Below are 115,343 nucleotides of genomic sequence, written 5' to 3'. Positions count from 1 at the left end.
TGTCCCTTACGGATCGGTTTATTACCAGAACTGGTACCGGGACGAAGCCGAGACCGGCGGACTTTTTCTTCAGAAAGCCACTCATGATTTTGACTATATCAATTATATCCTGGGAACTCGGCCGACTGCCCTGTGTGCCATGACTTCCAAGCAAATCTTCAAAGGCACGAAGCCTGCCGGGCTGAAATGCAAGGCGTGCAGCGACAACCGAACCTGTCCGGAAAGCACCGCTTTCCGGGAAGACCTCCCGCCGGAATGGGAATACTGCTGCTATGCGGAAGACACGGGCAATGAAGACTCCGGCAGTGCCCTGATCCGTTATGAGAGCGGCATGCACGTCTCGTATTCCCAGAATTTCTTTGCCCGCAGAGAGGCTGCCGCACGCGGTGCGCGTTTTCTCGGACATAAGGGGACGGTCGAGTTCGATTTCTATACCCGCATAGTAAAGGTGATCATGCACCATACACCACGGGTAGAGACGATCGAAATCGGAGCGGGTGAAGATCATTTTGGCGGGGACGCCTACTTAGCCCGGAATTTCACCGAGGTTATGCGGGGAGAAGCCGCCTCTGCCGCTACTTTAGATGAAGGAATCACCAGCGCGCTCCTTTGCCTGAAAGCCAAACATTCCGCGGAGACGGGCACTTTTCAGAACATTGCATTCGATTAGGCCGGATCACACTTATTCAATTTAATGGTCCAAGTTGTCTAGTAATTTCCAGCCGTTGCGAATATAATTGGAATAAATCTTCACTACTTACGGAGGAGTACGAAAATGAATGCCATCCAGAAAAAGATCCACGATCTTCACCACAACAAGCGTCCGCTGACGATGGAGCCCGAGTCCATTGACCGCTTCTGGGATGAGACACTGCTTAAATTCAAGGACAAGCCCCTAGAAGCCGAAGCCGTTCAGCGGGAAACCTTTATGGCAGGCGTGGATGCCTATCACGTTACCTTTCAGGGGTATGATGATACTCCGCTCAAAGGATGGTTTCTGGTCCCGTCTTTTCTGCAAAAGGAAACCTACCCCTGCCTCGTCTGTTTCCCCGGCTATACGGCCGATAAGGGGATTCCGGAGAGACACGCCTCCTGGCTGCTCCAGGGATTCGCGGTTTTTGCGCTGGATGTAAGAGGCCAGGGAGGAGAAACCGGCAACAACCTGGATTACGATGCGGGGACAAGTGTAGGCTGGATCACCCAGAATATTCTGGACAAAGAACGCTGCTACTACATGGCGATCACGATTGACGCATTCAAAGCCGTGGACTGGGTGATGAGCCGCCCCGAAGTCAACAAGGACAAGATCGCAGTCATGGGAGGCAGCCAGGGAGGCGGCCTGTCCCTGATTACAGGCGCGCTGCATGACAGCGTCTCCCTGATCATCGCCGACATCCCGAACATGTGCTATCTGGATTACGGCGTGCTCCACTCGGTCGGCTCGCTCAAAGAAGCGGCTGATTACGTTAAGCGAAATCCGGACCGGATGAGCACGGTCCTCGATACGCTCGCGCATTTTGATATCATGAATCTGGCTCACCGAATCCGGGTTCCCGTTCGCATGAGCGCGGGTCTCAAGGATATGGTCTGCTGGCCGGAAACGATCTTCGCCGCCTACAACCGGATCGTCTCGGAGAAGCATATCGACGTGCATCCGTTCTCGGGGCACGAAGTCAGCGAATGGCAGAAACGGAGCCATATGCGTTATCTGGAGGCGTGGAAAGAGAGCTGATCACAGCGTCCGCCGTTTCAAGAAGCACATAAAAGGACCTTCAAAACCACTCCAAAAGTGGAATTGAAGGTCCTTTTGATTCTCGCGCCGCTGCTGAATTTCCGGCTCTTCATCCCGGGAATCGCAGCTGTTTTCATACGACCTCGCCTCTGCTCTGAAGCGACTCTGTGTACAAGGCAATCTGGTCGACCGTACGAACGAGCTCCCTGGTTACATCGCCCAGTTTTTGCAATGCGACTGGCTCGATGGTCCCGCTTCCCGCATCAATCTGAACTTTATCAATCACAAGCTGATCCGGGAGCACATTCGCATAAACACCGCGCAAGACGGTACGGAGATTATTCAGCGCATTGATGCCCCCTTTGCCTCCTCCGGCAACCGCCACGATCACGGAAGGTTTTCCTTTGAAATGCGGGAACCCCAGGTAATCGAGCGCGTTCTTCAAAGAACCGCTGATTCCGCTGTGGTACTCCGGTGTGCAAATGATAAATCCGTCCGCTTGATCCGCGTAAGATCTAAGCCGCTGCACTTCCAGATGGCTCTCTTCGGATGGATCTCCCGCATATAAAGGAAGCGTATGAACCGCCACGTCAAAATTCAATACTTCCGTAGACGGCCCTTTAAGCAAGGTACGGATATTCGAGGCAATAATCCCCGTATTGGATTGTTTTCTTGCACTACCGCTAATAACCAAAATACGCATGCCAATTCCTCCTTGAAATAAGTCTGTATTTGTAATGGTAAACAGGAAATATTTGCCTGATAGCAATAACTATAATAAAATTGAGCACAGATTAATAATATCTATTTCGCTATGTATACATATACTCCAGTATATGAATAGGAAGGTGATTTCTATGGAAATGCTTCAACTCCGCTATTTTCTGACCGTTGCCAGGCTTGAACACATCACAAGGGCAGCGGAGGAGCTCCGTATTGCACAGCCTGCGCTGAGCAAAACCATCGCAAGACTGGAGGAAGATCTGGGCACCCCTTTGTTCGACCGGCAAGGCCGGAACATACGCCTCAATCCTTACGGCCGGGCTTTTCAGGCCAAAGCCCAGGCTGCGCTGCAGTTACTCGAAGAAGGCCGCAGAGAAGTGGCGGACATGGCAGGCCTTGAGCAAGGACGCATTCACCTGGCACTGTCTAACATGGAACAGATCAGAGACCCTTTAAAAGAGTTTCTATCCAGACACCCGCAGGTTCATTTTCACATTCTTCAAGCCTCAATGGAGGAGATGGAACAGCTTATCGAAACGAATGAAACGGACTTCTATATGACGGCGATGGCTCTTCACCATCCCGGCATCCGTCAGATGCCTCTATTAAAGGAGGAAGTGTACCTGGCTGTGCCCCCTGGACACCGTCTGGCCGGTAGAGGGAGTATTAACTTGATCGAAGCCGCTGAGGAATCGTTCGTAGGCTACAAAGAAGGGCATCCGCTGCGAAAAATGAATGACGAGTTTTGCCGTCATGCAGGCTTTATCCCCAAAGTGGTATGTGAAGTGGAAGACCCCGCCAGCATTGCGGATCTAGTCCGTTCCGGATTCGGCATCGCGTTCATCGGATCGTGTAAAAGCAGCGAGGATCTAAAGCTCATCAAACTATCCGTCAACAAACCGCTCTGTCAAAGGACCTTCCATATCGCCTGGCTGGATAACCGGTATTTGTCCAAGGCGGCCATTGCCTTCCGCGAGTTTCTCCTGCAGCATTTTGAGGGTCCACCCCGGCAAAGTCCCCGGACAAGAACAAGCTCATACTTTCTTGAAGAGGGAGCCCTGATCTGATCTGATCTGACCTGATCTGATCAGAAATCTCCGGCAGCACGACCTCTCATGAGAAGACCTCCGGGCGGATGACGTCCGGTCCTTTTTAACTGGTTCAGACACCTTGCCCTAAGGGTAATTTCATGAAAGATCAACTGAACTTGCACAAGCTAAAGGAGGATATCAACATGTCAGATAAACGCTTAGAAGGTAAAGTTGCCGTGGTATCGGGAGGCGGCTCAGGAATCGGCCAAGCATCGGCGATCCGTCTTGCGGAGCAGGGCGCTAAGGTCGTTATGCTGGACCGGACGCCCGAGAATGCGGAGAAAACCAAACAAACGATCGAACAAGCGGGCGGCGAGGCCATCGTGATCGCATGCGATATTTCGAAACCGGAGACGGTTGAGCAAGGATTCAAACAGGCGGCGGAGAAGTTCGGACAGATCGATATTGTCTTTGCGAATGCCGGGATCAACGGTGCCAAAGCCCCGATCGAAACACTCGCCGTGGAGGAATGGGACCAGACGGTTAACATCAACCTGCGCGGTACTTTTGCCACTGTAAAATATGCCATCCCTTATTTGAAAGAAAAAGGCGGCAGCATTATCATCACCAGCTCCATCAACGGAAACCGCGTCTTCTCCAACATCGGATTCTCTACGTATGCATCTACGAAAGCGGGTCAAGTCGCTTTTATGAAAATGGCCGCTTTGGAGCTCGCACGGTATAAAATCCGCGTCAATGCGATTTGTCCGGGAGCCATCGAGACGAATATTGATGACAACACGTATCCTTCGGATGATTTGAAGGAAGTGGAGATTCCGATAGAATTCCCGGAAGGCGGTCATCCGCTGAGAGACGCTCCAGGCAAGCCGGAGCAGGTCGCCGATCTGGTGCTGTTCCTTGCGTCGAATGAATCGACTCATATTACCGGTACCGAAATTTATATTGATGGCGCGGAGTCTTTGCTGCGCGGATAAAGATATGTAGAAAGGCCTTGTCCGTCTGCGGACAAGGCTTTCAGGCTGCACTCCTTATGCGGGAGCGCGGCTTTTTTATTTCCGCGCCTTGGTGCTCACCGGACGAATCTGCTTGCGGACTGCTTCCGGCAGAGGCCGGACATAAGCATGGTTGCCTTGGGGAGCAGCCCCTTTACTCCCGCCTGCTTTAAATGTGCCGCCTGGGGCCGGAGCGGCTACACGTAATCCGAATGTAGATAAGACACTGGCAATCGGTGTGCTGATCGAGCGGTTTCCGCTGCCTGCGAAGTTCAGCGCAGCTGCAAATCCGTCCCTCGTAATCCATACCGAGCCTGAATCGCCGCCTTGCGAGACAGGACTGCTGCCCACAACTACCGTCTGGTTGCGGAACAACAGAGTCGCATTGCCGACTTCCCTGTAAGGACCGACCAGCTGGTCCGTTCCGATACTTTCGACGACACCGCTGACAAACCCGGTGGTCCGTCCGGATTTAACGAAGCTCGCTCCCACGCGGTAGCTGAGCAGATGGCCCCGCAGCGTAATGAGCCGGCCTGAATTGATCAGATATCTCGGATTCAGAAGACTGTTGGTGATAGGCTGCGCGATAGCAGCGTCCATGAAGTTCACTCCGCCGATGCGGAAAGGAACAAACCTCACCGACACACCGATCCGGTCGCTTGCCTGCCCGCCATCCAAAGGCCCCGGCTGCAGAATATTAGCTGCAAACCGGTTGGCAGCTACAATTACATGATTGTTGCTCAGCACATATAATTGTCCATTTCGGATAGTGATAAGGCCTCCCGTTCCCGTAATTCCAAGCGAGCCGGTAATCCGGCCGATACTGACTCCTCCCGGAACCGGACGCAGACGACTGCGGAAGAACTCCGCCTTCACCCTTTTGCGGGGTGCCGCCCTGCGGCGGGACACGCTGCCTGATTGAACCTTCGAATGAGGTTTAAACGGATCCGTATTAATCAGACGGAAAGGAAAGCTCACACCAGCCTTTTGTAACATCGTACTTCTAATTTCAGCGGGTTTAACATTGGGATGCGAATAGACGATAATGGCCGCTCCACGGTCCGGTTTGTCCGGGTCCGCATAGCCTACCCCCACTCCATAAATACCAGGTTTGCGCAGCAGAGTGGGTGAAAGCTGGTTTTTGAGCCTCATCGTTTCATAGAAATTAGCCATGATCAGTCCCCCTATTCTAGGATGCTATCAATCTATGTCGATTGAACTGAGAGGGAACTAACTTCCGTCTATAGGACAGGCGAAATCGGCTGAAGCCGGGCCCTTTTTTTGATATAACGCAGTGTCCATACTGACATTGGAAAATATCTGACTGATTTCAGGGGTTGCAGGCAAAAGTACTGACAAAGCGAATTGACAAGTATGGAGAAAAGCGAGGCCTTAGTCGCATTGCGGTTTAAACTACTAAACTTAAAGTCAGAATTTTAAATTTGTATTGAAATGCAGGACACCAGTAAAAAGCATCCACATTCGGAATCGCCTCATCAAATTCATCTTCCCTTTGAAACCACGGTTTATTAGGATTAAATTCCCTTACCTCCCTAAAGCAAAACCAACTATGACGCAGATCTTCTCCACCGTCAGACTTAAAGTCGGACCGTAGGCAGTACGCGCATATGTGAAATTCTACATGTAACTGATTTCTCAAATCTTGTAAGGCTATCGAAAAATCGTTGACTACCGCTGTATTATATTGTATCCCCTTGTAACTACAACCTAAACTAAAAAATAGCGTTTCCTCTCCCAAATCATCTGTTGATAAAAATATCTTTTCCTCGATAATTATTTTCTCCATCGACGCTTGGTTTGTTCTAATAAATAGGGCATCTTCTAATAGCAACGTAGAGTTTGTTTTCTTCAATAACTTCGTCATGCAATCGCAGTAATCCATGCCTTCAAAACAAAGGATTTGAGTATCTGTCGTAAGATGAAATTTAAACCCATCCTTATATTCCACAAATAGTCTTGCGTCCTCTAATTGACCATCTGCATATATGATCTTTCCGAAGCGAGATTTTTCATGATTCATATTCCCTTCATCCCTATCAATAAAAATAATCAACTATTGTCTCTTTAATTTCATTAAAGTGAGTAAGATCCCCCCAATACTCGCTCAGTTTATACCCTTGAGCCCATATTTCTATCCTTCTATGATCACCTTTTAGATAATTTTCAATTGCTTGATCCAAATCTAAAGTTACAAAAACAATTTTTTCTGCATCATCATTGGGATACTCTTTTACAAGATAAAAGTAAAAGACTTTTTGAAAAACTACTTCTGGTAACTCAATCGTAACTAGCAAATTATTTATTAAACTATTGCCCACAGCCTTCAAATTATTATCTGGCTGCTGAGAAATTAGTGTATTTAATGAGCTAAGTTTATTTTTCAAGTCATCTTTCAATCTATTATTGAGCATTTCTTACCTCCCTAGTATGCCACTCAGAGGATACGAACGTTAAGTCGGCTTCATTTTGTAAAAGACTATGTTATATCAAAAACTTGATATTTGATAAAACGCACATTCGAAGCCAAATGTAGCAGTACTACCCAATAGACGTGTGCCGGTTTCGAAAGTTTCGAAGGAATATAGCTAAATGACTGCCGGGCCCCTTTGAAAGATAACCAGACAAATTCAGTAGAGAAACGAAAACACCCGTCCTTTATTAGAATGAGTGTTTTCACTTACTAATCTATTTAATTCGCTGGAATATCTAACTCTTTACGTAATTCTTTCACTGTTTTTCCCGGTTGATCTTTGTTTAGATATGCCCGTTGTTCTTTTTCATACCTGGCAACTTTCTTCTCCAGTTCTTCAGCTTTCTTCAGATACTGACTATCTTTTGTCTCTTCCGCTATACGTTTTAGTTCACTTACCGAATCTTTCATACCAGCTATATGACTTCTAAGTTGATTCGCAAATTCTTCTTCACGATCGGGATCAACAATTCGCTCTACTTTTGCCACTTCCTTACCCAAATCTTTGAGCTCTTTACCAGCTTTAACCGTAGCCTCAATTTCTTCTGGTGTTTGATTCGGCATCTCGTTTAATTTCTTTTTCTTTGATTCAAATGCTGACTTTAAGTCATTCAGATTTTTGATGTGGTCTGCGTCCCCGAAAGCTGCACTGGCGGTTAAAAGACTGCCTCCGATAATACCTGCAGTGATCGCAATAACCGTTAATTTTTTTTTCATTTTTGTTCCCTTTCGTCTAATATGAAATTAATTGGCGGCCTGTTTAACAATTAATAGATATACGCAGGAAGCCGTGGCTTCATCCATTTTTCTCGCATGTACCATGCCTTACATATTTAGGACTTATACCCAATAGACGTGTGCCGGTTTCAAAAGTTTCGAAGGGGGCACAGTTAAATGCCAGCCGCAGCGGGTCCAGTCCTTTGTAGTTCTTGGCTGTTTTGAATAATGATAAAACACGGATCAGGATTGCTTATTACATCATTCAGGTCAATAATCTTGACATAGGCTTTAATAAATAGGATTCTATTGCAATCAATGTGGCAGACCTCACTTGGAAAAAATTTTTGTATGAAGGTTACGATTTTCTTTTTTTCCTTCTCACAACCAGCAGCGCCATTGCAGCAACAAGCACTCCGCCAACAAAAATGCCTGCTCCCGCATATGGATGTTTTAACAACCGGTGATACGCTCCGGTTATAGAAGCGAATGCGTTCGTATATCTCAGCCTGCTCATATCATCTTGATAGTCTGCTTCTACGAGCGGCTTCTCCCCTTGCCCGATTTGCTCTAAGACGGCACTCGCGCCAGACCATTCCGCCGTCAAGGAACAAGTGCTCGTCTGTAAGAATGGCAGTTCGTCATACCGGTTAGCAAAAACAAGATACTTCTTACCCACTTCGTATTCATTGCCGCAAGAGGCTGATCCGCCATAACTCGTGTTTACGATCACCTGATTCTCGGAAATCCCTTTCCATGCAGCGTCCACTTCAAATAAAACCGCGTTCTTATTCTCAAGAATACCGCCGCTTTCTATCACCTGTTTGCTTACTTCCCTTACTTTTCCCGAAAACACGGCATCCGTTTTTTGCAGCGCTTGAGCAGGATCCTGTTCATAGGCGCAGCTGCAACCGTAGGTTTTACCCGGATTAACAATCATCATAGAGACAAAGATAAATACAGATGAGAGTAGGAGTATGAATACTTTTTTTATAGATTTCCTCATACGAACCAGCCTTCCATATCTAGCAGTTATACCCAATAGACGCGCGTCAGTTTCAAAAGTTTCATGAGCTTCGAAGGGTTCAGTTCAGTTCAGTACCCGCCACAGCCGCATTCATTCCTGCATCACCACAAAACCGAACAGGCCGCCGGGCATATCCCCGGCAGCCTGTTTTCATTCTTTTGATCCTAACCTAACGCGTACTCGTCTTCTCTTGAATCCCTATCTGGTTATCCGGGATCAGCGTCCGTAAGTCCATACAGCAACAACCAGCCGCAGCAGCTCTTACGGCTGCCTAAGATGTACGTTCTCCCACTTATTCATCATCACCTCGTACACCTCTTCCAGAGGATAAGGCAGACTGGCTTGCGTAATATTGACCGTAGCCCGCACAAGTCCACGGTTCGCCTTCATGAGCATCCTTGTCATGCTTTTCTGCCGGGCCAGATAGGCTTCCGTGTCGTACAGGTTCAGGCCGATAAATCGCTGGCCCATGTAGTCATACAAGATAATTTCCTCGATATCCTGCCACGGGATCAAGCCTCCGCTAATGGCTGAAGAATTGTCGGTGACTCCTTCATCGTTAACGATCAGGGACGGCTTCTTGTTAAAAAGCTGGAAAACCAGATAAAGCAGACACAGACCGAAGAAAACAATACTTATGATTCCCACAACCATTAGAACCGCCGATTCTTCTTCATCGGTAAGCCCTACCCAGAACAGGAATCCTCCGGCTACTACAAAAGCCAGTGCAGCTATTACGAGAACGAATACTTTCTTGGAACTGGAATGAATGACCAATTCATTCTCATTATACGCCTCCAATATTCATGACCCCCTATAATTTACCTTTAAAAAGCGTATAAACCCAAACGGGTAAAGTTGAACCAGCCGCTGCTTTTTATTCACCCTAATGAATCAGGATAAATACATCCGGGTTTCGTACAACCGGGCGATCTGCCGGGAGGCTCCCTCCAGCACATCCTCATCCAGCCCCTCCAGTTCATGAAGGTGCTTTAATCTTTCCTCCAAGGTGATATCCTGATAGGCATACAGACTCCAATTGGTCAAATCCTCGATGGTTTCTTCGAGTTCAAGACGGCTGTACTTCAGGTAGGCTCTGTACAGATAGCAGCTGGCGAATCCCGGATCCAGCTCAAGGGCCCGGTTGAATGCCTTCAGAGCCGCGTCTTCTTCCCCCTCCAGACGGAAACAGGCAAGCCCGATATTATAATGGGCTGACGGACTGTCCGGATGAAGATGGCTGTACGCCTCCGCATAGTCCCGCGCCGTCTCATAATCTCCCATCAAATAACGCACATAGCCCCGCATGCTGAGCAGATCGGTATAGGAAGGGTCCTTCTCATATCCCCGGATGCAGTCTTGTTCCGCTTTCTCGAGTTCCTTCAAATCAATCAAACACTTAGCCCGGCTTTCATAATAAACCGCATAATCCGGCGTAAGCTCAATCGCCTTCCCGAAAGAGGCCGCAGCCATTTCCAGCTCCCTCATTTCCTGCAGAACGTGTCCCATGGCATGGTGGTAGCTGCTGCTGCCTTGGACTGATGCATCCAGCTCGGCCGCGTAATGCAGATCCATCAGCGCTTCATCATAGCGGGACTCCATATAATAGGCGAAGCTCCGCTTGGAGCGCAAGTCCGCCCGGTCTTCCCGCTCGATGGCTTTGCTGTATGTTGCCGCAGCCGGTCCATATTGTCCCATCTCGGAGAGAATAGCAGCGCGCTGCATCTCATTCAGCGGGTCATCTTCCTCCAATTCGAGAAGATGTCCGTTCACATCCAGCGCCCGCTGGTATTGGCCTGTCTTGGCATAGGACTCGGCCAGCCAATAACAGATGAGCGGATTATCCGGGTCCTCTTCATACAAATGCTCCAGCATGGGAAGTGCTTTGTCCTCTTGCTGCCGGGACCGGTAAATCAGAATTTTCTCGAAGGAGACGTCCGGCTCATCCGGATCTAACTCTGCAACCATGTCCAGATCCGCCTCTGCCAGTTCCCATTGTTCCGTATACCGGTACAGGATGGCACGTTGCATGTACAGATCGGATCTATCCGGAAATAATTCCATCGCAAGATGGATGATTTCCAGTGCCGCTTCATAATCTTCCATCTTGATGTAGATCCCCGCCAGATCTTTGCGGAACCCGCACGTACGCTCCACTTCCTCCCGGAAAGTACGAAAGGCTCCCGATCCGAATCCCGTCCTGAAGTAAACCTCACGTTCCCCCCTGTCGGAGATGTACTCCCATTCGGCCTGCATATCGACGGCTTTTCTCATATAAGAAGCAGCCTCTTCCGCCTTGCCTTGAGCCATCAGAGATTTAGCCATCCGGTAGCTGAAAATCGGAATTTCCTGATTCTCGAAGCTGAGCACTTTCCGGAACGTCTCTTCCGCATTCCCGTAATCCCCATGATCCAGATAACAGACACCCAGCTCATAATATGTCGATACGACTGAATTTGCAGGCTCCCTGAGCACACATTCCTTCAAATCCCGGATTGCTTCTTCATACCGGTTCAAATCCAGGTAACACAATCCTCTTGTATACCAATACATATAGGGATCGGGATTAATCCGGATCGCCTCGTTCAGATCCTCTATCGCCTCTTCTTCCCGGTTAATTTCTCTTAGAATATGGGCGCGGCGTTCATACGCATGATCAGACCGGGTAGATTGAATGATTCCGCTCAAATACGTCAACGCTTTCTCGATATGTCCCAGCTCATAATACAGGTCCGCCACTCTCACCTGCTCTGAAAGCTCCAGTGAATCGTACTTCACCTTCTCATAAGCTTCGAGAGCTTTGGGCAGATTTCGATCCTTTAAATACTTCCTGCCATTTCTCAGATGAACAAAATCAAAAATCCCCACCCTGCAGCCTCCTTCTATTTATCTGTCTATTTATCTACCTGCACATACGGCACCGCCCGGACCAAGTTTCATATAAATTCCTCAAAACAATGGATAAAGTAGGAAGCAAGGACTCCCCCAAAGCGGGCGTGTAAAAGAACGCCAGAAGACAGATGTCCCCTAACGTTCTAAACTATCCGGTTCTGAGTTAGACGAAGAATAGACAACCCTAATCTTAAGGTGAATAAAACTCTTCAATTAATATGTAATTTTTGTCATATCTCTCTTATACCATACCGGAGAATACTAGATGACGTCAATCCTAAGCTGATCCGTAAGAGATTAACACTTCAGCCCGCTTCCAATCGCAATCCCCCCTGCAGCTTTACACACTGCTTAGATAGCGATAACCTAAAAGAAGAAAGCTTTGATGCCACATTCAAAGATAACCAGCCTTTTAACTAAAGGAGACACCGCTCATATGAATGCATACTCAGAAAAGCGGGACCAAGAGCAGCCTGGTCCTGCGCAAAGCAGCCGCATCCTGATCATGACTCCGGTTGCGGCCGAGCAGGAAGCCGTACTTCGCGGCCTGCAGGGCGAGCCCCGGTTCGACGTGGCGATAGCCGGCGTCGGGCCTGTGGCCGCCGCCATTGCTACCACGTCCGCGCTGGCCGCAGGCAGCTACGGCTTAGTCATCAACATGGGCATCGCCGGAGGCTTCCAGGGCCGGGCGGAGATCGGGTCGCTCGTAGTATCGAGCGAGATCATCGCAGCAGACCTGGGAGCGCAGAGCCCGGACGGGTTCATCAGCCTGGACGAGCTCGGCTTCGGCACGGCCCGCGTCCCCGCCCATGCCGCTCTTGCCGGCCGGGTCGCGGAAGCTCTGCGCGCAGGCGGCCTTCCGGCCGGCATGGGCGCCGTGCTCACACTGTCCACCGTCACAGGGACAGCAGAGGCCGCGCGGGAGCTGGCCGCCCGTATCCCCGGCGCTGCCGCCGAAGGGATGGAAGGCTTTGGCGTAGCCAGCGCCGCCTATAGCAGCGGAGTCCCCGCGCTCGAAATCCGCGCGATTTCGAACGCGGTAGGTCCGCGCGACAAAGCCGCGTGGCGGATCCAGGATGCTCTCGCCGCGCTCGAACAAGCAAGCTCAATTTTACGGGAGGTCCTATAAATGAAAATCGCTTATTCTCCATGTCCGAATGACACCTTCGTATTTCACGCGCTGGTTCATGGCCTGGTGCCCGGTGCACCTTCATTTGACGTGACTTACGCGGATATTGATATAACGAATACTCTGGCGGCTGAGCCCGGCGGTCCTGAAATGATGAAAATCTCTTACGCCGCCCTGCCCTGGGTGCGGCCGGAATACGCGCTGCTCCCGTGCGGAGGAGCGCTTGGCCGGGGCTGCGGACCGCTGGTGCTGTCCAAAGGCTCGGCAGACCCCGCCTCGCTGTCCGGCAAGCGCGTTGCCGTTCCGAGCGAGCGGTCGACCGCCTACCTGCTGTTCCGGCTCTGGGCTGCGCAGCAGGTGCCCGGCGGCGTAGGCGAGATCGTCGTAATGCCGTTCCACGAGATCATGCCTGCCGTCCGCGACGGCAAGATCGATGCGGGCCTCGTCATCCATGAGGCCCGCTTCACCTACCCGTCGTACGGCCTCGACCTGCTGACCGACCTCGGCAGCTGGTGGGAGTCCGATACGGGGCTGCCGATCCCGCTGGGCGCGATTATCGCCCACCGCTCGCTGGATCTGGCGGCCATCGCCGGATGGATCCGTTCCTCCGTCGAGTACGCGTGGGCCCATCCCGCAGCGTCGCAGGAGTACGTGCTCCGGCACGCGCAGGAGATGTCCGCCGATGTGGCCGAAGCTCACATCGCGCTGTACGTCAACGAATTCACCCGGAACCTCGGTGAAGACGGCTACGCGGCAGTCGAAGCTCTGCTCGGCAGGGCGGCCAGGGAAGGGCTGGTGCCCGCCATGGATTTGCGGGCGCTGCGTCTGGATTCACCGGCCGAGCAAGGATGAGTCCAAGAATGAGTTCAAAAATGAGTTCCAGGATGAATTCGGGCATTGCCTGAACTCACCAATCCGACAAACGAATCTTCAACAAGGAAATTCACAATTCACAACAAGGAAAAGGATCGCCTTCGTCATATGCAATGACTTGGGACGATCCTTTTCCTTGTTTATATGATGTGCACTTGAACTTGCACATCCACTAGCATTCTTACCTCTTAAACAACCGGGAACCATCCTGGTGTATGGATAATGCCATTCCACAGCGGCCCTGGAATAACCAGGCGTTCCTGGTCTTCTCTGCTCACCGTTACCCGGATTTCGGACTCCCGGCCTTCCTCCACTTTCTGTACCCAATCCGGCTCCATAATCAGCTCGCGGCCCAGCGCAATTAGAGGAACGCCCGTTGCTAATGCTTGCTGCGCCTCATCCGCACTATGAATCGAACCCACACCGATAATGGGCACACGGTCTGCCGCCAATTCCTTAATTATCTCTATGCGGGGTCTGTCCGTGTCCGCACCGCTTCTCGGAGTCGACCAGAAGTCCATCAGGGATACGTGCAGGTAATCCAGGTTTTTATCTGCCAGTGCATCCACCAGCTTGAGCGTATCGTCCATGGTAATGCCCGGAGTCTCTGCTTCTTCTGGGGAGAAACGATAGCCTACGAGGAACGGGTGCTTCGCATGCTCGGCCACGACGCGGTTCACTTCATCGACAATCGCCAGCGGGAACGCCATCCGGCGCTCTACGCTGCCGCCCCACTTGTCTTCTCTACGGTTGGAGTGCGGGGAGAAGAACTGCTGGATCAGATATCCATTCGCTCCATGAATCTCGATCCCGTCATAACCCGCCTCGATAGCACGTCGGGTCGTCTCGCCGAAGTCCCGGATAATCGCTTCAATCTCCGATTCAGTCAAAGCTCGGGGAACCGGGCTTCCGGCCTTTTCCTCCGCAACAGCACTAGCGCTCACGATGTCACCGCCCGGTACCAGCTCCGGAGGGCAAGAACGGCCGCCATGGAATATTTGGAGGACTGCCTTCGCTCCCTTCTTCTGGATAGAAGAAGCCAGCCGCTTCAAGCTTGGAATCATTTCATCCCGGTCCCCCGCGAATTCACCCGGGAAGCCTTGGCCGTTTGGCGTAACGAAGGTACAAGCTGTAATAACCATACCCGCTCCGCCGGATCTGCGCTCATAATAAGCAATCTCCGCATCCGATACCGTTCCGTCTTCATTGGACGAATAGTTCGTCATTGGAGCCATGACCACGCGGTTTTTAAGTGAAATGCCTTTGTTAAATGTGAAGTTCTCGAATAAAGGTGCATATTTGGTATTCAAAGTTTGGCCTCCTCAATCTATGTGCAAATAAGTCTGATCTTGGAATGTAAAGCTCTAGACACCCTCCGGCCAGCCTCAATCAACCATGTTTCTGAATGCAGACGGCTTTGTGGATACGCTATGACTGTTATTTTATTAATAACAGTTCGCAATGTCAAGAGAAGTTCCTGCCCTGCGCCTCAAATGCCCGTAAATAAGCCGATATGCCTTATTAGCTGTTTGCTTTCATATACCCCGGACCGTATAATAATGGTTGGAAAGACCGTTCTGATTGTATACATGATTTCTGCCCGAAGCGGGTTCCACCGGAGCCTGCCCCATGGCTTTACCTTATATAACCAACCGGAGGTGCTCGTTTAAATGAAAGTTGAAATCTGGTCTGATTTTGTGTGCCCGTTCTGCTATATCGGCAAACGCCGTTTTGAGGAAGCGCTGGAGCAATTCGCCCACAAGGATGAAATCGAAGTCGTCTACCGCAGTTATGAGCTGGACCCGAATTCCCCGCGTGATATCAATCGTAGTATGGCCGAAATACTGGCTTCTAAATACGGAATGAGTATCGAGCAGGCAGAGGCCGCCAATGCCAATATGACAGAACAAGCTGCCGGGGTCGGACTGACTTACCGGATGGACACGCTTATTCCTACGAATACGTTCGATGCTCACCGCCTGGCGCATTACGCCGGCCAGCACGGCAAAGCGCATGAAATGACCGAACTTCTGCTCAAGGCTTACTTCACCGATAACCAACATCTCGGCGACCGGGATACGCTTGCCGCATTGGCGGCGGAGATCGGACTGGACAAGAACGAAGCAGCCCAAGTTCTCGCAGGGGACCAGTTTACGCAGGAAGTCCGCGCGGACGAACAGGAAGGCGCTGACCTTGGAATCAGCGGGGTCCCTTTCTTCGTGATCAACCGCAAATACGGCGTATCCGGCGCACAGCCTAGCGAAGTGTTCGTACAAGCCCTGCAAAAAGCATGGGATGAAGTAAAACCATCCCTCACCCTGGTGAACGATGCTTCCAGCGAAGCGGCGGATGAAGCTTGCTCAGACGGCGTCTGCGGCGTTCCTCCGAAGAAATGATGGCACGTTAAATTTTAGCAGCGATAAAGATCACGTAATCTTTTCCTTACACCTAACACCTAACATCTAACATCTAACATCTAATTCTGATCCAAATACCTTCAATAACGAGCTCTCTCGCTGCCGTAATGCGGGAGAGCTTGTTTACATGTATCCCGCTTGCGCTGTGCTGCGGGTAACATTTGCATCTTCTCGGGCGGTAATGTTACATTATTTAACAGATCGCACTGCTGCGAATTCATCTCTCCCTATTAACTTGCCGAAAGGATTGGAAGAATGCATGGAGCAAATAGAGACAAAAACACCCGCACCTACAAAGAAGAATGAAGTTTGGGAATGGACTCGGGCGATTCTTATTGCCGTCATTTGCGTGGTCGTCGTCCGCTGGTTCCTGTTTGCCCCATTTATCATCAACGGGGACTCGATGGAACCTAATTTCTCCGAGGACGAGAAATTAATCGTGAACAAAGTCCTCTATAACTTTGCAGAGCCCAAACGCGGCGAAGTGATCATTTTTCATGCGAATGAGCGAGAAGATTACATTAAACGGATCGTTGCCCTGCCTGGCGAGAAGGTCAAAGTCGAAGGTGATCAGGTTTACATCAATGGCGAACCGCTGGACGAGCCTTACCTGAAAGAAGCCGTTGCCAGCGCCGCAGCCAGCGGCAAGACTTATAACAATCTGAATTACCCGGAGCAGACGGTACCGGAAGGAACTGTCTTCGTACTTGGCGACAATCGTCCCGGCAGTAAGGATAGCCGCAGTAGCAGTATCGGTTTTATCCGGAACGATACGATCATCGGCCGAGCCGATCTCGCTTTCTGGCCGCTGGGCAAATTCGGACTGATCTCCCACGAGTAGGCAAATCTCACAGGAGCCCATGGCGAACTTCAGCCGGGCTTCATGAATTTAAGCTCAATTAAGCTCGATGCTCGATGCTCGTTTAGGCTCGCCCTTCATAGAACCAACCTTCCCGATTCAAAAAAGACACAGAAGCCGCTTGGCTTCCTGTGTCTTCTTTGGGTCTTGGGCTTCAACAGCAGTTGTTAAGCACACACGCCATTGTTCATGCCCCTTAACCGTTAGCAGGAACGATATTTTTCCCATAAAAAATCTCGTCCATTTCCAGCTTGAGACTTTCCGTAATTTCCTGCTGCTCCTGCGGAGTCAGTTTATCCTTGGTGTATCCGAACAAGTAGTTGTTGAGATCAAATTTACGCAGTTTACATTTCGTATGGAAAATATTTTCCTGATACACGTTGACGTCGATCATGTCATACGTATCTTTGACGTTATCGGGAATATAATTCTGGATCGAAGTGATTTCATGGTCGATAAACAGCTTGTGGCCGTGAATGTCTCTCGTAAAACCGCGTACCCGGTAATCCATCGTAAAGATGTCCGTATCGAAGGAATGAATCAGATAATTGAGCGCTTTAAGCGGAGAAATCTCTCCGCAGGTCGACACATCAATGTCCGCGCGAAACGTACTGATCCCTTCATCCGGATGATACTCGGGATACGTATGCACGGTGATATGGCTCTTATCGAGCTGCATGACCACGTTGTCAGGCAGCGGTCCCGGCGATTCGTCAAACGATTCCGTCGGCACTTCTATCACAGGGCCTTCCGAGACGAGCATCGTCACACTCGCTCCTTGAGGCACATAGTCCTGCTGAGCGGTGTTCAGAACATTCGCGCCGATAATATCGGTTACGGTGTTCAGAATTTTCGTCAGCCTCTCGGCACTGTACTGCTCGTCAATATATTCAATATACGCTTCCCGCTCTTCCTTCGTCCGCGTATAGCAGATATCGTACATATTAAAGCTTAATGACTTTGTAAGATTATTAAAGCCATGTAAAGTAATCCGCTGTTCATGAGTTAATTTCATTCTAATTCCCCCGATCCCTAGGTAATGGCTTTTGTCTCCCGTAATAAGCTCATGTATAAAAATCGACAAATTCGCCGTATAAGAGCTATTTTTATTTTTACCCATTCTCATTAATAAAAAACATCTGTGGCTGAAAGCACAGCCAAATCCCCTCACCCTCTTTCTTCGATCTACACAAAAAAACACCGCAATGTCCGACAACATTGCGGTGTTCGTAGTACAGCGGGCGAATACGGCAGCACCTTAAGAAATCCACAGCCCCTGCTCTTTCAAGATTCTCTCTTCATAGTAATCGAATACATTGCGTATAGCCTCTGCGCGGCCGTTCATTTCTTTGCGCTTGGCAAAATATTGCGCCGCCATCACGGTGGAATGCTCCATATACGTTCTAATCCGGAGTTTGGATACCTCCTGCAGTTCACTCTCATGCTCGATAAGCTCAAATAACTCTTGAGCCTCTTCCTTTTCTCCCGCCAGGCTGAGCAGCACGATTTCTTCACACAAGATAAGCATCCCCATAATTCTCTCGCGGCGCTTTAGAGTATTTTCCTCGAATCCCTCCCTGATCACGGCAATAAAATTAATCCGGTTAATCCCATTCTCCCCGCTGATCTGACTGAAATATTTGGCATAGTAAAGAACAGCCAGATCGTCGAAATTGTCGGCGATAGCCTTTTTGTTGGGAATATATTTATTGAATAAATACCTTTCGGACTCTTCCAGTAAATAGGCCAGACTTTTCTCGCGGGGCACGGGTACCGAGTACAGCACATTCCAGTAAAAAAGCAGCGCTTTGGACGGATCAGACATTTTACGCGCCATTCTGCCATCTGAGAACAGCAGGGTCCCTCCTCCGTAAACGAGAGATATTATCCCAAACATCGTGACGAATAAGGTATCGTAGCTTGCTTTGATAACAGTTAGAGCCAACACTCCCGTCAGAATGCTGACAACCGGCCCCAGAATGAAAATGATAGACTGCTTCGCATTATTCGCCCGGTAAGATTCATCGTCTTGAAATTCCGCTACATCGACCAGCACATGGCCTATCCAATAAAAATTTTTCATCGAAAAATACATTTTCTTGTCCAAGACCGATAGAGTAAACGGTCCTAACCGGAAATAAACCACCTTCCTGCGTGTAATAAAAGCCCCTATGACGTGTCCCGCCTCATGAATGAACAGGGCGGCAGCGGCAGCAGCGGCGAATGCCAGAACCGCTGACAGCGCCTCCAATAAATCTACCCGGAATAATAGAAGCAGTACGATAATGACCGCTAGGAAAATAAGAAGTTTTGTTGATTTTTTAGTCATAGCTCTCTCCTTTGCGTATAGACAAGACTTGCGCCTTGGGGATCGGCGGATTCCTTCTTGTACAATAGCGATATTTTACCATATGTTGAAAAAGCATTTCAAAGTTTGGAAGCAAAAAACTTTATCACGTTAATTAATTATAGTACAAAAATACCCCGAGTCACTTTGTTCAGTGACCGGGGGCAGCGGGATAGATCAACATCCGCTCGCAAAGAAGCAGACCTATTCGATAATCAGCATCGTTCCAATTAAATGTGTCCTTGATTCCAGCCCGATTAGTTGTTAACGTTAACTTCCTCTGCCGTCATAGATCGGAGATACGGACCGGTGATCTCCAGCATCAGACACCGCTGACCTCTGCGCCCGCCTCAGCCAGCTGCGCCCTCTTCGTAAAGTGTCCGGCTGCCGGCCTCTCCAGGCCAAGATGCTCGCGCAGAGTCCTCCCGCTGTAATCGCTTCGGAACAAACCGCGGTCCTGCAGAATCGGCACGACCTTGTCCACGAAATCATCCAGATGCCCGGGAAGCACGGGCGGCATGATGTTGAAGCCGTCGCAGCCGTACTCCTCGAACCAATGCTCCATCAGATCCGCCAGCTGCTGCGGCGTGCCCACGAACTGGAGGTGGCCTCTGGCTCCGATGAGCCGCTTGCCGATCTGCCGGATCGACAGCTGCTCCCGCCGGGCCGTGTCCATAATGAGCTGGACACGGCTTTTCATCCCGTTGGAGGCGCCTACGGGATCGGGGATCTCAGGCAGCTGCCCGTCAAGCGGATAGCCGCCGAGGTCGAAGTTCAGCAGACCGGACAGCATCAGGACAATCGTATCGTCCGGGATGAGGTCCTGAAGCTGCCTGAAGCGAAGCTGCGCTTCTTCTTCGGTGTCGCCTATGACCGGCGACAAGCCCGGCATAATCTTCAGGCTGCCGGGCAGCCTGCCATGCTCCGCCAGCTTGCCGTTTAAGCCGGCGTAGAATTCCTTCGCCGCAGCCAGCGACTGCTGGGCGGTGAAGATGACTTCGCCGAAACTGGCGGCGAAGTCCTGCCCCGGGCCGGAAGACCCGGCCTGGATGAGGACGGGATAGCCCTGCGGAGGCCGCGGCACGTTGAGCGGCCCGCGTGTAGAATACCACTGCCCGCTGTAATCGGCAGGGGTGATCCGCGCCTCGTCGGCGAACTGCCCCGACTGGCGGTCCAGGATGAGCGCATCATCCTGCCAGCTGTCCCACAGCCGGGTCGCCGCTTCCGCGAACTCGCGGGCCATCTCATAGCGGAGACCGTGCTCCGGATGCTTCCCGCGCCCGTAGTTCAGCGCCTCGACATCCAGCTGCGAGGTGACGATGTTCCAGCCTGCACGGCCGCCGCTGATGTGGTCCAGCGTTGCGAACTTCCGCGCCACATTGTAAGGCTCATTGTATGTCGTTGACACTGTAGCCGTGAGACCGATCCGTTCCGTCACGACCGAGAGGGCCGACAGCAGCGTCAGCGGCTCCAGCATTCCTGCCGCGGCAGGACCGACGTTCTGTGCGTAGAGCAGATCCGCAAAGAAGATCATATCGAATTTGCCGCGCTCGGCCGTCTGCGCCAGCCTCTTGTAAAAGTCAAAATCGAACAGCTTCTCAACGCCTGAGTCAGGCTGACGCCAAGCTGTATGATGATGGCCGGTGTAGTAAAGAAATGCACCCAGGTGAAGCTGTCCCTGTCTGCGGCCGGCCCGCTTGGGAGAGCTGTGCTCCCCTGAAACCCCTGTTTTACTAACCCTATCTTCGCTCCCGCCGCTTTTCTTCCATTCGCTCATCCCATTACCCTCTTCCTTGTATACATTAATTTTACTATTCCAACCGGTTTAATAGACTTTAGAGTATAAAAAAAGAGACCCAGCGGCTGCCTCAACAGGCACAGCGCGCTAAATCTCCAGTTGTCTGGTAGAAATACCGTCTATTTCATATACCAAGTTTCACATGACGTTATTGTAACGAGACTTGTGAAAAGCTGTCAATCGAATTTTACGCCTGCTGCCGGCCTGCCCCTCTCCCAGCATAAACAGTTATCCGGCGGATATGTCCCGTTAACTGATCTCGCGTAACTGCTCTCGCGCCCATTAACCTCTCTTTATGTCCACGCCCAGAAAAAACCGTCTCGTTCCCAGGCCACTTTGCCGCCATGCAGTTTGCGGAAAGCTTTGATCACATCTTTGGATAGGGATGCATTTCCGTTCTCGTTCACATAAACAAAATGCTCGCCAAAATGCGATTTGATATGAGCTATCGCCTCTTCTTGTCTGAGAATTCCCTTGAACTTCGTTTCGTTAACCATCCATTCCGCAACCTCTTGAGGTGTGATTTCCACAGGTACCCACTCCTTATCTGTATCTAAAGTAACAGGTCAACCGCTGAAATGCAAAAGTCCGGATTTGCCTGCATCACTTCCGCTTTTGCACTATGAAGATGCTCATAAGCATACTAATTGTCCGAACGATTCTGAAAATACCGCTTTTGAATATCCGCACGACTAAGATGCTCCATCAGAGGCAGGCCTAACGGTTAACCGCACACTCCTTACCGCCTCGTCACCAACTTCCTTACGCCCGCGACTTGATTTCGGCCTTCAAATGCTCCGCAGTCTCCTGCACGCTCCTGCCGCCAAGATCGCCCTCGCCTCTTTTGCGGATCGAGACCGTGCCCTGCGTCCGCTCATTCTCACCGACAATCAGCATGTAAGGGACTTTCTCCATCTGCGCTTCGCGGATCTTGTAGCCGAGCTTCTCGCTGCGGCCGTCTACTTCGGCGCGGATACCGGCATCCAGCAGCTCTTTCCTCACCTGCAGCGCATAGTCCAGGTAATTATCGGACACCGGCAGGATCTTGGCCTGTACCGGTGCGAGCCAGAGGGGGAATTGTCCGCTGTAATGCTCCGTCAGGATTCCGATAAACCGGTCAATGGAGCCGTACACGGCGCGGTGAATGACCACAGGCCGGTGTTTCAGGTTATCCTCGCCGATATAGGACAGCCCGAATTTCTCCGGCATCTGGAAGTCCAGCTGGATGGTAGCGCACTGCCAGCTCCTCTTCAGCGCATCCCGGATATGGAAATCAATCTTGGGACCGTAGAACGCTCCGTCTCCTTCGCTGAGCCGGTACTCTGCTCCGCGGCGCTCCAGCACGTTCTTAAGCGCATTCTCGGCTTGATCCCACAGCTCTTCCGAGCCCATGGAATCTTCGGGGCGGGTAGACAGCTCCATCGAATATTCGAAGCCGAACACCTGATAGAACTGGTCGATCAGCGAGATGACGCGGGAAATTTCTTCTTCAATCTGATCCGGCCGCACGAAAATATGTGCATCATCCTGACAGAATGTGCGGACACGCATCATGCCGTTCAGAGCGCCGGACAGCTCGTGCCGGTGCACCTGGCCGAATTCCGACAGGCGGATCGGCAGCTCCCGGTAGGAATGGAGGCTGTTTTTGAAAATAAGCATATGGCCCGGGCAGTTCATCGGCTTCAAAGCAAACTTCGTCTCATCGACATCCGTAAAATACATGTTGTCCCGGTAATGATCCCAATGGCCGGACTGCTCCCACAGCCGCTGGTTCATCATGAGCGGAGTGCGGACTTCCTCGTAATCCTGCTTCGCCTGAAGTTCCCGTGAGAAGCTCTCCAGTTCGTTGCGGACAGCCATTCCGCCCGGCAGATAGAACGGCATTCCCGGCGCTTCCTCCGAGAACATGAACAGGCCCAGTTCCTTGCCGAGCTTGCGGTGATCCCGCTTCTTCGCTTCTTCGAGCAGATTCAGATGCTCATCCAGTTGAGCCTTCTTCGGGAACGCCGTTCCATAGATGCGCTGCAGCATCTTGTTGTCCGAATCGCCGCGCCAGTAAGCACCCGCCACATTCAGCAGCTTGAAGGCTTTAATCCGGCCGGTTGAGGGCAAATGAGGTCCCCGGCACAGGTCCAGAAACTCACCCTGCTCATAAATCGTAAGGACCGCCTCCTCCGGCAGATCACGGATCAGCTCCAGCTTCAGCGGGTCGTTCTTCGCTTCAAAAATTGCGGCGGCTTCTTCACGGCTTACTACCCTGCGCAGAATCGGGAGATTCTCCTGGACAATCTTCCCCATCTCCTGCTCGATAGCAGCGAGATCTTCCGTAGAGAGCGGCTTTTCTATATCCATGTCATAATAAAATCCATCGTCAATGACGGGCCCGATTCCAAGCTTTACCGACTCTTCCCCGTAAATACGCTTGACCGCCTGTGCCATCAAATGCGCCGTGCTGTGCCGGTAAATCTCAAGCCCTTCCTTGCTGTCCAGCGTTATAATCTCAAGCACGCTGTCTTCCTCAATGGGACGGCTTAAATCCGCAAGGACACCGTTCACCATTCCCGCCACGGCTTGCTTCTTCAGACCGGAACTGATCGATCCTGCGACTTGCTCAATCGTCGTGCCGCGCGCGAACTCCCGAATATTTCCGCTTGGCAGCGTCACTTTGATCCACATATCCATTCCTCCAGATTAGGGTTATTTGAACGCAAAAAAACGCATCGTCATCCCAAGGGACGAGTGCGTTCAGCTCGTGGTTCCACCCTAATTTGACCCCTCTGGTCCAGCGCCGGTCAACCGGCTTCTCTATCCATAAGGGTCCTCATCAAGCATCCGTTAACGGGGATAAGGCGGCGCTGCTTAATTGCTCTGCTTACACGAGCAGCAGTTTCAGCAGCACGGCTGCAAAGGGGTAATTCCGTCATCAGTCGCTGAAGGGGTTCGCAGCCTGGGCCCCTCTCTCTGTGCAGCCGGGTAACGGAATGTTGTCTCTGGTCAATGCCGGGTTGATCTATCTTGGGGATCATTATATAGTTCGACAATGTGTCAGGTCAAGAGCAAATTATCGGAGCACTATTTTCTTAACTCATCCCAGACCCGGTGGAATCTTCCGTCATTCTTCTCTTTACAGAATTTCCAATATCCTTCAGAATCAGGATAAGGGGAAGCCACAACGGCTTTGTTTGCCCCGGAGACTATATCTGCTGGAGGAGTGATCCCATGTCCAAGAAGATCCTTTTCATTACAGGCGATGCCGTCGAAGCTCTGGAAATTTATTATCCCTATTATCGCTCGCTGGAAGAAGGTTATGAAGCGGTCATCGCTTCACCGGCCAAAAAGGTGCTGAACACGGTCATTCACGATTTCATCGGATGGGATACATACACCGAGAAACAAGGATATTTGCTCGAATCCCATGTTTCTTTTGCCGATGTGGACCCTGCCGAATTCGATGGTCTTATCATACCTGGGGGCCGGGCTCCCGAGTACATCCGGCTGGATGAGAACATTCCGCGCATCTTGAGTCATTTCTTCGAGAACAACAAACCCGTCGGCGCAATCTGCCATGCAGCGCTTGTTCTTGCCGCTTTGAAAGACAACCGGTACTTCCAGGGGCGTACGATGACGGCCTATACGGCCTGCCGTTATGACGTGGAAAGTCTGGGTGCAACCTACACGACAGATCCGCTGCACGTCGACGGCAACATTGTGTCGGGCCACGCCTGGCCGGATCTGCCGGGATTTATGAGGGAGTTCCTGAAATTGATCAGAAATTAAATGAGTACATTAATTAGTCTGAATACATTAATAAAAACCAGTGCCTGCAGGCGCTGGTTTTTATTCGAATTTTGCTGAAATATAGGCAAATCTTGCGGTTTTCACAATATACAATCTCTCAAAATTGTGCTAAATAATAAGCATATTCAATGGGTCTGCTATAAATAAGTTTCTTATGTTTAAATCGTTTCAAATCATGATAAATATTTTTTTGGGGTTTTCCGTTCATTTCAATAATCCATAACTTCCCCTGCTCATCCAGGACAAAATCCACACTCAGTTCTCCCAATGATCCCGTAATAGTTTCTGCTTCTTTAGCAGCTCTCACACTTACCTCCGACAGAGTTTTGAGGGTTTCGTCCATTTTTTCCGTTGAAAATAATTTAGAAAAAATTTCTGCAGCATCGCAGACAGATTTACACATACTCGTGTTAAAGTAATCGTCGTAAGCGACTCTTGATGTCAAGGCAGACACCGTCCATTCTCCAAGAATGCCTTTCTGGACAAGGACCCGGATATCAAAATACTGATGACCAAGCCGGCTCGTACGGATTCCTTGCTGGACCATATATTTCCCTGGGCTGAGCAGTTCATTTAATTTATCCTGAATGTCTTCATTCTTCCTGCAAATAAATCTTGGAGCCAGGCTGTGCATAGAGATGTGAATATCCCCATATTCCATTCGTTCAAGCCGGTAAACGGATTCCCCCTTAGATCCATACAAAGGCTTAATATACAGAAGTTTATATTGCTCCAATAGTTTTGATATATTCACTTCATGATATAAAAATGAATCGGGTACATAAGGATTAATATTGGACTGTTTTAACAGGTGATAGAAGTCCCATTTATTAAATGAATTAATACTGTTGAAACATTTATTCCTGCCGATTGTTCTCTCCAACCGTTGTATGGTTAGTAATCTATCTTTGTTAAAACAACGGTTATAGACAGCATGCGGAAAAGGGAAGGAGTTTTGCTTCCATTTGCCCTTTGTGAAGCTAAATCCAATAATCTGCTGTTCCTCCCACACAATATCTTCCGGAGTAAAGGCGTAAAGCTTAAGTTTTAAATGATGATACCGTTGATAAAACTCCAATATTCTCTTCCGGCTGCTCCTCTTCTCTACCAGAATACCTATTAAAGGGCGTTTCTCCACTCCCATCCCCCCCGGACTTTCTTACCTTATCAAATGCAGGCAATGGAATAATGGTATGGGGCTCCAGCATAGCTGAAAGATATTCAGCCAATGCACGCCTCTATTAGCCTATTTAAAATTTGATAGGTGTTTGTTGTGTCTATCTTTCCAGGCTTTTAATAGGATGAATTACGTTTGTAAAGGGAGATGAGCGAATGGGAAAATGTAATTGTCCACCAGGACCTCCAGGACCAGAAGGACCAAGAGGTCTCCAAGGGCCGCAAGGAATCCCAGGACCTACCGGACCAGCAGGAGGACCGGTCGGCCCCACAGGGGCGGCGGGACCGGCCGGGCCGGCAGGTGCTACAGGTCCTGCAGGACCCGCGGGAGGGCCGCCGGGACCCGCTGGTCCCGCAGGACCGACAGGACCAGCAGGACCGGCCGGGCCCGCGGGACCCGCAGGAGGGCCGCCAGGACCAGCAGGTGCTACAGGAGCTACAGGACCGGCTGGTGCCGCAGGGCCCGCAGGCGCTACAGGAGCTGCAGGACCAGCGGGTGCTACAGGAGCTGCAGGACCCGCTGGTGTTACGGGTCCTACAGGCGGAGTATTAGGCTTTGCTGATTTTTTTGCATTGATGCCTCCGGATAACGCAGCTACGGTTGCTCCCGGTACAGACGTAAGTTTCCCGCAGAACGGACCTACCAGCGGGGCTGCTATCGTTCGTACGGGCCCCAGCACATTTAACTTGGCTGCAATCGGCACTTATCAGGTTTTGTTTCAGGTGAGCGTGGCCGAAGCAGGTCAACTCATCTTAACCCTTGGCGGTGCTGATCTGGCCTATACGATAGTCGGGCGAGCAACAGGCACTTCTCAGATCGTAGGAATAGCTCTTGTACAAACAACCGTCATCAACTCAATTCTCACCGTACGAAATCCTGCCGGCAACTCCACGGCATTAACCATCACCCCTCTTGCCGGAGGAACAAGGCCGGTTTCTGCACACCTTGTTATCACGCAGATCGCGTAGAGAGCAATAATCGGCTCGTTCATACGCCATATGCATGGAACGGATGCCGCAATCCATTTTCAAAATGGATGAAGGACTGAGGATGGCAAACCATTCTAAGTGTTATCGAACAACAAAGAGGGCGGCCTGACGGCTGCCCTCTTCTTTTTGGCGGATGCGACGAACATAGACCTCTTGCCGCTCTTCCGGAGAAGAGCTGTAAGTGCGGACCATGAATCCACCGTGCTTCCTCCTATTTCAAAAGCCCCGCTTTCGTCAGATAATCCTTGGCGGTCTGTTCGGTCGAAGCTCCCTCTACATTCACCTTGTAATTCATTTCGCGCATCTCATCATCGGTAATTTTACCGGCTAATTGATTCAGCACATCCCGGAGTTCCGGATGCTTATCGAGTGTTTCGGTACGCAGCACCGGAGCGCCCTGATAAGGCGGGAACAGCTCCTTGTCGTCCTGGAGCATCGTAAGATTGTACTGTCTGAGCTCACTATCGGTAGAGTAGGCGTCCACCATCGTGATATCTCCGGACTGGATTGCCTGATACCGGATTTTGGGCTCCATTTTGCTCAGATTAGGGAAAGTAAGCCCGTAAAGCTTCTGAATGCCCTTGTATCCGTCCTCGCGGTCGGCGAATTCAAGGGTGAAGCCCGCTTTGATGTTCTGCACCTTCTTCAGGTCGGAGATGGTCTTCAGGTTCTGCTTCTGCGCGAGGTCCGCCGTAACGGCTAACGCATACGTATTGTTATAAGCCATAGGCTCCAGCATCTCCATGCCGAACTTATCCAGCATCCCTTGATGCGCCTGGTCGTAGACCTGCTTGCGGTCCGTGCTGACCGGCGTTTCTTTAATAAATTCCGAGATCGCGGTCCCTGTAAATTCCGGGTAAATGTCAATCTCGCCGGACTTCAGGGCATTGAAGACGAACGACGTCTTCCCGAGCCCCGGCTTCAGTTCGACCGTAAGGTCCGTGTCCTGTTCAATGAGCTGCTTGTACATCTGAATGAGAATTTCCGGCTCGGCGCCAAGTTTCCCTGCGATCACCAGGTTCTTATCCTTGCCTCCCGTGAAATAAGGAATTACGATCAGCAGCGCAGCGACCAGTACGGCCGCACCAGCGACCGGCAGGAAGCGGCGGAAGGACAATCGTTCGAAGCCGCGCAGCAGCAGATCGAACAAAATCGCCAGCAGCGCGGCCGGTATTGCGCCAAGGATGATCAGCGCCGAATCGTTGCGGTCGATTCCGAGCAGAATCAGCTCGCCGAGGCCGCCTGCTCCGATCAAGGCCGCCAAGGTCGCGGTGCTGATGATCAGGACCGTAGCGGTCCGGATGCCGGCGAGGATGACGGGCAGCGCAAGCGGCAGCTCCACCTTGAGCAGCCGCTTACGGCTGTTCATCCCCATAGCCCGCGAAGCTTCGATCAGCGATGGATCAACTTCCTTGATCCCTGTGTAGGTATTGCGCAGAATCGGCAGCAGAGCATAAATGACCAGCGCGATAACAGCCGGCACTCTCCCGATGCCGAATAGGGGAATCAGCATTCCGAGCAGCGCCAGAGACGGTATCGTCTGGAGTACGGCCGTAACGCCGATAATGCTTTCAGCCGCCTTGGGCTTGCGGGTTAGATAGATTCCCAAAGGAACGGCGATGAGCAGAGCGAAGAACAAGGCAATCACCGACAGAATTATATGGTCTGTAACGGCTCCCAGCAATTGCGATTGTCTTTCCTGAAGCACCTGGAAAAATGTATTCACTGGACAGCACCCGCCTTCACCCGTTCCGACATGAATTGCAAGAGAGATTGCCGCGTAATACTACCGAGTATTTCGCCATCCTTCTCTACGGTGATGATGTCATTCGCCGCAAGAAGCTCCAAAGCATCTTCCAGCGTGGTGTCCGCGCTCACAACTGCAGCGGACGCCGGAATCCCCGCTATGGCGCCAGCTCCCGTGAGATCCGCATGGACCTCAGCGCGGCCGGATGCCCGCAAGATCTCTTCAAGCGTCAGATTCCCGCTGAACATGGACTGCCTTGATGCTCCGCCGACGAATTGACGGACGAAGTCGTTGGCCGGATGCTCCAAGAAGCCCTGCGGCGTATCAAGCTGCTCGATTCTGCCTTCGTTCATGAGGCAAATCCGGTCTCCGAGCTTCAGCGCTTCTTGAATATCGTGGGTAACGAACACGATTGTTTTCTTAATGCGGTTCTGAAGCTCGAGCAAATCGTTCTGCAGCTTCTCCCGGCTGAGCGGGTCCAGCGCGCTGAACGGCTCGTCCATCAGGATAATCTCAGGATCGGAGGCCAGGGCCCGGATCACTCCGATCCGCTGCTGCTGGCCGCCGGACAGCTCGGCCGGCTTGCGGGAGCGGTACTCGGCCGGCTCCAGCCCGACCATCTCCAGCAGCTCATCCACACGCCTGCTTATGCGGCTGCGCTCCCATTTTCTCAGCTCCGGAACGATTGATATGTTCTCTTCGATAGTCATATGCGGGAACAGCGCAATCTGCTGGAGCACATAACCGATGTTCCAGCGCAGCTCGTGGATGTCGTACTCGCTGATTTTTTTCCCGTTAATCCACAGCGTGCCTTCCGACAGCGGGATTAGACGGTTGATCATTTTTAGCGTAGTCGTTTTACCGCAGCCGCTGGGTCCGATCAACACCAGAAATTCTCCCTCCCGGATCGTCAAATCCAGAGAGTCTACAGCTGTCACATTACCGGAGTAATGCTTAGACACATTCTCAAAACGGATCATAAAGTTCTCCTTTGCCGGCGGCTCATTTCCTTCCATACCTATGCTGCTTTTCCCGGTTATAAGCTTTTTTTGTATGAGCCCCATAACGGCCTGATTGTTTCCTCTATATAATAGCCGCTGAGCGCATAAATGAATCTCTTCCGGCCCTGTCTGGCCGGGGAAACTATTGGTAAAACAAAAATACGCGAGGACCGACAAAGCATCGATCGCCGCGTATTTTTCAGGCAGTCATTTCGTATTAATATAATCAACGCTGACTATTTTATCATACAATATATAGTCAATGTTGATTATATACTTAATGAAGTGAAAGTAAGGAACTACTTAGCCTTGACTCTTGGCAGCCAATTCCCGAAAATCAGGAGCTGTAGGGTTAGAGAGGTAGTGACCGCCCTCTACCTGCAGAGTTTGACCGGTAACGAATTTGGATTCATCCGAAGCAAAGAACAGAACCGCGCTCGCAATATCATCCGCTTCGCCATGGTAAGGAAGAGCATTGTATTTGGCGAAAATATCCAGCATTTGCGGAGGAATGTTGTTCTTCGCAGCCGGAGTCAGAATGAGACCCGGCGCTACGCCGTTGCAGCGGATATTCTGACGGCCGTACTGAGCCGCTACGTATTTGGTTACATTTACAACCGCAGCTTTGGAAGCTCCGTATGCAAGACGGATCACGTCTCCGGCAAATGCAGCCATGGAAGCCGTGTTAATGATGGACCCGCCGCCCGCTTCGATCATATGTGGAATGGCATATTTGCAGCCGATGACCACACTCTTAAGATTTACGTTCATCAAGCGGTCCCATTCGTCCAGATCAATGTTCACAACATCCAGATCTTTCTGAAGATTCGTTAAGCCTACGTTGTTGAACAGCACATGAATCGCGCCGAACTTCTCAACAGTTATGTCGATTGTCGCTTTAATGGATTCTTCTTTGGAAGCATCCAGGAAAATACCGATAGCTTCGCCGCCCTGGCTGACGATTTCCTGCGCCGCCTGCTCGGCTCCGGCTTGATTGAAGTCGGCAATTACGACTTTAGCGCCTTCTTTGGCAAACATTTGAGCGGTAGCAAGACCGATGCCCGATGCTCCGCCTGTTATAATAGCTACTTTACCTTGTACGCGTCCCATAGATGTCTTCTCCTTTAAGTTGGAAGCGGCTTCCGGCGGCATTCCCGCCGTAAGCCGCTTGTCCTATGTTGTATTGTATAACCTTTTATATTATCGCAGCATAATGGAGCCGCCGTCCACCATCAAAGTTTGACCGGTCATGTAATCGGAATCGGAGCTTGCCAGGAACACCGCTACACGGCCGATATCCTGTTCAGGATCGCCCATTTTGCGGAGCGGAATCTTGTTCACCGTAGCTTCATATTCCGCCGGGAAATGCTGCTTCCAGTTCTCTACGCCCGGTGTATAAGCGATAGGGGAAATCAGATTGACATTGATCCCGTCCGGACCCCACTCGTTCGCCACGACACGGGTAAGACCGCGGATCGCTTCTTTGGCGGCCGCATAGGAAGCCTGATTCAGCATACCATTGAGACCGGCGCCGGAAGCGAAGTTGATTACTTTGCCCTTCGTCGCTTTCAGATGAGGATAGCATTCCTGCATGAAATAATAGGTCGGATAGAAGCCGGTATTGAACGACAGGGCCAGCACATCATCCGTCGTGTCTACAAAAGGCATCTGCTTGGAAACATGGGCATTGTTGACCATAATATCCAGTCTGCCGAATGTTGATACGGTCTCTTCTACAATATGTTTAATGACCGCGCGGTCCGTAATGTCACCTTTGATGAATTTGCCCTGGCTCAGCTCATTGAGTTCTTGCTCCGTAGCTCTGCCCTTCTCTTCGTTGACGTCGACGATCACAATCTTCGCGCCTTCCTTGGCCATCGCATGGGCCATCCCTCTGCCGATCCCGGAAGCGCCGCCTGTAATAATCGCGACTTTATCTTGTAACCTCACAATAACTCCACCTCTCATAAGATGTTATATTTTTAAGCCGTATTTCTAACATACGCCTTTTAATCGGCAAAAACAATTTTCTCCCCAGCCGTTCAACAGACTGACAAAAGTGAGTGATTTGATGGAGAAATTTTACTGGGAACATTGGACAAAACGCTATATTCCACACCCTTGGGAACTGTTCCAGTATTTGCAGGAAAGGCCGCTTTTAGTCATAAGATCGGTTAAACAGGAATGTCCCCTCCCCGGAAAATAAAAAAATGCGCCGTTAGGCGCGGAACTCCATGTTATAGATCCATCCATAAGCTGAGGACTTGCCGGTAGTCAGTGAGGCCCTCTCCGGGGCCCCTTTTCCATGTTGCTGTGCAAGCTAGTGAATCATTCGTTAATCTTCTGATTTCGTGTACAAGAGAATTCCACCCTGCTCCTTTACTTCCCGTCCGGATAAAACTTCATCGTCATCTCCCCTGCCGGAAGCTCGTAACTTAAATCAGCTTCGGCATAAGTAATCCCCTCGTAAGTAACCCGGGTGTAACAATGATCGACACCCAGTACATTTCCCCAATGCTCCTGCACGTAGCTGTTCATCCATTCCTTCTTCGCTTGTTCGGGCAGCTCCTTGAACTGGACCAAAGCTTCCCGGGACGGCAGATCGAGGATCATGATGGCTTCACTCGGATTTAAGCCGTACAAATTCCCCTCATCGATTCCGTCTATTACTTCCTGGTTGATTTCCTTCTTCAGCTTCATAATTGTATAGGAAGTCGAAGTCGTGTCAGGCGCGGCAGCTTTATAAGAGTCTTGCTCATAGTAGCCGCTCGATATGACTTTACCCGAAGAATTGGACCGTTTGCCGATTCCCTCCGCCCGGCCGTCATATACTTCCCCTTCATAGATATCGCCGTTCTCGTATAGGATTCTGCCCTTCCCCGATTTCATAAAATATTTAAACTGACCTTCGTAGTTTAATCTGCCGTCCGGCCCGTACCACTTCCCGGCCCCATGGGGAATGTCGTCCAGAAAATCTCCCTCATACATCACTTGACCCTGCATCAAGGAACTATAGAGCTTCCCCTTGCCCTGCTTGAGGCCATTCACGAACTGCCCCTCGTAATTGAGATGCCCGCCGCTGTAGGTTTGGCCAAATCCGTTAGGGTTACCATCCACAAATTCTCCCGCATAATACAAGCTTCCATCTTCGAAATAATATTTTCCGGTTCCTGTCGGGATATTATCTGTATAACTGCCTTCATACTTTACTTTTCCGTCTTTGTAGTAGAGCTTGCCGGTCCCTTCTCTGGCTCCGTCAACAAATTCTCCGATATAGTAAGAACCGTCATCGTAAATTATTTTCCCTTGCCCGTTTGCGAGGTTGCCGGCAAATTGCCCTTCGTAATACGAGGACGGATTATCCAGATCGAACTGCCTGCCTGTGCCTTCCATGCTGCCTGACTTAAAATCGCCTTCATACCACAGTTCACCTTGATAAGAGTAACTTCCTTTCCCTTCTTTGATCCCGTCTGTCATGTCCCCCTTATACACAAGATCTCCTGAATAGAGAAGATCGTTGGTATTGGATTTAAACGTCGGATTAATATGAATGACCTGGCCGGCATCAGAATCCCCGCTCCAGGATACGGCTCTTCCTGTTGCTTCTCCGACAAAGCGCAAGGGAATGAAGGTCGTGCCGTTGGTAAGTCTGGCCGGTACAGCCAGCGTCTTCGTTTCGCCATTGACAACAGCCGCAGGCTGATCGATGGCAAGCGAAATCGTCCACCCGCCCTTTTTACCCAAAACCGTCTGTGTATCTGCATCCCAAAGAACCTCAATTCCGAACTTTTCAAAAAGAGGCCGGAAAGGAACCAGTGTGATTCCATCTTCCACATAGGGCGCCTCCTCAAAATTCATCAATTCGGCGTCCACAAACACGAAGATCTGAGGTGTCTGGGCATGCATGTTGGCCGGCACACACAGGAATAAAGCCAAGATCAGTACTGTTAACCATTGTTTCTTCAAGTGATTGTTCTCCTTTGGATACGATGTAGTAGTTTACTTATTTTTCCTCCCGATTATATTCGCTGCGCTTAGGGTCAAGTTCCTCCGCAATTCGCTGTCTCAATAAAAAAAGCCGAGGCAGTTAAATACTGCCCGGCTTGTGGGTTGTCCGATTTACTCAAATCCCCTCATGTTCTCTTCATCCGCAATGTTCTGCACATCCTCCGGGGTGATAAACATGCATACGTATCCCTCGTCCTCCTGCTTCTTGAGGGCACGTTCCTTCATGAACTTCGGACTTCCCTCTCCCGCTTCTTCGTCATAAAACAGCATTATCCCATCGGTTTTGCGCAGCAGCAGATCATCTCTGGCTTTCAGCTGCCACACGCCGTTGTAAGGCTGCTTGCTGACGGCCGCATAATAATCGACCCCCTGGAGAATCCGCCTGTAAAAGTCCTGTTTGTCCTCTTTCCACTTTTCTTCCGGATTCTCGTAAGCTGTAATGACCGACAACCGCAGGTGCGGATACAGCTCCTTCAGCTCAATGACAACTTCGCAAGCCCACAGATCGACCCCGTACTGGCCGGCCGTAATGACCCATTCTAGCCCTTCTTCGATGAGGGGAACGAGCTTGCCGGCGATCGCTTTTTTGATATAGGGAATGCCTTCGTGCTTTTCATTAAAAATATTCAGCTCATGCGCCCGGTAGCCGGTAACGAGGAGGTTCTTCATGCTGGGTAACTCCTTCAAAGCAGTCTATGTGCCAGAATAGCCGGCATCTTCATACTTGGGTATGGATTATATCAGAAAGTCCAGGTATTGGATACTATCGCTATCCCCCAGCATCAGCCTCCTCCATGTCTACAGGCGCGGATCGATCTCCTTCTCCTGCGCCACCTCGAACAGCAGGTCCGCTGCCGCCTGCTTGTAGCCCTCATGGCTTGGCGCAATATCCGCAAGCGGAATTTGCAGCATGCGCTGCCCGAGCCGGTGCTCATTCAGGGAAGTCCTCAGCTTCTGCCGGATGCTCTTCTGCTTCATCAGCTTGCTGTATTTGTGCGGGAACCGGTAATCGTAACCGTAGATGATGGACATGTACTCAGCGTTACGTACCTTCATGTACGGGACCACCTTACTCCGTGCTGCGTCTTCCACAGCCTGCTCCGGCTTGATGACGACGCCTTCCATCCCGTTCTCCGTGGTAAGCTTCGCAAAATACGCCCGCGCTTGCTCGTATGAATCCGGCGAGGTCAAATCCAGCCGCAGCGCCTCGTCCTCCGACAGGAAACGGTACATGTCGGAAGTCTTCCATATCGGCATTTCCTCACGGCCGTCCGTGCAGATCATTTTCAGAACGGCAAATGGCTTGTAGGCCAGCTCGCCATCGCCCGCATACAAATCCAGCTGCTTCTTGTAGGTCTCATATGCGGCCCGGTGCCCGGCAAGCGATACCTTATTCTCCAGAATGCCGCGCAGATTCTTGTAGTTCTGGTACACGCTGGACCCGTATTTCTCGCTGAGAGCCGACTTGTTCAGATGAAACTGATCCTGCTCGAAGCCGCTCTCGCGGTACGCTTGCGCCAGCTGCCCGAAGGCCTGCTCGAAACCGCTGGTTTCCAGGAAGGCCAGCTCGGTTTCCAGCGCTTTCTCAATCGGCCGGAACTGCTTGTCGATCAGTCCCTCGCCCAGTACGCGCCATGGAAGCAGCTCTCCATCCAGAATCAACACGGCGAGATCGTTCTCTTCCATGTAAGCGCCGAGCTTATCCAGCAGCTTCTCATAGACAGGCGTCAGATCCACGCCGACAATCTTGTAGCCGTTCCGGCTGACCGCGTAGCTCCCGGCCGGGTCGCGGTGCAGGTACACATTGCAGCGAGAGCCCATGTATTTGGGCTGGAGGACAACTTCGGTTACGCCGTGCTCCTTGTAATAATCCAATCCGCGCCTCAGCGACTCCAGCTCCCCGGCGGCCTCATCCTTGTCCGCCGGGGACATGGTGCCCGAGATGAAGTTAATCCGGTTGCGCGAGCAGTAGTTCAGTCTGCGCAGATCCTCCGCATCCAGGTCGTGAAGCGACACGTTTCTTTCCTGCTGGAACAATGTCTGAAGCTCTTCATGCAGAGCTGTTCCACCCGCCCGGCGGGATTTATAGACCGGCTTATACGTAATGCTTACGGATGTCAGCGCATTCCCCTGCACAGAGCCGGTATCCAGATGCAGCTTATTGCGGATGCGGAAGGCCTGCTTGGCCGCCACATGCCCGAAGATGTGAAGCGGGTGATTCTTAACCGCTTCCTCTTGCAGAAAAGCAAGCTGCTCCTCCAGCGGAGCGCTTCGGTCAATGCGGAAGTTCCGCTGGTGGCGCGCCGAGTTCGTGTCGAGCTTGCCGATGTACTTATTGCGGCAAGGGGCGTGTGTCACGAAGAACGACGGCCCCTGCACTCCGATTAGCCGGTAGAACGGCTTGGAGCGCTCCACTAGCGCATTGAACTTCGCGAGCAGCTCCGGATCGCCGGCTAATACCTGCGTGGAATCGAAATACGTATGCAGCAGCTCCCGGTCGATCCCGCTGATTTCCCCGCGCAGGTACTTGTATACGAAGTTCTCATGATTGCCGAGCACCAGCAGAAAATGCTCCCGGTTCTCATACAGAAACTCGACCGTTTCGCGGGTGTTCCGGCCCTTGTCGATCCAGTCGCCGACGAGGATAATCTTCGTGCCCTGCATCCGGCCTGCGGCAATCAGGCGGCTGCCTTCGATTCCGAATCCGTAATCCATGAGCAGTCCCTTCAGCTCTCCGGCACATTCGTGGACATCGCCGACAACGATGTATTTATGCTCCTGCGGCAAGATCGCCGCCCTATACTCCGCTTGATCATCCACCACGATTTTATAGGCTTCATTCGTCCGCTCCTCTGCGGGCAGGTAGAAATCTTTGGCGCGTATCTTATGAACTTTCGCATACCCTTCCCGTCCAAGCGATCCGAGCACTTCTTTGCGCAGCCGGTTAATGTGGCTGGTGATCAGTTTCTTGGAGCGCTCCGAGGAATAGTAGTCTTCTCGTTTGCGGTAATCGAACAAGATGACTTCGAGGTTGTAGTTATGGTCATGCGCGATCTCCCGGACTGCTGCCCTGAAATCTTCTGCAAGCCCTGTTGTATCCACGACGACGAACTCCGCATTAACCGGGAACGAGGTCGCCATCTTAAGACGGGCAAACAGCAGCTGGAAAGCCTGCTCGCTCGCCTCCAGCATAACTTGATCGTACTTGTCGTATTCGAACCCGAGTATTTCCTGACGGATACTATCCGAAGACAAGTACTGGACGTTCGCCTTCAGGGCCCGGCTTTCATCCTGAAACCGGAGCTGAGGGATCAGAACCTCCCGGGCAAACGTCGTTTTGCCGCATTCCGTTGACCCTACCAGCATATAGATCGTATGGATCTTCGTTCTAATCTCCACCTGCCACCGCCTCCTTGTTCTTCACAATCACGCCTTGGGTCGTCTGAACACCGTTCACTCCGTCTCCGATCGCCGCGAATGTATAATCCAGCCGCAGCCTGCCTCCCGGACCGGCTTCAGCTTCCAGTTCACCGGCCAAATCTGTAAACCACCGCCGGAATTCTTCCAGTCCCATTTCCCATTTGTGATCGTCATGCCGGAATCCTTCCAGCTCATAATACCCGTTAAAATCCGCATTGGGCGTCGTAATGACGAACGTATGAAAATCAACCTTCGTGCATACCTGCTTAATCAGCTCCCGAGCTTCCTCCAGACTCATATGCTCGATAACCTCCGTCAGCAACACATCCACCTGCTCGCCGTTATACCCCTCCAGGAATGCTTCTATGGAAGCCAGCGCCACCAGATTATCCAGCTCCTTGGCACTGGCCTTGCGCTTCACTACTTCCAGCGTCTCCTCATGGATATCCACCGCGTAGTAACTGCCTTCAATTTTTCCTGCAAAAGGAATCGCATAGAACCCTTCCCCGCAGCCCAGATCGAGGATGGACTTGTCAAAGGGGAGAACGCCGCGGATGTAATTCCGTCTCTGATGCGCGGTGCTGCCGAAATCAAACAGGATGCTGTAACGGTCTGTTTGTTCCAGTTTCGCCTTGTACTCCTTAAACCGTTCCTTCGAGGTCAGGAAATTCCTTGCGAACAAGCTGCGAATATAGAATGGCGCGTCTATTACGTGAATACTGCTGATGTATTTATCCAGGATGTTATCCGAAATGTCGATATATTCTTCTCCGAACTGAGCCAGGAACAGGCATAATACGCTCACCACATTCAGCAGCTGATACAAGCTTCTGCCCGTCGTCACGGTCAGCGAATAACTTTTGTGGGTGAGATGGGTCAGCGTGAAGTTGAAATCAGGCAGGTGCTTTTCAAAAAACTCCACATACCGGACCAGCTGCACATGAATCACCGGAATCGTACAGGTATTCTCGTAACCATCCGTATCCCGGTCATCGCGCACCTTCAGCGGAGCGGAGAAAAACTCATTCAGCGCGTTCAGCGGGAACAATGGCGTGTTGTAACGGGACACGTTCAAATATTCAAAGTTCTCATCCTGATGCCTCTTGTAAGAAATTTCGTTGTCCGCATCTTTGAAATACACGTTAAAAGTGGAAGAATCCGTATACCAGCCGTAGGCCGTCCCTTTACGGACCGACCTCAGCATCATGCCGGAGCCCGGATTTTTCTTGATGATGAAGGACAAATCCGGGTTGGTGGACTTCACCTGAAATATAGCCATGCGTATCGACTCCTTATCTAATGTTCTAGTCGTAAAAAACGCCTACCCCCACACTTCCTGCAGCGCCGAGCGGAAAAGCTTATCCAACTGCTCCTGACCCGGAAGAATCGCGTCATCCATGGCGGCTGCCGTTTGCTCGAAATGCGCGATCCGCTCTTCCAGAAATTCATTCAGCGGGGTCAATTTCGGCTCGTAATCCAGCTCTTCGCCCGCTTTTTTACGGGACAGCAGCAGCTGGAGGACGCCATACAGCTCGCTCTCCTTCGGTATAAGCGCATCGACCAGCGCGCCGAATTCCATCGGAGGCATACTGTTGCGGGATTCTATCCAGGTGCATGCCAGAAGCGGCCTCAGCACGTAGAAGTACTTTTTGATCTTCACCCGATCCCCCTGCAAATACTGCCGGTAGTTCCCTTTTGCCATATTGAGATAATGGTACGTACAAGACTTCGGGGAGAAGGTTAACGGAGATAAGCTCCGGATCTGCTCCGCCACCGAGTATTCCTCATAATAACGGATCGGGGACTGAAGCCACTCCAGCAGCGGCGGGTTCGATTTGCGGAACAGATAGAGCGCTTTGCGCAGGTCCCAGCCGCTCAGATCCAGCAGATCGTGGATCGGCTTCTCGATCACATCTCTCTTTTCAAAAACAGACAAGTACCATGAGACAGGCCGCACGTATATAAAACGGACGTCATAATCGCTGTCGCGGGAAGGAAATCCCCACGCACGGCTCCCCGATTCGCAGGCATATAAAATACGCACACCCTCTTGCTGCTCGATATGCTGAAGCTCCGTTCGTATAGTCGACCGGTAATCTGACATATGATGTCACTCCTTTGCTTGTTCGCAATATGGTTCAGTATGGTTCAGGGTCAGGTTCAGGTTCATTGGAGCGTCCCGCATGATATAAAATCAGCTTCGGTCGATTCCGTTCAATGATTCTCATGCTTACGGATATAACCGAAAAAGGCCACGGACTCAAGAGTCCATGACCGGATTTTACGCTGTATCGGGAGGCACCTGGCAGACTCGAGTCTAAATAGAGTCCGGATAATCCCCCGTACGAATACAATTCCGGCAGGCCGCTGAGCATGCACTGCATCTATGAAGATGTGACGCGATAGTGCGACGTTCATCCTGCTGCTGATTAACCCCGCAAATATCCTGATGCAGATTTAGCATGTTCATCGGCCTCCCTTGTCCTTAATTAGTAGTGAAAGTATACTTCATGTTCCAAATGTTGTAAATGACGACCCATTGTATAACGTTACGCGCCTGCTTATCCCGCTACTCTTCGGACCCGTCCAGACTCAGACTCATCGCCGACACGCGCTCCGTCAAAGACTCATAGCCCTGCACCGTCTGCGCGATGTACGCAAGCACGGTGTCGCTCCAGCCGTAAATGCCTTGCAGCTCACCCTGTTCTCATACTCTTTAATAGTCGAAGGAACCCTTACCAGCGCTTCGCTCCATAGGCGTATGTATGTAAAGATCATGGAGGAAGTTCAAGCGTTTGACAGGCACAGACTGCTCTACCGGGCTGAGCTACCCTGCCTTGCGGCAGGAGTTGGATTCGAACCAACGGCAAGTCGCTTAAAAGGCGAAGTAACCCGTCGGGGCGCCTCAATGATCGGATCGTGCGGCCGGCACCGGGGTGCCGATCTCACCCTCTTATCATCGCTCATTCCGGCCGGAACGAACATGGCGAAAGTATTACGACCGCCGAGAAAGTTTGGCATTCCGCCCAGATGCTCCCCTTTTTGATACAATGAAAGAGACAGGTATACAAAAAGCAGCGAGAGGGCGGCCGGTCGTGTCCGCTCTAATGGGAGACAAAGAAACGGGGGAATGTTCAGTGGCCAGAGAAAGTTTCGATAAAGAAATCCAGTTCCTCCGTCTGCTGGCTTTGACGAGCGGAGCCTACAGCCGGCAGCAGTTTGCGGAGCGTCTGGGCATATCTGTACATACGTTCGATAAAACACTGCGGCGCCTGAAGGAAATCGTTAGCGCCGTATATAATCAGCTGCCCGAAACACAAAGCAAGGAATTCGCGGAGATGCTCCGCTTCAATTATTATGAATCGCAAGATCCGATGCTTCTGTTCCTGTACCGCGCCAAATCTCTCAAGGAATCCGAATCCCGGCGCCTGTCGCTCATTCTGACCGCGATTCAGGACCGGTCCCTGACTGCCTGCGAGCTGATGGATGCCTGCTGCCGGGATCTCCCGGAGGAATTGTCTCTGCCTGATGAGAAAACGATCCGCTCGGATCTCAAATATTTGGAAGAGGTCGGCGTCATCCTCCGGGAGCCGGGAAGACGCCCTTACCGGTATCGTATCCATCATGACCTGGTCCGGGAACTCAGTAATGAAGAACTGCTTGATCTGTACGATTACGTGGATATAATGGCGAACACACAGATTCCTTCCGTTCAGGGCTACCTGCTGCGTGACAGCCTGAAGAAAGCGCTCAAGCAGCAGGGACTGCAGGCTGAGATCGCGGAGCCCTTCCTGTACAAGTACCACTACTATTCCCGTATTCTGGACGAAGCGCACTTGTACACTCTCCTGGAGGCAATCCGGCAGCGCAGGAAGCTTTCCTTCCTTTACTTCTCGCCGAAGTCACGCAAAAGCTATACCTCACAGAATACCAATCCGCTGTTCGAGCGCGACGCCGCAGGCCGGCAGGAGCTTATTCTCCCGCTCAAAGTCGTGTACGACCATCAATACGGCCGGTGGTATCTGCTCGGACATACTACCCGCCAAGGCATCATCAAATTCCGGATGGAGGGCTTGACCCAAATTCAGGAGGGCGGTCCCGTAACCGAAGAGACTTTCCGGCTTAGGCTGGAAGAACTGGAAGCGAAGACACGCTACAGCTGGCTGATCGATACCGGCAGCCCCGTCCGGGTGCGGGCGCGTTTCTACAAACCGGAGTGGGCTCCTGCCGATTTCGTCAAAGAACGTGTGCTCCTTCAGGGACAGTGGGGCGAAATTACCGAAGAAACCGCAGAATCCTTCGTTTACGAAATCACGGTTAACGGAATGACGGAAATTAAGCCGTGGCTCAGGAGCTTCGGGTCCAGCTGCGAGGTTCTGGAACCTGCCCGGCTGAGGCGGGAGTTTATTGCGGAGTGGAAGGAGATGCATGCGTACTATGAACCTGTTCGAGAAAATCTTTAACTACCAGATCATCTCGCGCCTGGATGAATCGGGCCTCTACACCCTGACTTCACACGAACGGAGCTGGCTCAAAAGCATGCTCGCCCACCCGTCGGCCGCAGCAGCCTTTGCACCCGGGACATTGGAGAAACTGCGGAACCGGCTGGAGCCGGAGCAGACCGCGGATGTATCCTCCGGCTTGACCGAGAAAGCCAAAAGCCGTGAAGGCGAGGCGTTTCCTCCCCTTCTTCGTCAACTGCGCCGCTTGCTGAGAGCACGGCAGGGCTTCCGGCTGACCTACCGGGTCAAGAACGGGCGCATCCAGCAAGATCAGTCCGGAGTGCCCTACAAGCTCGAATATTCCATGGTCAAAAGAGAGTGGTACCTGCTCTGGTACCACCTCCGTAACCGGACCTTCATGTCCACCCGGCTCCAGAACATCACCCGGGTAAGCGAAGAACCCGTAACCGCTGAGGTCTACAGCAGCGTGAATAGAAGACTCGAGGGGTCGCTGCTGTCTCGTAAAGATCAGATTGTCATTGAGGTGATCCGCCGGTACAATGCGGAATTATCGAGAATCCTCTATGCCTTCTCCTGCTTCGAGAAAGAGGTAGACTACACGGCTGATACGGATACGTACCGGATCCGGCTTACTTACCAGCGCGACGATGCGGAGTACATCCTGTCCAAGCTCCGCTTTCTCGGGATGCGGGTTAAGGTCGTAGAGGGAGCGGAACTTCGGCAGCGTATGCGGGAAACATCAGCGAAGGCACTGAGAAGGTATGGGATTGAGCCCGATCCGGCAGAGGCGGATAAATTTACGGCGGACGGACCTGCTGCTGAAGAGACAGCTGCCAGTATGGCCGAGGAGATATAAACTGCTGGTGCCGGGCCCGGGTGTCGGGCGGCCGGACTCTCTCGTTGCCGGACTCGGCAGGAGAGGCTCACCCCATGCAAAGACCAGAAGAACAGGATAACACGCCGCCGTCATATATACGAAGCTTGGATCAAGCAACTGCTCACTTGAGCAAGCGGCCTGATTCCCCCGGACAATGAAAAAGAGAAGCCGGTTTTTACCTTTGGCTTCTCTTTTTAACGAAGTAGCTGAAGAACTTGTTGAGGGACTTGATTAGCCTGCGCAGCCATCGCCTGTGCGGCCTGGGTCAACATCTGGCTTTTGGCTAATTCCGCAATTTCCTTGGCGATATCGGCATCACGGATGCGGGACTCCGCCGAGATGAGATTTTCTGAAGAATTTGCGAGATAGTTAATGGTATGTTCAAGGCGGTTCTGATAAGCACCCAGACTTGCACGCTCAGAAGATACCCGGTCTACCGCTTCACTTATCGTTGTAATCGCCTGACTGGCCCCTGATTGCGTAGTGAGGTCAACCTGATGAATGCCCAGTTTATTCGTACGGATATCCGGAAGGCTGATTTCCATGATTTCACCTTGGTTCGCACCTACCTGCAAGATTAGACCATCCTTGATTCCCGACATTTTAAAATCCGTCAAAGAGTAGCTGCTGCCGTTCATCTCTCTGGCAAAAACGATTTTATCTCCTTCATTTAAGGCTATAACCCCCGCATTCCGGTCGCTCAAGACATTATTTAAAGTCGCGATGATACTGCCAGAGGTATAGGTACCGGGCGGGATCGTCACCTTTCTTATCTGGTTTCCCTCCACGGTAAATTCCCATTCATTATTGCCGTCTTTAATAGTAATGCCACTGGCAATATCCAAGTTGGTCACAATTTTACTCGTGGATGAGGGATTCCAGGTAGCTCCCGGTTGGGTGGACCTCAGAAACAAAGGATTCAAAGCATTGCCCGACAGGAGCTGAATCGTATCGTTAGCCCCGGACCGGTTATGTTTCAGCGCAAGAATATAATGATTATTCCCCATTGCAGGTGAATCGTTAACTCCGACAGATCCGGAGAATGAAGCGCTTATATCGGCTCCGGTTTCCCCGAATCGTTTGTTCAGTTCAGCGGCAAGCTCATTGCGGGTATAAGATCCTTCCTGCAATACGATGGTTTTATCCACACCGCTGACTCTGATGTTTAAAGTGTCGTTAACACCTGCTTTAACCGTATAACCGGTAGAAAAGTCCGCTTCCCTGCCCCAGACTTCATAATTACCGAAGTATTTCTGAGTCTGTCCGAAGAGATCGGCAAAGGCGCTTCCTTCAACTTCTATGCGGTGTTCTCCGGAAATCGTACTCTCCAGGATATTCTTCATATGGGTGCTGTCCCATGAACTATAAACCGAATGCAGCTTAACGGGAGCTCCGGCAGCCTGCAGCTTATCATTAATATCTTGATACAGGGCCGTAATCGAACCATCGTAAGTGCCCGCTGCGATCTTAATCGTATAAGCCTGTCCGTCGAACTTAACCGTTAATTCGTCGTTGATCCCGCTTTGAATTTCTATACCGCCGCTCATATGTATGTTGTGGCTGTTTCCGACTATGGCGGCCAGGTTTAACGTGTTGTAATCTTTACCTGCAATTTTAGTGATTTCTCCGCCTCCGATATCTCCATTTAACAAATGAATCGTGTTGAACGCTGTCGTATTGGCAATCTGATCAATCTCTTCCTTCAGCTGGTTCATTTCCGCTTGTATTTTCACCCGGTCGTTGTCCGCGTACGTATCCGTAGCCGCTTGAACCCCTAACTCATTCATCCGCTGCAGGATGGCATGAATTTCTCCCAGAGCGCCTTCAGCCGTTTGAATCAATGCGATTCCATCCTGTGCGTTTCTTTGCGCTTGCTCCAGTCCTCTGATCTGAGCTCTCATATTTTCAGAAATCGATAGACCGGCCGCATCGTCAGCTGCCCGGTTAATCCGGTAACCGGATGATAGTTTCTCCGTCGAATTCGTTACTTTTTTAGAATTAACTTGTAATTGATTCTTCGTTCTCATCGCCAACAGATTATGAGCAATTCTCATCTCGATACCTCTTATAACTTAATAAATTAAATGGAATAATTACCGCCACTTAGTTCTATAGACTCAATTTTATACACAATCAATAAGTTTATCGTATTAATTATTCTATAATTAGTAGATGTTTCCCTTTATTTTTAGGTCAAAATAACTAATAAATATAAACGACTCCCATCTAACAGATGGAAGTCGTTATGTGCTTATTGCTCGCTCAAACATTCATTGCAGACTGCTCACGTTTAAAGTCGATGCCTACACCGGCTTCGTCCCGACCCGCTTAGCCAGCTCGGTCAAGTCCATACCTTTCAGGGCCCCTTCTACCAGCACGGGCAGCAATGCGGGCGTACATGCGAAACATGGGGTCCCATCCCGGCTCAGCTGCTTGGCAATGCGCTCGTCATAGAACGGCTCGCCCTCATCGGACAATGCCAGCAGGCACATCGTTCTGACCCCCGCTTCGCGCAGCTCGCGCATACGGCGGATCAGCCCGGCCTGATTGCCTCCTTCGTACAGATCCGACACGATGATGAACAGTGTTTTCTTCGGCTCCTCGATAAACTGCTCACAGTAAGCGACCGACTTATGAATATCGGTCCCTCCGCCGAGCTGAATACCGAACAGCATGTCAACCGGATCGTTCGCACACTGCTCGGTCAAATCGACTACCTCGGTGTCGAACACGACGACCCTTGTGCTCAGCGAGGGAATACTCGCGAAGATCGAGCCGACCACCGAAGCCCAGATGACCGAGTCGGCCATGGAACCGCTCTGGTCAATGTCCAGAATGACCGTCCATTCCTTGCTCCGCTTGGCACGGTCGAAATAATAAAACTTCTCGGGAATGATCTGTCGCCGCTGCGAATCATAGTTCTTTAAGTTGCGCTGAATAGTCCTCTTCCAGTCAATCCCGCTGAGGGAAGGAAGCGGAGAATGCTGTCTGCGGTTCAACGCTCCTGTAACGGCCCGGCGCATATCCTCATTCAGCCGCCGGGTGAGGTCATCGACGACGGCCTGGACCAGCATGCGCGCGGTATCCTTCGTCTTCTCCGGAATTTTGCCTTTGAGCGACAGAAGGGTCCCTACCAGCTGAATATCCGGCTTGACCGTAGCCAGCACCTCCGGCTCCAGGAGCAGCTGCTTCCAGCCTTTGCGCTCCATCGCATCATGCTGGATAACCGATACGACATCATCCGGAAATAAGCTGCGTACATCCCCGAGCCATTTGGAAAGCCTCGGAGCGGACTTCCCCATTCCGGCACCTCTGCTTCCTGCGGCAGAGGTGCCGCCGTCACTTATCCCGCTCGTATCATCATAAATTGCCGCGAGCGCTTCATCCATAATCTGCTCTTCTTCCGTCAATGTGATCATCCCCGCGGAACTGCTTGTCAGCTGCTGCTCAGCAGAAGCTCCGAGGATGAGACGCCAGCGCGATGCCAATTTGGGATCATCTTGTGAAGGATGTGTGCTCATGTCAAAAGTCCTCAAAATCAAAATCGTTCAAGTCATCTATCATCTTCGCTTCTTCCTCCTTCAGCTCGCCGGTCAACACCTCGGCGGCCTGCTCCGTGTCTACGCCCCACAACTCTCCGAGCACTTCGGCGATCATATTCTTCTCCCGGGGGGCGAAGGTACTGAAAGCACGCCGTAAGAAGACCAGGGCACGGACGAATTCATCGTCAGCCAGTGAAGAGATGTATTCATTCAGCTGTTCCCATAAGCTCATCCGGGATAAAAGGGCATAGCGGTTACGGCCGGACAAACCCTCGAACCAGCCGGCCCCCAAATCGGCCGGAATTCCCGGGGAAAGCCGCCGGGATACTTCCTGTGCGCACTGCTCTGCCGTGATGGCATTGCGTTCCATCAGCAGCGCGCAGGAGTAACCGGACAGACGCGCATTCCGGTCGTCCCGTTCCGCCAAATGCAGCAGCTCCCGAAGCCACAAGGCTTCGTCGATCTGCTCGCTGTGATCCAGCGCGATGCCGTTGATCTCGCCCATCGCGACGATCATGGCGCCTGCGGCCTCATCGCTGCAGTTGCTCGCATCCTGCAGGAACAGGCAGGCGCGCAGGAACAACTGTTCCAGCAGCGGAACCAGCGGTCTTGTATCCAGCCGCCGGAGATCGCCGTAACGGATAATAGCGGACAGCTGCCGTGCTGCGGCAGCGATCTGCACGATATCCCGGCTGTCCACCGCAAGCCGCTGAAGCGTCTGCCGCCCCGCTTCCATCTGGGCGGTCATCCCGCACTCGCAAGCGGTGCGGATGAGCGTGGAGGCCTCGGCAATGGAGCTGCACTGCTCCAGCTTCTGCTGGAGCACGTAAGCCGAGGCTACTTCAACGGTTTCGCCGTGCAGGGTGGACTCCACCACCTGAATCTCCACTTCAGGCGACCACTGGAGCACCCAGTGCTCCGCCCAAGTAGCGCCGTCCTGCCCGCTTGGTCTGATCTTGGCGAGTTCAATGCCCAGCAGCTTAAGCCGGTGAAGCAGGAACGAGCGGTTCAAATCGAGAAAAGCCGATTCTTCGCTTTTGACCCGGCGGTTCTCGCGAAGATCCAGCGCCAGGTCAACCGCCACCGCCGTCTTGTATTTCTCCAGCTTGAGCCGCTTAAGCAGACGGTTCAAGTCTTCTTGGATCGGCGTCTGGCTGACGCCTTCGGCAAGCTCGCCGATATTCGTTCCGACGTCAATCCGTGCCAGCGCATCGGCGACGACGGACAGATCGCCATGACCGAGCAGCGTCTGCGCCGCATCCCTCAGATCGCGCAGCGTAGGCGCACTTCCGTCATGGAGGGCGGCGAGAGACTCGGCCAGCCTTACCGCTTCAATAACCTCGGCGGTCGAGCGGTGGGTTCCTTGTTCACGCATGAAGCGGGCAATTGCGGACAGATAATACCCCGGCAGCTCGTTAAGTGTGCCGTTAGCCATATGCTCCCACATTAACTGAAAGTAGTTCGGGGCATTATTGCCTGCACCATAGCCCGACATGGAAGAAAGTTTGAAATAAGAATAAGGCATCAGAGTAAGTTTAGTGCTGCGGACAGGCAATGATTTAAGTTCCCGGTCCGTCATGGCCCCGCTAAGATCCTCCAGTGCAGCCGCATGATAGGCACCGCAAACGACGACGATCCTGTCAGGCTCATGCCCGGAAGCGATCGCCTCGCGGATCTTCCGTCTCATGTAAGCTTCCCGCAGCGCGTTATACGCGTATTCGGAAACCTGCTCACGGCGCTCCTTCTCTTCCGACAACTCGCGCATCTGGGCAGAGAAAGCCAGAATCGCTTCCCGATAAGCCCCCCTGCTCAGATTGTGCTCATAATGACGCTCCCAGTACATGTCGTAGTCGTGTTCGCCGGCAAGCTCGGCAATCCGGCTGTAGATAGACCGGGATGTAACGTGTGCCTCGTCCTTGTCCTCATCCAAAGAAAGCAATTCCGCTGCCTGTTCAGGCTCTGGTTCTGCATTCCCGTCACGACCCGGTCGGCTTGCCGCCTCTTCGACCGGGCTCGGGTCCGTTGACGAAGCGGACGGTATAGATGCTGCCGCTGCTTGTCCCGATTGCCCTGCTTCTACATTTATTTTCACTGTTGCTTCTGCTTCTGCTTCTGCCCCTGCCGCCTCGTCTGCCTCTGCTTCCTCAGCCTCGCACCCCACCGCACCTTTCGCATTCCCGGTTCCGCAGTCCATGTTTTCCGCGGCAAGCTCAGCCTCTTTTCTCCGGACATCCTGGAGCGCCAGAATAACGGGAGTGGGAAGATCGATAAAGGCCGCATAGGCCCCGTTGTCCTGTGCCCACTTCATCGCCTGATACTCCGGGGAGTATACAGCGAAAGGCCAAAGTGCCGTATGTACCGGCAGATCATCCGTAAATGCCAGAATGGCTACCGGAGGTTTGGTAGTTCCATTCGTCAAATGCTTAATTTCCTCTGAAGCGTCGGCGGGACCTTCGATCAGAACGGCCGTAGGCTGAATGTCGCTGAGAAACTCCAGCAAATGTTTCGAACCGCCCGGGGAAAGATGCCGCACCCCAAAAATATGTACCGATTCCTCCGCAGCTCCGGGACTCACTCGTTCATCTCCTTGCAAGCCGTGTACAAACCGCGCCACTGCGCTCCCCGCTTCTTCATGACATTGTCCAGGTATTCCTTCCAGACAAGTTTGTCCTTATCGTCATCCTTCACAATCGCTCCCTGCAGACCTGCCGCCAAATCCTCATCGGTCAGCTCACCGGTTCCGAAGCTCGCTGCCAGCGCCATGCTGTTCGTCAGCAGTGAAATGGCCTCGGCCGTTGAGATTACTCCAGCAGGAGATTTTACCTTATCCTTCTTATCCAGCGTCATCCCGCTGCGCAGTTCGCGGAAAATCGTTACGACCTTGACCAGCGCCTCATCCGAAGGGACGGCGGCCTGCAAATCGTAAGATGAAGCAATTTCGCCAACGCGCTTCTTCACGATCTCCACTTCGGTTTCCATGCTCGATGGAGCCGGAAGAACGATGATGTTGAAACGTCTTTTGAGAGCGGCGGACATTTCGTTGACTCCGCGGTCCCGCGTGTTTGCGGTAGCGATAATAGAGAAGCCTTTGCGGGCGTTCATTTCTTTGCCCAGTTCAGGCACGGATATGGTCTTCTCCGACAGGATGGAGATCAGCGCATCCTGCACCTCCGAAGCGCAGCGTGAAATTTCCTCGAAACGGGCAATGCCCCCTGCTTCCATCGCTCTCATAATCGGACTCTGCACGAGCGCCTCCGGTGTCGGGCCATTCGCCAAAAGCATCGCATAGTTCCAGGAATAGCGGACATGCTCTTCACTCGTGCCCGCCGTGCCTTGTACAACAAGACCCGAGTTGCCGTAGATAGCGGCCGACAAATTCTCCGACAGCCAGGATTTGGCCGTTCCGGGTTCTCCGATCAGCAGCAGCGCGCGGTCCGTTACGAGAGTGGCGACAGCCATCTCGATCAAACGCTTATTGCCGATATACTTGGGGGTGATGTCCATCTTGCCTGCTTTACCGCCTGCTATAAAAGTGAGGACGGATTGCGGCGACATTTGCCAGCCGGCGGGAATTTTGCCCTGATCCGCTTTACGCAGCGCTTCCAATTCATCCGCATACAGCTTCTCCGCTGATAATCTCATCTGATCCTGCATCTGCATTTGTCCAGTTCCCATTTAATCGTCTCCTTTAACTTTGGGGGTCAGCACAATTGGCTGATTCCTGCTCATGGCGTCCACAACAAACTGTATTTGTTTCTCGGCAGTTGACCGGTAGAGAGGAAGAGCTTCCTTCAGCCTTGCTTCATATGATTTCGGAAGCATGCACAATTTCTCAAAAACATAACCGTCCAATAGATAGCAGTTTTTATTGCGTTTGTCTTCAAGAGCCGACACCAGAGCTTCCCGCCGGATCTCCTCCTCGACTTCCGCCCGATCAAGTCCGAGCAGGAGCTCGCCTGCTAAGCGGTTACGCAGTTCGGGCTTCAAGCTTAACTGCCGGAGCAGGAACTGCTGCGCGGGAGTATGACCGGGACGGGCGAAAATACTCACCAGGGTATCCTGCTCCAGTTCAATGAATCGTTCCAGCCAGCGTGAGTCCCAGCCGGTCTCCATCTCCTCAATTGAAGGAACGATCGGGAAAGTAAGCCAGTGCAGCCAATCCGGCTGCGTCCCTTCCGCTGCTTGAACTTGTCCATTCCGGTAAGCAACAACCTGATTTTCGATCACTTCCATCAGATTATCCTGCCGCTTCCCGGCTTCTTTCGTCTGGCGGCGAATGACCAGAAGGTCTTTGAATTCTTCATAAAGGCGCGAAGGAGACAGAAGACGGAACGCAGCCCGGAACGCGAAGGAGACATAACGGGCATCTTGCTTATAGAGGGGGAGGAGCAGCCCCAGCATCCCGGACGGTCCCAGATAAGCCGCATAACGGGCCGCATCGTCAACCAGGGACTTCCAGCCGTAAGACAGATACCGTGGAGCATCTTCCAGCACTCTCGTAAACAATTCATCCAGTACATCGTGCTGCTTGTGATTCAGCGCCCTTAAATAATGCCGGATACGCTCCCAGGCAAGATCGAATGCCTTCTTGTCCTCCTGGATTGATTCCGCATTCTTAAGTTCCGCGTCCAGATCACGTACCAGCCGCTGGAGAAGCACTTCCGAATCGGAGTTTACGGCTGCTTCTGCGGCGAGCTCGATATCTTTACCGGAGAAAGCCTCGTGCAGGCGCTCCGCTCCTTCGGCCGATCCGCCGGCCGCAAGAGCCTGATAGGCTGCCTCTCGGATCGGTTTCCTCTTCTCCCGGGTCCAGCCCAGCAGCGCCTGTACATAGGCCCCGTAACCTGCAAGCAGACCTATAGCGGTTACCCTCACATCCTCCGATCCGTTCTCGGCCGCCTCAAAGATGAGAGGCAGCACTTCCTGGCCGCCTGCCTGTGCGATTACCCTCAGTTTCCTCGTCTCAGCCTTGCCTCCGGCACGATCAAAAGAAGCTGTCAAATGAGGGACCACTACCGGACCGTAGGCGGGCAGAATGGACGTCATCGCAAAATCGGCGAGTTCCGCATAAGGATCGCTCAACGCCGCTATAGCGGCATTGAACAGCCGCAAGTCCTGAAACAGCCCCTCACGGAATGCCTCCGTCACAATTTCATAGCGTCCGCTGCCGGTTGTCGCAAGCGCCTCGCGAACCGCTGAAATCTTGCGGTAGGAATACGAAGTGGAGAGCGGAACCGGACGGCTCTTAAGATGACCGGGCTCCCCCGCCGGCGATGTCGTACCTTGCGTATGCAGCACGGAGCTTAACAGCAGGCCCAAATCCTGCAGACTGCCGGACGGATTACCGCCTCCGCTGCCTGAAGGCTCCAGCACCCGCTGGATGCCCTCGCCGAGTTTTTTAAAGACGGGAGCGCGCTCTCCCAACTGCTGAAATTGAGGCAGCAGTTTCTTCAGCCGAAAATCCCCCGCCGCCAGTTCACTTCCGGCTATATACAAACGGCGCAGTTCTGTGTGCAGCTCTTGCAGTAACGCAGTGCTCATTTATAAACCTCCTCCGAAGTTAGAACGCTAGAACAGCAGACGAACTATTTCCTTATCCTTAATAATCGAGAGCGGCTGCGCCATCAGACACCCGCTGTCCAGGTCATGAGAGAACATGACCAGCATAGCCGAATCTCTCAGAAGCTCCGGACGCAGAAGAGGCAGCAGCTCCAAGGACTCATACCCCAGGGACACAAGAACATCTCCCAGCACAATCTGATTCCCTGATTCGTCGGTAATCACGTATTCGCCCCGATCTGTCTGCAGCGTGTTCTGAACATGAAGCAGCACAACCGGACTGGTGTCCGCCAGCGGATTCTTCAATTGGCTCTTCACCTGCTTAATCACATCGGCATAGCTCCGGCGCGCATGAGCCGCAGCCGCCTGAAAATCTTCTTCTGCCAGCGGCCGGGACTTCATTTCTTCGAAACGGATTCTGCGGTTCATCTCTCCCGGATAACGATACAGCGTCTTGACCTGCGCCATCTCAAAGAACGTATCTTCTTCCCGCATATGCTTGGCCGCTTTATGAGGACGGTAACTGATCGTCTCATGGATATCCCCCGTGGCTGTCTCCAGCCAGAATCCGGCATCCACATACTCAAGCCGGGCAGCGTCATCGAAGCTGAGGAACGAGAGCTGGATCAATTCCGCCTGCTCTGTGATCAGACCCAGTTCTTTCAGCTCCGCGAGCTGCCACGCGTGACCCAGCCACTCTTCCATTGTCGATTCATGATCCAGCTTCAGATCGGGGTCCGCCAGCCTCTCGTTCAGATGAGCGCGTCCCTTGCGGATAAAAGCATGAATGCGCGTGAGCCTGTCCATCGCGTGGGTATAGATCTGCTCGTGCTCATCATGCATAAAAAGAAGCGCCAGACGCCGAAGCTGTGTCTGTGCTTCCGGCAAATAATAATTCCCCAGCTGCTTCACATGTTCATTAAGCGTGAGCAGCTTTTTGTTATCCATCGTAGCAAGCCCGCTGCGGATCAGCGATTCGGTAAATTTCTCAAGCAGATCAAGCCCTTCCAGCTGGGCCTGGAGTTTTTTCTTCAGCGCCGATTTATTGACCTTCTTGGGTTTGGGAGCTGCACCTTCTTCTCCCTGCTTCGCCTTCTTTTCTTCGCGTTTCTCCGCTTTCCCGCGTTTGGATATAATATCTTCGGGCACGGGAGCTTCGGTAAAGGCCGCTCCGCCTGCATAGGCGTAGAGCAGACCGAGCGTATGCTTGCATGGAAGCTGTCTGCTCGGACAAGAACAGCGCAGCACCGGTTTCTCCGCCACGATAAAGTCAGCGGAACATACGTAATTCGAGCTTCCGCTGCCGGCACATTCGCCGAATAGCAACTCTCCGTTCTCCGAACGGTTTAATTGTATGTACTTGTTCTTCTTAACAAGACCCTGCGCATTCTTGATGGCGGAGCTGTTGGGAGCGAGCGAGTCGATATGAGCCTCCGTAATTTGGATCAAGCTGAAATCCTCCTGTCTCCTAATGCAATTAAGTGTTTAAGTCATTAATTAATACTGCCGTGTCCCCTGAAAAGTTCCGCTATCTAGTGTTAAAAAACAAATTTATACGATATATTCCATGAAAAAACGCCTTAGAACCCCTTATTATTTTTAATAAAACGGACAATAAAATTGTTGAGAAGCAGAATTATTTTGGCAGCTACTATCTGATTATACGAAATATATCCAAAACAAACAAACACACGTTCCTATCCAATATCTTTATTAGAAATACCTTTCGCTCCCCGCCCCACTACGTTATGCAGAACCGCACAGAACTGAATAACACGTTCTCCATAAGCGTAAAAACCCACGGCTTATCACTTATTTATATAGAACAAGGAGTTTGTGGGTTCATGAGAAATTAAGAATCTAAAAAAAATCACTGATGCAAATAGCATCAGTGATTCGAAATTTCCTTTAAAAGTTTTATTTCAGGGCTTACTACCAGGAGCCATAATACTCGCAAATACCCCCTTTTGATCCTGCTTCAAAATTACTATAAACGTTCCGGGTTCGTCTTCATTTCCAAGTGTTTTACCAAAATCATAGTATTCCTTTAAACGTTCAGCAAGTTGCTTACTTACATACTGAACAACAGTCCTTTCTTCATCCAGCTTATATTCCTTCACCTTAACTGCATCAACAGGAATATAATTCTGTGATTCCGCTAATGCATCTTCCATTTTCCAGCGTGGTTTGTTCGTTGATTCGAATGCCAATGTAATATTAGTAGCTACCTTATCTGCATACATAACAACAATACTTTTCTGTTTATATGTATGGATTGTCTCATTAGCTGTATTTTCATTCTTCCCGTAATACTTTTCCATTTCCTCTTGGGTATCACCTAACCCAACGGTTTTGGATAATATCGGGATTTCAGATTGCGGGGGTTGAGATGGCTGTACTGTCGCTGGTAATGCGGCCGGCTGAGAGCTCGGAGAAACAATTGTATCTGTTTTTGTAGGCTTTTTATTTTCTTCAGATACCACTTCACTTTGACATCCCGCCATTAAGACAGAACATGCCATACTAAATACAAATACTTTCTTAATCAACTATTAATCCCCCTAAAATTTATGAAATTGTTGAATTGCTGCTTAACTTAAACAATTTCATTGAGGTATCTGTGAAACCTCTTTTTTTCGACAACAACCAAAAACACCGGCTCCATAGAGCCGGCGTCTTCTCCCGGGCGCAACCATCCCTTCGGGATCACTCGTTCAAATGATCTCCCAGGTACTTCACAATCCCGTCCTCGCTATCCTGAGAATACTCCCATACCATCGCGCCGCCCAAATTCTTGGCCTTGATATAGGCGATCTTCTCTTTCAAGGCTTCTTTATCCTCGTAGGAGATATAGGTTTCCCCGTCAAACAAGTAGGCCGCTTTGGCCTGTTCGTCGTAATATCTTTTAAAATCATTTTTATCGAAATAGTCCTCCTCCAAAGCCTTATAGCTCAGATCAACCTTGTTGATCTCAATCGGAGTACCGGGTGAGAAAGAGCCGTCACCCTCGCTTTTGACGTCCTTCCATCCGTACGAGTAAGCCGGAACGCCAAGAAGAATTTTCTGCGGATCGATATTATGCTCCAGGTACATGGAGATAATCTTATCTACGCTCGTAACGGATTTATTACCCGCATCGGCATATAGATTCGAGTTATAGCCGGTCGTATCCGACCATTTGCCCGTCAAGTCGTAGCTCATCAGATTGATGTAGTCCACATATTTCTGTACAGTCTCGACTTCGACATTCTTGAAATACCAGTCCTGTGTGCCGGAGGCAAAAGAAAGAATATATTTCTTGTTCTTATGCGGCAGCAGGTTCATCTTTTCTCTCAGCTCTTTCATTAGAAGAGTGAAATTCTGCGTGTCCTCCGGACGCGATTCCTGTGTTCCCCACGCATCCGAAGCCGGATATTCCCAGTCAATATCGATGCCGTCGAGATTTAGTTCTTTGAGCAGTGCGATAATGTTGTCCGTGAATTCACGCCTGTTTTCTCCCAGACTTGCATCCGAGAATCCACCTGCGCCATATCCTCCGATAGCCAGCACAAGGCGTGTTTGAGGGTTATTCTTCTTGAGCGTCTTGATATTCTCCTTGATCTCCCCGTCCACTGCCTTGTCCTCATGAAAATACACACGGTTCTTATCGATTTGGGCAAAAGCAATGAAGGCGACGTCAATGTTCTTCTCCGCGAACTTAACCTCCGTGATCTTGTCCCAGGTCGGTACGATATAGACGGAGTTGATTTTTTTGCTCTCGGCACGCTGATTGTTATACAGATAAGCTCCCATTCCGCCAACCAGCAGAACCAGAATAAGCTTGGTTATTAAGCTGATTCTCATAGCCGTTACCCCCTCCCCCCGAATAAGACTGTCGTCACGACTTTGCTGAGGTTCAGAATCTTCACGACGATGTAACTGACCGCAAACACGGCGCCGAGGTTATACAGATGCATGAGTGTGGTTTCCACCAGGCCGCTCTCAAGCTCGCTTCTTTTCGACACCAGGATTTCCACAAGCAGATGAACTAAATAAATACTGAAGCTGGCCTTCGAGAAGGAGCTGATCAGCTTCTTCACCTTATCGTTAATCCGTGCGTTAATAACCGGTTCTTTTTCCTGAAAATAAAGAAAGATTCCCGCCGACATAAAGAAGGTCGTGATCGAGTAATTCCCATAGAACATCTCGTCCAGCACCCCGCTGTAGAGGGAGGCAAAATAAGTGGCGATGGGTGTCAGAAAGAAGGAAATGATCCCGATGTTATACAGGACGGTTTTAAGCCTCACGGAAACTTTGTAGTGAAACAGGTAATAGCCGAGAATAAAATACCCCAGATACCCCATAAACAAAGGAATGTTCATGATCGGTACATAAATGCCTTCGGATGTCACCCGGAAAATCGTATCCGATACAAAGCGGTACAGGATGCTGATCACAAACCAGAGAATCAAGTAATAGCGAAGCTCCTTCTCCGTACACGCTTTAACTAATCGGGTAATCAGCGGAACCGTTATGTAAATCGCGATGATCGCATACAGAAACCAGAGATGGATATAGTTCTGGTCCATGACCAGTTTATAAGCATAATCGATAAGAAATTCATAGGCGTTCATCGTGCTTTGCCGGATTACGTACTGGTTATACAAGCCGTAAATTAACGACCAGATCACAAGCGGAATCACCAGGGGCAGTACACGCTTCCTGTAGAATTGTCTGTAGGAAGTCACTTCAATCCGCAGGATCATGGCCCCGCTTATCATAAAAAACACCGGAACCGCAAAGCGCGCCACCGAGTTAAAGATATTGCTGATCCACCAGGAGGTGGTGTCAAAGTCATTGGTTCTCGTCAATAAATCGGCCGTAATATGCAAAATAATAACAGCGAGAATCGAAATAATCCGTAGTATATCGATGTAAATAATGCGATTTGTTTTTAGAATAGGGTCCATAACCGTTCTCCTCATCCCGTCCGAGTCCTATTAAGTCGTGGTGGTCACATTGCCTGTAATCGTAGCTACCCCTTTGCGCTCTACATAGCCCCAGCCCTCGTCATTGTCAAAATATTTGATCGTTCCCACAATATTAATAAAGAGCAGTACGTTGCGGTAAGTGAGAAGTTCAAACTGGCTGAACAGAAACATATGGATATAATCGCGAAGCGAATAGGTGCTTCCATATTTTTTGCACAGATAGAGGGAAACCAGAATTTGCAGCGCGTTAACGGTAATCGAAAGAGACAGCATAATCAATGCGAGCCCTATATTCTTGCCGGACAGAAGAACCTGAATAAGGAAGAAAATAGACGTAAAGGCCGTCAGCGTACCCAGTACAAACCCGTCAATGGCGAAAAATAGACTGACGCCCTTACTGAATTTCTTGGACAAGTCCGACCAGTAGATGAGAATGCAATCAATAAAAGCTTTCTGCCAGCGGATGCGCTGCTTATAGAAGTTAGGCATATTCTCCGGGCATTCCGTGTAGCAGATCGCTTCCGGGGCATAGACGAGCTTCTTGCGAAGCTGGTTCGCCTTCATGTATTCGTGGATTTTGAGGGTAATGTCGATGTCCTCGCCAACCGTACTTCTGAACCCTTTCACGTCGATCAGAACCTCTTTGTAAAAAGCACCGAATGCGCCGGAGATGACGACAATCGAATTGAATACGGATTGGGTGAGCTTCCTCACATAGAAACCGTGAATATAGCCGACAATCTGGCTCTTGATAATCCCCTTGCCGGTGAACTTCTCCATGATGACGCCGTCTTTCTTCTCCGCACCCTGGACAATCTTCACCGTACCGCCCAGCGCAATCACATCAGGATCATGGAAATATTGATTTACATATTGCAGGGAATGCGTCTCCAGCATGGAATCCGCATCCAGCGTAATGACGATATCGGATTGGGCATAATCAATTCCCGCATTCAGCGAGTCGGCCTTGCCCCCGTTGTTCTTGTCAATCACATACACTTGAGGATGAAGAACGGATCTGTAGACTCCACGGACAGCCTTGTATTCCAGTTTTCCGTCCGCTTCGCGGTCATGGGGCATCAAGGACAGAAGCTCGTCCAGCTTGTGCATGGTCCCATCTTTGGATCCGTCATTGATAATGAGGAGCTCATAATTGCTGTACTTGAGTCCTTCCATCGCATCGATGCAGTTCTTAATCGTCAGCTCCTCATTGTATGCGGGAACCAGTACCGAGATCGTTTTCTCCTCAAGCGTCTCGTCCAGCTTCTTCACTTTGCTGAACAGCAGGGGAACGAACATGTACAACAGCTGAAAGATCAGAAACACCAAGGTCGACACATATAAAAAATACTGCATGCTCTCCTGCTCCTTTTTATCCGTCTCTTTTTCTATACATCCGGTGAAACCAGCTTGCTTTTGATGCAGGGAACCCATTATCCGATTTGAGCCTTCACCTTCTTTCGTTTACATAAATGTCTCTTTTTATATATTTTATTTCACCCTACCAATAGTGTAAAACTCTTACATCAGCGAAAAAAGCGAATACATTCGCTGTATACTGTTGCAATCTTCCATTTTTGCGCTCTTTTCTTCACAACTTAATTTTCCATCTTTTAGAATTATAAGTTTTTGTAAACGAATATTATCAATCTTCAAATAAGGTTGCCTCTTTACTGAAAAATCAGATTCTCCTTCATGGATCCCTCATTTTTAACCATTGGATAAATATAAATTTCACTTTACGTTGAATAAATTTAATTGTAAAATTAGTTAATATCTTTCATTTTATAATAAATTCATACAGTAAATTGGATGAAAAATACCCCCTTTAGAAAGGAGGTGAATTTATGAGAAAAGTTATCCTATTGGTCCTCTTCGCTTTCTTTGCCTTATCCACAAGCGCATCTGCCGCTTATACGGCAACGTCACCCGATTTGTATGCCTACCAGTCCGGGCCTTACAAATTGAGCGTTGGCCTGTGGAGCTCTACCAATGAGACCGTTCAACTGACGCTGTACTCCAAAGGTCCATCTGGCCAGTTGAGTCCGGTCTACTCCACCACCGTAGCGATCGGACCTACCGTTCCAAGCCCGGTAGAGAAAAACGTAGGCTACCTGGCCCCGGGAACCTACGTGGTCAAAGGCGACTTCCAAGGTTCCTATGGAAGCCTCGGTCCTGTTGGTTTGTATCAGGTTTATTGATAAGAGGAACGGACAAGCCCATCTGGGCTTGTCCGTTTTGTCGGGATAGCTCTATGTAGTTATCTTCGGGTAGAATTCCATATCATATACTGCAGCAGTTCTGAATCGAAAAATAATTTCGCCCCACTTTTCTCATTCGGAAAGCGCTGAATCCTATCTAACAGAAAGCTCTGAACCTGCTCTAAATTAATACAGATAAATCCAGGTTCTTGCCTTGGATAATGAGTAAACAAAATTTTTCCTACCTGGTGGTACCTGCCCGCAACTACGGATTGATTAATTAATTTCTGACTGTATTCAGTTGTTTTGGCCGGTCCAAAAAATCCAATTCTTTTCAAGGCATATTTCAAACGATCTTCCCGGCCCATATAGATTTCAGACCGGAAATGATTTCCGGACTTCACTTCACAAATCAGTCCAATATTTTTGTCTAAATTAAAATGATTAAACAGCCATTCATCTCTGTGATCCCTACCCACGCCCTCATCTACGTACTTCGGCCTTACGGCCAATATATCTACATCTGCATTTTGATGGCTTTCCAAGTCTTTATTGTGCAGAACGAAATTAGACATCGGGAAAAACCGTTAAATCTCAAATACCAATAAACCATTTCTTCAGCAAAATTCTTCATGAAGCATTCCCCCAGACTAAAAAGGCAAATTTCCTACCCTCTGCATAATAAGTTCTAGCCACTATATACCGCTCCTTTAAAATACTGAAAGCCCTCTATTCGCTGAACATAGTTCTTTATACCTATTATACATTCTCATGGTTATATATGGACATAAACATGTAGAACTGAGTATCCCGAAACTTCCATACCTCTTATGCGTATTCATGGGAAATGATTACACTCCAAAATAGGGGAAGGGGCTTTTCAGAATGGAGCTGTATTTTGCAGAGAACTTCTTCAGTACAGGCAAACGTCCCATCATGAATAGCGACGGTTCGCATGCAGGTACGCTAGACATGAAGAGTTTATTCAGTTCTTCGATTGATATTTACAATCAGGACGAACGCAAAGTTTGTGGGGGTTCGTTCCGGTTCCTGTCTTTTTCCGGTAAGTGGGAGGTGACAGACGGCTTAGGAACGACTCTCGGTGTACTTCGTCCCAAATTTAAGCTATTCTCTAAGAAATACGAATATGACGCAGGTCCGCGCGGACTCTATGAAATCACATCGCCGATGTTCTCCAAGCACTACCTTATTCTCGATTCATATGGAGAACATGCAGCGGAATTCGAACAAACCAACGGCTGGCTGCAGAGCGGGGCATTCCGGCTTCGTAATGAATCATCACAGCTGGGCAATTTTGAACTCGTTGCCGTTATTATGGGAATTCATGAAACACAGCGGCGAAACAACCAAACAGGCTCGACTGCAAACTCGACTACCTATACGCCGAATATGTAATTTAACGGCTGGATATCTTATGTACACTAATAAAAGACATACATTGATGATGCCGATGAAAGCTTCGCAATCAAAGAGGCTCGATACTAGTTATAAAAAAAGAGCAAGTTCTTCCTCATAAGAGGAAAAACTCGCTCTTTTCTCTATGAATTACACCATGATTTTGCAAATGTTGTTCGTAAACTCCACAGGATCGTTAACCTGCAAGCCTTCGATCAGAAGCGCCTGATTGTACAGCAGGTTCGTGTACAAGTTCAGCTTGTCCTGATCTTTCTCAAAAGCATCCTTCAAGGACTGGAATACCTCATGGTTGATGTTAATTTCCAGCACTTTATCGGCTTGAACATCTTGACCGTTCGGCATTGCCTTCAGGATCTTCTCCATCTCAATGGTCACTTCGCCTTCCGTAGACAGGCAGACCGGATGTGATTTCAGGCGCTTGGACGCTCTTACATTCTTCACTTTGTCCGCAAGAATGCCTTTCATCGATTCGAAAAGAGCCTTGTTGTCGTTCTCTTCTTCCTCGGTTTGCTTGTCCTCCGCATCGGGCTCGATTCCGAGGTCGCCGCTGGAGACCGATTTGAATTCTTTCTCTTTATAAGTCATGAGCATCTTAATCGCGAACTCATCGATATCATCGGTGAAGTAAAGGATCTCATAGCCCTTGTCGGAGACCATCTCGGTTTGCGGAAGCTTCTCGATTCTCTCGATCGAAGGACCGGAAGCGTAGTAGATGTATTTCTGATCTTCAGGCATGGCCGCAACATATTCATCCAGGGTGACGAGTTTCTTCTCTTTGGAAGAAGTGAACATCAGCAGATCCTGCAGAACGTCCTTATGCATGCCGTACTCATTGTAAACTCCGAATTTCAGCTGTCTGCCGAACGCGTTGTAGAACTTCTCGTACTTCTCTCTCTCGTCCTTCAGCAGGCTTTGCAGCTGGCTTTTGATCTTGTTCTTGATGTTCTTGGCGATCAGGGTCAACTGGCGGTCATGCTGGAGCATTTCACGCGAAATGTTCAGGGACAGGTCCTCGGAATCGACCATACCTTTGACAAAACCGAAGTAATCCGGCAGCAAATCCGAGCACTTGTTCATGATCAGCACGCCGTTAGAGTACAGCTCCAGTCCCTTCTCATATTCCTTCGTGTAGTAATCAAACGGCGTACTTTCGGGGATAAAAAGAATCGCCTGATACACGACAGCACCATCGGCACTAATGTGGATATGCTTAAGCGGCTTGTCGAAGCCATAACGCTTCTCCGCATAGAAGTTGTCGTAGTCTTCCTGTGTCAGCTCGCTCTTGTTTTTGCGCCAGATCGGAACCATGCTGTTGACGGTTTGTTCTTCCTGGTACTCCTCGAATTCATCTTCGCTGTCTTCTTTAAGCCGTTGACTCTTGGTATCCATTTTGATCGGGTAACGGATGAAGTCGGAGTATTTCTTAACAATCGCCTTTAAGCGGTATTCTTCCAAATACTCATCGTAATTATCATCTTCCGTATTCTCTTTGATTTTCAGAGTAATCTCGGTACCCACGGAATCTTTCTCCGCCGGTACAATTGTGTAGCCGTCCGCGCCTTTGGACTCCCATTTGAAAGCCTCATCGCTGCCCTGCGCTTTACTGATCACGGTAACAACATCCGCAACCATGAACGCCGCATAGAAACCGACCCCGAACTGGCCGATAATGTTATGCCCGTCCTTGGACTCGTTTTCTTTCTTGAACGCGAGGGAGCCGCTCTTAGCGATAACGCCAAGGTTGTTCTCCAGCTCTTCTTTGCTCATGCCGATTCCTGTATCCGTGATGGTCAGCGTCCGGTTTGCTTTGTCCGCGGACAATTTAATGTAATAATCCTCTTTGTTGAACACCAGACTCTCGTCTGTAAGCGCTTTGTAGTACATTTTGTCGATAGCATCACTTGAGTTCGAAATAAGCTCTCTTAAAAAGATCTCCCTCTGTGTGTAGATGGAATTAATCATCATTTCAAGCAATCTTTTCGATTCCGCCTTAAATTGTTTCTTAGCCATAAAGAATGGAGCTCCTTTCGATATAAGAAATAAGAGTGGATTCATGTTAGTTATAAGGTTGCAAGTTTAAGTATACGTCAAAATCACTGACATAACCATTAGCACTCGTAATAGATGAGTGCTAATTCCTACTTTTTATATACCATATCCTTATTTTTGAAGTCAATATGTTAAAGAAATGATTCACAAAAATTAACCGGCAAAGCAGAAACGAAGGTGTCACGTATCGTTCACATTTTGTTCATGCTGCGTTCATCTTTCTCGCTTACAGTTAGTAAGGTAACTCACGATAATCATTGTTAGGAGAGAATTGATATGATAAATCACAGTAAATGGCTTATGCGCATTGCGGCCATCTACTCCCTAATCGGAGCTTTGATCGGATCTGACATGGCGGGCCGAAGCGATGTATCCCTCACTCCTGTGCATGCCCATATCCTTGTGGTCGGCTGGCTGACCCTGTTTGCTTACGGCTTGTTCTATTATGTAGTGAAAGAGATCAGCATGACTAAGATAGCCAAGCTGCATATTTGGACGAGCCTCATCGGCGGCGGGCTTATGCCGTTCGGTATGCTTCTCTACTACAAAATCGGAAATACGGCGACGCTCCTGGCTTTCATTCTTCCCGCTGTTATCCTGCTCATCGCGATTGCCTTGTTTATCGTCCTGCTCTTCTTCGATAAAAAAATCTTTGCAAAAAAATAAGAAGCATACACATAAAGTAAAAAAGGAACTCTCCGTTGCTGAGGAGCGTTCCTTCTTTTTGGTATTTGTCACATGATCAGCACTCTGCCCTGCCTAACCGTGAGCCTCCCCCATAAGCCGTGTCTGCTTGTGTCCCGGATACAACTTTTCTATCGCTTCCTGCAACCGTTCCTTCTGTACAGGTTTTACGATAAAATCGCTGGCCCCGGTGCGAATCGCTTCCATAATCATCCGCTGCTGTCCCATTGCGGAACACATAATGATTCTGGCGTCAGAATCGGCTGATTTAATATGCCGGACCGCCTCTACCCCATCCATATCCGGCATGGTAATATCCATGGTCACAAGATCCGGCTTCAGGAGATGGTACAAGTCGACCGCCTCCTTCCCGTTCTTCGCCTCCCCTACGACCACGCAGTCCAGCTGTTCCAGAAACATGCGCATCATGGCTCTCATAAATGCCGTATCGTCTGCTATCAGTACCTTCATGATATGTCCCCCAGTCTATAGGACATACTGTATCAAACGAAACTGAACAAAATCTAAACATTCTGTGCCTTGAGCGTAAACTTGAGCGTAAAGAGGAAGAAGCTGCCTGCGGCAAGCTCCTTAATGGCCGTCTCTGTTAGAAGCTCAGATATGTATGAAAAAGACTTTCTTGCATACCGTTCATCCATACTTCCCATCAGCGGTCTTAAGCTCCAGCTCCCTCGCCGCTATCAAAGCCTGCGTGCGCGAAGTAACGCCAAGCTTGGCATAGATGCGGGACAGATAGACTTTGACTGTCCCGATCGATAACGTCAGCTCCTGCGCGATGTCCTTGTTGGAGGCGCCCCGCGCCAGCAGTTCCAGCAGCGACGATTCACTGCGGGTCAACGGCTCGATGAGCCGGTTCTGAGCGGGAGCAGCCGCGGTCTGCGGCGTAAAGTTATCCAGAAGCCTATCTACATACACAAGCGATACTTCGTCCCCGGCAGCCCCTGGACACAATCCCGCTTGCGAGTCATCCGCGGAAATCCGCTGATCCCTGTATTTGCGCAGCAGTTCCCCTATGGCTGCCCCTTCGTCCACAAAGCTCCGGATATATCCATTCGCTTCCCCCAACTGCAGCGCTTCATGAAGATAACCGAGCGCAGAAGCAGATTGCCCTCGCTCAGCTTCAAACAGGGCCTGAAGCAAGATGATCTCCATCAGAACGCTCAACTGCCCCTCCCTTGCCGCCTGAGGCTTGAGCAGGTCCAGCAAATGCAGCGCCTCCTGCTCTCTGCGCTGCGCGCCAAGCAAGCGGGCCAGGGTGCCATAGACATACTCCTGATGGAGAGCGGGCTTATCTTTGGGCGAGAAGCCCGGCAGCAAACCTGCCAGCTTCTTCGCTTGCAAGACCTTCCCCTCCATCAGGTACAATCTGATCTGATAAGCACGCAGATAATGCAGCCAATGGGACTCGGAGAGATGCTGCTTCACGACCGATTCGATGGCCTGCTCAATCGTCTCGTGAGCCAGCCGGTGCTGACCCCTGGCCTTATACAGCCGGGCCTGCATCAGCCGGTTCGGGACAGATAACCCCGGTATTTGACCCGTTGCAGATGAGCGGTCCACTTTTAGAAGCAGCGCATGACTTTCCTGTAAACGGTTCAGTTCATAATAGCCTTCCGCCAATGTCTGATTCATATAGAGAGTGATGAGGGTATCCTGCCACCCTTTTGATTCAAGCACTTGGATAAATCGACTGCCGATTACTTCCGTATCACTGGACAAAGCTCCTTTCAGTCCAAACTCAGTCCGGCGTACGAAGGGCTCTCTGCGATTGTAATTAAATCCATAGAACAATGGACTTTCGGGGAGAAACCGGTCCTTGATCCCGTCCGCAAACCGGTACCAGGCTTCATATTCCCCACTATAGAAAAGCAGGTTCGATTTCATAAACAGAAGACCGCTTAGGATAAGCCTTCTTCTCTCGGACGCCTCCATGTTCTCATGGTCCGCTTCGACGGTCTTCAACACAGCCTCGGAACGGTCCAGTTTACCTGCCGCTAATAAAATAAAACCGTGCAAGAGACGCATCTCCGGCGTCCGAACAATTCTGGCCGGCACACTATCAAACCAGCGGAGCAAGGAAACACTCTCTCCCCGCTGCCATACATCCGGAAGGTGCTGGACCAGGAGGCGATCGGCAAGACTATAATCTTCCGCCGCTATCGCATACTCGATCGCCTCATCCAATAAGCCTCGCCCGGCATAGCACTCGCTGATATGACGGTTCAGCCCCGGCACATCTCCGGGCTTTTTCCGTTTCATAAAACTGCGTGCGAACTGTGCAAACAAATGATGATAGCGAAACCAGGCCTGATCATTGTCCAGAGGAACCAGGAAAATGTTCCAGTTCCTCAGTTTGTCGAGGATCGACTCGCTATCGTCCCGGCCTGTCACCGCATCGCACAGATCTGCGTCCATTCTCTCCAGCAAAGAGGTTTGCAGGACAAATTCCAGGATATCTTCCGGCAGCCCCCCGAGAACTTCATGAAATAAATAATCCGCCACATTGCGGTGATTGCCGGTAAATTGCTCAATAAACAGATCTATATCCTTTTGCGAACGCAGCGAAATAGCCAGCAGCTGCAGGCCCGTCACCCAACCTTCCGTGCGGTGAAAGAGCTTTTGCACATGCTCCGTTTTTAAAGGAAGATCGGATGAACGATGGTAAAAGTCGAAGGTTTCCTCCAAAGTGAACGGAATTGTCCCGGCATTGATTTCGGTACATTCTCCGCGGGAAATCCACTTAACCGTAGAAAAAGGAATCTCAATCCGGCTGGAGAAGATCAAATGGACAGAATCCGGCAAATAGTCAATGAAATAGGCCATATTGGCATGGATGCTATCTTCTCTAATGACCTGGTAATCATCTATAACGAGAATAAGCCTTTCTTCCAGAGCCGCAAGCTCGTTAAGGACGGCATCGAGAAAGACCGGAAGGGACAATCCCGGCAAAGCCTGCGACAACTCACGGATACGGACTGAAGCGGCCGGTGAGGCGGCATCGGTTAGTGCATGACAGACATAACGCCAGAATCGCAGCGGATCATTATCCCTGCTGTCCAGTGAACACCAGGAACTGCGGCAGCCGCTGCTATGAATCCACTGGGCGAGCAGAGTCGTTTTGCCGGATCCTGCAGGTGCACACAGAGTGGTCAGACGCCCGGTTGTCCCCTTCTCCAGCACCTCAACCAGGCGTCTCCTCTGGACCCAATTTGGCTTAAGTGCGGGAATGCTAGTTTTGGTCCTTAGAATAATAGACTCCGATGAATGTATCATTCCGCCTCCATATATCGAACATTCTTTATTTTTTATAATCAAGTTAACCAAAGTTAATATTCAACGTATAAACCATCTGCTACTCTATCAGAATAACGGTCAATCTAGGAAATGTACATCCATTCTGTGACCTGACAAGAGAATTTCGTAGAGGAGTGATCGGCATTTCATGCATACAATATTACGCAGATTGCTAGGGACTCTTACCCTGGCAGTCGGACTGCTGAGCGGTTGGAGCGAAAGGGCCCAAGCAGCTGTAATTATAGAGCCGCTGCCTGCTTCCGCTAATCTGCCCGAGCCGATAGAAGGGATCTCGGCCGGTCCTATGCTTGGCGGCAGCAGCATTCTAGTGACGGGGGGGCAGCAGAGCGGCAGGGATAAGTATTCCAGCCACTCCTATGCATTCAATCCAGCCAATCTCTCCTGGTCTTCTTATGCCCCTGCTCTGGAGGTGGCCTATCACGAACAATCCATGTTGAAGGACGGACGGGTATTCGTAACCGGTGGAAACAATTTCGTTAACCGCGTGGGCTATGCCTATAATAATTTGGTCCGGATCTACAGTCCGTTCACGAATGCTTGGACCAATGCCGCTACTCTGCCCAAAAACATACTCGGTAATACTCAGAGTACGTTGCCGGACGGACGGGTACTCATCGTCGGAGGAGCGGATTCCATCTATTCTCCTAACGGCAGCACCCTCTATAAAGATGCTTATCTCTATGATCCGGCGGCAAACCGCTGGGATGCAGCCGCTCCTTATCCTGTCGGGATCTACGAGGGGGCGCAAAGCACCCTGAAGGACGGCCGGGTTCTAGTAACGGGAGGGCTGGGCGGTTATATCTACCTGTTTGACTCCTACATTTATGATCCTTCAGCTAACAGCTGGACTAAAGCTGCACGGTTACCGTACAGCGGTAACGATCTTTTTTTCAGACATGCTCAAGTCACTCTGCCCGACGGTAAAGTACTGGTCATGGGAGATCACAATTTCTATTTGTATGACCCGGCCACCGATACATGGACACAGGATAACCCAACGCCCAAAAATTTAACGGATGCCAAGCTAATCTTAAGCGGCAGTCATGTATATGTGATGGGAGGCTACGACCAGAATTATGAGCTGAATTCCACCGTGTATAAACTGTCCTTTGATTTTAATGCGCCTACCGCTCCCCTTATTACAGGAGTAACAGCGGATTGGACCGCCTCAGACGCGAATGTGACCCTCGTCCCGGGAACAGATGCAGAATCGGGTGTGAACCGGACCGAGTACAGTTTGTCCGGAGCTACAACGTTAGGTTGGACACCTTACAGCAGCGGCGACCTCATTACGATTACAAACTCAGGACGGACGACGATCCTCGCGAGAACAGTGGATAACGCCGGCAATATCAGTGCCGTAACAACGGCTGCCGCACAAATAGACCGGACCGGGCCGACCGCTCCCTCCATTCATCCTTCGGCTCCCGCATGGTCAGCGACCGATGTGACTGTAACGGTCACAGGCGGAAAGGATACGGGGGGGTCCGGGGTAAACCGGACCGAGTACAGTTTGGCGGGAGCCGTAACGCTGGACTGGACGGCTTACACAGGACCCGTAACTGTAAAAGCAGCCGGCATCACAAGGATCATTGCCAGAACCGTCGATAACGTGGGCAACATCAGTCCCTCCGGCAACGCAGTCATCTCCATCGACAGAACTTCTCCGTCCAGCCCTGCTGTTGTACCGGTAACAACCTCGTGGAGCAAGTCAAACGTCACGGTAAACGTTACGCCGGGAACAGACGCAGAATCCGGGGTGAACCGGACCGAATACAGCTTGGCGGGAGCAGCGACACTCGGATGGACAGCCTATACCGGACCGCTGACGATAAGTGCCGAAGGACAAACAACGGTAAGCGCCAGAACCATTGACCAGGCTAACAATGTTAGCGGGTCCGGGGCAGCGGTCGTTAAAGTGGATACAACGGCCCCTTCCTCACCTGTGGTGAATCCCGCTGTATCCGCATGGACTCCCGCTGCCACAGTCCAAGTAACGGTCACTGGAGCAGCGGACAGCGGATCTGGCGTCAACCGGACGGAGTATAGCCTGTCCGGGGCCACGACACAAGGATGGACAACGTACAGCGGACCCGTATCGGTTTCCAGAGAGGGCCTGACTACCGTCCATGCAAGAGTCATAGACCTTGCCGGCAATATCAGCGGAACATCAGCAGCTGAGGTGAAAATAGACCGGACCTTACCGGCAGCTCCTGCCATAAGCCCGTCTTCCTCTTCATGGCAGTCGGCAGATGCCCGGTTGACAATTACGCCCGGGTCAGACGCCGGGTCAGGGGTGAACCGGACCGAATACAGCTTGGCGGGGGCAGCCTCGCTGGACTGGACCGCTTACACGGGATCTATTCACATATCGGCGGAGGGTGTGACCACCGTATCTGCAAGAACAATAGACCATGCGGGCAACAAGAGCGCGGTCCAGGAAACAACGGTACGGTTAGATAAAACCATACCCGATCCGCCTGTGCTGACTCCGGGCACGACAGCCTGGACTTCAGCAGCCAGTGTCCCGGTTACTCTCAAGCCGGGCACAGACGGAGGTGGTTCGGGCATCAAGATAACGGAATACAGCCTGTCCGGGGCCACAACACAGGGGTGGACAACCTATACGGGACCACTGGCTGTTACCGCCCCAGGGCAGACCACTGTCCGTGCCAGAACGACCGACAATGCCGGGAATAGGAGCGCCCTCCCGGAGACTGTCATCTCGATAGACCGCTCAGCGCCCGCAGCACCAGGGATAACGCCGGCGGAGGCGACATGGACCTCCGCCGCCAGCGTACCTGTCACGATCACGGCAGGAACGGATACCGGCGGGGCCGGGGTTAACCGCACCGAATACAGCTTGGCGGGAGCCACAACACTCGGCTGGACAAGCTACACCGGCAGCCTCAAGATTACGGCTGAAGGCCAGACCGCCATCAGCGCAAGAACGATCGATCATGCAGGTAACATCGGCCCATCTGCCACTGCCTCCGTCTCGATAGACCGTACGGCACCGGCAGTTCCTGTCATCCTTACTCCGGTGCAAAATGCGCTGCTGGGCACCAATAAACCGTCCATTTCCGGTACGGCTGAAGCCAACGCCAGCGTTACGATCCGGATAGACGGCCTTGCACTGCCGCCAGTCAAAGCGGATGGTACAGGCAAGTATACCTTAACGCCATCTACCCTGCTTGCCGATGGCGTACATACGGTAACGGCTTCGGCTGCTGACGCGGCAGGCAATAGCAGCCCGGGCAGCACCGCGCTGGCTTTTACCGTGGATACGGCAGCCCCATCGGCTCCGGTCATTGCCCTTCCGGCCGACGGCGATGTTCTTAATAACGCCAGACCGACCGTTTCAGGCCAAACCGAAGCGGCCGCTTCCGTCACCTTGTATCTGGATGCGAAAGCTGTCGGGACGGTTACGGCAAACGGCAGCGGAATATGGACGTATACATTCACTTCTGCATTACCTGACGGTATACACAGCTTCCAGGCATTCGCAGCCGATACTGCGGGCAACATCAGTCCCGCTTCCGCTGCTGTCACATGGACGATCGATACAAAGGCTCCTGCCGCTCCTATCGCGCTGACGCCGCAGGACGGCACAGTAACCAATCAGGCACGGCCGCTATACTCGGGAACCAGTGAAGCGGGAGCCCGTATCCGCATCTTATTGGATAAAAGCGAAGCTGAGACAGTAACAGCGAATGGCAGCGGAGCTTGGACCTACACGCCTGCATCGCCGCTTGCAGACGGGAAGCATACTCTTCAAGCAGAAGCCAGAGATCGTGCAGGAAATAGCAGTCCTTTGTCCTCTGAAATAACCATTCAAATCGATACTCAAGCTCCTGCAGCACCTGTCATTACCGCACCGCCGGGCGGTATGCTTGTGAACAGCTCCAGACCGGAGATCACAGGCCAAGCAGAAGCTGATGCCATTGTCGGCCTTGAGATAGATGGCGGAGCCGTTATCACCGTAATTGCCGGCGCGAACGGGAAATGGTCCTATACACCATCCGCGCCGCTTCGGGAAGGACTGCATGTCGTCAAAGCTCAAGCAGCCGATGCGGCGGGCAATGTGAGCTTTTTCTCGCCGGAAGTTTCTTTCAACGTTGATTCGAAAGCTCCCGCAGCCCCCTTCGTCCTAGAACCGGCTGACGGTTCCGTAACGAACGTCTCGAGGCCAACCTTCACAGGGACCTCAGAGGCAAGCGTCACGGTGAGTGTATATCTGGATGGCGCATATGCCTCGTCAGTGATTGCCGACAACATCGGCAGATGGAACTATGTTCCTGCGGCCCTCTTATCCGTAGGCACGCATAAAGTGAATGTACAGGCGACCGATGCGGCAGGCAATACAAGCCTGCTATCGGCAGACAGCACGTTCACCATCGTTTCCTCCAATGCCGAGCTTCAGACTTTGCAGCTCAGCGGAATAACCTTGAACGAGACCGTTACGGGCTCGACTTACCACTACACCGCACAAGTTCCTTTTGCGGTTACGGCTACCTCTATCACAGCGGTACCGGCCGAGCCTCACGCATCTGTGCGCATTCTGCACAACGGCCTGCCGGCCGTTAATCCGGTTGACCTGCAAGTCGGTGCGCAAACGTTCACCGTTGAAGTGACCTCACAAGACGCAGCGACCGTTCAGCCGTATACGGTTACGGTTACGAGAGCCGCTTCCAGCGAGGCGGGTTTGAGCGAATTAAGCGTAAGCCCCGGTGTGCTGACTCCCCATTTTGACGGAGCGGTTACATCCTATACCGCTACTGTCACAAATGATGTGTACGCCTTAACGGTGAGTGCAAAAGCCATCAGCCTGGACGCTTCTGTCCGGATCAACGGCATTCCATTCGCAGGTCCGCAAGGAAGCCTTCCGGTCGATCTCGACGTGGGTTCCAATCACATTAACGTAACCGTGACCGCCCAAGACGGCGCAGCTGTACAATCCTACCAGATTGAAGTCAGCCGTGCGCCAAGCTCGAATGTTACGTTAAGCGGCCTGGAGCTTTCGGAGGGCATCCTTGAACCCGGCTTCGACAGCGGCATGGTCCACTACCGGGTCACGGTCGGGAACGAAACGGCCAGCACATCCGTGACCGCTTCGGTGTATGACCCGAATGCAGCCATAACCATCAATGGGCAGCCGGTTATAAGCGGGCAGCCTTCCAGCAGGATCCCGCTAAAGATTGGAGCCAACCCTATTACGGTATCCGTAACGGCCCAAGACGGCATCAGCACCCAGTCCTACGTCATCGATGTTACCCGCGAACCAGGCTCTAACGCAGGATTAACCGGACTTGAGCTTTCGGGCGGACAACTGAATCCTGCTTTCAGCAGCAGCACCAAGACTTACGAGATGACCGTCAGCTACGGAAAAGAAAGCACAACTGTCACCGCCTCGGTCTATGATCCCGATGCCCGTATCCTGGTGAACGGCATCGCTGCCGTAAACGGCCAGCCTTCCGAGCGGATAGCTCTGAGAGCCGGCTCTAACCGTATTACTGTTACGGTTACTGCGCCGGATCAGTTGACTCAGGAGATCTACACGGTTATAGTAAACCGTTTATCCGATTCCGGATCAGGCGGCAGTTCACCGGGAGAACCGGCCGGGCAACCCCCCGGACCGGAAATCCCGGTGACGCCTGAAATTCCCGTGACACCAGGCAAGCCGGATCTTCCCGATGGTCCTTCCGGTCCACCGGAGCCAAGCTGCAGCCCGGCTTCCTCTTCTACCGCTGCTTTCAGCGATATGTCCGGCCATTGGGCGGATCATGAAGTGAGGAAAGCTGCGGACTGCGGCATCGTCAATGGATTTGAAGACGGGACGTTCCAGCCTTCTGAGCCTGTCACGCGCGCCCAGTTCGTCGTCATGCTAGCCCGCGCCTATGGGGACGCTTATGCTCAGCAGACAGCGTCCGGCGTCCGCCACCGCTTCGCAGACCAGCCAAGTATCCCCGGCTGGGCCGCTCAGGATATAGCTATGGCTAGTCAAAGCGGCATTATCAGCGGTTATGAGGATGGTACCTTCCGCCCGGATGCGCCGGTAACCCGCGCCGAAATGATCACCATGGCAGCCAGAGCCGCGAAACTGATGCCGGTTTCTGCCGGGCAGCTTCAGACTTTGTATGCAGATGCGGACACTATTCCAGTCTGGGCCGGAGGATATATCGCCGCAGCTCAGCAGCGCGGGTTCATTCAGGGCCGGGATCACAACACCTTTGCGCCGCTGGCCCCGACGACTCGTGCGGAAGCCGTTGTCGTGCTGCTGCGGATTCTGGATGCGAAGTAGCAGCCCCGATCGGGGTGTCCAGGCAGAGAGCAGACAGCCGGCCAGTCCGGTAACTAGTAACTAACGGGGATAACGGCAGACAGCGGCATCTTCATCCAATAAAAAGCTGCCGGCTTGAACATTGAGTTGTGGGACGATCACTTGTCATTGATCTGATCACGAATCGCCTGATTTTTTAAACCGGCAACCTCCAATCAAGAGCTCTGTAGAGCAAGGCGGTTCGTTCGCCGGAAGACTTGCTTTCAATCTGAATCATTCATCCGATAAAATAAGCCAGCAGAGATCGTTGATCTCTGCTGGCTTTGTGTTTCATAGTCCGATCATGCCAGTCTCCAAGCCTCTGCTCCGGTTTGTGAAGCTGTATCCAGATAGGCGGAGCCCTTATGACTCGGGTTGTTATTGTAACCGAATTAGGAGCAGCATGGGATTGCAGCACCCGCACTAAATCTATGTACCCGGGGCCCGGAAAAGGGCCGGGGCAGGGGGGTCCGGAAGCGGAAGCGGAAGCGGAACCTACTGGTTCAGCAGCTTTTCCAAACGGACAAGCAGTACAACCGCTTCCGCCCGAGTCGCCGTCTCATCCGGTTCAAAACGATTGCCGCTGCGGCCGTTGATGATTCCATGCTCAACCGCCGCCTCTACAGACGACTTGGCCCAGCCGGGAATGTCCCCCTCATCGGCAAAAGCGGATGCTGTGCCTGCGGCAGCCGGCCAGCTCATGCTCTTGGCTAGCATGACGGCAAGCTCCGCGCGAGTGACAGACCGCTCCGCGCGGAACGTCCCATCGGCGTAGCCAGTCACGATGCCCTTGGCTGCTGCGGCGCTTACCGCTTGCTGCGCCCACACGGGGATCACATCCCCATCCGCGAACACTGGCTTAGGCGCTGCATCGGCATCATCCCTCAGCAGCCGCTCCAGCATAACAAGCCACTCGGCGCGGTTGATCGTCCCGTCCGGTTTAAACTTGCCGGACTCATATCCCTCGATGAGGCCCAGAGAATAAGCCCGGGCGATATCCGTTTCTGCCCAGTGTCCGGCAATATCGCCAAAAGGATTCTTCGTTCCCTCTCCCGGTTCTGTTCCGGGTCCGGGGTCAGGCTTGGTGCCCGGGTCCGGTTTCGTGCCGGGAACAGGTCCCGGACCAGCGGAAGGTTCACGGATGATCGTCAGCTTGTATTCACGGCTGGACCCATCCTCCGCTTGCACAACTACTCTGAACTCATTGCTTCCTTCTTTCAAAGAAGCCGTAAACTCCCGGCCTGCAGACGTTTGTCCGTTCATCATTACTTGGGCGTACGAATCTACCGCTTCGTAGCGGATCACAACACGATCTGCCCGGACTGACGCGGTATACTCGCTAACGCCCGGCTGGAATTGCGGCGTAAGGGAGACCGCTTGCTCCCCGGCCCGCAAACTCAGTTCATTCAGCCTGTTTTCCGAAGAAAGCGAAGACGAAGAACCGGTTGAGCCGGAAGAAGTTACAGGTGCGGTTATTACGCTCCCAGCCAGTTCCGTGCTGCTGTTACCCGCTGCGTCCAAGGCCTTCACGGCAAACGAGTACGCCGTATCGCTTGACAAACCGCTTGCCTTGTAGCTGTATGTATCGGCGCTAACCGTGGCCAGCAGCGTGCTGTTCCTATAGACCTCGTAGCTGCTGACACCTGCAAGATCAGCAGCTGCGGGCCAGGCCACGCTCACACTGCCTGTAGTGAGCTCGCTAAAGGCAAGCGCGCTGCCGGCAGGCCAGACGGGCTCTGCCACATCCGCGGCAGCTGCCTTAACCAGCGTCACAACCGCTGCGGAGCCTGCAATCCGGGCCGATTCGTTGCCCGCCGCATCCGACGCTGTGATCACGAACGCGTAGCTTCCCGGCGCCAGATCACCGATGTCTGCAGCTGCCGTCGAGCCGTCCGCAAGACTGGCGCCAAGCTCTAGCGGGCTGCCGAGTTCAGCTGCCGTCACCGTGCCGTCTCCATCGGTATCCTGCCACAGATAAGCCTTCACTGCCGCTCCCGCTTCACCAACTGAACCTGCTGCGCCATATAACTGATCCGGGGTGCCCGAATAGTTATCTACGACGCTGAATTTGGATATATCCACGACAGGCGGAGTCGTATCCGGCACTGCATCATCCTCACGGATGGTCACAACCGCCTCCGTTAATGTGCCAAGCACGGCACCGTTCCCAGGGCCGCTCAGCTTTACGCTGAAAGTCCGGTCTCCTTCGTAGACAGGGTTGTCCAGCACGGGAATGCCGTAAGTCTTGCTGGTTTCTCCATTCTTAAATACAAGGACATCGTCAACCGCGGTATAATCTTTTCCCGCAGCTGCCGTTCCATCAAAGGTTTGAATCCGGACCCGGACCTGGCCTTCACTGCTGTCCGTCCTTTTAACCGTAAGAGTCGCCGTTCCAGCATCTTCGTTCGCTTCAAAAGCCCCTACGCCGAACGACAGCGTCCCTTCACCCTTGCTCTTGAACACGTATAAGCCATCGCTGCCCGCCATTACAAGATCTGAACGGCCATCCCCGTTGAATTCCCCAGTCGTAAGATGGGGGATATTCTGGCCAAAATAATAGTTCAGAGCCGGCCGAAACGTCCCGTCTCCATTGCCTAAAAGAATGGACCGGTGACCGAGAATATCCACTACACCATCGCCGTCAAAATCCCCTAGCGCAAAATCGAGCGGGTAGGTTTCTGTCCCGTACAAAGCGGGCGGGTTAAACGCACCTCCGCCAGCTCCGAGGAGCACAGTGACTCCATGGTCTCCATTCGCGACAAATGCCAAGTCCAGCAGGCCGTCCCCATTGAAGTCAGCCGCTTCGATCCTTTCAGGTGACATGCCGGAAGCATAGACCGCTGCGGTGTAATTCGATCCGCTTCCATCGTTCGTCAGGATACTGACCGTGTCAGATCCCGAATTTGCGACGGCTAGATCTTTAGCTCCGTCCCCGTTCATGTCCGCCACGATCAGACTGCGGGGTAAATTCCCCACCGGAATATGTACCGCTGCCGCAAAATTCCCGCCCCCCGTTCCAAGCAGAATCGACACGGAATTCGAAGAATTATTGGCCACCGCCAGGTCCATGATGCCGTTGCCATCCAAATCCGCCGCCTCTACCCCAATCGGATAATCTCCAACGGGATAAGTACCGACGACCTGAAACGTCCCGTCCCCGGCTCCTTTCAAAATACTCACCGTGTCATCACTCGTGCTGGTAACAGCCAAATCCGCACGGCTATCCCCGTCCAAATCTGCGACTGCGGCTCCTCTCGGATTAATCCCGACCCCCGTGTCCGCCTGCGGCAGGAACGAGCCGTCTCCCTGACCCAGCAGAACCGCAACCTTGTTATCCAGATGCTTCAGTGCGATCACATCTGCCAGCCCGTCGGCATTCACATCAGCGGTCTCGACCTCATAAATGTATGAACCCGCATAATAATGGACCCCATCCTGAAACACTGGATTCGCCGCATATACAGACCGGGGCAAAGCCAGTAGCGAGATGCCCAGTGCAACGGGCAGCCATTTCTTTGTAAACTTGCTTTTCCACCCTTCCAACTCTCCCACACTCCCTGCCAAATACTAGATAATCCTTATTATAAAAGATTTCAATCCATAAAAAATCCCCCTTAACGGGGAAAAGGCACAAAATTTATATTTAACGGTGACCGGTCAGCACGGCTAGTTCTCCAATTGCCTTAAACACAGTCCTCAAGGAATTGCCGAAGATGAATGTATCCTGTTTAGAACGTATATGTTTAATGGTGTTTACTGTAAGAATGATGTATAGAGTCAGATGTATAGAGTTAAGGGGGAGTTTTACATTGATTTCAGGAGTGGTTGCCTTGTAGTTCGCGGCTTCATTGTGCGATAGAGTAAAGAAAAACTCACGGACGGGACAAGAGAGTCCCCGATGCCGTTCAAGCTCACATTGTTGCCCCTTCTGATTCACACGCAAAAAAAATCCCCCTATACCAGGATAGGGGCCTAAAGCGGAACTTCCTTGCAATTTCACTTCGCTTTACCTGACGTGCTCCTCTGGACCTTACCCGCATATTCGCCTGGTGTGAGCCCGGAATAGTTCTTAAAGCATTTCAGAAAATAACTCTTATTGTCATAACCGAGCAGTTCCGCCAGCTCCGCCACCGTGACATCTGTCTGGTCAATAAGTTCCTTCGCTTTCTCCATCTTGGTGCGTGTAACGAATTCAACAAAGTTCTCGCCGGTTTCCCTTTTGAACAGCCGGCTGAAATAGCTCGGGTTCAAATGAAGGTACTCCGCGACCTCTTCTTGCGTAATCCTGCGGTTCACGGACCGGAGCACGTAAAGCTGCGCTTCCGCGATTTCCTTACGCTGGGGCTGTTTATAAATATGCTCCATCACCGAGAACGTACGATGCAGCAGGGAAATAATCATTTCCCGAAGCTGCTCGATCGTCTCTGCCTCCAGAATCGACTGATGAAGCACTTCAAGTGAATAGCCCGATTGAAAGTGCTGAAGCGACTTGAATTTGAGCTGCAAATCCAGCATCATCTTCAGGAACCACTCCTTCACGATCCGGGGATGGTAGCGTTCCTGAATGATGACACCGGTCCACTTGCCGGTCACCGCATCCACCCGGTCTGCCGCCTGCTCCAGCACGACCTGTTTCAGCTCCTCCAGAGCAGTAGAGTAATGCGTGAATAAATCTTCCGCCGTATAGGCTGCCCGGCTGTATCTTGTGATCAGGCCGCTTCCCGCATAGAATCTCGCTTCCTCCGCTCCTTCCAGAAGCCCGGATATCCGCTCCTTGAGCGACTGGATGTCCTGCCCGTGCTGCCCGATCAGGAACGTCACCCGCACGCGCAAATATTGGAGCAGCGACAGCTGGATCTTCCGGAGTGTCTCCTCCGCATCATTCAGTCCGCTAGTCGAGAGTTTAGCCGTCTTAATTGGAAAAAGCAGAAGGAGATGCTCGGGTGACGGGCGGAAGATAACCATACCCCCGGACTCGCAGATCAGTTCCTCCATCACATTTTCTACAGCGAAAATCAGGTTATCTTTGGATACAAAACGCCTATGCGTCTCGACAAACCGGTCAATGAAACAAAGAACCGGCAAATACCCGCTATGAGCAAGCTCAATGCCATACTCCCTCGCCTGCTCCGTCAGTTGCTCCGGGAACAAGAGAGGATGATACAGCAGGGTTTGCAGAAACTGGCTTCGGATAGCGAGCCGGCTTTCCTTGGTAATCTGCTGCAGCCGCTGCACCTTCCGGCTCGCGGTCTGTGTTTCTTCAAGCTGATCTGCGAATTTGCGGAGCAGTTGAACGATGTCCTCGATTTCCATCTTTTCTTTCAGGATATAATCATTCACATGAAGCTTTACCGCTTGCTGCGCGTAGTTAAAGTCATCATGGCACGACAGAATGACGACCTTTAGCAGCGGGCAGTCCTCCTTCATTTTTGCGATAAGCTCCAGCCCGTTCATGTGCGGCATCCCGATATCCGTAATCAGAATGTCCGGAGCGGATACCTTGGCTGCGTCCAGCGCTTTGACACCGCTCTCGAATACGCCTTGCACCCTCATATGCAGCGATTCCCACGGAACCGATTGACTCAGAAATTCCAGCACCGGATAATCATCATCCACCAGCATGACGTTAAGCATAATTCTCACCGCTTTTTAAAGGGATTTGCAAGGTAATGGTCGTTCCTCTGCCGGGTTGGCTGTCTATCTTGTAACGGAACCGGTCCCCGTAAATCAGCCTCAACCGTTCGATCACATTATTCAAACCGATACCGGACAGCCCTCTTTTCACGGAGAGCTCATCCCCCGTCTCCGCAACTTGTGTCAACTTCTTCTCCAGACGCTCCAGTTCTTCCGGGCCCATACCCCGCCCTGTATCGCTAACCTGCATCATCAGTTTATCCTCCTGCCTCCAAGCCGAAATCATTACGGTGCCCGGATAATCGCGGAAGCCATGAATAAGCGAATTCTCCAGAATCGGCTGTAAAATGAACCGCGGAAGCTCAGCCAGCGCTGTCTCCGGTTCGATATCCGTCTCCAGGACAATCGGTTCGCCAAGCCGGAAGTTCATCAGCTGAAAATAATGGGCGACGGTCTCCACTTCTTCATGCAGCGGAATACATTCATTGTTGCGGTTGATAGTCATTCTAAGCAGAGACGACAGCGAGCTGATCAAGGCCGCATTCTCCTCATCGCCTTTAAGCTTAATGCGCATCCGGATCGAGTTGAGCACATTGAACAGAAAATGCGGATTGATCTGCGCCTGCAGCATTTCAAGCTCCGCTTTGCGCTTGCGGCTTTGTTCGAGCGTCACCTGCCGGAGCATCTCCTCGATGCGGTCCAGCATCCGGTCGAAGGAATGACCAAGCCGGCTTATTTCATCCCGGCCTGTAATGCCGGTGCGGACCTCAAGATTACCGGCCTCCACCTGGGAAACGACGCGTCCAAACCGGTACAGAGGTTTCGTGAACTGCCTCACCAGCGTAACCAGAATAAGGAGGAATACGATGAAGAACAGCGCCTGCAGGAGAAAATTAGTCCCCTGTACGGTGTTAATCTGAGCCACGGCCGCTCTGTACGGCACCAGGCTTACCAGCATCCAATCCGAATAAGGGAGCTTGCGCTGAAGCAGCAGATGCTCCTCTTCCTTAACCTTGATCAGATTGGATCCGTCTTTGTCCCCAAGCTGACTGAAGTACGCAAAAGGCTGCCCTATCCTTGCTTTGTCCGAATGGGAGAGGATCGTCCCTTTAGAGTCCAGCAGCATATGTTCCTGATCCATTTTATTCTGAGTAAAAATTTCATTAATTTTTTCCTCATTCATACTGACGATCAGATAACCGTAGGGTTCGGAGGAAAAACTTTTGATAGTGTTGGCGATCGTGATAAGATACCGTCCCTTCTCCTTGTCGGAGGCGAGATAAGAAGGATGAGTGCCGATCCAATAGGTAACAAAAGAAGGCATCTGAGTCAGCTTCTCAAAACAGGTCTCCCGAAAAAAACGGTTCGGGTCATAATCGAGGTGTGAATAGTTGGTGTAGCTCGTTCCATTGTTCAGCAGAATCGTGATGTGGGTTTTTTCACCGGGAAACGAGATGTTCTCCAGCTTATTCGTTATTTTACGGTTATTCAGAAAATGCTCAACAAAACGGTCTTCTCCGCTGACCGGCTGCCCGCCTTGCTGCTGCATAATAATGGATTGAATTTCACTGTCGAATTGAATGTAATTGGAGACATAAATCATTTTATTCACGGTATTCACAATATAGCGTTCCATGACATCCAAGGTGCCCAGGGCATTATCAATGACATGACGCTGTACGACTGCTTCCGTATTCCGGTTGGAGAAAGTCAAAATAACCGCAGCCGGCAGCAGCAGACAAATAATGGAAGAGACAATCAGCTTTTGCCGTATGCTTAATTGACGCAGAAACTGGAATAATGTCATACGCTACACCTGCAGCTCATCATTAGTTAGTAAAGAGGAGCCTGTCGGCTCCTCTCTACTGTTCACTCTACCACCTTTATGCGCCAAGCGCATCCGGCTATTTTTTGTTAGCCGCCACAATCTCTTTCACTTTCTTGGATGTATTCGCAAGCGCTTTCTCAATATTCTGTTTGCCGAGCAGCATCAGTTCAAATTCGGACGAGTAAGCTTTATTGACTTCCTCTGTATAAGCGACCGGGATTTGTCTTGTAATCGACTTGGAATTCTCCAGTGTATACAAGAGGGATTCTTTGTCCACCATCTCCGGGTTCTTGGAAGCGTTGATCATTAAATCAATGGCAGATGCCGTATCTTCCTTCTTCCACGAAGACAAATATTTCTTCATCATCGGAATACCTTCGGTTGTGAAGAAACGCAGGAATTTATACGATTCCTCCTTATGCTTGGAAGTGGAAACAACGCCCACAAAGTTCGCATTCATAAAGGAATACCCATTCGGATCTTCCTTCTTATTCTTAGGCATTGGAGCAAAAACGGTCTTGAAGTTCGCCGTAAACTCCTTACCTCCGCCCACTTCGCCGATCATCCAGGAACCGGTAGGCATCATGCTCGCCTGCTGGTTAAAGTAGAGCGGACGATACGTAAGCTTCTGCGAGATGATATCCACGTACGGTGTGGCCGATTTGTCTACGTGCTCCGCTTGAGCCCGTATCTCCATCGACTTCTTAATGCCGGGATGGTCAATATTGACGGTATGATCGGCAAGTACAAGGTCATTCTTCTCCGGCTGATTCCATAGGCCAAGCAGGAAATAATCGATCCAATTGTGAAAATAAGTGCCGTAGCGCTTCGTCGCTCCCTCACCCTTGGTCATTTTCTTGGCATAATCCAGATATTCATCCCACGTCCAGTCTTTAGGAACAGGCAAATTGGCCTCATCAAGATGGTTCTTGTTCATAATGACAAAATATTGCCGGAACGTACCCGGAAGCCCGTAATAGTTGCCGTCAATCGAAGTATCGACTTTGTACTCGTCGTCGAATTTGATCCCTTCCTTCTTCATCAGATCATTCAAAGGTTCAAGAAGGCCGTTGGCGGAGCGCTGGGCATAGCTGCGGTCATCCGGGAGCAGAACCGCATCCAGCTGTTCGCCCGAAGCGGACAGCAGATCAATCTTCTTGACATTGTCCGCCGCATTCGCTTCATTCAGCGGAATAAACTCGACGAGAATTCCCGGGTTTTTCTCCTGAAACTTAGCAATGACCGGCTCAAGATCCTCCTTCTTAAAAGAGATGCCGTCTGCGTGGAACTTAATTTTGACTTGACCGCCCGGCGTGTTTCCTTGGGATGAAGATCCATCCTCCGGAGCAGGCGAGCAGCCGGCCGCTAAAGAAATCGCCAAAACCAGGCCGGTGAAGGAAAACCATCTTTTCATGGACATCGTCATCATCATTTCCCCTCTAAATTAGTTTTGTATGCGCTTTATATTTGCTGTACACCGGGTAACGGATGCACAGGGAAAACCATCGCCCGATCGTTAACCTTTGACCCCGCCAAGGGAAATCCCTTCGATCACCTGCTTCTGCCCGATCAGGAAAACAAGCAGGAGCGGAACAATCGCAATAACCGAGCCGGCCATAATCAGAGAATAGAACTCGCCATAGGCGTCCGCGAATTTACGGATACCGAGCTGCAGCGTGAACAAATGCTCCGACCGCAGGAATATGAGCGGATTCTGGTAATCGTTCCAAGTCCAGATAAACCGCAGTATACCATAGGTGGCGATGGCCGGACGGACCAGAGGAATGCCGATCGTAAAAAAAATACGGGTGTGTCCGGCGCCGTCCATTTTGGCCGCATCTATATATTCATTGTTAATGCCCAGGAAAAACTGGCGGAGCAGGAAAGTTCCGAGAACGCTGAAACTGTTAAGCAATATGAGGCCGGTGTGGGTATCGAAAAGCCTCAGTTCGCGGTAAATAATAAATTGAGGAACGAGAATAGCCTGGCTCGGGATCATATAGGTGGCCAGTACGATCAGGAAAGCGGCTTCTCTCCCTTTGAAATCAATCTTCGCGAATGCGTAAGCGGCCATACAAGAGAACAGGAGGGAGCAAAGTGTTGTGAGTACGGTCACTTTGATCGAATTCCAGTAGAAGAGGTAGAACGGGTACTGGCCCATCCACACCTCCGAATAGTTCTGCACGGCCTGCCACTGCTTCGGAATCCATTCGATCGGATACTTGAACACGTCTGCCTCCGGCTTCAGAGAAGTCGACACCATCCAGAGGAATGGAAGCAGGAACGCAAATCCGATCACAAGCAGAATCGCGGTCATGATGACTTTGCGGATATCGAGATTCCGGAATGTCATTTGGCTTCACCTCCTAGTAGTTCACCCATTTGCGCTGGCCATACCATTGAATGAGCGTAATGAGAAAAATAGTGACGAACAGCACCAGGGCCATTGTAGAAGCATAGCCCATTTTCAGATGAACGAATGCGGTCTCGTACAAATGAAACACAACGACGGAGGTGGAGTTAGCCGGGCCGCCTCCGGTCAGTACCTGGACCAGATCGAATACTTTGAACGTCCCGATCAGTCCGGTAATCAGAAGGAAGAAAGTCGTCGGCGACAGCATCGGCAGCGTAATGCTGCGGAACTGCTGCCACGGCTTGGCGCCGTCCATCTCCGCAGCCTCGTAAAGCTCAGCCGGTATGGACTGCAGCCCGGCAATATAAATAATCAGATTGTAGCCGATGGACACCCAGATCATGATCATCATGATCGACGGGAGCGCAAAATTGACGTCCGCAATCCATTTCGGAGGGTCCGAAATGCCGATCGACATGAGCATCTGGTTGACCGGACCGTAGGAAGGGTGGAACAGCACCTGCCACACCATGGCTACGGCCACGACGCTGGAGATATAGGGCATAAAATAAATGACCTTGAACATGTCTTTGAAGTACACATATTTATTAATGATAACTGCGAGCAGGAGTGACAGAGCCAGAGTGGTCGGCACGACAAGCATAAAGATCAGATTGTTCTTCATCGCTTGCCAGAAAATGCTGTCTGCAAACAATCGCTCGAAGTTACGCAAACCGATAAAATCAATGCGTTTGAAGCCGTGCAGGAAATTCCAATCCGTAAAGCTGAGGAAAAAGGAAGCAATAATCGGCAGCAGGGTCATGATGGTAACTCCTATGAGCATCGGAGTTATAAACACATAACCGCATACATTCTCGAGCAGCCGCTGCTTATTGAACCGTGGCCGCTTGACGCCGGGAGCCGAAGGAGAACGCGGATGAATCTGCAAGGAGACCACCTCTTTCGTCTTGAGTATTTGTGAGTTTGGCTATACTTCGGGAAAAGACCTGTACGGGAGGCATTCAGCAGCCCAGGCAGGATTAGGGTGAGAATCAGCTCTCGTTCGCACCTGTGACTCAGAAGCGGCAACCTCATCCGGCTAAGTTGAACTTCTTAACCAGTGATCCAGGAAATTGTAGGCCCATTCGCGCACGGGTTCAGGAAAATCATGACCCGAGGTGCCGATGACGGCCTGCAGCCTGCTCCCGCAGCCCAGGAATTCATACAGCCGGCGCAGTTCTGCAGCAGCTTCACCGATTTCCTGCCAGTGGGGCATATATGGATCCTGCTGGGCAATCCAGCAGAAGAACGGCGTGGGGGCAGCCAGTGCGGCGATTTCATGGAAATCGAAGGAGAGCCTCTCCTGCGCAAGGGCCTCCGTTACCTCTGGCAGGTGGGTAAACCAGCTCCGCACTCCCCATCGTTCCGGTTCCGGATCTCCATGGAAGGTGGAGAGACCGCAGCTGACGGCGACAGCTCTCACCCGTGCATCTACACCGGCCAGGAAATAAGCGTTGTAGCCCCCAAGCGAGTGCCCGATCGCGCCGATCCGCTCCGAATCCACTTGCGGCAGGCTGCAGAGCAGATCCAGTCCCTGCAGATGATCAGCCAGCATCTTGCCTACGGCTGACCACTCGGGATGACGGGTATAGAAAGCCCCGGTATGGAAGAAGCCGCTTCCTGCCTCCCGGCGCTCCCCGGCCGTTATGCTGTCCGGGGCCAGCACGACATATCCGCGCCCCACCAGCTCAAGCGCATACTTGCGGCCGTCCCTTCCCGAAGCCAGCGCGATGTCTCCTTTGCCCGCATCCGCAGTCGGGTGCAGGGCCAGCACGGCCGGCAGCGGCGCCTGCGCCCCGGAGCCGTCCGCAATGTGCGGCACCAGCAGGTACGCGGTGACCTGATCGCCGTGCACCGTATCATAGCGGATATGATGACGGGTATGGGCAGCTTCGGATGTAGAGGACAGCCAGTCGATACGGACCGGCACCCGCTCCGGCAGGCCGCCCATCAGCTCCAGCCACTGCTGCAGAATAGCTGCGCGTTTGGATGCCCATTGCACCGAGTCCGTAAGCTCTGCGGTTAACGAAGCAAGTTCCCTGCGGTAGACAGACATCGCTAAGACCGCAGCCGGACCGGCTTACCGCTCAACCGGCTTTCGTTGGCTGCTTCGATAAAACGGATGATTTCCCATGTCTCATCCAGCGTCACCGGAGACACTCCCGTATGGAAAAAGGGCATGATCTGCTCAAGCAGGCTGGCATAATACGGCTTATCGTGCGCATAAACATCGACCGGCCGGGAGCCCTGCTCCCTATGCACCATCGCGCCGAAGGTCATGTTACCGCAGCGGTTGCCCCGAATCGTGCCGATGCGGCCATCCTTCCATGTACCTGTGACGACATCATGATGCTCGGTCATCGCAGCCGTTACTTCGGAGCAGCCCGGCCCCATAAACGTATACAGCATCTCCACACTGTGGATGCCGTACCAGAATAGGCCCGGCTGCGTCGGCTGCAGCTCCATAGGGCCGTAGCAGTCCGCGCCGATAATCTGTCCGAGTTCATCTGCAGCGAGCGCCTGCCTCACTCCCTCGGCGAACCGGAGAGCGGAGCTGCTCATGACAGGCACAGCGCTCTCCTCCGCCAGCCGGATAATTTCGGCTGCCTCGGCGGCGTCCACCGTGAACGGCTTATCAATAAATACCGGCTTGCCATAGCCCGCTATCCGGCGGAACTGCTCCAGATGCACGCGCCCATCGACGGATTCCAGCAGTATGGCGTCACACTGCCGGGCCACCTCTTCCGGGGAGTCTACAATCTGGACGCCGTACTTCTGCCGCAGCTCATCCGTGAAGCCCTGTACCCGGGAGCGGCTCAGCTCGAAGTCGCCGGAACCACCCGGGTATGCTGCGGTGACGATGCCGCCCTGCACATGATAGCGGTGACTCTCCTGGCTCAGCAGCTCGGTAAACGCTGCCGCATGCGAAGTATCCAGTCCGATGATGCCCAGCTTCAGCTTGCTGCTTGTGTTCATAAGCCCGCCCTCCTATCGTTTCCCGTAGAAGGAAGCGACCTTGTGAATACCCGCTATCATCTCGCCGATGTCCTTCTCCGTATAAAATTCATTGACCGGCAGCCGCACCGCCGTCTGCAGAATGCTCTCCGCGTTCGGGCAAAGCCCTCTTTCATACGTCATTCCGGTCAGCTCGAAAGGATAATGAGAGTCCGGATACGCCGTTCTATTCTGGAATAAAGGCTGCATATACACCACATCCGGAATGTACCCTTCCATATTCGGAATCCCCTCCGCTTCAAGCGCCTTGCAGAATTCCGTACGAGTGCAGCTCAGTTCGCTGAGATTCAACCGGAACATGTAGAACCAGTACGTGCACTCGTTGCCCGGCTCCACCACGTGAGGCTCAATCCCGGGGAGGCCGCCGATCTCCGCCGTAATACGGTCACCGTACTGCTGCCTGCGCTCGCATATACTCCCAAGCTTCTTCAACTGCGCAATACCGACCGCGCCCTGAAGCTCCGTCATCCGGTAGTTCGGCGCCAGATGGTGCAGATCGCGCTGGACGCTGCTGCCGAAGCGCTGGTAGTTTTTATCCGCAAAAGCATGCGTCACATGATAGTCCTTCTCATCTCCGGAATTGACCGTCACCAGCCCTCCATCTCCGGTCGAAATGTGCTTGAAATCATTCGTGCTGAAGCAGCCGTAATCGCCGATCGTGCCGACCAGCTTGCCTTTATACTTCGTCAGATAGCTTTGCGCGCAGTCCTCAATGACCTTAAGCTTGTGCTTGCGGGCAATCTCCATAATCGGGTCCATATCAGCCGCATTGCCTGCCAGATGAACAACCACGATGGCTTTGGTCCGCCCGGTGATCCGCGCCTCGATTGAGTGCGGGTCCATGTTGTACGTATGCGGGTCGAGGTCGGCGAAGACGGGAATCGCGTTCTGGTACAGAATGCCGATCAGCGTCCCCTGATCCGTAATCGGGCTTGTAATGACCTCGTCCCCGGCCGTTATGCCGGCCGCTCCAAGCGCCACATGGATAGCAGCAGTCCCGGAAGACGCCGCCACACTGTAGCGGACACCGTATATTTCGTTGAAGTCATGAAGAAACTGCTTTACTTTGCCGCCGAAATGATAGAAAAGCGTATTCTGATTCAGCGCCTCCACAAGCTCCGACACCTCTTCGAATCCGAACCGCTTGCCCGTTCCAAAAGGCGTCGTCTTGACCTTACTGCCGCCGTGAATCGCTAATTCTGCTCTATTCATCCGTATTCCGCTCCTCCCAAGTGCTGTGCTCGACTTGCTTGATACAAGGAATGCCGTATCGGTATACAATCTCATTGGATTCTCTGGGTTCTCTGGGTTCTCTGGGTTCTCTGGATTCTATGGCTCGGGATTCTCCGGGTTCAATGGTCTCCGCAGCTTCGCTGACCGGCAGCCATACCGCCAGAGATTCCTCTACGCCCGCACGCTCCAGCTGAACCCGTCCGGATTCATCTATGCCGGTCACCTGTATCTTTCTTCTCGCCCGCTGCCAGTCATTGATTTGCTTCGAGGTCCAGAATGTGAATCCCATCTGACTCGCTTGCTGCACAACCTCGCGTATGGCTTGGCGCACCGGCTCCAGACCGTGGATATGAATCTGGTGAAAAAGAAAGTGCCCCACGCCCCCTACATTCGCAACTTGTTCCAGAAAAGGCTCAATCACGGACGTATCGGACAAGCTGGGGTGGTTCATGTCCTGGGTCAGGAATCCGATTTCCAGCACATCGTATCTCCGGTTCCCCTCGTCACACCAGGCGATTGGAAAATACGGGTGGCACGTCCCGAACAAGAATCCCACATTGCCCCGCTTTGTCGGTCCTCTTGTCTGATCGGCGGCAACGCCGTTCGCCTCGCACCAGCGGAACAGCTCTCCCCAGCCTTCATACCTCGTATAGTGGTTTTTGCTCGAAGTGACTTGTTTCACCCCCGTCGCCTCCTGCATCCACAGCCGCTGGCGCGTGAATTCCTCCAGACTCCAAATGCCGTTCTCCTGCTCCAGAGCATTGTAGTGCAGAGCCAGCTCGTGCCCCTCCGCCTGTACCCGCTCATATACTTGAGCAGAATAACCGGGCTCGATCATGCACCAAGTGGACGGGATCTTCAGTTCCTTCAGAACGTCCAGCGTGATGATCGCTCTTTCGTCCTCATTAAAATCACTATCGAACGAGATCAGCGCCACCCGCCCCGTTCCCTCCGGCCAATAATCCAGCAGCGGAAGCGACCGTCCCGTCGCCAGTGCACACCGAATCAGATGAGACAGGAGCATCTCCCTCCAATAATCCGCATGAGGATAAGCAAAATAAGGCATTCCCGTCGCCGTCCTGCTGCGGTCCCACTGCCAGTCGAAACTGATTTCGTCATCCGCTTTCAGGATACCCTCATCAATGTTAGCGCTTCCATCTGGAGCCGGAATGCCGTCCTGGTAGACCGGTCCCCTCCCTTGCTGCAAATAGACAACCGTGGCCGGAATATCTACCGCCCATCGATGAATCGTCCCTTTGCCGACCGCAAAGGAGTGCAGCACCGGACCGCTAAGCTCGCCATGAGGCGAGGCTGCGTGCAGTTCTCCGTGCGCCGTGCCGGAGTCTTCCTTATCCGCGTGCCACGGCTGAGCGGATAAGCACCGCAGAGCCGCCGGCACCGCATGGAACTCCGGCGGCCGGGCATAACACGTGCCCGGACGCGCCCCTTGCGTGCAGCCAAGCCGCTTGGCAAACGGTCCAAGGCCGCCGTAGGAGATGAGCGTCCCCCCGGCTTGCGCAAAATCCCACAGCAAGTCCGCTGCCGCATCGTTCTCCGGTACGACCGAAGCAATCACGATATCGAACATGGAAGTGTCCAGCGCGCCGCTGTCCGCGATCACCGTAAACGCTACTCCCGCATGTTCAAGAATTTCTTCTATGTAACACTCGAACACATTCACGCCGCATTTCTGGCGCTTCTTCACCGTCGCTTCATCGATAAGAACGCCTAACCTCGCCAGCTTCATCCTGTCACCTTCTTCTTATCAGTTACACGTATTGTACCGAACCCCGGAAGGACATATAAGAAACTCCATTGACCGATTTGAAAATATTTTGACCTTTGGAGGCGGATTGCAAAATAAAAAAGACAACTCTGAAGAATTCAGGGTCGCCTTTAGGGGAAACAATTCACTATTTAGTTAATGATTTGTTCTGTTACTCTTGGGGCCTGCTATTAGTCCAGGGAAAGCTCACTTCACTCTTCATTCACTTACTTCACTTCCTTCATTCATTCGCGCCTCACTCACTGTTTCATTGTTTCGCTGCTCCTTACTCTTCGTCTATTGCGGAGATCCTTTACCTGCAAAGACAACCAGAGCAATAAGGAAGGTACAAGGAAGAACCAAAGTGTTCCAGCAGGATTCGGAGAAAATTGAAAAATCTGTGCGAGCACGAGGGAAGGTACGTTATACGCTAAAAAAATCATCCAATTAAACCCCATCTGACCGGGAACCAGCCAGCAATACAGTCCGATCAATAAACCAATCAGGCTCACCAGACCCACAGAGAGAAAATTCATCATCCCCATGTTCTTAGGTTGAAGAAATTGGTAACCCAGCAGAAAGTATGCGGCAAAAGCAAGCAGCACTACAACAAAGAGGTACACCGGATTACTCTCCGCAGCAATAAGAAGAACCGACATCAACAGAATGAACAGATGGATTCCAAGCGAAATCAGATTGTTACGGATCATCGTTGGGCCTCCCAGGGTCTATTTAACCAGTTGCAGCTCATTTTGTCTTTTTATTCGGTACTCCGTATTTTTCCGGATCCGTTAAATAATCTTGAACGTTCAGGGTAGTACCGCTATATCTAAACGCTTTGCCCGCTTGATCATACTCGAATATTAAAAGCTGGCCTGGTATTCCCGTACTTGTTCCATCATCCCTTACAGCAATAATGTTCGGTGCAACTTGAATCATATCATTTCGGACGATTGTCGTAGAAGGAATGATTGGGCTGGGGGGTACCATTGTCTGTTGAGCCGGTTTAAAGGCAATAACGACTAGAGAAATGAATATTCCCAGTAAACAAAACTTAATCAATAAATTGTTTTGCACGCTTTTCTCCTTATAGTTTCAAAAGTTTTCCTAGATAGACCTTTATGGTTATTACGGTAAAAGTTGAACCCACGTCTAGACAAACTATATTCCTGTAAAAGTCATACATTTAGACTTGTGAAACCAACAGAACTTACCGCTTTGATTTTCTGATTTTCACCAGATTGATAATGAAAGCGGAAGTCATACATACAATAACGAGAATATAACCAATTGAAGGTGCGTTAGGAGTTATTCCTTTTCCCCAGATTCCAAATAATATAGAAGCTACAGCTAGTAGGCACAGGACAGTTACCCAATTGTTCTTCATCTCGATCCCCCTCTACATAAACTCAATAACGATCTATAGATTTACATATAATTTTAACATAAAAGGAGGATAATGTTATAATCGTACTATTTTTCATAACATCTGTATAACATGTATAACAAAAAAGAGAGAAGCCGTGTATTCCTGCTCCTCTCTTCATTTCACTCTTCAAAGTCTATTATTAATCACTTCATCCGGTTTAGTATGAACACTAAACTCTTACACTGCTATTTCGCCTTTTTTTCTACTTGGATGGAGTTGTCTTTCCATCCCGCAGGAACTTGAATTTGCAGCTTTTCACGGTCAATCCCTTTATCAAATTCAATCGAGAGAACTTTAATCGAATTAGTGATTTTACCTTGCTGATCTTTCTCTTCCAGCTTTAACATTACACCAGTCTGTGTGTCCACCCAAAATTTAAATTCCGTAGCCCTATGCTTTTCAGCCATCATGCTGTCCAACTTTCCTTGAATAACTGTAGCGCTGCGTCCCAGAATAACTTCTTCCCCCACTATTTGATACTTCGCCGGGTCCACTAACCAAAAAGCATAATTCTGCGGAAAGACCACTTCATGTGCTGCAAAACTACCAGCAGGATCTTGTCTATGAATATATACGGGCTTTCCCTCTGCATCCTTGTAAGAACGCTTCTCCGAGCTCAAAGATTTAATTTTAGGAAGTTTGACCTTACTAAAAGACTTTTCCTGTTCATTCAAACTCACTTGATTTACGCCATCTGAAATAACCTCTGTTACAGCTGATTCATTTTTATTTTTTATTTTCACATAACTGCCTGGGTTTTTTCCTTGCTGAATATTGAATTCAACAATTGAATCCTGTTTTAACGGTTCCATATAGACATGATAGGACCCTTTAACATTTTCATACAGATCAATGGAATTCAACATTTTTTCCTGAATACTCAAAGATGCAGCATTAACTTTATTCAATGAAGAACTTGAGACTGAATAATTTGCAAAAGTTCCATATGCAGAACCGGACACAACAATTACGGCTGCAGTTACACCGATTAACCATTTCTTTTTCACCCTAAAACCTCCATTTTTTTAATAAGCTAACCTAATTCTATCAGCACCTGTTCTACTGGAAAAAGTAGAGTTGGGGTAATAATCCAATGATGATAAGGTTACTGTAGCAGTACCATAATCCCACGTCGTTCCTACATAATTCCAACCCGCCGGCGCTAAATACTGATCGATAGAACCGACATAATCTCCACTCTGCCAATACTGAGCCTTTCTGTTATCAAACTCACTACTGTATAAATAAACCTGTAAATCATACCACTTAGCTCCATCTGTGGGAACTGACCACTCATAATCCGTTCTTGTTGTATTCCTTACTCGGTCAGAAACTCTATGGTCATTAGCCCAACTATTAACGGTATATCCTGTATTGGACTTATACACCCAATCCATACTACTCATATTAGAAGGACTTGTGGTGCAACCCGAAGCTGCATCATTATCACAATATATAAAATTAGTAGGTGCCGCAAACACTGTTGGGACAATACACGTTGTAACGGCGCAAGTAAAAAACAAAGCCTTCAACTTCCTTAACCTAACCATAAAATTCTCCAATATATTAAATTTTCTGCAACAACTTATATGTTACCATATTAAACATTTTTATCCAATATTTTTTTATACAATCCATCACTCATATATAGAACACAATCATGTAAACAAAGCTATCTAAAAGTTAAATTTTCTTATATCGCACTTACAAAAATTAAAGCACTCTCTCAAGAGTACTCATACATAAATTCTCTTCAAAGGAACCAAAGCTTGCTTATCCACCGCCATCTTGTCGTACCACTCGTTAATCAGCTCAACGATGCCTGCCAAATCCACCAGCTTGACGCCATTATGCTGCGCCGCGGTCCTGGCTGCCGCCGTAAAACCACCTGTAGACACGAACAGACAACTCGCTCCGTGAGGACTTGCCCCTATGAGCTGCCGCACCTCGGGTCCGCCGCTGGCGGAACGTCTGTGCTTGACCTGCACCTTGATGATCGGCTTCTCGAACCCGAACGCATCGCGATGAGCCAGAACGTCCACTCCCCCGTCAGGGCCTTTTGGGCTGACCTTTGTTTGATAACCCATCGCTTGGAGCAGACCTGCGATCAGCTCCTGCATATCCCACGGATCAAGCTTGTCCACCCGGTCTTCAATCAACGTCTTCGCTTGTTCTACAAACGCTTCATTATTAAACTCCGCCCGCCTCTTGCTCATCTTGAACGGTAGCTTCCACCGATTCGGTGTGCGTACCGCTAAACAACCCTAAGAGCTCCTGCTTCCAATCATCCACCCGGAAAATAGTCATGGTGCCGCCAAGCGTATTCTTGGCCCCTTGTGAGAGCAAGTCGCGTGAGATTCGTTTAGATTCCCAAGCAACCGACATCACATTGGGATACAAAGGATCGATATCCGGTCTGTGTTCAGGCTTTTGGGTCACTCTGCCCAGCAAGTACTCTCTGGTTTCTCTGGAATAGGTAATCACCCGATCGTTCAGGACAAACTCATTGTAATACCGCCAGACTTGACCCGCCCAAGAGAGCCGCGTCCCCGGCTTCTGGTCCGCATAGATCACATGACTATGTTCAACAAACTTCTCTCTGAATGCAAACTTCCTGGGATCTCCTAAATGCGGCCAGCCGATCGAAGCAATTTTATTCGCTTGCCACTCCGGAATCAACTCGTTGTTATCTCCTGCGCGTACCATCCACCATTTGGTCATCTTTGTATACCCCCGTTTGTAAAATGTAGCTGCTCGTATCTAACGAATACTAAGCTTTTTTGCTTTTCGCGATATGCTCGGCTCTAATCCTGGTGTCTGTAATATTCGCTGCCGCGACCAGCTCGTAAATCCTCCTAATATCCTTTTCCAAAAGCGGCGGTTCCGGATTTTCTGCCTTCATGCGAACCATCTTTCGCTCGATAAACTCTGAAATCTCAACATCATACACGATAAGTTCATCGGACTGAATCTTCCGCAGCTCCGGATCTATGCTAAACCGGCACCGCATCGTAAACGAAATCACCGAAATGAACTTCATCTGCTTGTAAGCCGGAATTTGCAGCTCTACCGCTTTGATATGCCCGTAGTTCTGCATCAGCGGATTGTACATTTTGAACCGGTTGCTTACACTCCAGTACCGATCCTTACGCTCGCCCTTGATCTCTCCGTTGTAATTCTTCGTTTCAATGACAAAAAGCCCATAAGGAGAAATGACCAAATGATCAATTTGGGAGTACCCCGACCGTGACTTGGGATTCATAATCAGCAGATCGCTCAGATAACGGCATTCCTTTGGAAGCTGATCCAATTGAATATTGATTTTGTGCTCCCCCAGTTCCCCGATCCGGGTGGCTTCCATTTTGGGTCGTCTCGCGGCGGGTGCACGTTTAGCTTTCTTTTGGGGTGGTTCCGGGGCTGGCTTGGCAAAAAGTGCCCGTAGTTTAGCAAACATACGTATCTCCTCATTCATAAAACGATATAAGACATCATTCGCTAAAATTCCATGGATTTCCTTTATTGGAGGGTACAAAACAAAATAAGCCTAGGTCCCGATACCTGTGCGGTAATGAGAACGAGGCTTTGAGCAGTATATGTGATTGCGAAACTTTTCCTTTTGGTTGACTAAGAGCTAACATGACCTGCCAGTCAATCGTTATAAAGCTGGGACATAATCTTGATGCCGTCCTGCACTCCTTTGACGTAAATCCACTCTTTCTTCATGTACTCCAAAGCCAGTTCCTTGTCCTGCCACTCTCGGAAAAGCGTTTGCTGGTCGGGTTCAAGTGACTGTAATAATTCCATTTCTAAGACATTGAGCTGTTCAGTCGCTTTTCACAAAGAGCCCCGAAATAAACAAAATGATCCCTAACAAGGGGAGAATAACTTCCTTGTGTTGAAAAGCCGTCGAAGCGTCGGCCTCGTCTGCAAGCTTATCGAATCGGTGGATTAGGGAGTTGTTATGCCAGTCAGTCATGAATAAATTACCTCCTGCACCTCAAATTATACGCAATAGCGTGCCAGATAAAGATTTATTATATGTTACGTTTTTGCGTATAGATAGGCTTTAAGGAGGGACTTTTTATGTCTAAGAAAGTTGTAATCAAAATTGCCTCACTCACCAAGAAAAGAAACATCTCTTTACGAGAACTATCTCGTTTGTCCGATGTAAGACATGCCGCTCTAAGCGAACTTTCCAACGGCAAGCGCACCAACATTAATTTCAGTCACCTAGAAAAAATCGCCGACGCACTTGGCATCAGCGATATAAGGGAGATTATCGATTTGGTTGAGACTGCCGACAAAGATTAAATCTAACAGTCATTCGCTGTAAAGCTGGGACAAAATCTGGATACCGTCCTGCACGCCTCTAACGTAAATCCACTCTTTTTTCATGTATCCCAGAGTCAGTTCCTTGTCCTGCCACTCTCGAAAAAGTGCTCGCTGATCGGGTTCAAGAGAGTGTAGAAATTCCATTTCTAAGACACTAAGCTGCTCTGTCATAGGTTGAAAAAACATTGAGGTCTCGGTCTCATCTGCAAGCTTATCGAAACGGTGAATTAGGGAGTTGTTCCGCCAGTGAAGTGAGGACATGCATAAATTACCTCCAGCAACTCAGATTATACGCATTAGCGTACCAGTTCATTATTTATTATATGTTACGTTTTTGCGTATAGCAAGGCTTGAAGGAGGATTTTTTATTGTCTAAGAAAATTGTAATTAAGATTCCTGAACTCGCCCAGAAAAGAGGTATTTCTTTACGAGAACTATCCCGTTTATCTGATGTAAGACATGCCGCGCTAAGTGAGCTTTCCAACGGCAAGCGCACCAACATCAATTTTAATCACATAGAAAGAATCGCCGACGCACTTGGCATCAGCGATATAAGGGAGATTATTGATTTGGTTGGGAATGGAGAGTAACTAACATTTTGGTAACTTCTTAACCTTTAACTCTGAGTATATTTATTGGTACTATGGCGTATGCCCTCCTAATTGTAAGCATAACTTTTTTTATTCTTTATTTATGCTGGGTAATAGTAAATAGGAAAAAACGGTAATACCTCAAAATGACAAGCTAGTTCCTGTTCATCAGGTGCTTGCTTGTTTGATTTCCTATCATAACTGGAAATAACCTTAAAGTAGGAGGTATTGGATCATTAATAATTAATGTCAACTAACAGATGCATGGTAGCAGATTGGTCTGGAGCAAGGGGATACCGTACAAATTGATGTTAATCAAGCCAGCCAGGAGATTGTCATTAAAAGAGCGACCAAAGTATCGTTGCCCGAAGGCATCAGTGCGGATTTCTTGGAGAATTTATCTGAGGTGATTAGTGAATATGAGAAGACCCCATAGCTAGAAAGATCGATGAGTACAATCATCCTTTATAACCGTTCAAAAGGTTATCGCTATCTCAATGTCCCATGATACAGAGGTATAGTCCAGGAGAGCAAGTCAGAGTCAAAACCTCCAGTTTGCTTGATTCAGCCCTACACGCCCCCTGTCCTCGACATTTGGCAAAGATGCATATCCAACGATTTGGAACAAAGCTGCTGCGTTGTTTGAGCCTCTCGGCCAAAACCATCCTTTTCAGAACGCCAATGAAAGAACCGCGTTTACGGCACTCCTTATCTTCCTGCGTTATAACGGATACCACTTCAAAATGCCTCCTAAAGCCACGGAAGATTAACCGAAAATTACGACGTTCATCTCCCTGTTTTCACTCGCTCCACGAATGTAATCAATGCATACCCAAGCCCAAACACCAGGCCAGTGGCAATAAAAAACACATAAAACAAGAACGATTCCGCCGAGAAGGGACTTCCGCCTCCAAAAGCTGCAAGTATAAATAAGGTTGGAAGAACAAAAATGAACGCACAACTTAGAGGATAAAGAATGAAACGCAAAAGTCCCGTTTTTATTTTGGATGTAATATAGGAACATATCACAAGATAAATGGGAACCAAGATGATTACATACGCAAGTCCCGCCCAATACTGAACGGCTCGCAAGTCTCCTTCACTCATAGTCTGCTCCCAGACTAACCACAGAACAAGTTGATAAGCCCACAAACCAGCATAATAAGACAATAGACTATTCAATGCTAGAAGAAGATACCTACTAATTTTCATTCTGTCACCTTCCCATTGTTCGTTATGAAAAAATTGACTCTATCGATCGGTTTTGGTAATAAGTCAATTGTATGCTAACGGGCTGTGGGGAAGTAGTTCTAACTTTTATAGTACCTGCCTGCTATAGAAACAGTTATAATTGGGTGGGTAAGGGCATAGTCATGGCGGACCAATAGGAGCAAACGTTGCAAAATATTATATATCTCCTTCCAACACATGGTTTGCACCAGCAAGGAATGACATTGAGATTTTGATAATGCTTACTCAGATTATAGGGTTGCTTACACAACAGTGTAGCTGAACTAAGTGTCTCAGCTTTCTAAGATTTTCTTTCATTTCTGGTAAGCACTTGTACAAAAAAAATGATCCGTTCCCGGATTTGTCCAGTCGGATCACTTAACGAAGCTTGTTCCCATTTAAAATTTGTACCACGATTGATAGATACAGACTGCTGCTAGAACAAAAAAGATCAGAGATATGACCCGATTCCTCCTAAATTTAACCCCATATGCGACAAAAAAGACAGCCGCAGACAGTTTGGCAAAGCTTGAATAATAAGTGTTATCCGAGAAATAAGAACTGCTAAAAATAACGGTACTAAGTAAAGTGATGATGATTAGTATTTTAAACCACCAAGGCTCTTTAAGAAATTGCCGGACCATCCACTTTATCCTTTGCATGAAGCCACTTCTCCTCTACGAACTTGAGATTACCTAATTTGGACTTTTCTTATATATTAAATGGAACAAAGCATTTTGGGTCCCCGTCCATTTTAGAGATGCATTCCTACATTAATATACGTAACTTACTTTTTAACTTGTTTTAAAAAAAGCTTGCCATCGACTTTCTTAATTTCAAACAAAGCATCACCACGTGATACAACTCCACCACTATTAGTAGTCACTTGAATCTCTTGTATAGATGGCATGGACCACTCTTTAATAATTTTATCATTTTTTATAAACAACAGCTTCTGATCATTTTCATAATCAATCAACATTTCGTCATCTTCTACTGCTTTTTTACCTAACATTGTATTAACTTCTTTCCCATTCGTATAGGATCCGATATGTACAAATTGATCCCAGTCAAAAGGGTAAAACGATGATAGATCAACTGATTCCTGCTGCTTTTTTTCCATTTCACCTAGTTTAGTCGAAAAATATACATTTGAATATATCTCCCCTCCATATCTGAGGGATGTATAAGCAATCAAGCCTACGAGAATAAACAAAACAAAGTACTTTTTCTTTTTCATATTACTCCTTTGCAAAAATAAATTTTAGCACTGTACTAAGAATGTATGTGCCAAGAAATAAAAAGGATGTCCGCAGTCATTCTTGACGTTGCCTTTAACAACAGTAAGTTTTGCAACGGTATTGAGGATGTTAGTAAGTTTTGTTACGAAAATAATGCTTGAGAGGGAAAATAGTCCACATGAAATTCAAGTAAAATTTAACGAGAATCTTCGTAATGGTGTTCAAAGAGCTGTTATGGAGGTCTCAGTAAAATGACGTGATATCATTTGAGGTGAAATTGTACGTCACTCGAATATCTTAAACATGTAAGCCCCATCCAATTGGACGGGGCTTTTATTTATTGCCTAATGTACGGAGTGTTGACCTATTCTCCCTCTTTAGTTCCTCGGCCCGCCCAATAGCACAAAGGCCCAACAACAAGAGCGTTAACAAGAATAAATAAAATTGTATTAATATTTATTGCAATCATAAGGAGTGCAAGAGTAAAAGGGATGGTCAGTAAAAATCTTTGGGTGCGAGTTTTCATAGATTGCCACCGCCTTACTACTTATTTCGAAAAATTAAAGATCGTAGTAATCTTTAGTAGTGAGATAAACTTTATACCCTGCGTCCACGTGGGGTTCGCTTAAGACAGTTTTTTTCAAAATCGTCCTGTATGGGTCTGCGTAAATATCCTCTACGTAGTAGTATACATCTCGTCCGTAGTAATCACTATATGTTTTGTAAAATGTTGTATAGGTATACTTGTAATCCACGTGGTTGTTAACCCAGCCAGATACGGTTCCGGAGAAAGCTGAAATGCCCAATGCCGTGTATTTACTCTTGGATAAAGCTCCACCAACAGCCGCAACCACATTAGTAACAGCTACTGAGACAAATGTAACAACATCCTTTTTAACTGTGTTTTTATAATCGTTTGACTTCTTTGACAATACAATAGTTGCATTTCCCCAGATAGGGTCGGATTTGGGAGTGTAAGTATCAGGGTTAGCTACCGTTTTAGCATTAGGTCGATTAGCGAGGAATTTTTCTGCCTCGGCACGAACACTCGAATTTGCTTGGAGGATGTCGGAATCCTCTGATCCAGCAACGAAGGTAACACTCACTCCATCTTTTGTGATGGTATCCGTATTATTGCCAAGGGACTCCGTGCTGTTTTCCTCAACTTTAGAGGCAGAGGATGTTGTCTCCTGACTAGGTACACTAGCTAAAGCATTGTACGGAATTGCGGTAACAATGAGTGCGGAGGACAAAGTAGACAAAATGGTTTTCTTCACGACTCTCTCCCTTTTATACCAATTTATTGGATAACACCATAAAATACTACCAACATTTTACATGGGAGTCAATGGTAATTCTTTGTCGTATTTTATTCTAATTATTAAATTTGATCGCAACACTGCTTAGACATGAAACAAATATAAACAGCATATAATGACTTTCCATCCTACAGCTGTATGTAGGGCAATAAAAAACCCCTCATATAGAGGGATATCTGTATAAAGTCAACTCATTTCATTAATTCACTGTCTTACGTTTCAACATTACCCAATTTCATTGTTAATTACGTTCATATAGATCCATAAAACTTGTACACTGAAACTGCATTTAACGCACCTACCGCCTTAACCCCGACGTCCCCGCAACCCCATACCTTGCCAAAAGTTTACGCCCCAGCACCGCGACGGCGCGATCCGTAATAAATCCCATCAGCCCCAGGCAGATCAGCCCTACGAAGATCCAGTCCGTGCGGAAGAACAGCCGCGAGTTCCAGATCAGGTAGCCTACGCCTTCGTTGGAGGCGATCATTTCGGCGCCGATGATGGCCATGAAGGAGGTGCCCATGGCGAGGCGGATGCCGGTGAACATGTACGGCACGGTGGACGGGATGATGACGTGCAGGACGATCTGCCACTCGGAAGCGCCCATGCTGCGGGCGGAGCGGATTTTGTCCTCCTCCACGGCAAGCACGCCGGTCAAGGTGTTCAGCACGACGATGAAGAAAGTCGCGTACAGGATGAGCACGACCTTCGACGTCTCCCCGATGCCGAACCAGACGAGGAAGAGCGTGATAAACGCGATCGGCGGGATGAAGCGGATGAAGTTCAGGAACGGCTCCGCGAAAGCGCGGATGGCGCTGACTTTACCGATAACGAGGCCGACCGGGATGGCGAGCAGGCTGCCCAAGGTCCAGCCGAGCAGGACGCGGTACGAGCTGATGCCGATATAATGCAGCAGGGTGCCGTCTGCCAGCAGCTCGTAGCCGCCCTGGGCGGTCAGAATCGGGCCGGGCAGAATTTCCGGGCCGTACACGAGCGACAGCCCATGCCACAGCAGCAATCCGGCGATCCAGAAGAGAAGGGTGAGCAGCGTTTTTTTGAACCAAGGCTTGCGTATGAATGGTTTCCGGGCAGAAGCAGTAGCAGCCGTAATTGGTGGCTTGGTCGTGATCGGTTTTTTGGCGGTAATGGCGTTCGTGTTCATATCGGCTTCTCCTCCCTATTCGTCGAAATGCGCCTGGATGCGGTTGTAAAGTTCGTAAAATTCCGGCGACCCCAGATCCCGCGGATACGCGAGGGGCACGTCGTAGATGTGCGAGATGTTGGACGACGGGCCGGCGGACATGATGCCGATGCGGCCACCGAGCAGCAGCGCTTCCTGGATGTCGTGGGTGACAAAAATGACGGTTTTGTCGGTTTCCTGCCAAATCCGCTGAAGCTCCTTCTGCATGGTGCGGCGCGTCATCGCATCGAGCGCGCCGAACGGCTCATCCATGAGCAGGATGGCCGGATCGTTCGAGAGCACGCGGGCGAGTTGCACGCGCTGCTTCATGCCGCCGGACAGCTCGCGCGGGAATTTGCTCTCGTGGCCCTTGAGACCGACCAGTGCGATATACTGGTCCGAAATCTCGCGGCGCTCTGCCGCCGGGACACGCTTCATGCGCAGGCCGAACTCTACGTTCTCCCTGACCGTGAGCCAGGGGAACAGGGATGAATCGGCCTGCTGGAAGACGACGGCGCGGTCCTGGCCGGGCCGCTCAACCTCGCGGTCACCGACGCGAACCTGGCCGGACGTCTTGGAGACGAAGCCTGCGATGAGACTGAGCAGCGTCGATTTGCCGCAGCCGCTCGGCCCCAGCAGGACGAAGAATTCGCCGCCCCGGACCGCCAGGTTCACGTCTTGAATGATATAGGGCAGCTCCCCCGTGGAAGGCTGCACGTAGCTTTTGTCCAGACGTTCGATGTGGATTTCGTTGCGTTTCGGCGCTGTCTTAGTACTCATACTTCATCCCCCTGTTCAGTTTTATTACGTTTTGTTCTTGCCGTATTTCGCTGCGTGACAGCGGTTGGTGTATTGCTGCATAAATAGCAATCGGTGTTTCGCTGCATAACAGAGGCCGGTGTTACGTCAGGTGTTTCGGTGCATGGGAGAGGTCCGTAATTCACCGCATGACAGAGATCCATATTCCGGTGCAGGACGGTGTTCGATCAACCGCTGCCAGGTGCGCATTGCGGAGTTGTATGCGTAGTGGTCGATCCAGCCCATGCTCCCGATTTTCCGATATCCGTATTGCTGCATGACAGCAGTCGGTATTTCGGCGCAAGACGGCGGTCGGTCGACCACTACCATGTGCGCATTGCGGAGTTGCGTGCGTAATGGTCGGCCCGGCCCATGCTCCTACTTTTCCGATATCCGTACTATTTCAATTCAATGACCCGATCGGGAAAAGCTTCCCGCAGAATATCCAGATTCAGCTTGCTGTTCAGGTCAAAATCCTTCTCGATGATATTGTTCTCGACCATGTATTTTTTCTGCTCCTTGTAGCCGTTGTATGCTTTATCAGTGAAACCGATTCTCCACGGGTTCTTGGGCAGGTCCTTCAGTGTCGCTTCCTTAGGCTGCTTGACTTGCTTATACATGATGTCCGCCGTTTCCTCCTGGTTAGCCTGTACATAAGCGGAAGCTTCATCGAGCGCTTTTACGAAAGCGACGAATCCAGCCTTGTTGTTCTTGAGAAGCTCATTCGGAGCGATGAGGCCGTTCCCCAGCCGGACCGGGGTTTGAGACATGTCCGCCAGCTCATGAGCCTCGGCGAGCGCCGCGAATTTCTCGTTCAGCACCGCGCCGTATACCCATGCGCCGTCGATCTCGCCTTTTTTGAGCGCAACATACGCTTCATCAAAACCACCCTGGCCGATCAGCTTCACCTCGGACAATTTGACGCCGTTCTGGCCCAGATACACATCCCACAGATACGGGATAAAAGTGCCGCGGGAGAAGCTCAGCTTCTTGCCCTTCAGCTCGGCCGCGCTCTTGATCTCCTTGCGGACGAATAGCTTCCACTCGCTGGCGCTCAGATCCGTTGCCGTTCCCGACGACGCAAAGATCGAATAATCGCCCTTGCTCACCGCATTCAGCAGCGGAAAATCCGCGCCGAACGCCACGTCCACCTGTTTGATGAACAGGGAGTTGACGCCTTCGGCCGGTGTGGCGAACGAGACGAGCTCGGCGTCGATGCCGTGTTTCTCGAAAATGCCCTTGCTCTTGGCGACGCGGAAGATCGAATTCGTCGAGATGTCCGCGATTCTGAGCTTCAGCTTGGCCGCGCCGCCCTGCTCCGGGTCGGCGGCCGCCTGACCGCAGCCTGCCAGTACGGCGAGCAGGGAGACGGTCATCGCAAGTGCCAGCAGAGTGCGGCCCCAATGTCTGTCATCGGTTGCGCGCTGCCGCCGGTTATGTTGAACTGCAACACCCGTATTAGCTGCTGGCGCAGCATGATCTGCACAATCTGTGCGCTCTGCACTATGTTCCGCACGACCTTTAGCGGAGATAGGCTCTGTCTGTCTCCCGACGCCCGCATGATTCGTCTGTTCTGCGTGTTGACCGGTATATGTACGCATTCCGCTCACCCCCTAACCTTTCTCCGGCTGGCTTTCGTCCGTTCTCGCTACGCACAGCGCACCCTCGCCGTACGAAACCGTTCCTTCGACTTCCACCGTCGTCACCGCTCCCCGGGCAGCCGCTCCCGGCAGGCGGAAGTCCGCTACGTCGATCGGCGCAATTTCCACTTCCTCCGGCAGGTCCAACTGCGGCACCCACTCATAAGGCACGCGGTAGGCGCGGTAGACCATGTTGGAGTTACGTTTGTTTTTGTAAGGTGAAATGTATTCCCAGACAAGCTCATGCTCACGTGTCACTTCAAAAATCCGGCCGTCCGCACCCTCCGTAATCAGCGTATTGCCGTTCGGCAGGCGCTGGGCGGAGCTGATGTACGGGCTGTAAAACCGGTATGAATCGAGCGGAGCCTGGAAGCCCGCTTCCGTCGGCGTGTACTGCCACTCGATTTCGAGTGTAACCGGGTTGATCTCCAGAATGCGGGAGTGATCGCGGCGGGCGTTTTTGATACCGTCCGGCGATTCCGGATTCGGCGCGCCATAGCCGCCCCAGCCGCCGTTATCGAAGATCAGGATGTTGCCTGCTCCGGGCAGTCCCTGCGGAATGAGGTGGGCGTGATGCTGGCCGATGATCCAGCCGATGTGTTTCGTCTCTTCAGTGTTATAGTCGGGGCCGAGCTTCCAGACGATTTTACCGGTCTTTTTGTCCGTGATGGCAATGATGTTCGTCTCCCGCGCGTCCCAGATAATGTTGTCCGGATGGAATCTTTCGTCCCCCGCATCATAATGCTTGTTCGGCCCGAGGACCGAAGCGGAGTTGATATGCATCCAGTCGCCGGCGTTCGCCCCGAAGAATCGGGTGTTCGGATCGTTGTACAGCGCCTTCTTGGCATCTTCGTCAAAGCCCAGCTCTTCAAAATGATCGCTCGTTGTCCACTCCCAGAGGACATTTCCTTCCCAGTCCACTTCGAGAATCGTGTCGTCCAGAAGCTCCTTGTCGGAGATTTCGGGGCGGTTTACATTTTTGTGAGCGAGAATGATCGTATTGCCTGAAAGCACTTGCGGCTCCTGACCCGGCACATAGTACCCGACCGGATTGCCTTCGCGCTGGTAGTCGTGATGCTGGCGGGCCATCCACTGGGGCTGGTGCCCGGGGTCTTCGATGTGCTCGTAGCGGTCGAACTTCCACACGATATTGCCGTCCCAATCCACCTGCACCAGGTTCACTTCATCCTGAAACCCGTACTTCGGATCGCGCTCCGCCGTACTGCCCAGCACATACCCGCCCGGCAGCAGCTTGTTCGGAAACCCTCTCAGCCCCTTCCACAAATGCACTTCCCGGCCGTTCATGTCAATCAACAGCGCCCCCGTATCTGCCGCCTGGTAAATCGTGTAGCCGCTCCAGCTTTTGCTCTTGTTATAGACCGTCGTTCCTGTCGGGTAAATTGTCGGATGTCCCATATGTATAACTTCCTCTCGATTTTTTAATTGTTTAACTCTTCTTTTAATTTTTAATAGGAAAAAATATTATCTATTTATAGGGTCTAGCTGCTTAAAATCTGTGATCTTAAAATTAGTCACCCGCTAAAAACTCATGTCACTAATCATTCAGGCCATTCCTTAATCGGAACACTCATAGAGCCAGCCATTTAAGATTCACTGTTACAAAAAGGGAAATTGCTGCGCGGCGCGGTGCGGCCCGGCCCTGTTGCATCCCTTCAATCCCAAGCTGCGGCGCTGCATCCTTTAGTAGGAAATAAAATGCTTCTTCCGGTTCGCTGCTGTCGGCGCAGGATCAGGGGCCCGGACGGCTGATGCATCCTGCCGAGGATCAGAGGCGGCCTGCCTGCTGGCGGTTGTCTCATCCGGGGTGCCATCCGGGGTCCTCCCATCCAGGCTCTCTTCCAGGCTCTCATCTGGAGTCCCATTTGGAGGCTCATCCGGGATAGCATCTCCGGCATACTGGAGAACCGTTTCCGCAAAACCATCCAGCCTTTCCAGCACACGCCTGGACCAAGCGATCTGATGCTTCAGCTCTTCCTGCGTATGCCCGCTGAACAGAACCTCGATCATGCAAGCGCTGATGCCGCTGCTGCGGCCGATCAGTTCCCTGCCTCTGTCCGTTATCTCCAGCGCAATGGCCCGGCGGTCCGTTGCGCTTCGTTTGCGGACCGCGTAGCCGCCCGCCTCCAGCTTGTCGCACAGCGCCGTCACCGCGCCCGAGGTGAAATCCAGCTGTTCGGCCAGCTCCCCGAGACGCTGTTCCCCTTCGCGCTGAATGGAGTTCAGGATGAGCATGCCCGGCAGTGTAATGCCTTCGACCGAGATTTTGTCTCGCTCTTTCACGAACTTGCGGACCATCCTGCGGAACAGCCAGTCGGCTTCCTCGCGTAATGCCCAGTCTTTATCCTCCACATGCCGCTCCTTTCGCAATAAGGGCCCGTCAGCAAGCCGGCACTGGCTGCCGCACTCGGATGCACGGTCCGGCCGGAATCCGTTCGGCCATATGCCCGCTCCATCAGCCGGTGCTGCCTGCCGGAACACAAAAAGCTCCCGTCTTCTCCTCCGTACGTCGGCAAGAGAGTCCAGGAGCCTTTGGCTGTCCAATCGGCTGTCCTAATTTAATTTAATTTTAAGATAATGATGATTCATTTAATGATGGTTCACTTAATTACTTTTCATTTAATGATCTTGAAGCAAGATTAAACCAATTATTCATACCTGTCAAGTGGGTATTTAAAATTACATCCATCATCACCCGCTAGCGGCTGCTTCACTTCCACAAGCTGACTCCGCTTCTTCAACTTATGCTGACAACCCGCACATCTGCGTACTCAGAGCATCCATTCTGCGATTTATGAAAATTTATCCAACCGGGCGCTCTGAATATTATCAACAGATCCGTTATTCCGCCTGGATTTCATGTATAATTTTCCTAATGACTACTATCTGCTCATCCAATAATTCTTTAAGAAAAGAAGAGTATCTATGACCAAAAGCAAACTTTTCCTTATTTCCGGTTTTTTCGTCCTTATGCTCACCGTTATCCATCTGCTGTGGAATCTCTTCTATGCGGGCCCCGTACAGCCCCATGCAGTCCGGGGCCAACTTGATTTGCGCGGATGGGACTTTGCCGCAAGCAGATCCGTCACTTTGAACGGGGAGTGGGAGTTCTACCCGGACAAGTTCATCGACCCTGGAATGTCCGGCTCAGCCGGGGCTGCTTCTTCCCCTGAGGAAACCCGCCTGATCCAAGTTCCGGGCAACTGGAAGGAAAGCCTCCACCCGGAGAATCCTTCGAACATCGGATACGGGTCCTACCGGCTGCGTATTCTGGTTGATCCGGAGGATCAGCCGTATTTGGGCATCCAGATTCCCAGAATCCCTGCCTCTTCTAAAATCTTCATCAACGGGAAGCTGCTGCAGCAAACCGGGGAACCGGCCGCCGTAAAAGAATTGTACACCCCGCGCAATCTTCCCTCCACGGCTTATTTTGCAAATAATCTGAGGGAAATGGAACTTATTCTGCATGTCGCCAACTTCGATAATCCAATGCGGGGCGGTCTCTATCAGTCGATCAAATTAGGGTCCGAGAAAGCGATCAACCGGGCTGATCTGTTAACGACGGGACTGCAGCTGCTGATCTGTATTATTTTTGCCATCCATGCCGTGTACGCCCTGATTCTATATCTCAGCGGGTTCTCGCAAAAGCGCCAACTCGTATATTTCATGCTTACTACGCTAAGCGCAATTATCATGACACTCGTGGATGACAAGCAGCTGCTCCTCCTGTGGCTGCCGATAAGCTATGCCGCCGGCGTCAAGCTGTTATATGTGTCGTATACGGTCGTCGCCCTGTTCCTTCTCCAACTAGTGTTACATGTGCTCCCGCAATACAGCAAATACAAGGTATTCCGCTGGTTCACATGGATGAGTGTCCTATACGTCATCTTTGTTGTTCTGGCTCCTGTTGATGTCGTGCAGCTCGCCGTGCGGGCCTTTCATTTCGTTTACTTCCCGCCTTTCCTGATCGTAACGGCCGTGACCCTGCGGCAAGCTTTGAGCAATGGCAAGGATTCCATTTACCTGCTGCTCGTTGCATCCGCGCTCACCAGCAGTGTAGGCTGGGGAGTCGCCAAGAGCCTGGGCTGGGCGCAGAATGTATACTATCCGTTCGATCTCATTATCGGATTTGTCGCCTTTGCCGCCTTTTGCCTGAGGCAGTTCATCCATACCTACAACCGGATGTCCGAGTTCGCGCAGGAGCTTCAGAAATCCGACAAGATGAAGGACGAGTTCCTGGTGAACACCTCGCACGAGCTGCGGACCCCTCTACACGGCATCCTGAATATTGCCCAGCAGGTACTGGAGACAAGCGGACCGGTACTCGATGCGAAAAGCACACAGAACTTGGAGCTCCTGGTCACTGTAGGACGGCGTATGTCGCTGATGCTCGGCGATCTGCTGGACCTGACCCAACTGCGCGAAGGACGGGTGAAGCTGCAGCCCCGCAGTGTCCGCATCCAGGCGGCTGCTTCGGGGGTGCTGGACATGCTGAAATTCCTGACGGAGGGCAAAAAAGTCCGGTTCGTTATGGATATTCCCGCCTCCTTCCCGCCTGTCCTCGCCGATGAAACACGGCTGATTCAAATCCTGTTCAACCTGACGCATAACGCCGTTAAGTTTACCGACACCGGAGCTATCCTGATCCGTGCTGAAATTCGTGCCGGCCAGGCCTATATCCATGTATCCGATACCGGATGCGGCATGGATGAGGATATGCAGCATAGAGTCTTCCGGCCATATGAGCAGGGAGACGCCCCCAGATCCTCTTCAGCTGGCGGGCTCGGGCTCGGCCTGAGCATCTGCCAGCAGATGGTGCAGCTGCATGGAGGCAGGCTGACCGTCAAATCCGCTCCAGGGGAAGGATCGGTGTTTACGTTCAACCTCCCTCTGGCTGAAGAAGCGCGGGACGCCCAGTATTTGGCAGGCCCGCAGCAGCTGATCCCTGCGGCTTCAGGCTTAGGCGCAGATTCAGCCGGGGCGGCGACAGAGCCGGCTCCGGCCAATCCCGCCGTATCCGCAGCGGCTGCCTGGGCCTCAGCAGACTCGGCTGCTGCGGCCCAAGCTGCGAATGCCCCATCTACCGGAGATTTGGTAGCTTCGGGAGTGGCCGTTGAAGCTCTTGCTGCAGAGGATACAGCCCGAGCTCTTGCTGCAGAGGCTGCAGTCGGCGCTCTTGCCACAAAGGCTGCAGCTAGAGCTCACCTGGAAGCTGCGGCAGGAGGCTCTGCAATAGAAGCATCTGCCGCCACGCTGCCCCTGATGCAGCACGGCCTGACGGAAGGCCGACCGAGAATACTGGCAGTTGACGACGACCCCGTCAACCTTAGAATCCTCGGCGACATTCTCCTGGCCGATGCGTATGAGGTCGTCATAACGACCAGCCCCCAAGAGGCCCTGAAGCTGATCAATTCCGCTTCGTGGGATTTGATCATTGCGGACGTCATGATGCCGCACATCTCCGGCTATGAGCTGACTCGCCTCATCCGTGAGCGCTACTCGATTTCGGAGCTTCCGGTCCTGCTGCTGACGACACGCAGCCGCCCAGAGGACATCTACTCCGGTTTCTTGGCCGGAGCAAGTGAGTATGTGACGAAACCGGTCGATGCGCTGGAACTCAGATCCCGGGTACGGGCGCTGACCGATCTCAAACAGTCGATCCAGGACCGGCTGAGTATGGAAGCCGCTTATCTGCAGGCGCAGATCCAGCCGCATTTTCTGTTCAACACGCTCAACTCCATTACAGCGCTCAGCGACATCGACACAGACAAGATGAATGATCTTATCGAGGCGTTCAGCACGTATCTTCGACTGAGCTTCGATTTCCTGAACTCCGCGCAGCTGGTCCCTCTGGAGCGTGAACTGGAGCTGGTCCGCTGCTATCTCTATATCGAGAAAGAACGCTTTGACGAGCGTCTTACCGTCGTATGGAATAACGAGCCGAATTTAAACATCCTGCTCCCTCCGCTTACGATTCAGCCCTTGGTCGAGAATGCCGTGAAGCATGGTGCACTCAGCCTTCCCCGGGGAGGTACTGTGCACATCCGCATGTACCGCGCAAAGGGAGCGATCCGGGTCTCGATTGAAGATAACGGCCGTGGGATGAGCGCTGAGCGGATTCATGACCTGCTGGAGCATCCGCAGCGCCCTGCATCACAGGGAATCGGCCTCCGCAATACCCACCGCCGCCTTAAGCAGCTCTACGGGCACGGTCTGACGATAGACAGCAAGCAGGGCCAAGGCACCACCGTTTCTTTTGAAATCCCGAGGCCGGATCTGAGGCCTCGTACACCGCAATAGGCCGCAAGCATACATATCCTGTCCGGTAGAAGCAGACTAACCCGACCTCACGGATAAACAAAAGGGCTGTTCCGCAAGTCATCCACGATGACCCGGAACAGCCCTTTGCTGTAACCCTGTACTTGTACATTGTATCGGCTTACTTTAGATTAACGCTTGGTTCGGAGCCTGATTTCGCTACCTGCCGGTATGACTTCCCCCCGCTTATCTTGGAGATGACGGAGACCGGAGACCGCAAGGCCGGCTCTGAACCTGCAAAATTATACTCCGTGCTTACTGCCATGTTTTCTGCGAAGCAGATACAGGACAGCTCCCAGCACCATCAGGCCGAGACCTGCAAGCTGGATCGGGAGACTGCTGGCTTCCCCCGTTTGAGGAAGCACATCAGCCGCCGAGCCCTTGACGGATCCTCCTTGTGACGAATCTGCGCTGCCGCCGTCACTATCATTCGTATCCTTAACTAAGCCGCCGCTGCCGCCTTCGGAGCTGTCAGAGCCGCCGCTCTCACCCGCTCCGCCTGTTGCTGGCGGGTTGCTTCCGCCCGGCTGCGCTCCATCGTCCGTGCCGCCTGTATCCGGAGTTCCGGATTCACCCGGAACTTCCGGCTGGACTGGCACAGTCGGATCTGCCGGTCCGTCAGTCCCGGGATCGGACGGCTCCCCGCCGCCCGGCTGGTCCGGTTTCGGATCCGGCGTTGCCGGTGGTTCCGGTTTAGGATTCGGAGTCACCGGAGTTTCCGGATCGGGATCCGGTGTTACCGGTGGCTGCGGCGTTACTGGCGGGTTCGGATCAACACTGCCGCCGCCGCCTCCGCCGCCTCCGCTGACTATGCGGGAATTTTCCACAACGACAGTCGTTTCAAGACCTTCCACAATCTCGAACTCCGTCAAGGCGTTCTGGATCGTGTAACCTGCCGGTGCAGCAGTTTCTTCCGCATAATAGCGTCCCGGTCTAAGTCCGGACACGGTCCATTCGCCGTTTGCGTCCGTGAGAAGGCCTGTTATATCCAGACCGCCGCTGTCCTTGACCGGCTTTTTATCGTGGTCCAGAATCCGGAACTGGGCATCTTTCAGCTTCTGATCCGGACGTCCTGTCTCGATCTTAGTGAGCTTCACTGAACCGGTAATCCGGCTGTTTGTGAATGTCAATCCGACTTGCTGATCGTCTGCGATGTCGAATTTAAGCGGATCCAGCTTCAGTACATAACCGGCCGGAGCCTGAACTTCAACGAGCTGGTAGCTGCCTGATTTCAGGCCGTTGACCAGCAGTTTGCCGCTGGAATCTGTTTTCAAGCCCGTCTTCAGCATATTGCCCTGCTCGTCCCTTAGTTCGAATTCCGCTCCTTCAAGCGGCGCTTTATTATACTCGTCCGTCTTGACAAGCTCAGCAGAGCCGATATAACGCTCATTGACCGCTGTTACTTTCTTGGGAGCCGATTGATTGGCTTCGATAGTGAAAGTCACAGGCACCGTACTTAGCTTAAAGCCTTTCGGTGCAGTCGTTTCAACGAACTGATAGCTGCCGGGATCAAGATGGGACAGCATAAGGGTACCCGAGCTGTCGGTTACAAGGGCGCTCTTACCCGGCACATCAGCGTAGCTGCCATTGGACAGCATTTGAAGCTTAAAGACAGCACCTTCAAGCTTGTTCCCTTGAACTCCCTGCTCCACCTTCGTTAATTCCACATCCCAGACACCCTTAGTGTTGTTTACGGTCACTTCTGCCGCAGTTTGGGTGAAGGTGAGCTTTTTGCCGACTCTATACTCATCGGAGATCAAATATCCGGCTGGTGCGGATACTTCTTTGAGCATGTATTCCTTATACTTGTAATTCTCAAACAGCGCTTCTCCACTCGCATCGGTAACCAGCTCCTGAAGGAGGGTCGCTCCGCTCTTGTCGTAGAGGGCAAAGCGCGCTCCCTGAAGCGGAGCTTTAGTCACAGCATCTACTTTAATGACCTTCAAATTACCTTTGCCCGGTGTCTGAGCACCGCCTCCGGCTCCTGAGAATTTGGCAACAAAATTGCCATGGCCATTCTCCTGCACACTGCCGGAGGATTGTCCGGCAAGTGTGGCGTTATTGCTGATGGACTCGCCGTTATCCGCATTGATGAATGACTCATATTCAAGTATATAAGCCTCGTGCAGCGTGTTTTTGAAGGTGAGGGTAAACGAATTCGCCTGCACGTTCAGCGTATATTCCGTTTCGTTGACGGGACCTGTCTTAGCCAGTGTGCCATCCGCCACTACTCTTGTATGGTACAGTTTGAAAGAGCCCGGCAGAAGAATTTGATTCGCGGACAAAGTGTCCTTCAATACCGCATTCTCCACAACAGACTGGCTCCGGTTAACATTCACCTGCCAGTATGCATACTCCTGGCTGGCTCCGGTACCTTGACGGCCGGTTTTATTGATATACTCACCGCCGAACTTCGGCTTGACGGTAGCGGTTTTCTTATAGAGCTCCTTGGCCGGCTGCGATGCGTCAATCAGAACCGCTTCATTGCTGTATACGGCTGCAACCGGATGATTCTCCAGGCTGGTTGTATACTTGATGCGGTAAGCCGAATCGATCGGTTTCAGGAATGTCAGCTCAAAGCCGTCTTTTCCGTTCAACGTCTTCGTCTCGATCTTGTAATCCTGATTCAGCACCAGAAGTGCACCCGTTGGTGTAACTCCGTTGTCAGCGCCCGTAAGTTTCAGAGCCTGCACGCTTACTGAGCCTGGTTTGAAAGTCTGTTCCCCGGTATAGAAATCCCGGACAACCCCTTGATCAATCTTATGCAGATTATAGTTTATATCCAGCGTCCAATTGATATCTTTGGTAACGGCATCGTATTTGCCCGTCTTGCTGCCGTTATCCTTCGTATAATTGTCGAGCGGACGATCCACCGTCTTGCTGATGGCAATCTGCTGCACTCCGCCTTCGACCCAGTTAAGATGCGCATTGTTTGTGTATTGGGTCTTTTTGTTATTTGCGGGATCGAACTGAGTGGAGTACGTGATCATGTGTTTCGTAGTAATGTCTTTCAGGAACGTAATTTTAAAGCCTTCCGTATAATCCGGGTCAGCCTCAATCTTATAATCCGTATCTTTGGTCAACCCGCTGATCTCCAGCGTATCCGGAAGCATCGTCATGCCTTGTCCGGCATAATCATCCAGAATGTACACGTCCGACATTTGCTTCTCGTCATCATTCAGACTGATTTTCCAGTCCATGATTTTGAGCGCATAATCGATTTTTCCATATGATTTCCAGAAAATGACCTGATTGATATCCCGGTATGCCTTGATCTCCGGAACACCCGGCATCGATACTTTATTGGTCACGGTGACTTTGTCGGCATGTACCCGGTCCACCGCTTTGGTCTTGTACTTGATTTCATAAGCACTGTCCACCGCGTCGGTGAAAGTCAATTTAAATCCGGTAGCGGTTGGCGTAACCGTATACTGCGTATTCTCGGTTAGAGGCGTCCCCGTCTTCTGCGCTGCATTGCCGCCGGAGTCAATCGTCATCTCGTATACTTCGAACGACGAAGGAATCAGCTCCTGCTGGTTCGTTTCAATAATATCATCGATCCAAGCGTCGTTGGCAGCGATGGTCTGCTCATTGTAATTATACTGAACCGCCCATGTGATCGTCTGTGAAGCCGAATCATAAGCCGGCGAATTCTTCGTAAGCGGCTTGCTGAATTGCACCGGTACGCTTGCCGTAGCCGGCAGCGGACTGCTTAGCCCCGTACCCGACAGTTCTGCCTCATTGACATAAGTCTTATCCGCTGTACTGGTAATACCGGTAGTATACACCACCCGGTAAGCGCTGCTGATGTCTCCGAGATTGAGCACGAATCCGCCCGCATTCGGCGTACTTGTATAATCGTTATTCGGGTCCAGCTTCTGCTTCTGTACGAGCTTACCGTCGAGCTGCACTTCAAGTGCATATACCTCAATGGAGTTCATATCCATATCAAGGTTGGCGTCGCCCTTCAGCATATCCTTGAACACCGCGTTCTGAATCTTCTTCTCGCCGAGATTTATATCCGCTGTCCAGGTGATCTTACCCGGATTTCTGCCTTTGTCCGGCGAGCCCGTCTTGTTCATTTCTTTGGTACTTTTGCTTTTGAAATAAACGGGGATAACAATTTGCTCTCCGGGGAACTGGAAAATAATTTCTTGATTAGTCCCGCCGGAAAATTTACTTTCCTCAAATTCTCTCCATACGTAGAAGTTCCCGGTCCATTTCTGATTGTTCTCGATTTCTTCACTGAAAACAAACGTAACTTGTCCCTCGGGCGTCACTTCGTACGTCCCTACATCGCCTTCGAGTTCACCGGTCAATGGCCGGTCTACCTTGAAATTGTCCGGAAGATCGAAGGTAAAGCTTGATCCGTTGCTGTATCCGTGATTATCGGGAAGTGTCCAGTAAACATCTACTTGAACCCTTGCTCCCTGATCCAGGCGAACATCTTCGATCTTATTGCCGTCCTTGTCTTTCATCGATATCCCTGTAATGATATTCTGCTGGATAACCGGGCCGCTGGCGGCCAAGCCCTTCGCATTGGGGTCTCCGTACACACTGCCATTGACAGTTGAATCTCCGCCTGTGCCGTATACTCCCGTCGTCACGGATTCTCCGCCTGTTCCACCTGATACGCCGTTAGCGAGCGCAAAAGATGAAGGGGCAAGCAGATTGAGCAGCAGGATAACTGCCATAAAAACATAGGGCAGCTTTCCCCATTTTCTTAACATCCGAATTTCCCACCTCTCCTCTTATAGTCTTTTCTAACTGCATCTTCTATGCTATATCCTGATGATTGTAGAGAGCAGCCAAACAAATCCATTATATGCCTTTGCTCTGAATATTTTCTGAATATAGACAAGCTCCGCCTTCATCTCTTATACGTCAAAAAAACCACTCAGCTCCAGAAGGCGCGGCACTTGCGGCGCGCTGTTCATTCTGGTTCTCCCTGCGGGAGCCTGAGCGGTTTTTTTATGGGATGATGCGTCCTTTGACAATAAGGCGATGGGTCGGATTATCGATAGGATGACAGGTAACGAGGGTAATTTCTTTGCTGCTGCCGTCTCCTTCCAGCACCCAGACATCCTCCGGTTTAACCAGCGTTTTCTCCGTTACGGTGTACTGGTAACTTGCTTCACCGGTGTCCACCTTCAGTTGATCGCCCGCTTCGAGTTCATCCAGCCGGTTGAAATTGCGGCCGAAAGTCCGGTTCCGGTGCCCGGCGATTGCATAATTGCCGATTTCTCCGGCAGTGCCGGTATGCTCGATACTGGCCGCCGTTGTTTTCAGATTGCGGTTAGTAGCCCCTTCCAGAATAGGCAGCCGCAGGCCGATCTTATCGATTACCAGAATTCCTTCGACCTTCCCAGCCCCCGCGTAACTCTTCATGAATTCGGCGGCGCCTTCCGGGCTGTTCTCCGCAGTCCCTATTTCATCAGAATCCGGGGAAACCGGAGCGGATTCCGATACACTCTCCACATTCTGAAAGCTGGCAATCCAATCCTTTTCCAGCTTCTGCTGCCGGGCATCCTCTACCATTTCCGCCACCTTGGGATAGCTGAAGAGAATCACCCCGGCAATCATTAGAAGCGCGGATAAGATTTTGATTTTCAAACCCGACTCCCCTTCCTGCGAACTGCTTGTTTATTCTGCTCTACTGTACATTTAGGGACGACGGATTTTCCAGTTCCCACTGCCGGTACCACTCTCTCAGTTCCTCACTGGGTGCCGTTCCGTATTCTTTTGCCAATTCATCCGTCAGCAGCTGGTAAATCCGTCTCACTTCCGCCGTGTTGTGAAGCAGCGCATAAATCCGAATCAGTCCGTAATACCCCGCTTCCATATAAGGAAACTTCTCCATCATAATCTGGTACAGCCCGATTGCTTCCGGATAATGCCCGAGCCCCGCGCGGCACTCCGCCACCTGCTTCGCATGCTGCAACCATAGCAGCCGCAGCCGCTCCTGCTCATAGTCCGACCAGGAATACCAGTGTTCCTCCAGATAATCGCCTGTATATTGATCCAGCATATTGACATGCAACTCCAGCGTATCTGGCATGACAGGAGGCGCAGCTTGCAGACTCTTCTCCCATTCTTCCACATCCAGCGTTGTGTTGCCCCATAGCAGCCGGTAAGCCTCATCCTGGTATTTGACCGTGATATCGAGAGCGCAGCTTCTGATCATTTTACGGATCTGATAAACGGCGGTATGCAATTGGGCGGTTGCCCTTTTGAAATCATAATCCGGCCACAAGAGATCGATGAGCGTCTGCTTGCCCACCGTTCTGTCCCGGTGATGGATCAGATACGCAAACAATTCCGGCGCTTTCAGCGTCTTCCATGAAAAGTACTGCCTCTGGCCGCCCGTATCCAGATAATGCAGGCTTCTCAGGCAGCACAGCATCGTACCGGTCCGGTTCTCTCGATCCGAACCCGCTGGTACAGCAAGGCCGGCTGCGGCTCTTTTCAAAGTCACAGACAACCTGGAAGGATGAACCGGCTTCAGCAGGTAGTCCAGCGCATCGACTTCGAACGCCTTCACGGCAAAACTGTGATAAGCCGTCACAAAAACAACCTGGAGCTGCGGATATAACGCCAACAACCGCTCCGCCAATTCAAAACCGTTCATCTCCGGCATCTCGATATCCAGGAACGCTAAATCTATATCCGGCGTTTCGCGCTGAACAGCCTCAAGGGCTTCAACCGGGTCTTGGTACGCCCCGACCAGTTCA

Annotated in this window: 88 protein-coding genes (2 of these 88 cut by a window edge); 20 read left to right on the top strand and 68 right to left on the bottom strand. The window is 51.1% G+C overall.

Going from position 1 to position 115,343, the window contains the following annotated elements; genetic code table 11:
• Together EDM21_RS16335 and EDM21_RS16330 are read left to right on the top strand one after the other, a co-directional pair.
• Nucleotides 1–670 carry the 3' portion of a Gfo/Idh/MocA family protein gene (locus EDM21_RS16335; RefSeq protein WP_157337123.1) on the top strand. Its footprint begins 461 nt before the window's first position, so the window shows 670 of its 1,131 coding nt (coding positions 462–1,131); its start codon lies beyond the left edge, outside the window; the stop codon is at nt 668–670.
• Between the two features lie 105 nt (nt 671–775).
• Nucleotides 776–1,732 carry an acetylxylan esterase gene (locus tag EDM21_RS16330; RefSeq protein WP_157337122.1) on the top strand — a complete coding sequence of 319 codons (957 nt, stop codon included), beginning with the start codon at nt 776–778 and terminating at the stop codon, nt 1,730–1,732.
• 133 nt (nt 1,733–1,865) lie between these two features.
• On the opposite strand, the gene EDM21_RS16325 is transcribed toward EDM21_RS16330, so the two are convergent.
• The gene (locus tag EDM21_RS16325; protein WP_157337120.1) at nt 1,866–2,435 is read right to left on the bottom strand and encodes an NADPH-dependent FMN reductase; all 570 of its coding nucleotides are present in this window, start codon (nt 2,433–2,435) and stop codon (nt 1,866–1,868) included.
• A gap of 154 nt (nt 2,436–2,589) precedes the next feature.
• Here EDM21_RS16325 and EDM21_RS16320 point away from each other — a divergent pair, with 154 nt between their 5' ends.
• Nucleotides 2,590–3,522 (top strand): LysR family transcriptional regulator, encoded by a 933-nt coding sequence (locus EDM21_RS16320; RefSeq protein WP_157337118.1) that lies wholly within the window; start codon nt 2,590–2,592, stop codon nt 3,520–3,522.
• Nucleotides 3,523–3,689: 167 nt separating this feature from the next.
• Nucleotides 3,690–4,481, top strand: coding sequence for an SDR family oxidoreductase (locus EDM21_RS16315; RefSeq protein WP_157337116.1), 792 nt, complete (start codon nt 3,690–3,692; stop codon nt 4,479–4,481).
• A 75-nt stretch (nt 4,482–4,556) separates the two neighbouring features.
• On the opposite strand, the gene EDM21_RS16310 is transcribed toward EDM21_RS16315, so the two are convergent.
• From EDM21_RS16310 to EDM21_RS16280, 7 genes are all read right to left on the bottom strand, one after another.
• Nucleotides 4,557–5,672: a chymotrypsin family serine protease gene (locus tag EDM21_RS16310; RefSeq protein ID WP_157337114.1), complete on the bottom strand. Its 1,116-nt coding sequence runs from the start codon at nt 5,670–5,672 to the stop codon at nt 4,557–4,559.
• Between the two features lie 235 nt (nt 5,673–5,907).
• Nucleotides 5,908–6,540, bottom strand: coding sequence for a hypothetical protein (locus EDM21_RS16305; protein WP_157337112.1), 633 nt, complete (start codon nt 6,538–6,540; stop codon nt 5,908–5,910).
• A 16-nt stretch (nt 6,541–6,556) separates the two neighbouring features.
• A complete protein-coding gene (locus EDM21_RS16300; RefSeq protein WP_157337110.1) occupies nt 6,557–6,931 on the bottom strand; it encodes a hypothetical protein in 375 nt (124 codons plus the stop codon).
• Nucleotides 6,932–7,209: 278 nt separating this feature from the next.
• Complete coding sequence (locus EDM21_RS16295; RefSeq protein WP_157337108.1) at nt 7,210–7,707, bottom strand: hypothetical protein; 498 nt, start codon at nt 7,705–7,707, stop codon at nt 7,210–7,212.
• 358 nt (nt 7,708–8,065) lie between these two features.
• Nucleotides 8,066–8,713, bottom strand: coding sequence for a hypothetical protein (locus EDM21_RS16290; protein ID WP_157337106.1), 648 nt, complete (start codon nt 8,711–8,713; stop codon nt 8,066–8,068).
• A gap of 282 nt (nt 8,714–8,995) precedes the next feature.
• Nucleotides 8,996–9,535, bottom strand: coding sequence for an STM3941 family protein (locus EDM21_RS16285; RefSeq protein ID WP_157337104.1), 540 nt, complete (start codon nt 9,533–9,535; stop codon nt 8,996–8,998).
• Between the two features lie 93 nt (nt 9,536–9,628).
• Nucleotides 9,629–11,602 (bottom strand): tetratricopeptide repeat protein, encoded by a 1,974-nt coding sequence (locus EDM21_RS16280; RefSeq protein ID WP_166542054.1) that lies wholly within the window; start codon nt 11,600–11,602, stop codon nt 9,629–9,631.
• A 460-nt stretch (nt 11,603–12,062) separates the two neighbouring features.
• On the opposite strand from EDM21_RS16280, the gene EDM21_RS16275 reads away from it, so the two are divergent.
• Nucleotides 12,063–12,755: a futalosine hydrolase gene (locus EDM21_RS16275; RefSeq protein ID WP_157337102.1), complete on the top strand. Its 693-nt coding sequence runs from the start codon at nt 12,063–12,065 to the stop codon at nt 12,753–12,755.
• Nucleotides 12,756–13,607 carry a 1,4-dihydroxy-6-naphthoate synthase gene (locus EDM21_RS16270; RefSeq protein WP_157337100.1) on the top strand — a complete coding sequence of 284 codons (852 nt, stop codon included), beginning with the start codon at nt 12,756–12,758 and terminating at the stop codon, nt 13,605–13,607.
• 209 nt (nt 13,608–13,816) lie between these two features.
• Here EDM21_RS16270 and EDM21_RS16265 read toward each other — a convergent pair whose 3' ends face one another.
• Nucleotides 13,817–14,938: an NADH-dependent flavin oxidoreductase gene (locus EDM21_RS16265; RefSeq protein ID WP_157337098.1), complete on the bottom strand. Its 1,122-nt coding sequence runs from the start codon at nt 14,936–14,938 to the stop codon at nt 13,817–13,819.
• A 360-nt stretch (nt 14,939–15,298) separates the two neighbouring features.
• On the opposite strand from EDM21_RS16265, the gene EDM21_RS16260 reads away from it, so the two are divergent.
• Complete coding sequence (locus EDM21_RS16260; RefSeq protein ID WP_157337096.1) at nt 15,299–16,024, top strand: DsbA family oxidoreductase; 726 nt, start codon at nt 15,299–15,301, stop codon at nt 16,022–16,024.
• Nucleotides 16,025–16,304: 280 nt separating this feature from the next.
• Entirely contained in the window at nt 16,305–16,886 is a 582-nt protein-coding gene (gene lepB / locus EDM21_RS16255; protein WP_157337094.1) for a signal peptidase I, read from the top strand.
• Nucleotides 16,887–17,100: 214 nt separating this feature from the next.
• Here the strand turns inward: lepB and speD are convergent, their stop codons facing one another.
• From speD to thrS, 5 genes are all read right to left on the bottom strand, one after another.
• Complete coding sequence (gene speD / locus EDM21_RS16250) at nt 17,101–17,919, bottom strand: adenosylmethionine decarboxylase (protein WP_068777321.1); 819 nt, start codon at nt 17,917–17,919, stop codon at nt 17,101–17,103.
• Nucleotides 17,920–18,162: 243 nt separating this feature from the next.
• Nucleotides 18,163–19,233, bottom strand: a complete 1,071-nt coding sequence (locus EDM21_RS16245; RefSeq protein ID WP_157337092.1) for a site-2 protease family protein — start codon at nt 19,231–19,233, stop codon at nt 18,163–18,165.
• Nucleotides 19,234–19,573: 340 nt separating this feature from the next.
• Nucleotides 19,574–21,028: an LLM class flavin-dependent oxidoreductase gene (locus EDM21_RS16240; RefSeq protein ID WP_157337089.1), complete on the bottom strand. Its 1,455-nt coding sequence runs from the start codon at nt 21,026–21,028 to the stop codon at nt 19,574–19,576.
• Between the two features lie 314 nt (nt 21,029–21,342).
• Entirely contained in the window at nt 21,343–21,579 is a 237-nt protein-coding gene (locus EDM21_RS16235) for a DUF6953 family protein (protein ID WP_166542053.1), read from the bottom strand.
• 232 nt (nt 21,580–21,811) lie between these two features.
• Nucleotides 21,812–23,725, bottom strand: a complete 1,914-nt coding sequence (thrS, locus tag EDM21_RS16230; RefSeq protein WP_157337087.1) for a threonine--tRNA ligase — start codon at nt 23,723–23,725, stop codon at nt 21,812–21,814.
• A 543-nt stretch (nt 23,726–24,268) separates the two neighbouring features.
• Here thrS and EDM21_RS16225 point away from each other — a divergent pair.
• On the top strand, nt 24,269–24,826 hold the full coding sequence (locus tag EDM21_RS16225) for a DJ-1/PfpI family protein (RefSeq protein WP_157337086.1): 558 nt from the start codon (nt 24,269–24,271) through the stop codon (nt 24,824–24,826).
• Nucleotides 24,827–24,944: 118 nt separating this feature from the next.
• Here the strand turns inward: EDM21_RS16225 and EDM21_RS16220 are convergent, their stop codons facing one another.
• Nucleotides 24,945–25,985, bottom strand: a complete 1,041-nt coding sequence (locus EDM21_RS16220; RefSeq protein WP_166542052.1) for a YheC/YheD family protein — start codon at nt 25,983–25,985, stop codon at nt 24,945–24,947.
• A 194-nt stretch (nt 25,986–26,179) separates the two neighbouring features.
• On the opposite strand from EDM21_RS16220, the gene EDM21_RS25315 reads away from it, so the two are divergent.
• Nucleotides 26,180–26,992: a collagen-like protein gene (locus EDM21_RS25315; protein WP_275938796.1), complete on the top strand. Its 813-nt coding sequence runs from the start codon at nt 26,180–26,182 to the stop codon at nt 26,990–26,992.
• 95 nt (nt 26,993–27,087) lie between these two features.
• Here EDM21_RS25315 and EDM21_RS25260 read toward each other — a convergent pair whose 3' ends face one another.
• The 10 genes from EDM21_RS25260 to EDM21_RS16170 form a co-directional block, all read right to left on the bottom strand.
• Entirely contained in the window at nt 27,088–27,213 is a 126-nt protein-coding gene (locus EDM21_RS25260; RefSeq protein WP_268893089.1) for a hypothetical protein, read from the bottom strand.
• Nucleotides 27,214–27,224: 11 nt separating this feature from the next.
• Nucleotides 27,225–28,739, bottom strand: a complete 1,515-nt coding sequence (opuFB, locus tag EDM21_RS16210; protein WP_166542051.1) for an osmoprotectant update ABC transporter permease/substrate-binding subunit OpuFB — start codon at nt 28,737–28,739, stop codon at nt 27,225–27,227.
• A complete protein-coding gene (locus EDM21_RS16205) occupies nt 28,736–29,740 on the bottom strand; it encodes an ABC transporter ATP-binding protein (protein WP_157337082.1) in 1,005 nt (334 codons plus the stop codon). The genes opuFB and EDM21_RS16205 overlap by 4 nt, the downstream gene beginning before the upstream one ends.
• Before the next feature lie 324 nt (nt 29,741–30,064).
• On the bottom strand, nt 30,065–30,871 hold the full coding sequence (locus EDM21_RS16200) for an SDR family NAD(P)-dependent oxidoreductase (protein WP_157337080.1): 807 nt from the start codon (nt 30,869–30,871) through the stop codon (nt 30,065–30,067).
• A 90-nt stretch (nt 30,872–30,961) separates the two neighbouring features.
• Complete coding sequence (locus EDM21_RS16195) at nt 30,962–31,711, bottom strand: SDR family oxidoreductase (RefSeq protein ID WP_166542050.1); 750 nt, start codon at nt 31,709–31,711, stop codon at nt 30,962–30,964.
• 429 nt (nt 31,712–32,140) lie between these two features.
• A complete protein-coding gene (locus EDM21_RS16190) occupies nt 32,141–33,727 on the bottom strand; it encodes a copper amine oxidase N-terminal domain-containing protein (RefSeq protein WP_157337076.1) in 1,587 nt (528 codons plus the stop codon).
• A gap of 153 nt (nt 33,728–33,880) precedes the next feature.
• Nucleotides 33,881–34,438, bottom strand: a complete 558-nt coding sequence (locus tag EDM21_RS16185) for an SLOG family protein (RefSeq protein ID WP_157337074.1) — start codon at nt 34,436–34,438, stop codon at nt 33,881–33,883.
• A gap of 129 nt (nt 34,439–34,567) precedes the next feature.
• A complete protein-coding gene (locus EDM21_RS16180; RefSeq protein ID WP_166542049.1) occupies nt 34,568–37,168 on the bottom strand; it encodes a metallophosphoesterase in 2,601 nt (866 codons plus the stop codon).
• Complete coding sequence (locus EDM21_RS16175) at nt 37,158–38,468, bottom strand: class I SAM-dependent methyltransferase (RefSeq protein ID WP_157337072.1); 1,311 nt, start codon at nt 38,466–38,468, stop codon at nt 37,158–37,160. Before EDM21_RS16175 ends, EDM21_RS16180 begins: the two co-directional genes overlap by 11 nt.
• Before the next feature lie 42 nt (nt 38,469–38,510).
• Entirely contained in the window at nt 38,511–39,293 is a 783-nt protein-coding gene (locus tag EDM21_RS16170) for a nucleotidyltransferase domain-containing protein (RefSeq protein ID WP_157337070.1), read from the bottom strand.
• Nucleotides 39,294–40,326: 1,033 nt separating this feature from the next.
• On the opposite strand from EDM21_RS16170, the gene EDM21_RS16165 reads away from it, so the two are divergent.
• Together EDM21_RS16165 and EDM21_RS16160 are read left to right on the top strand one after the other, a co-directional pair.
• On the top strand, nt 40,327–41,652 hold the full coding sequence (locus tag EDM21_RS16165; RefSeq protein ID WP_166542048.1) for a WCX domain-containing protein: 1,326 nt from the start codon (nt 40,327–40,329) through the stop codon (nt 41,650–41,652).
• Nucleotides 41,627–42,508, top strand: a complete 882-nt coding sequence (locus tag EDM21_RS16160) for a WYL domain-containing protein (protein WP_157337162.1) — start codon at nt 41,627–41,629, stop codon at nt 42,506–42,508. The genes EDM21_RS16165 and EDM21_RS16160 overlap by 26 nt, the downstream gene beginning before the upstream one ends.
• 215 nt (nt 42,509–42,723) lie before the next feature.
• On the opposite strand, the gene EDM21_RS16155 is transcribed toward EDM21_RS16160, so the two are convergent.
• From EDM21_RS16155 to EDM21_RS16110, 10 genes are all read right to left on the bottom strand, one after another.
• A complete protein-coding gene (locus tag EDM21_RS16155) occupies nt 42,724–44,583 on the bottom strand; it encodes a flagellin (protein WP_157337068.1) in 1,860 nt (619 codons plus the stop codon).
• A gap of 249 nt (nt 44,584–44,832) precedes the next feature.
• Complete coding sequence (locus EDM21_RS16150; RefSeq protein WP_157337066.1) at nt 44,833–46,050, bottom strand: VWA domain-containing protein; 1,218 nt, start codon at nt 46,048–46,050, stop codon at nt 44,833–44,835.
• A 1-nt stretch (nt 46,051) separates the two neighbouring features.
• On the bottom strand, nt 46,052–48,646 hold the full coding sequence (locus tag EDM21_RS16145; RefSeq protein ID WP_166542047.1) for a DUF5682 family protein: 2,595 nt from the start codon (nt 48,644–48,646) through the stop codon (nt 46,052–46,054).
• Entirely contained in the window at nt 48,643–49,746 is a 1,104-nt protein-coding gene (locus EDM21_RS16140; protein ID WP_157337064.1) for an AAA family ATPase, read from the bottom strand. The genes EDM21_RS16145 and EDM21_RS16140 overlap by 4 nt, the downstream gene beginning before the upstream one ends.
• The gene (locus EDM21_RS16135) at nt 49,747–51,612 is read right to left on the bottom strand and encodes a HEAT repeat domain-containing protein (RefSeq protein WP_157337062.1); all 1,866 of its coding nucleotides are present in this window, start codon (nt 51,610–51,612) and stop codon (nt 49,747–49,749) included.
• Nucleotides 51,613–51,639: 27 nt separating this feature from the next.
• On the bottom strand, nt 51,640–53,079 hold the full coding sequence (locus tag EDM21_RS16130; RefSeq protein ID WP_157337060.1) for an SWIM zinc finger family protein: 1,440 nt from the start codon (nt 53,077–53,079) through the stop codon (nt 51,640–51,642).
• Between the two features lie 473 nt (nt 53,080–53,552).
• Nucleotides 53,553–54,179, bottom strand: coding sequence for a hypothetical protein (locus tag EDM21_RS16125; protein ID WP_157337058.1), 627 nt, complete (start codon nt 54,177–54,179; stop codon nt 53,553–53,555).
• Nucleotides 54,180–54,336: 157 nt separating this feature from the next.
• Nucleotides 54,337–55,473, bottom strand: a complete 1,137-nt coding sequence (locus tag EDM21_RS16120; RefSeq protein ID WP_157337056.1) for a glycoside hydrolase family 18 protein — start codon at nt 55,471–55,473, stop codon at nt 54,337–54,339.
• A gap of 5 nt (nt 55,474–55,478) precedes the next feature.
• Nucleotides 55,479–56,579, bottom strand: coding sequence for an acyltransferase (locus EDM21_RS16115; protein ID WP_157337054.1), 1,101 nt, complete (start codon nt 56,577–56,579; stop codon nt 55,479–55,481).
• A 30-nt stretch (nt 56,580–56,609) separates the two neighbouring features.
• On the bottom strand, nt 56,610–57,956 hold the full coding sequence (locus tag EDM21_RS16110) for a glycosyltransferase family 2 protein (RefSeq protein WP_157337052.1): 1,347 nt from the start codon (nt 57,954–57,956) through the stop codon (nt 56,610–56,612).
• A gap of 491 nt (nt 57,957–58,447) precedes the next feature.
• Here EDM21_RS16110 and EDM21_RS16105 point away from each other — a divergent pair, with 491 nt between their 5' ends.
• Nucleotides 58,448–58,801, top strand: coding sequence for a hypothetical protein (locus tag EDM21_RS16105; RefSeq protein WP_157337050.1), 354 nt, complete (start codon nt 58,448–58,450; stop codon nt 58,799–58,801).
• 59 nt (nt 58,802–58,860) lie between these two features.
• On the opposite strand, the gene EDM21_RS16100 is transcribed toward EDM21_RS16105, so the two are convergent.
• Nucleotides 58,861–59,376 (bottom strand): hypothetical protein, encoded by a 516-nt coding sequence (locus EDM21_RS16100; RefSeq protein ID WP_157337048.1) that lies wholly within the window; start codon nt 59,374–59,376, stop codon nt 58,861–58,863.
• Between the two features lie 310 nt (nt 59,377–59,686).
• Between EDM21_RS16100 and EDM21_RS16095 the strand changes: the two genes are divergently transcribed.
• Entirely contained in the window at nt 59,687–60,217 is a 531-nt protein-coding gene (locus tag EDM21_RS16095; RefSeq protein WP_157337046.1) for a hypothetical protein, read from the top strand.
• A 150-nt stretch (nt 60,218–60,367) separates the two neighbouring features.
• Here EDM21_RS16095 and htpG read toward each other — a convergent pair whose 3' ends face one another.
• The gene (gene htpG / locus EDM21_RS16090; protein ID WP_157337043.1) at nt 60,368–62,248 is read right to left on the bottom strand and encodes a molecular chaperone HtpG; all 1,881 of its coding nucleotides are present in this window, start codon (nt 62,246–62,248) and stop codon (nt 60,368–60,370) included.
• Between the two features lie 315 nt (nt 62,249–62,563).
• Between htpG and EDM21_RS16085 the strand changes: the two genes are divergently transcribed.
• Complete coding sequence (locus tag EDM21_RS16085; RefSeq protein ID WP_157337041.1) at nt 62,564–62,953, top strand: hypothetical protein; 390 nt, start codon at nt 62,564–62,566, stop codon at nt 62,951–62,953.
• A 93-nt stretch (nt 62,954–63,046) separates the two neighbouring features.
• Here the strand turns inward: EDM21_RS16085 and EDM21_RS16080 are convergent, their stop codons facing one another.
• Nucleotides 63,047–63,445, bottom strand: coding sequence for a response regulator (locus EDM21_RS16080; RefSeq protein ID WP_166542057.1), 399 nt, complete (start codon nt 63,443–63,445; stop codon nt 63,047–63,049).
• Nucleotides 63,446–63,622: 177 nt separating this feature from the next.
• Nucleotides 63,623–66,265 carry a LuxR C-terminal-related transcriptional regulator gene (locus EDM21_RS16075; RefSeq protein ID WP_157337037.1) on the bottom strand — a complete coding sequence of 881 codons (2,643 nt, stop codon included), beginning with the start codon at nt 66,263–66,265 and terminating at the stop codon, nt 63,623–63,625.
• Nucleotides 66,266–66,434: 169 nt separating this feature from the next.
• Here EDM21_RS16075 and EDM21_RS16070 point away from each other — a divergent pair, with 169 nt between their 5' ends.
• Nucleotides 66,435–72,608, top strand: a complete 6,174-nt coding sequence (locus tag EDM21_RS16070) for an OmpL47-type beta-barrel domain-containing protein (protein WP_157337035.1) — start codon at nt 66,435–66,437, stop codon at nt 72,606–72,608.
• A 513-nt stretch (nt 72,609–73,121) separates the two neighbouring features.
• On the opposite strand, the gene EDM21_RS16065 is transcribed toward EDM21_RS16070, so the two are convergent.
• From EDM21_RS16065 to EDM21_RS25055, 19 genes are all read right to left on the bottom strand, one after another.
• Nucleotides 73,122–76,169 carry an FG-GAP-like repeat-containing protein gene (locus EDM21_RS16065; protein WP_157337033.1) on the bottom strand — a complete coding sequence of 1,016 codons (3,048 nt, stop codon included), beginning with the start codon at nt 76,167–76,169 and terminating at the stop codon, nt 73,122–73,124.
• A 453-nt stretch (nt 76,170–76,622) separates the two neighbouring features.
• Nucleotides 76,623–78,260: a response regulator gene (locus EDM21_RS16060; RefSeq protein ID WP_157337031.1), complete on the bottom strand. Its 1,638-nt coding sequence runs from the start codon at nt 78,258–78,260 to the stop codon at nt 76,623–76,625.
• Nucleotides 78,253–80,067, bottom strand: a complete 1,815-nt coding sequence (locus EDM21_RS16055; RefSeq protein WP_157337029.1) for a sensor histidine kinase — start codon at nt 80,065–80,067, stop codon at nt 78,253–78,255. The genes EDM21_RS16060 and EDM21_RS16055 overlap by 8 nt, the downstream gene beginning before the upstream one ends.
• Before the next feature lie 97 nt (nt 80,068–80,164).
• Nucleotides 80,165–81,514 carry an ABC transporter substrate-binding protein gene (locus EDM21_RS16050; protein WP_235918228.1) on the bottom strand — a complete coding sequence of 450 codons (1,350 nt, stop codon included), beginning with the start codon at nt 81,512–81,514 and terminating at the stop codon, nt 80,165–80,167.
• Between the two features lie 90 nt (nt 81,515–81,604).
• Nucleotides 81,605–82,441, bottom strand: a complete 837-nt coding sequence (locus EDM21_RS16045; protein ID WP_157337025.1) for a carbohydrate ABC transporter permease — start codon at nt 82,439–82,441, stop codon at nt 81,605–81,607.
• A gap of 13 nt (nt 82,442–82,454) precedes the next feature.
• Nucleotides 82,455–83,390 (bottom strand): carbohydrate ABC transporter permease, encoded by a 936-nt coding sequence (locus EDM21_RS16040; protein ID WP_420850668.1) that lies wholly within the window; start codon nt 83,388–83,390, stop codon nt 82,455–82,457.
• Between the two features lie 150 nt (nt 83,391–83,540).
• Nucleotides 83,541–84,557, bottom strand: a complete 1,017-nt coding sequence (locus EDM21_RS16035) for an alpha/beta hydrolase family protein (RefSeq protein ID WP_157337023.1) — start codon at nt 84,555–84,557, stop codon at nt 83,541–83,543.
• Between the two features lie 2 nt (nt 84,558–84,559).
• On the bottom strand, nt 84,560–85,477 hold the full coding sequence (locus EDM21_RS16030; protein ID WP_157337021.1) for a Gfo/Idh/MocA family protein: 918 nt from the start codon (nt 85,475–85,477) through the stop codon (nt 84,560–84,562).
• A 12-nt stretch (nt 85,478–85,489) separates the two neighbouring features.
• The gene (locus EDM21_RS16025) at nt 85,490–86,728 is read right to left on the bottom strand and encodes a DegT/DnrJ/EryC1/StrS family aminotransferase (protein WP_157337019.1); all 1,239 of its coding nucleotides are present in this window, start codon (nt 86,726–86,728) and stop codon (nt 85,490–85,492) included.
• Entirely contained in the window at nt 86,721–88,496 is a 1,776-nt protein-coding gene (locus EDM21_RS16020) for a polysaccharide deacetylase family protein (protein ID WP_157337017.1), read from the bottom strand. Before EDM21_RS16020 ends, EDM21_RS16025 begins: the two co-directional genes overlap by 8 nt.
• Nucleotides 88,497–88,774: 278 nt before the next feature.
• Nucleotides 88,775–89,224 carry a hypothetical protein gene (locus tag EDM21_RS16015; RefSeq protein WP_157337015.1) on the bottom strand — a complete coding sequence of 150 codons (450 nt, stop codon included), beginning with the start codon at nt 89,222–89,224 and terminating at the stop codon, nt 88,775–88,777.
• Between the two features lie 37 nt (nt 89,225–89,261).
• On the bottom strand, nt 89,262–89,591 hold the full coding sequence (locus EDM21_RS16010; RefSeq protein ID WP_157337013.1) for a hypothetical protein: 330 nt from the start codon (nt 89,589–89,591) through the stop codon (nt 89,262–89,264).
• Between the two features lie 537 nt (nt 89,592–90,128).
• Nucleotides 90,129–90,950 carry a sigma-E factor regulatory protein RseB domain-containing protein gene (locus EDM21_RS16005; protein ID WP_157337011.1) on the bottom strand — a complete coding sequence of 274 codons (822 nt, stop codon included), beginning with the start codon at nt 90,948–90,950 and terminating at the stop codon, nt 90,129–90,131.
• A gap of 18 nt (nt 90,951–90,968) precedes the next feature.
• On the bottom strand, nt 90,969–91,475 hold the full coding sequence (locus EDM21_RS16000; RefSeq protein ID WP_166542046.1) for a hypothetical protein: 507 nt from the start codon (nt 91,473–91,475) through the stop codon (nt 90,969–90,971).
• Nucleotides 91,476–91,679: 204 nt separating this feature from the next.
• Nucleotides 91,680–92,159, bottom strand: a complete 480-nt coding sequence (locus EDM21_RS25405; protein WP_338043999.1) for a restriction endonuclease — start codon at nt 92,157–92,159, stop codon at nt 91,680–91,682.
• Nucleotides 92,134–92,664 (bottom strand): restriction endonuclease, encoded by a 531-nt coding sequence (locus EDM21_RS25400; protein WP_338043998.1) that lies wholly within the window; start codon nt 92,662–92,664, stop codon nt 92,134–92,136. The genes EDM21_RS25405 and EDM21_RS25400 overlap by 26 nt, the downstream gene beginning before the upstream one ends.
• A gap of 49 nt (nt 92,665–92,713) precedes the next feature.
• Nucleotides 92,714–93,397 (bottom strand): nuclease-related domain-containing protein, encoded by a 684-nt coding sequence (locus tag EDM21_RS15990; protein WP_157337008.1) that lies wholly within the window; start codon nt 93,395–93,397, stop codon nt 92,714–92,716.
• Between the two features lie 194 nt (nt 93,398–93,591).
• Nucleotides 93,592–93,747 (bottom strand): hypothetical protein, encoded by a 156-nt coding sequence (locus EDM21_RS25060; protein WP_235918227.1) that lies wholly within the window; start codon nt 93,745–93,747, stop codon nt 93,592–93,594.
• Nucleotides 93,748–93,766: 19 nt separating this feature from the next.
• A complete protein-coding gene (locus EDM21_RS25055) occupies nt 93,767–93,919 on the bottom strand; it encodes a hypothetical protein (protein ID WP_235918226.1) in 153 nt (50 codons plus the stop codon).
• Nucleotides 93,920–94,026: 107 nt separating this feature from the next.
• Here EDM21_RS25055 and EDM21_RS15980 point away from each other — a divergent pair, with 107 nt between their 5' ends.
• The 3 genes from EDM21_RS15980 (at nt 94,027) to EDM21_RS15965 (ending at nt 95,635) form a co-directional block, all read left to right on the top strand.
• Nucleotides 94,027–94,254: a helix-turn-helix domain-containing protein gene (locus EDM21_RS15980; protein WP_157337006.1), complete on the top strand. Its 228-nt coding sequence runs from the start codon at nt 94,027–94,029 to the stop codon at nt 94,252–94,254.
• A 389-nt stretch (nt 94,255–94,643) separates the two neighbouring features.
• On the top strand, nt 94,644–94,865 hold the full coding sequence (locus EDM21_RS15970; protein WP_157337002.1) for a helix-turn-helix domain-containing protein: 222 nt from the start codon (nt 94,644–94,646) through the stop codon (nt 94,863–94,865).
• Nucleotides 94,866–95,446: 581 nt separating this feature from the next.
• Nucleotides 95,447–95,635, top strand: a complete 189-nt coding sequence (locus tag EDM21_RS15965; RefSeq protein WP_420850670.1) for a type II toxin-antitoxin system death-on-curing family toxin — start codon at nt 95,447–95,449, stop codon at nt 95,633–95,635.
• Nucleotides 95,636–96,882: 1,247 nt separating this feature from the next.
• Here EDM21_RS15965 and EDM21_RS15960 read toward each other — a convergent pair.
• From EDM21_RS15960 to EDM21_RS15930, 7 genes are all read right to left on the bottom strand, one after another.
• Nucleotides 96,883–97,335: a hypothetical protein gene (locus tag EDM21_RS15960; protein ID WP_157337000.1), complete on the bottom strand. Its 453-nt coding sequence runs from the start codon at nt 97,333–97,335 to the stop codon at nt 96,883–96,885.
• A gap of 561 nt (nt 97,336–97,896) precedes the next feature.
• Complete coding sequence (locus tag EDM21_RS15955; RefSeq protein ID WP_166542045.1) at nt 97,897–98,613, bottom strand: hypothetical protein; 717 nt, start codon at nt 98,611–98,613, stop codon at nt 97,897–97,899.
• A 340-nt stretch (nt 98,614–98,953) separates the two neighbouring features.
• A complete protein-coding gene (locus EDM21_RS15950) occupies nt 98,954–99,820 on the bottom strand; it encodes an ABC transporter permease (protein WP_157336998.1) in 867 nt (288 codons plus the stop codon).
• A gap of 15 nt (nt 99,821–99,835) precedes the next feature.
• The gene (locus tag EDM21_RS15945) at nt 99,836–100,618 is read right to left on the bottom strand and encodes an ABC transporter ATP-binding protein (protein WP_157336996.1); all 783 of its coding nucleotides are present in this window, start codon (nt 100,616–100,618) and stop codon (nt 99,836–99,838) included.
• A gap of 416 nt (nt 100,619–101,034) precedes the next feature.
• A complete protein-coding gene (locus EDM21_RS15940; RefSeq protein WP_201280803.1) occupies nt 101,035–102,012 on the bottom strand; it encodes an ABC transporter substrate-binding protein in 978 nt (325 codons plus the stop codon).
• A 237-nt stretch (nt 102,013–102,249) separates the two neighbouring features.
• Nucleotides 102,250–103,692: an aryl-sulfate sulfotransferase gene (locus tag EDM21_RS15935; RefSeq protein ID WP_157336992.1), complete on the bottom strand. Its 1,443-nt coding sequence runs from the start codon at nt 103,690–103,692 to the stop codon at nt 102,250–102,252.
• A gap of 285 nt (nt 103,693–103,977) precedes the next feature.
• Nucleotides 103,978–104,838 (bottom strand): MarR family winged helix-turn-helix transcriptional regulator, encoded by an 861-nt coding sequence (locus EDM21_RS15930; protein ID WP_235918225.1) that lies wholly within the window; start codon nt 104,836–104,838, stop codon nt 103,978–103,980.
• Nucleotides 104,839–105,219: 381 nt separating this feature from the next.
• Here EDM21_RS15930 and EDM21_RS15925 point away from each other — a divergent pair, with 381 nt between their 5' ends.
• Complete coding sequence (locus tag EDM21_RS15925) at nt 105,220–108,594, top strand: ATP-binding protein (RefSeq protein WP_157336990.1); 3,375 nt, start codon at nt 105,220–105,222, stop codon at nt 108,592–108,594.
• 260 nt (nt 108,595–108,854) lie between these two features.
• Here EDM21_RS15925 and EDM21_RS15920 read toward each other — a convergent pair whose 3' ends face one another.
• The 3 genes from EDM21_RS15920 to EDM21_RS15910 all read right to left on the bottom strand — a co-directional run.
• Entirely contained in the window at nt 108,855–113,342 is a 4,488-nt protein-coding gene (locus EDM21_RS15920) for a collagen binding domain-containing protein (RefSeq protein WP_157336988.1), read from the bottom strand.
• A 241-nt stretch (nt 113,343–113,583) separates the two neighbouring features.
• A complete protein-coding gene (locus EDM21_RS15915; RefSeq protein ID WP_235918224.1) occupies nt 113,584–114,225 on the bottom strand; it encodes a class D sortase in 642 nt (213 codons plus the stop codon).
• Nucleotides 114,226–114,265: 40 nt separating this feature from the next.
• Nucleotides 114,266–115,343, bottom strand: the 3' portion of a protein-coding gene (locus tag EDM21_RS15910) for a response regulator (RefSeq protein WP_157336986.1). Its footprint extends 89 nt past the window's final position; 1,078 of the gene's 1,167 nt are visible here — the last part of the coding sequence; its start codon lies off the right edge, out of view; its stop codon occupies nt 114,266–114,268.

It is taken from the genome of Paenibacillus lutrae (assembly GCF_009757775.1).
GTDB lineage: Bacteria > Bacillota > Bacilli > Paenibacillales > NBRC-103111 > Paenibacillus_F > Paenibacillus_F lutrae.
Note: the sequence above shows the minus strand (reverse complement) of the source record. Positions and strands in the feature narration are given on the sequence as shown.

Bases quoted from the DNA above. Each gene is read 5' to 3' on its own strand.
- EDM21_RS15945 (WP_157336996.1), bottom strand. From the start codon at position 100,618: ATGAGTACTAAGACAGCGCCGAAACGCAACGAAATCCACATCGAACGT.
- EDM21_RS16100 (WP_157337048.1), bottom strand. From the start codon at position 59,376: ATGTCTAATTTCGTTCTGCACAATAAAGACTTGGAAAGCCATCAAAAT.
- htpG (WP_157337043.1), bottom strand. From the start codon at position 62,248: ATGGCTAAGAAACAATTTAAGGCGGAATCGAAAAGATTGCTTGAAATG.
- EDM21_RS16225 (WP_157337086.1), top strand. From the start codon at position 24,269: ATGTCCAAGAAGATCCTTTTCATTACAGGCGATGCCGTCGAAGCTCTG.
- lepB (WP_157337094.1), top strand. From the start codon at position 16,305: ATGGAGCAAATAGAGACAAAAACACCCGCACCTACAAAGAAGAATGAA.
- EDM21_RS16175 (WP_157337072.1), bottom strand. From the start codon at position 38,468: ATGGCTATATTTCAGGTGAAGTCCACCAACCCGGATTTGTCCTTCATC.
- EDM21_RS15950 (WP_157336998.1), bottom strand. From the start codon at position 99,820: ATGAACACGAACGCCATTACCGCCAAAAAACCGATCACGACCAAGCCA.
- EDM21_RS16160 (WP_157337162.1), top strand. From the start codon at position 41,627: ATGAACCTGTTCGAGAAAATCTTTAACTACCAGATCATCTCGCGCCTG.
- EDM21_RS25400 (WP_338043998.1), bottom strand. From the start codon at position 92,664: ATGACCAAATGGTGGATGGTACGCGCAGGAGATAACAACGAGTTGATT.
- EDM21_RS15925 (WP_157336990.1), top strand. From the start codon at position 105,220: ATGACCAAAAGCAAACTTTTCCTTATTTCCGGTTTTTTCGTCCTTATG.
- EDM21_RS25060 (WP_235918227.1), bottom strand. From the start codon at position 93,747: ATGGAATTATTACAGTCACTTGAACCCGACCAGCAAACGCTTTTCCGA.
- EDM21_RS16070 (WP_157337035.1), top strand. From the start codon at position 66,435: ATGCATACAATATTACGCAGATTGCTAGGGACTCTTACCCTGGCAGTC.
- EDM21_RS16185 (WP_157337074.1), bottom strand. From the start codon at position 34,438: ATGAAGAACCTCCTCGTTACCGGCTACCGGGCGCATGAGCTGAATATT.
- EDM21_RS16140 (WP_157337064.1), bottom strand. From the start codon at position 49,746: ATGGGAACTGGACAAATGCAGATGCAGGATCAGATGAGATTATCAGCG.
- EDM21_RS16155 (WP_157337068.1), bottom strand. From the start codon at position 44,583: ATGAGAATTGCTCATAATCTGTTGGCGATGAGAACGAAGAATCAATTA.
- EDM21_RS16320 (WP_157337118.1), top strand. From the start codon at position 2,590: ATGGAAATGCTTCAACTCCGCTATTTTCTGACCGTTGCCAGGCTTGAA.
- EDM21_RS16275 (WP_157337102.1), top strand. From the start codon at position 12,063: ATGAATGCATACTCAGAAAAGCGGGACCAAGAGCAGCCTGGTCCTGCG.
- EDM21_RS16015 (WP_157337015.1), bottom strand. From the start codon at position 89,224: ATGATCCGTAACAATCTGATTTCGCTTGGAATCCATCTGTTCATTCTG.
- EDM21_RS16075 (WP_157337037.1), bottom strand. From the start codon at position 66,265: ATGATACATTCATCGGAGTCTATTATTCTAAGGACCAAAACTAGCATT.
- EDM21_RS16330 (WP_157337122.1), top strand. From the start codon at position 776: ATGAATGCCATCCAGAAAAAGATCCACGATCTTCACCACAACAAGCGT.
- EDM21_RS16105 (WP_157337050.1), top strand. From the start codon at position 58,448: ATGAGAAAAGTTATCCTATTGGTCCTCTTCGCTTTCTTTGCCTTATCC.
- EDM21_RS15960 (WP_157337000.1), bottom strand. From the start codon at position 97,335: ATGAAAAAGAAAAAGTACTTTGTTTTGTTTATTCTCGTAGGCTTGATT.
- EDM21_RS16030 (WP_157337021.1), bottom strand. From the start codon at position 85,477: ATGAACACAAGCAGCAAGCTGAAGCTGGGCATCATCGGACTGGATACT.
- EDM21_RS16290 (WP_157337106.1), bottom strand. From the start codon at position 8,713: ATGAGGAAATCTATAAAAAAAGTATTCATACTCCTACTCTCATCTGTA.
- EDM21_RS25315 (WP_275938796.1), top strand. From the start codon at position 26,180: ATGGGAAAATGTAATTGTCCACCAGGACCTCCAGGACCAGAAGGACCA.
- EDM21_RS16055 (WP_157337029.1), bottom strand. From the start codon at position 80,067: ATGACATTATTCCAGTTTCTGCGTCAATTAAGCATACGGCAAAAGCTG.
- EDM21_RS16120 (WP_157337056.1), bottom strand. From the start codon at position 55,473: ATGAGAATCAGCTTAATAACCAAGCTTATTCTGGTTCTGCTGGTTGGC.
- EDM21_RS16205 (WP_157337082.1), bottom strand. From the start codon at position 29,740: ATGATCCGTTTTGAGAATGTGTCTAAGCATTACTCCGGTAATGTGACA.
- EDM21_RS16035 (WP_157337023.1), bottom strand. From the start codon at position 84,557: ATGTCTGTCTACCGCAGGGAACTTGCTTCGTTAACCGCAGAGCTTACG.
- EDM21_RS16300 (WP_157337110.1), bottom strand. From the start codon at position 6,931: ATGCTCAATAATAGATTGAAAGATGACTTGAAAAATAAACTTAGCTCA.
- EDM21_RS16305 (WP_157337112.1), bottom strand. From the start codon at position 6,540: ATGAATCATGAAAAATCTCGCTTCGGAAAGATCATATATGCAGATGGT.
- EDM21_RS16150 (WP_157337066.1), bottom strand. From the start codon at position 46,050: ATGAGCACACATCCTTCACAAGATGATCCCAAATTGGCATCGCGCTGG.
- EDM21_RS16020 (WP_157337017.1), bottom strand. From the start codon at position 88,496: ATGAAGCTGGCGAGGTTAGGCGTTCTTATCGATGAAGCGACGGTGAAG.
- EDM21_RS25055 (WP_235918226.1), bottom strand. From the start codon at position 93,919: ATGACTGACTGGCATAACAACTCCCTAATCCACCGATTCGATAAGCTT.
- thrS (WP_157337087.1), bottom strand. From the start codon at position 23,725: ATGTGGATCAAAGTGACGCTGCCAAGCGGAAATATTCGGGAGTTCGCG.
- EDM21_RS16245 (WP_157337092.1), bottom strand. From the start codon at position 19,233: ATGACTAAAAAATCAACAAAACTTCTTATTTTCCTAGCGGTCATTATC.
- EDM21_RS16295 (WP_157337108.1), bottom strand. From the start codon at position 7,707: ATGAAAAAAAAATTAACGGTTATTGCGATCACTGCAGGTATTATCGGA.
- EDM21_RS15920 (WP_157336988.1), bottom strand. From the start codon at position 113,342: ATGTTAAGAAAATGGGGAAAGCTGCCCTATGTTTTTATGGCAGTTATC.
- EDM21_RS16060 (WP_157337031.1), bottom strand. From the start codon at position 78,260: ATGCTTAACGTCATGCTGGTGGATGATGATTATCCGGTGCTGGAATTT.
- EDM21_RS15940 (WP_201280803.1), bottom strand. From the start codon at position 102,012: ATGACCGTCTCCCTGCTCGCCGTACTGGCAGGCTGCGGTCAGGCGGCC.
- EDM21_RS16115 (WP_157337054.1), bottom strand. From the start codon at position 56,579: ATGGACCCTATTCTAAAAACAAATCGCATTATTTACATCGATATACTA.
- EDM21_RS16315 (WP_157337116.1), top strand. From the start codon at position 3,690: ATGTCAGATAAACGCTTAGAAGGTAAAGTTGCCGTGGTATCGGGAGGC.
- EDM21_RS16240 (WP_157337089.1), bottom strand. From the start codon at position 21,028: ATGAGCGAATGGAAGAAAAGCGGCGGGAGCGAAGATAGGGTTAGTAAA.
- EDM21_RS16260 (WP_157337096.1), top strand. From the start codon at position 15,299: ATGAAAGTTGAAATCTGGTCTGATTTTGTGTGCCCGTTCTGCTATATC.
- EDM21_RS16050 (WP_235918228.1), bottom strand. From the start codon at position 81,514: ATGACGATGTCCATGAAAAGATGGTTTTCCTTCACCGGCCTGGTTTTG.
- EDM21_RS16085 (WP_157337041.1), top strand. From the start codon at position 62,564: ATGATAAATCACAGTAAATGGCTTATGCGCATTGCGGCCATCTACTCC.
- EDM21_RS15935 (WP_157336992.1), bottom strand. From the start codon at position 103,692: ATGGGACATCCGACAATTTACCCGACAGGAACGACGGTCTATAACAAG.
- EDM21_RS16170 (WP_157337070.1), bottom strand. From the start codon at position 39,293: ATGTCAGATTACCGGTCGACTATACGAACGGAGCTTCAGCATATCGAG.
- EDM21_RS16110 (WP_157337052.1), bottom strand. From the start codon at position 57,956: ATGCAGTATTTTTTATATGTGTCGACCTTGGTGTTTCTGATCTTTCAG.
- EDM21_RS16135 (WP_157337062.1), bottom strand. From the start codon at position 51,612: ATGAGCACTGCGTTACTGCAAGAGCTGCACACAGAACTGCGCCGTTTG.
- EDM21_RS16325 (WP_157337120.1), bottom strand. From the start codon at position 2,435: ATGCGTATTTTGGTTATTAGCGGTAGTGCAAGAAAACAATCCAATACG.
- EDM21_RS16200 (WP_157337080.1), bottom strand. From the start codon at position 30,871: ATGGGACGCGTACAAGGTAAAGTAGCTATTATAACAGGCGGAGCATCG.
- EDM21_RS16310 (WP_157337114.1), bottom strand. From the start codon at position 5,672: ATGGCTAATTTCTATGAAACGATGAGGCTCAAAAACCAGCTTTCACCC.
- EDM21_RS25405 (WP_338043999.1), bottom strand. From the start codon at position 92,159: ATGAGCAAGAGGCGGGCGGAGTTTAATAATGAAGCGTTTGTAGAACAA.
- speD (WP_068777321.1), bottom strand. From the start codon at position 17,919: ATGAAATTAACTCATGAACAGCGGATTACTTTACATGGCTTTAATAAT.
- EDM21_RS16025 (WP_157337019.1), bottom strand. From the start codon at position 86,728: ATGAATAGAGCAGAATTAGCGATTCACGGCGGCAGTAAGGTCAAGACG.
- EDM21_RS16270 (WP_157337100.1), top strand. From the start codon at position 12,756: ATGAAAATCGCTTATTCTCCATGTCCGAATGACACCTTCGTATTTCAC.
- EDM21_RS15980 (WP_157337006.1), top strand. From the start codon at position 94,027: ATGTCTAAGAAAGTTGTAATCAAAATTGCCTCACTCACCAAGAAAAGA.
- EDM21_RS16045 (WP_157337025.1), bottom strand. From the start codon at position 82,441: ATGACATTCCGGAATCTCGATATCCGCAAAGTCATCATGACCGCGATT.
- EDM21_RS16095 (WP_157337046.1), top strand. From the start codon at position 59,687: ATGGAGCTGTATTTTGCAGAGAACTTCTTCAGTACAGGCAAACGTCCC.
- EDM21_RS15990 (WP_157337008.1), bottom strand. From the start codon at position 93,397: ATGTTTGCTAAACTACGGGCACTTTTTGCCAAGCCAGCCCCGGAACCA.